Raw genomic sequence first — 115343 nt, forward strand, 5'->3', positions numbered from 1 at the left:
GGTCCCGGGGCGATCGGGCCGGTACGCAGTTTGGGACCGGCCAGATCCATCGCGATCTTCGTCTCGGGTCGCACCGCCCGCACGTGCGCAGCCATCGCCCGCCACGCCGTCGGGTCGTCGTGCGCACAGTTGATACGGGCCAGATCCATGCCGGCCGCGGCGCACCGCGCCACCAGTTCGCCGTCGACGGCTGCCTGACTCGGCATGGTCACCATCACGCGGGTGTTGCGCCCCGACGGTTTGGGTCCCAGCAGGGCGAGCGTGCTGGCGGTGAGGATGTCGCGACCGGAGTTCCATTCCGCCTGATCGACCACGGGTTCGTCGTTGCCGAGCGCATCGTCGACGATGCGGATCACGGCGTCGAGGTTACGCAGCACTCCCGATTCCATCCGACCCAGCGAGGAGAGCCCTTCGTCGGAGAGTTGGGTCTGCAGTTCGCGTAGGTCGTGGGCGCGCAAGGCGCAGTAATGCACCACATTCGCGGCGCTCTCCCGATGGCTCGGGTCCACCGACGCGATCTCGGCGGCCAGCGCCTTCTCCGCGGCGAGTGCCTCGTCGCGGAGCTCCGTGAGCCTGCCGCGGAGTCGGTCAAGACGTGTGCGTCGTTCTTCGACGATCGTGGCGGTCATCCAGCGAGGATAGAAGCGCACCGGTCGCCGGTCCACGTGGCGAAGGTGAACGCGAGACGTCGGGTCGGTTGCCGCACTCCCCACCCCCATGACCGCCCGCCCCGGCGACTATTCTCGCGATCATGCGGTTGGCGCCCACCGAGCCCGATCCGGCCCTGCGCATCGAACTCCGACGCATCTGGCGGCACCCCCAGGACACTCTTGCCCTGTTGGCGTTCAATGCCGTGCTCGTCCTGGTGCTCTGGTACACCTTGCCGCGGTCGTGGTTCTTCACGTTCACCGGCCCCGAGGGCCTGCCCTATGCGCTGGCCGGGTGGATGTATGCCGACGTGTGCGCCACCAATGTGCTCGCCCCCGACCGAGACCGTGCGCTGTCGACCCTCGACGATCCCGACGCGTTCGCGCGACTGCTCCGGGCCAAGGCGATCGCATTGTGGTTGCTGATCGGGCCCGCCTGCACCGTGGTCGCCGTCGCGATAGCACTGACCACCCACGCGCACTGGCGTTTCGTGGTGGAGGTGATCCTGTCGGTGGCGGTGGTGCCGTTCGGCGCGCTGGCGGTGAGCAGCCTGGTGGGCCTGATGTTTCCGTACCATCAGCGTTCGCTGCGCTGGCGCTGGGAGAATCGACACCGGTTCTGGCACGTGATCGTGCGCTGGTCGATCCTGCTGGTGATCCCCTACGCCGTGTACCCCGTCGCATTCGGGATGATCGTGCTCATTCCGGTGGCGCTGTGGAAACTCGTCCGGCGGGTCGGCTGGGGTTCGACTCTGTCCGACGCCGAGTTCGCGGCCTGCGCGCTGTTGGCTGTCGCGATGACCGCTGCCATGTGGTACTTCTCGCAGCGTTTTGCGATGTGGTGGGTCCGCACGCACCGCGAACGGATCCGTGCCTATCTCGACGACGTCGATCTCGGCTGACGGCGCACTCTTCTCTCGCGGTGCCGGGCCCGGATCAGGGTGATGGCGTCGCCCATACTCCGCGTCTGCGACACCAACGTCTCGGCGTCGCGCACCGGGTCACCGGTCACCATCGCGACCACCGCCGGTTCGGGCGTCGCCGTGGTGCTCCCGGGGTTGTCGCCGTCGATCCGGTCGAGTACCCGGGTGACCATGTCACCGAGGCCGTCGACGGCGGTGTCGAGACGCCGGAGTCGGGGGTCGCGCGCTGCGGCCGACCGTGCCGAGGTCAGCAATGGTTCGGTCGCCGCCCACGCCATCGACCGCCCGAGCAATGTCGCCAGGTGCACCCGCGGCCGCATCTCACGCAGCATCGCCCGATGCAGCGGGCTCAGCGCGGCGACGTTTGCCGCCGCATCGCCGAGGATTGCGGCCTGCGCCGCGTCGAGTGCTCTGGCATCGGCCAGGATCTGGGCCCGGCCGCAGTTGTCGTCACCGCTGGCCGGATGGCGCAACTCCCCGGCCGACCGGGTCACCAGGGCGGTCAACGAATCGAAGTACGCCGCCAGCCGATGTCGCAGTTCCGGACTTGCCGGCCGGGACATGACCAGATAAACGACGACCACGCCGACCACCACTCCCGCGGCCGTCTCGGTGATGCGGGTGCCGAGGACGCGCAACTCCTCGTGGCCCACGAGGTCGAGCAGGATCACCACCCAGCGCCACCACGACCGCGATGAGGATCACCGCGTACATCACGGGCAGGTCATGCACGTCGATGCCGAGCAGCACCCCGCAGAAATAGGAGAAGAAGGCGTAGAAGCCGAGCGCCACGCCGCGCACCCCGTATCGGCCCAGCCAGGACGCCAGTCCGCAGATCAGGACGAATGCGATGGCGCGGGCGATCGGCCACGGATGCAACACGGCGACCAGTGTTCTCGCCATAATGCCCGGTACCGGCAGCCAGAGCGTGGTGGTGACGCGCTCGCGATGGGTGCCGTCTTTCACCCGGGCGACGCCGAACAGGGCCAGGAATCCGGGGGATCTCGGCGGATGCGGGCACATGCCACCAGATGCGCAGCAACGCCACCGCGGCGACGGCCACTGCGACCGCCGCCGCGCACGCGGTGGCCTTGCGGAATCGGATCAGGCCGGGGTCCGCCCGGTGCGCCAGCACGGTGAGGCGCTCGCGAACGGTGACCGGGGACATCGCTCGAGATTAGTGCGTCCCGGCGGTCTCACCCGTCGATCGAGCGTGTGATCATGTCCACCCAGGTGTCGACCACCTGTGCACGACGCCGGGAATCGTCCGACAGTGTGTCGGCGAGTCCGAGGCCGCGAGCGAGATCGAGGGTCACCTGCGCCACCCGGTGCGCGTGCGGATCGGTTCCGGTGGGATCGAGGATCGACACCGTCACATGGTGTGCGGCACGGGCAAATCGGGCCTCCATCGGCAGGATGAGTTCGCGTAGTGCGTTGTCGGAGGCGGCAGCCGCCCACACCTGCAGCGCCGCCTTGAACTCAGTGCCGGTATAGGTGGCAACGGCGCGGTCGACGGCGATCCGGATGCGATCGGGCGTCTCGCAATCGGGCACGACCATGGTCTCGGCATCGAGCGTGAGGTCGTCGAAGATCTGCTCGAGGGTCGCGGTGATCAGCGCCTCACGGGTCGGGAAGTGGTGTTGCGCGGCACCGCGTGACACGCCTGCGCGCTGCGCCACCGCGGCAACCGTGGCCGTTGCCCACCCTTCATGCGCGAGGACCTGAATCGTGGAGCGCAGCAACCGTTCCCGTGTCTGGCGGGATCGCTGCTGCTGCGGTTGCCGGCCGGGTGATTGCCTGCCCTGAGGGTGCCGGTCCTGCGGTTGCCGGTCCTGCGGTTGCCGGTCCTGCGGGACGGCGCTCGTGTCGGTGGTCACGAGTTGTCGCGATCGGTGAGATCCCAGGACGGCCGCCGTTTCGAGAAGAACGCGGTCATCCCTTCGCGTGCGTCGTCACCGGCGAAAAGCTCGGCCGACTGCGCGGCCCGACGTCGGGCGTCGGCGCTGAAGCCGCGCAGGATCGCGTCGGTGGTGAGCGCCTTGGACGCGGCGAGTCCGGTCGGCGACGCGCGCCGAACGCCGTCGAGCACGGTTGCCAGGGTGTCGTCGAGTGCCTCGGCACTGTCGAGCGCCGCCGTGACGACGCCGCACCGCTCCGCGGCCGTGGCATCGAAGGTCTCCCCGGACAGGAAGTAGCGGCCCGCCGAGCGCGCGGTCATCTTGGGCAGCAGCACCAGCGAGATCACCGAGGGCGCCAGACCCAGGCGTGACTCGGTCAGCGCGAAGGTGCAATCGGGTCCGGCGAGCGCGATGTCGGCGGCGCCCACCAGGCCGAATCCGCCGGCCCGGACATGGCCGTTGATCCGGGCGATCACCGGAGTGGGCAGTTCCAGCATCGTCCGCATGAGGTCGACCATCGACTGCGTACCGGCCGCCGACGCCTCTTCGACGGATGCGCCGCGACTCAGTGCCTCACCGAGATCGGCTCCGGCACAGAATGTTCCCCCTGTGTGGGTGAGCACCACCGCGCGTACGTCCGGATCGTCGCCGGCCGCTCTCAATCCGGCCAGGAGTTGTTCGACCAATGCGACGCCGAGTGCGTTCCGGTTGTTCGGCGAGTCCAGCGTCAGCGTCATTACACCGCGCTCGATCCTCACGTGCACCACCTCGGTAGAGCTCACATCGGCTGCGGAGACTCCCGTTGGTGTGCCCATCGTCGTCACCTTTCTAGTAGGACTTCGGCAGCCCGAGGCTCGTCTGTGCGACGAAGTTCAAGATCATCTCACGACTCACCGGCGCGATGCGGGCGATTCGGGCGAGACTCAGCATGGGTGCCAGTCCGTACTCGCTGGTGAGGCCGTTGCCGCCGAGCGAATGGACAGCCTGATCGACGATCTTCACGCACGCCTCGGCAGCGGCGTACTTGGCCATGTTCGCCGGCTCGGCGGCGGCCCAGTCGTCACCGGCGTCGTAGAGCGTCGCCGCCTTCTGCATCATCAACTTGGCCATCTCGAGCTCGATCTTGCCCTGCGCCAACGGATGTGCGATCGCCTGGTGCGCGCCGATCGGTGTCTTCCACACCGTGCGGTCCTTGACGTAGTCCACCGCCTTGCCCAGCGCGAAGCGTCCCATGCCGATCGCCGACGCCGCCCCCATGATCCGCTCCGGATTCAAGCCCGCGAAGAGTTGACTGATCGCGGCGTCCTCGGAGCCCACGAGGGCGTCGGCGGGAAGCCGGACGTCGTCAAAGAAGAGCAGAAACTGCTTCTCCGGGTTCTGCAGTTCCATCTCGATCTGGCGGTACTCGAAGCCGGGCGTATCGGTGGGCACGATGAACAGCGTCGGTTTGAGCCGGCCGGTCTTCGCGTCCTCGGTGCGTGCGACGATCAGCACGGCCTGGGCCTGATCGACCCCGGAGATATAGATCTTGCGCCCGTTGAGAATCCAGTCGGAGCCGTCCCGGGCCGCCGTGGTGGCGATGTTGTGGGAGTTGGACCCCGCGTCGGGTTCGGTGATGCCGAAGGCCATGGTGATCGAACCGTCGGCCAGGCCGGGAAGCCACCGGTCCTTCTGGGCGTCGGTGCCGAAACGCGCTATCACGTTGCCGCAGATGGCCGGTGAGACCACCAGCATCAGCAGGCCGGCACCCGCCGCGGCGAGTTCCTCCATGACGATGGACAGTTCGTACATGCCCGCCCCGCCCCCGCCATATTCCTCGGGCAGGTTGACCCCGATGAACCCGAGTTTTCCTGCCTCCGACCATAATTCGTCGGTCTTGCGGCCTTCTCTGGCGCATTCACGGAAGTATTCCTGCCCGTACTTGCCGGCGAGTGCGGCGACGGCTGCGCGCAGTTCGGTGCGTTCGGGTGTCTCGACGAAGTTCATGCGTGAGTCTCCTGTGCTGCTGGATCGGGTTCACTCGAATCCGCACCGATGACGGCGAGGACGTCGCCAACGGCGAGTTGGCGGCCCGGTGCGACGGCGAGCGTGGTGACCACCCCGTCGGCCGGAGCGTGGACGGTGTGTTCCATTTTCATCGCCTCCAGCCAGATCAGCGGCTGTCCGGCGGAGACGCGGTCGCCCTCGGCGACGGCCACCCGGATCACCGATCCGGGCATCGGGGCGAGCAGCGATCCCGGGCGGGTGACCGCCGTCGGATCGACGAACCGCGGCAGGCGCCGCAGATGGACCGACGCTCCGGCAGCGTCGACGTAAACCTCGTCGCCGTACCGCGACACCCGGAACCGCCGCTGCACACCGTCGTCGGCGAGCACGACCTCGATGGCGGGGCCGCCCCGCCCGCCGGTAGAGCCGCCCCGCCCGCCGGTAGAGCCACCCCCTCCGCTGGTTGAGCCGCCCCACCCGCTGGTTGAGCCACCCCCTCCGCCGGTAGAGCCGCCCCGCCCGCTGGTTGAGCTTGTCGAAACCACCTCCAGCCCCGGCACATCCGGCAGCTCCACGCCACCGCGGGTGAATCGGTAGCGCACGGTGAATTCGCTGTCGTCGGCGCCCGCGAAGGTCTTCTGCTGGTAGCCCGACACCAGGTTGCGCCAACCGCTGCCGAGACTGCGCTGCACCGTCGCCGATGCGCGGTTATCGGCCACGTCGGCAAGGGCGGCCGCCACCGCGGCGGCCGTGCACGTCCGGTCGTCGGCCAGCGGCCGTGACAACACGTCGAGCCCGATCTCGTCCAGATACCCGGTGTCGGTGTCGCCCGCCAGGAAGCGCCGTTCGCGCAGAATGTTCACCAGCAGATCACGGTTGGTCACCGGGCCGTGAATCCGGGCCTGCGACAACGTCCGAGCCAGGATCGACGCGGCGCCGCCGCGGGTGGGTGCCCACGAGATCACCTTGGCGAGCATCGGATCGTAGAACGTCGAGATCTCCGACCCTGATTCGATGCCCGCGTCCACCCGGATCCCGGGGCCCTCCCCGGGGAGCTCACCAAAACGCGCATCGTCATCGATGTGCAGTTCGTGCACCATGCCCGACTGCGGCTGCCAATCCGCGGCCGGGTCCTCGGCATAGAGGCGCACCTCGATCGCATGACCCCGAGTGGAGGGCGGATTCGGGTCGAGCCGATCACCCATCGCCACCCGCAACTGCCACGCGACGAGGTCGGTGCCCGTGGTCAGTTCGGTGACCGGATGCTCCACCTGCAGACGGGTGTTGGTTTCCAGGAAGTAGAAGCGCCCCGTCTCGTCAGCAAGGAACTCGACGGTGCCCGCACCGGTGTAACCGATGGCCTGCACCGCATGGCGGGCGGCGGTGAACAGTCGCTCCCGCAGGTCTGCACCGAGCCGTTCGACCAAGGGTGCCGGCGCCTCCTCGATCACCTTCTGGTGCCGACGCTGGATGGAGCATTCACGTTCGCCCACCGCCCACACACCGCCGTGGGTGTCGGCGAGCACCTGCACCTCGATGTGGTGCCCGCGTTCGACGTACGGCTCGCAGAACACGGTGGGATCGCCGAACGCCGACTGGGCCTCGCGGGCGGCGGCAGCCAGCTGGTCGGGCAGGTCGGCGAGATCTCGCACGATGCGCATCCCCCGGCCACCACCTCCGGCGGAGGCCTTGATCAGCAGCGGCAGGTCCGCCTCAGTGACCGCGGCGGGGTCGAGGTCACCGAGCACCGGCACCCCCGCGTCGGCCATCAGCTTCTTGGCGTTGACCTTCGATCCCATGGCCGTGATGGCCGCTGGGGGCGGCCCGATCCACACCAGACCGGCATCGATCACCGACTGCGCGAATTCAGCGTTCTCCGAGAGGAATCCGTAGCCGGGATGGATGGCATCGGCGCCGGCTGCGCGTGCCGCGGCGATGATCGCGTCACCGCGCAGATAGGTCTGCGCCGACGTCGATCCCGGTAGCCGCACCGCGAGGTCGGCGCCCCGCACGTGCGGGGCGTCGGAATCCGGGTCGGAGAACACGGCGACGGTTGACATGCCCATGGTGCGGCAGGTCGCGAACACTCGACATGCGATCTCGCCACGGTTGGCGACGAGGACTCTGGTGATCATCGCTGGCCTCTCACATCCGGAAGACGCCGAAGTTCGACGTCCCCTCCACCGGACCGTTGTGGATCGCCGACAAACACAGTCCGAGAACGGTTCTGGTGTCACGTGGATCGATCACGCCGTCGTCGTAGAGCATCCCGGACAGAAATGCCGGCACCGACTGCGCCTCGATCTGCGCTTCGATCATCTGCCGCATGGCGGCGTCGGCGTCCTCGTCCACGGTGCCGCCCCGCGCCTCGGTGGCAGCCCGCGACACGATCGAGATCACACCGGCGAGCTGCGCGGCGCCCATCACCGCCGATTTCGCGCTGGGCCAGGCGAACAGGAACCGCGGATCGTAGGCCCGACCGCACATCCCGTAGTGCCCGGCACCGTAGCTGGCGCCGACGAGCAGTGAGATGTGCGGGACCGTCGAGTTCGACACGGCGTTGATCATCATGGAGCCGTGTTTGATGATGCCGTTCTGTTCGTACTCCTTGCCCACCATGTAGCCGGTGGTGTTGTGCAGGAACAGCAGTGGCGTGTTGGCCCGGTTGGCGAGCTCGATGAACTGGGTGGCCTTCTGGGCCTCCTGACTGAACAGCACACCCTGGGCGTTGGCGAGGATGCCCACCGGGTAGCCGTGGATGTCGGCCCATCCGGTGCACAGCGAGTTGCCGTACTCGGGTTTGAACTCGTCGAAGTCGCTGTCGTCAACGATGCGGGCGATCACGTCGCGCGGATTGAACGGGATCTTGAGATCGGGTGGCACGATGCCGAGCAGATCGTCTGCGTCGTAACGCGGTTCGAGTACGGGGGTGCGCGGGTCGGGTCCCGCCTTGCGCCAGTTCAGCCGCGCGACGATCCGACGTCCGATGCGGATGGCGTCCTGTTCGTCGGCGGCGAAATAGTCGGCGAGGCCGGACTGGCGTGCGTGCATCTGCGCCCCGCCCAGTGACTCGTCGTCGCTCTCCTCACCGGTGGCCATCTTCACCAGCGGCGGACCACCGAGGAACACCTTCGACTGCTCGGCAATCATCACCACGTGGTCGCTCATGCCCGGCACATAGGCTCCTCCCGCAGTGGAGTTGCCGAACACAAGCGCGATGGTGGGGATACCCGCCGCCGAGAGCCGGGTGAGGTCGCGGAACATCCGGCCGCCGGGGATGAAGACCTCTTTCTGGGTGGGCAGGTCCGCGCCGCCCGACTCCACCAGTGAGATCACCGGGAGCCGGTTCTGCAGCGCGATGTCATTGGCGCGCAGCGTCTTGCGCAGCGTCCACGGGTTGGAGGTCCCACCCTTGACGGTGGGGTCGCTCGCCACGATGAGGCATTCGGTGCCTTCCACCACGCCGATGCCCATCACCACCGATGCGCCGACATGGAAGGCGGATCCATAAGCTGCCAGCGGGCAGAGTTCCAGGAAGGCCGAGTCCTCGTCGATGAGCATCTCGATGCGCTCACGGGCGAGCATCTTGCCGCGTTTGCGATGTCGCGCAACGTACTTCTCGCCGCCCCCGGCGACCGCCTTGTCGAACTCGACCTGCAGTTCGTCGAGTTTGTCGAGCATCGCCGTGCGCGCGGCCGCGAAATCCTCGTCGGCCGGGTCGATGGTGGACCGCAACACTGTCATCGTGAATTCTCCTGTGCTGTGGGCTGATACCCGAGTCGTTTGGCGGCGAGACCGGTCAGGATCTCGGTGGTGCCACCGCCGATGCCGAGGATGCGCATGTCGCGGTACTGGCGTTCGACTTCGGTGCCGGTCATGTAGCCGAGGCCGCCGAAGAGCTGCACGGCCTTGTCGACCACCCATTCGCCGGTTTCCACGGCGGTGTTCTTGGCGAAGCACACTTCGGCGATCAGGTCATCGTTCGAGGTCACCCGCCGGTTGATCACCGCGCGCACGTACGTGCGGGCCACGTCGATCCGGCGGGCCATCTCGGTGAGCGTGTCCTGAACGGCCTGCCGCGCGATGATCGGCTTGCCGAATGTCTCACGCTCACGCGCCCAGTCCAGCGTGAGATCGAGGCAACGCTGGGCACTCGCGTAGGCCTGCACCGCGAGCGCCGCCCGTTCGGTGACGAATGCGGCTGCGATCTGGGCGAACCCTGTGTTCTCCGCGCCCACGAGATTGCTCGCGGGCACCCGGACGTCGACGAAGGAGAGTTCTGCGGTGTCCGAGCATCGCCACCCCATCTTGTCGAGTGCGCGGGTCACGGTGAAACCTGGTGTGTCCTTGTCGATGACGAGCAACGACACACCGGAGGCGCCCGGGCCACCGGTCTGCACCGCGGTGACCACGAAGTCCGCGCGGACACCGGAGGTGATGTAGGTCTTGGCCCCGTTGACGAGGTAATCGTCGCCGTCGCGCACCGCGCGGGTGCGCAGATGTCCGACGTCGCTGCCCCCGCCCGGCTCGGTGATGGCGAGGCTGCCGATCTTCTCCCCGGCGAGAGTCGGTCGCACCCAGCGGTCGATCTGGTCGGGATCGCCTGCGGCGATGAGATGGGGCAACGCGATGCCGTGGGTGAACAGGGAGGCGAACACGCCGCCTGCGGCACCGCAGTAGTGCAGTTCCTCGGCGAGGATCGAGGCGTCGACGAGATCGCCGCCGCTGCCGCCTACATTCTCGGCAATGCCGAGTCCGAACAGTCCGAGTTTCGCCGCCTCGAGATGGATGTCGCGCTGGATCAGCCCGTCGCGTTCCCACTCGTCCTGGGCGGGCAGCACGTGGCGGGTGGTGAATGCGCGGACGGTCTCACGTAGCGCGAGGCGTTCGGGGGTATCCCACAAGGGGTCCGGAATGGGCACGGTCACGATCTCCGATCGTCGAGGAAGCTCAGTGGAATCGGCACCGGCCGGGAACGCAGCCATTCGCCCAGGCCTTTGGCCTGCGGGTCGAATCGCACATTGTCGGCGACGCCGCGACCGAGCACTCCCTCGATGACGAAGTTGACCGCACACAAGTTGGACAGCCGGTACCGCGACACCTCGAGGTCGGCGACCTCGGGGAGCAGTTTCTTGATGAGATCGACGTCGAGGGTCTCGTCGAGCCAATCGAAATGATCCCGATTGGGCACCCACACACCGACGTTCGCGCTGCCGCCCTTGTCGCCGCTGCGGGCGCCGGCGATGGTGCCGAGCGGCGCCGCGGCGGTGGGTCCACGATCGGTGGCGTCGGCGCCACGATTATCCGGTTCGTCGGTGGTGACCGTGGCGCGCAGCGGGCTCGGTTCGACACGCTCGGTGACCCCGTCGGCGAACGCCACACGATGCTCGATCAGTTCGGCGTCGACGTACCCGGGCTCGAAAACCCCATACGGCGAACCGTTTCCGGGCGGCGCGGTCATGGTGAACCCGGGATAGCTGGCCAGTGCGAGCTCCACGGCGGTGCTGCTGAAACCGCGGCCGACCTTCTTCGGATCGGTATCGCGGGCCACGCAACGCAGCAACGCGCTGGCCTGTTCCTCGGTGTTCGCGTCGGCCCGGTCGAGCCGGGAGAGCTCCCAGGTCATCTGTTGAGGCTCGGTGGGCAGTGCGGCGCGGAACTGATCGCGGAAGAGTTCGGCCTTCGCGTCGATGTCGAGTCCGGTGAGCACCAGCGTGATCTCATTGCGCACGCCGGCAAGGTGATTCAACGACACCTTGGTGGTCGCCGGCGGCGCTTCGCCACGCACCCCGGTGATCGAGACGCGGTCGTCGCCGGCCTGCGCCAGGGAGATGGTGTCGAGTCGGGTGGTGACGTCGGGTCCGAGGTAGCGCGGACCGCCGATCTCGTAGAGCAGTTGAGCGGTCACGGTTCCCACGGTCACTGCTCCCCCGGTGCCGGGATGTTTCGTGATCACCGACGTCCCGTCGGCGGCCACCTCGGCGATGGGGAATCCGAGGTGTCCCATCCGCGGGAGCTCGGTGAAGAACGAGTAGTTTCCTCCGGTCGCCTGGGCACCGCATTCGATGACGTGTCCGGCGACCACCGCCCCGGCCAATGCGTCGAGATCGCTGTATTCCCAGTCGAAGGCGCTCGCGGCGGGACCCACAGTGAGAGAAGCGTCGGTCACGCGACCGGTGACCACGATGTCGGCGCCCGAGTCAAGCGCCGCCTTGATGCCGAAGGCACCGAGGTAGGCGTTCGCGGTCAGCGGGGTACCGAGCCCGAGATCGTCGGCGCGGTCGAGCAGGTCGTCACCGTCGATGAAGGAGACTGCGGCCTGCACACCGACGGTGTCGGCGAGTTCGCGTAGCGCGACGGCCAGACCGTGCGGGTTGAGGCCACCGGCATTGGTGACGATCTTGACACCCTTGTCCAGGGCAAGGCCCAGGCACTCTTCCATCTGCCGCAGGAATGTCTTGGCGTAGCCCAGTTTCGGGTCCTTGAGTCGGTCGCGGCCGAGGATGAGCATCGTCAGTTCGGCGAGGTAGTCGCCGGTGAGGTAGTCGAGGTCGCCGCCGTCGAGCATTTCGCGCATGGCACTGAACCGGTCGCCGTAGAAGCCGGACGCGTTGCCGATGCGAACGGGCCGGCCGGTGTCGGCGGGATCGGGGTGAGTCATCGGGCCTCCTCCTGTTGCGAAGCGTGGTCGTGGTGTGTGCGGGCGACGGGCGCGCGACCGGCACCCGGCAGTCCGGCGAAACACTGTGCGATGGCAGCCCATTCGTGGGCGTGCTGACCGGATAGCTGGAGGTCGAGGTCGTCGAGAGCGCGGCGCTGGGTGACCAGTTTGCAGAAGTCCAGCGCCGGGCCGCGAACGGTTCCGTCGACGGCGTCAGGATCGTCGGGTCCCCAGGTCCACACCGCGCCCGACGGAGCGACGATCTCGTAACGGAAGGGGCGTTCGGGCGGGGTGCGGCCGTTGACCGCGTACGCGTAGTCGCGGGTGCGGACCCCGATGTGCACCACCGCCTTGATGCGGTCGGTCACCGGTAGCCGCACGCCGAGGGTGTCGACGATGTCGAGGCCGTGGGCCCAGACCTCCATGAGTCGCGCGGTGGCCATCGACGCCGCCGACATCGGCGGCCCGAACCATGGGATCTTCGCACCGTCGGGGACGTCGACAAGGGCGAGAGCCAGGTCGTCGCGGGCGACGCGCCAGTCGTCGAGGATCCGCGCCGGCTCGTGAGCGGCGCCCTCCTCGGCGGCCAGGTCCACGTATCCGGCCGGGTTCTGCGCGGCCTCGGCAAGCACCTCCGCGAACGCCCCCGGGTCGGTCGCCGCCATGGCTGCGATCCGATCGGTCCAGCTCAGATGCGCGATCTGGTGAGCGATCGTCCAGCCGGCGGCCGGGGTCGGCGTCGCCCAGTCCGCGTCGTCGAGCGGGGCAACGAGGTCGTCGAGCTCGGCGTTCGCAGCGGTGAGATCGGCGACGAGTTCGGTGACGATCGACATGAGACCAGCGTCACACAACGCTCCCCAGAAAGCAATCACTCGTGATTGTTTTTGCCTCCGGCAATTTGTACCGGTCCCTTATCCGTAGTGCACGTCCGCGACGCCTTCGGCGAGCAGCGTGCCGTCGTGCGCGATCATCCGGCCCGTGAAAGACGCCACGCGCCTGCCCACCTTGACGGCCTCGACGTCGACGATCACTTCGGCGCCGTGTACCGAGGGCGAGCGGAAGAAGCCGACCGACATGTCGGCGAGCCGGTAGTCGGCGCCGGGCGCCGTGTGCGCCTGCCCTGCAAGCGAGAACGCCTGTCCCACAATGGCGCCGATCACGCCACCGTGCATGGTGTCGAACGTGTTCGCCATCCACGGGTGCGTCTCGACGATGAACCGTAGGGTGTCGCCGGCAAGGTATGGCACATCGACCCGGCCACGCAGCAGATCCACGATGGGGCCGGCGGGCCGCACACCAGCCGCGATCTCTTCGACGATCCGTGCTCCACTGAGGGCGGTGGGGATGGGTTCGGGAAGCCGAATGCCTTGTGCTCGAGCACAATCGGGGATCGGCACCATCATCTCCAGCTCGTCTGTCGCCGACGCCCGGCTCACCGCCACATTGCGCGCGGTGCCGACGCAACAGGCGAGGCCGGTATCCGATGCGATTCGCACGGCGCCGACACCGGTCACGTCGTCGTGCAACTGGAGTTCTGCTGTCGCGGTGAGTCGGTCATCCACCGCGACGTAGCCGATCGCGGAGATGTTGAGTCGGGCCTGCATACAGGGGCCGACGGTCCGGTAATACGGGATTCCGCAAAGGTGGTCAAAGAGCACCGCGAAGGCGGGCAGGTCGATGCGGCCGCGGTGGTCGGCGAACTCGGCACAGAGTTGCTGCTCACACCGGGCCCGGTTGCCCTCCACCTCGAGGTTGCCAACGTGGAACACCGCCATCGGATCGGCGGGCCACCCGACGTCGAATCGTGCGGCAGAGCGGGCGCGATCGGTCATGTCACAGTCCTATCAAGCGATTCGCGGCCCCTCTTGGTCGCTGGTACCTTGTGTGACGAAAGGGACTGGTGATACTGATGGGACGAACTCTGGCTCGCGGCGGCGTTTCGTTGATCGTCGCTGCCGCCGCCACGACGGCAGCTCTGATGGGGACCGCAAACGCTTCGGCCGCGCCGACGCCCCCGACCACAACCGACATCGCGAAACTGTCGATCACGCAGACGCCGAATGTCGGCATCGCCATCAAGAACAACCTGCCCACCGGCGCGTTCGTGGCACCACTCGCCGCGGCGTCGTCCGGCGCGGACGCAACACGCGTCTGGGTGGAACCCATGCCCGGCAACGCATGTCTGACCAGCCTGTCAGGAGCACGGATCGGCATCACCTGGCGCAACGAATCATCCGGCCGTACAGGCACTTCGGTGTTCGCGGCCTGCCGCGGCGCCACCCCGGTGGTCAGTCCCGCGCTGCGGACCGGCACCGGCAAGATCTCCTTCACCACCAGCGTGGTGGGTCGCGGTGGACAGACCTTCACACTCAGCCCGGGGAGCGGCACCATCGATCGGTGACCGCTTCCCCGCTGGTTGAGCTTGTCGAAACCACCGCCACCGGACACGCTCGACGCGAAAGTGGGCACGCTCGACCGGCGTCGTGTGCGCTATCCCCCTTTGAGCCGTAGATCGGTGTCACCAGGTGACACCAAAGTACGGCACAGTCGGTAAGACCGCCGACGGCTCAACCGCTGGCTGAGCTCGCCCCGCCGCCGGTTGATCGCGCTTCCCCGCTGGTTGAGCTTGTCGAAACCACCCCACCGGACACGCTCGACGCGAAAGTGGGCACGCTCGACCGGCGTCGTGTGCGCTATCCCCCTTTGTGCCGTAGATCGGTGTCACCAGGTGACATCAAAGTACGGCACAGTCGGAATGCGGACCTCGGCTCAACAACTGGTTGAGCGCGCCCCGCCGCTGGTTGAGCTTGTCGAAACCACCGCCACCGGACACGCTCGACCCGGATCTGGGCACGCTCAACCCGAATCTGGGCACGCTCGACGGAACGCGGACCCCACCAGCGGAGTAGACAATATTCCAGATCTGTACACTCCTAGGTGAAACAGGTTCTAGATTTGGGCCATGGCCCAGACAGTCACCGAGCTCCTCATCGAACGCTCCGACGACGACTCCGTCGCGGTCCGGTACAACGACCGGCAATGGACCTGGCGGGAGCACATCGACGACGCCCGACACACGGCCGCCGCGGTACTCGCGCGAGCCGACGACACCCGGCCCATGCACATCGGCGTGCTGCTGGGCAACACTCCCACGATGCTCACCGCGCTGGCGGCCGGTGCGCTCGGCGGGTACGTGACCGTCGGGATCAACAACACCCGGCGCGGCGAGGCGCTCGCGAGCGACATCCTGCGCGGCGACTGTCAGATACTGCTCACCGACCCCGAGCACCTCACCCTGCTCGACGGCCTCGACCTGCCCGGGGTCCTCGTCATCGACACCACATCCGACGACTGGGCCGCCGCGCTCGCCGCTGCCGGTGAACTGACCCCGTACTCGGTGCCCACCGCCACCGACCCCTTCATGCTGATCTTCACTTCCGGCACCAGCGGCAACCCCAAGCCGGTTCAGCTGGCGCACATGCTGATTCCGTTCGCCGGCCCTCCGCTCGCGGAGAAATTCGAGATCACCTCCGACGATGTCTGCTATTTGTCGATGCCGTTGTTCCATTCGGCCGCGCTGCTCGGCGGATACTGTGTCGCCACCGCCACCGGCGCCTCGATGGTGCCCGCACAGTTCTCCGCATCGTCGTTCCTCGACGACGTTCGCCGCTACGGGATCACCTACATGAACTACGTCGGCAAACCCCTCGCCTACATTCTGGCCACCCCCGAGCGACCCGACGACGCCGACAACCCGCTGCGTGCGGCGTTCGGCAACGAGGCCACCGACCGCGACATCGACCAGTTCTCGCGACGCTTCGACTGCAAGGTCTGGGACGGTTTCGGTTCCACCGAGCTCGCCATCATCATCACCCGCGAACCCGGCACACCCGCAGGTTCGATCGGTAAGGGGTTTCCCGGTGTGGCGGTGTACAACCCGGCCACCGGAACCGAATGTCCGCCGGCCCAATTCGACGCGAACGGTGCCATCGCCAACGGCGACGATGCGATCGGGGAGATTGTCAATACGAGCGGCCCGGGCATGTTCACCGGGTACTACAACGACCCCGGTACCACCTCGGAACGGCTACGCGACGGAATGTACTGGTCGGGCGATCTCGCCTACAAGGACGCCGACGGGTGGATCTACCTCGCCGGCCGGACCGGCGACTGGATGAGAGTCGACGGGGAGAACATGACCGCGGGCCCCATTGAGCGCATCCTGCAACGCATTCCGGAGATCAGTCAGGTCGCCGTGTACCCGGTTCCCGACGAGCATGTCGGCGACGCAGTAATGGCCGCGCTGGTGCTCAACGACGACACCAAACTCACGCCCGGCGGCTTTGCCGACGCACTTCGCGCGCAACCGGATCTGTCACCCAAGGCATGGCCGACCTTCGTGCGGATCTCGCGGGCATTGCCCACCACCGCCACCAACAAGATCATCAAGCGCCAACTCCGCAACGACGGGATCAGCACCGCCCCTGGAGATCAGTTATGGGTCCGTCCCGCACGCACCACCGAATACCGGACCACCGATAGTGTCTGAACACACGAGCAACACCCTGCCCGAGCTCGGCTACTACGCACTTTCCCGGCATCCGGTCACACCGGCGGAGCTCGTCGCCGAGGCCCAGTTCGCCGAACGCATCGGTCTCGGCGCGGCGTTCGTGTCCGAGCGTTTCAACGTCAAGGACGCAGGCGTCCTCAGCGGGGCCCTCGGCGCGGCCACCTCCCGCATGGGGGTGGCAACGGCCGCGACCAACCACAACACGCGACACCCGATCATCACCGCCACGATGGGCGCCACCCTCGCCGAACTCACCGGCGACCGGTTCGCCCTCGGACTCGGTAGGGGCATCACTCCGCAGTGGCAGATCCTCGGCCTCGATCCGGTCACCGGCGCCCAACTCGCCGACATCGCCGACATACTCCGAAGACTGTGGCGCGGCGAGATGATCATCGGGCACGACGGCCCCGCAGGCACCTATCCGCTGCTCAATCTCGGTGTGACCGTGACACCTTTACCAATCCTGCTGGTCACGATGAGCCCGCGCACACTGGCGCTGGCCGGCCAGATCGCCGACGGTGTGGTGCTGCACACCTTTCTCGGTGATGAGGCCACCACGACGGCGGTGCGAGTGGTGCGCGACGCCGCCGAACGAGCAGGGCGCGATCCCGCCTCCATCCGAATATGGTCGGTGATGGCCACCGTCGGCGACGACCTCGCCGACGACGACCGACTGCGACGGCTCTACGGCCGGCTCGCCACGTACCTTCAGGGCTACCCCGACGTGCTGATGCGGGCCAATGGGTGGAGTCCCGACGACCTCGAGCGGTTGCGTGCCACCGATGCATTCACCGGAGCACACGGCCCCATCGACGCCACCGCGTCGACGGAGCAACTGGTGGAACTCGCAGCCGCGATTCCGCCGCACTGGGTCGCCGACAGCGCGGTCGGCTCGGCGGCGCAGTGCGCCGAAACCGTTGCACACCAGTTTGATCTGGGTGTCGACTCGGTGATCCTGCACGGCGCCACACCCACCGAACTGGCACCGGTCGTCGACGCGTATCGGGCGGTGCGGCCCGCGGGTCGCGACCACCTGTCGGCCAATCCGGGCCGGCTTCGATCACGAGAGGCAGTGGCATGACCACACATGTGCCCGTTCCCGCGGACATCCCCACCGACATCCGCGGCCTCACCCCCGCCTGGATCACCCAACTGCTCCGATCGCACGGTCACGACGTCGAGATCGACGACGTGACCGCCGAACCGATCGGTACCGGCCAGATGGCGAGTTCCTATCGCCTCCACCTCCGCTATTGCGCACCCACGCCGCTGCCCGGCACCATGGTCGCCAAACTGGCCACCGGACCGGAGGCACAGCGCGAATTCGGTTCGGGCGCATTCCGAAACGAAGTCCGTTTCTACCGTGAGCTCGCGCATACCATCCGCGTTCCGGTCCCCCGATGCCACGCGGCGGTGAGTTCGGCGTCGGGCGCCGAATTCGTGCTTCTTCTCGAGGACATCGCCGAGGCTGCACAGGGCGACCAGATCGCGGGATGTTCGGCCTCCCGGGTTCGCGACGTCGCCATCGCGGCGGCGGGTCTGCACGGACCGCGCTGGAACGATGCCGGACTCCTCGCCGACTACCCGCTGCCGACCGACGAGGACCGGGCGCTGATGGAGTCGGTCACCGAACCGATGGCCGACGTCTTCAGGTCCCGCTTCGAACTCACCGCACTGGAGTCGGCCACCGTCGACTGGCTGGTCCGTGATGCCGGCGCCTGGCTGATCGCTCCGATCGAGCACTTCGCGTTGATCCACGGGGATCTCCGCGTGGACAACGTGCTCTTCGGGCCCGACGACGCAGTGACGGTGATCGACTGGCAGACCATCACCACCGGGCATCCGATGCGCGACATCGCATTTCTCGTGAGCACCAGCCTCACAACCGATGACCGGCGGATCAACGAACGCGCCATCGTGGCCGACTACCACCGCGCACTGACCGACTTCGGGGTGGATTCCTCCGCGTACGGACTCGACCAGTGCTGGCAGGATTACGTGACCTCACTCATCCAGGCTCCCCTCATCATCGTGTTCGGTTGCGCAGCAGCACAACCCACCGAACGGGGTGACGCGATGTTCCGGGTCATGTTGCAGCGCGCGGCAGCAGCGGTCGACGACCTTAATCCAGGTGCACTCCGGTGACGAGCCTGGTCATCGGGGCGAGTGGTTTCCTGGGTTCCACACTCACCCGGCACCTGGTCGCCACCGGAGAGGACGTCCGCGTCCTGGTCCGGGAGTCGAGTGACACGAGTGCGATCGACGATCTCGACGTGACGCGGGTGGTGGGGGAACTGTCCGATGCGTCGGCCATCACCGAAGCGATGCTGGGTTGCGACGACGTCTATCACTGCGCGGTCGACACCCGGGCCTGGCTCACCGATCCCGCGCCGCTTTATCAGACCAACGTCGAACTGCTGCGGAACGTACTCGAGGTGGCATCACGGCTTCCGTTGCATCGCTTCGTGTTCACCAGCACCCTGGCCACCATCGGCCGTCGTCGAGGTCGCGTCGTCGACGAGTCGGTGGCGTTCAACTGGAACAGGGCGGCCACCGACTACGTGCGCTCGCGCGTGGCCGCGGAGAACCTGGCCCTGCGATACGCCCGCAAGCACGGCGTGCCGGTGGTCGCCATGTGCGTCTCGAACACCTATGGCCCCGGGGACTTGGCGCCCACCCCGCACGGCGCGTTCGTGGCCGGCGCCGCATTGGGAAAGCTGCCCTTCGGGATTCGGGGGATGCGTTGTGAATCCGTGGGAATCGACGACGCCGCCGACGCGCTGATCCTGGCGGCCGCGCACGGACGCAACGGCGAACGCTACATCGTCTCCGAGCGCTTCATCGATCTCGGCGACGTGATCAAAGTGGCCGCTGCGGCCGCCGGACGCGAGCCACCACGACCCGTGCTCAATCGGCCGACCCTCTACGCCCTGGGTGCGCTGGGTTCGATGCGGTCCACTCTGACGCGTTCCCCCGGGCGGCTGCGGTGGGGCACCGTCCGGCTCATGCATTACATGTCGGAGATGGACCATTCCAAGGCCGAGCGGGAACTGGGCTGGCACCCGCAACCGGTCACCCACGCCATCGCCGCGGGCGCGCAATTCTGGGTGCAGCGCGCCAAAGCTCGCCGGCGTGCCTGACGGCCGGGCGGTTTGCGCCGGATCCGGGGCCGACGTCGGTGGTGGCCGGTTCGCGTGTTCGCGCCGGGCCCTGGACCTCTGGAATCATGACCGTTCATGAGGACGCTTCACAATGCCGACATCCCCTCGTGGCTCGTCACCATCTCGTGGATCAGCGTCGCGCTGGCAGTGTGTTGCGCCGTGCTCGTCACCATCGACATCGTGCGCAGACCGCAACCGATGCCGGTGATGAACCTCGTGTGGCCGATCGTCACCCTGTTCGGCTCGGTGGCCTGGGCGGCGGCGTACCTCTGGTGGTCGCGCGCCCAACCGCGCACCGCGACGGCCGACGACAAGCCCGACGAGTCCATGGACGACATGGACATGGACGACATGGACATGGGCAACGAGTCCACCGACAACGGGGACACGGGCAACGGGGACTCCATGCCGGGCATGACGATGACACCGGCTCTCGGCCTGTCGGGCAAGGAGCATTCGATGCGGGTGTCGACATTCGTCGGTACCTGCCACTGCGGTGCCGGTTGTTCGCTCGCCGACCTCATCGTGGAGTGGGCGGTGTTCGCGGTCCCGGTGGTGGCGGTGCTCGGCGGATGGCATTGGCTGTTCGCCGACTCGATCTACGCCGAATGGGTGCTGGCCTACATCGTCGCCTACATCATCGGCATCGCCTTCCAGTACTTCTCCATCGCGCCGATGCGCGGCCTCGGCGTGGCCGACGGACTCAAGGCCGCCATCAAAGCCGACACCTTGTCGATCACGTCCTGGCAGGTGGGCATGTACGCGACCATGGCCGTGGTGCAGTTGGCGATCATGCCCGCCTGGCTCGACGGACGTCTGGCCGTCAACACCCCGGTGTTCTGGGCGATGATGCAGATCGCGATGGTGGTCGGTTTCGCCACCGCCTACCCGGTCAACTGGTGGCTCATCGGCACCGGCATCAAGGAACGCATGTAGCCAGGAATGCTCAGCGCAGCAGACCGGCGAGTTCGGTGAGGCTGTAGGGCGCCGCCTCCTTGTGGTCGCGGTAGGCGATGAAGGTGGGTTGCTGCGGATCGAACCGCCCGATGAATCCGCCGGAGACACTGAAGATCTGACCGGTGATGTCGGCGGCGGCGTCACTGGCCAGAAACGTGTACATGGGGGCCACATAGTCCGGCGGTGCCGGGTCGAGCGCGGCGTCGCGAGTGAACTCGTCGAGAATCCCCCTGCTGTGCAGGTCCTCGATGTGGCGGACGTAGTCGTCGCCCGACGACAAGCGCGACTTGGCGCCCGGCATCACCACGTTCACCCGTACACCTGTGCCCCGTAGATCGCCCGCCGCGGCCAGCGCGAGCGCGTTCACCCCGCCCTTGGCCGCGGGATAGCCACTGCCCCCGAAGGTTCCCAGCGACGCCGCCGAGCCGGTCAGCACGATCGAACCCGTCCCCTGCTCGACGAACACGCGACCGGCGGCCCGGGTGAGGAAGAACGCGCTCATCAGATGCGCGTCCACCTGCGCCCGGAACTCGTCGGGCTCGATCGTCAACACCGTCGACCCGGCGGGCTCGGCGATGCCCGCACAGTTGATCGCGATGTCCAGCGCACCGAATTGCGCCAGTGCGGTGTCGACCATCTGCTGGGCGACACCCTCGTCACCGGCAGAACCGCAGACGCCCACCGCATATCCTGCGCCGCCGACGATCTCGGCGACCGTATCGTCGACGGCCGTCTTGTCGCGCCCGTTGATCACCAACGACACACCGCGACCCGACAACGCGTAGGCCACGGCCAGGCCGATGCCCCGGGTGGCACCGGAGATGACGGCCACCCGGCCGGCGAGCCGCGCGTCTACCGGCATGTCGGGTGTCATCACACCGAGCTGCCGACAGGGGTGATCGGCAACGACGTGCCCCGGTCGACGAATTGGAAGTCGGCTCCCGAGCTGAAGCGCACCAGTGCCACCTCACCCGACTCCTCGAGGGACTCGTGCGACACCGAGAATGTGACCACCAGGGCTGTGCCGTCGTCGACGGCCGACGCCACCACCCAGTGCGGATCGACCGCGGTGGCGATGGCCTGCAACGGCTCGGTGTGGTCCTCGTCGAACAAGGTGATCCATCCGCCGTCGGCGCGGGCCGGCGATTCGTGCGGAATACGCACGGTGACACCCGGACCCGTCGCCTCGGCGGTCACCCCGGTGTACTGCACCGGGCCGAGTACCGGATGTAGTGACATCACGCCGGCCAGTCCGGCCGCGTCCGGGGGAAGCCGCAGCGCCGCGCGCAGCCGGTCTGCGGCCAGCCCGGCGATACCGGTCAGCTGCTTGCGATAGATCGCGGTGACCTGTTCGGCGTCGGCGGCGTGACGACGCAGCGACACCAGAAATCCCAGCGCGAGCAGTTGGTGTTGCAGTGCCACCTCTTCGGCGATCCGCACCAGCGCGGTCGCCGACCATTCGCGGAACTGCAGGTCGTCGCGCAGCGCGCCGCGGTAGTCGATGTGTCCGTCGGTCGCGCCGGGGTCGATGTCGCTCAATTCCACGGTCGCGGCGTGACGGCTGAACATCTCCTCCGCATCGGCCGGCAGCGGCAACTCCTCGCGGTCGGGTTCGATGGTCACCGTCCACGCGCAGTGCGGATGCCGGTCGGCGGGCCGTCGCGGTGGCCGGTGGATGGGCCGGATCCGGGCGCGCCGGTTGGTGGCGATCGCGGTGGCGTCGAATGTCGGGTCCTCGATGTCGTGGCACATCGCCGTGACGTACTCGTCGCCGAGAGGTTCCACATCCATCAGTGCGCCACAGTGATTCAGCACAAAAGCACCGTGATAGCGGTCGGTGATCTCATAGCGGAAGTCCATGAATTGCGGCGGCGCGCCGATATCGAGTTGCAGGCACTTGAACATGTCCTCGACACCGTCGCCGTCGATACCGAGGGCGGTCCGCATCCGCGCGGTATACACCGGGCTGGCCGCCATCCACTCCTCGATGGCGACCCGGGTCATCGTCTCCCGACCGAAGGCACTGATCAGGTGCGCCATGCCGCTGCGGTCGATGAGCTGACCGGACAACAGCAGTTCCGGGACGATGGTGGCGAGTTGATTCTCGGTGAGGTCGGAGTACGTCCGGGCCGGTGACGTCATCTCGATGGTCACCAGAATTCGACAGGTGACTTGCCGAAGGGATACCAGCCCGGCTGATCCCCGGTGGCCTTCTCGATCCGCTTGAGCATGCCGTCGCTCATCGCGTTGTCCTTGAGGAGTTCGATGAACAGCGCCGACACGTTGCCGTAGTCGAAGAAGTCACGCTGCCAACGGAACTGGAAATTGCCACCGTACTTGAACCAGCTGCCCTGGATGCCCTCGAGCGCGTAATGGGTGCCGTCCTCACGGGTCCGGTCATAGACCTGCTTCCAGAAGCCGATCATGTCGCCGGTCGTGTCGTCGATCACCCATTGCTGATACGGATAGGTCCACCCTTCGAGACCCTCCATCTCCTGCCCGAGTGCGATGTCGCGGATCTCATCGCGGCCGACGGCCATGAAATCCTTTTCGGGACCATAGTTCCAGCCGTAGGTGGCGTCCTCGGTGTAGAAGTCCGCCAACGGTTTCCAGTCACCCGCCTTTTCCGCTTCGATGTTCGCGGCGAGCCACCGTTGCTTCATCTCCTCGAGTTCGGCGCGATCGAACGGCCCGGTGTTCTGTGTCATGTGCATTACCTCTGTTCGTCCCTGTGTTCGTCGTCGATGGTCTCGACGATTCTCAGCGCCTGGGTCGGGCAGTACTGCACTGCCGCTTCCACCTCGGCGCGTTGACTCTCGTCCGGATGGGGATCGAGGATCTCCACGTGATCCTTCTGCGCGGAGAACACATCCGGGGCCTCCAGCTCGCACATCCCGTGCCCTTGGCAGATATCGAGATCCACCTCGATTCGCATACCGGCGCTCCTACCGAACCCGCCTGCGGTACCGCACCACGCATGGCTGCTGGAGTTGGACCACCATCTTCGAATGGTCGTTGCGGTAGGTGTCGGCCGGCTGAGCCATCTCGAAGTCGTAGTTCTGGAACAGCACCGAGAAGATCGCCTTCAGCTGCATGATGGCGAACTGCGCACCCACACAGCGATGTCGACCGGCGCCGAAGGGGATCCACGTCCACCGGTTCACCAGATCCTCCTGCCGCGGCTTGTCGTACCGCGTCGGGTCGAAGCTGTTCGGTTCGGGAAAGTCCTCGGGCAACCGGTTGGACACCGCGGGCGACACCGCGATTGTCTGACCCGCCTTGATCTCGAAGTCCTCGATGTGAAAGTCCTCCTGCACCAGCCGCATGAGGATGATCAGCGGCGGGTGCAGACGCAGTGTCTCCTTGAACGCGTTCTCCAGCTTGGGCATCTGCCGGGTGTGGGCGAACGTGTATTCGGGCCGCTCCCCTTCCGGGGTATCGCCGTAGATCGCGTCGAGCTCCTCGTACACCTCGCGCATGTAGTCCGGATTGCACAGCAACTCGATCAGCGTCCACGCCGAGGTGCCCTGCGTGGTGTGGTGGCCCGCGAACATCATGGAGATGAACATGCCGGTGATGGTGTTGGCATCGAATCCCACCGACACCAGCACATCCATCAGATCGCGATCCTCCTTGCTCTCCGGAGGATTCGCGATGCGCTCGGTCATCACTCCTTCGATGAACGTCACCAGTTCTGCGCGCGCGGCATCGCGCCGGCGGAAGCTGTCGATGTCGGCGTGCATGTCGACATAGGCCATCGGGTCGGTGCCGCGTTCGAGGTCGTGGAAGAGCTCGGAGATGTGCTTGTCGAGCTGTTCGCGGAACTTTCGTCCGATCAGGCAGGCCGAGGAGGTGTACATGGTGAGTTCCCCGAAGAACTCCAGGAGATCGATCTCGCCCTCGTCGCCCATCCGCTCCACCATGCGTTCCACCTCGTGGGGGATGGTGACGGCGTGCAGTTTCATGTGCGAACCCTTGAGGGCCGCATTGTGAATCGCCTCGGAGCGCTTCTCGGGACTGGTGTCGAATACCACCCCCTCGCCGAACACCGGCGTCATGAACGGATACGCCGCGGCCTGATCGAGCAGCTCGTCGGGCGCCCGGAAGAACTCCTCGTTGGCCAGCGCGCCGGACACCAGCACCACCTCGCGGTCGGCGAGCTGGAACTGTCCCACGTCGCCGCACTCTTCACGGACGCGCCAGAACAGAGAGATCGGATCGGTCGCGAGCTCGTGGAGGTGGCCGTATTCGCCGTCTCCTCCGGAAACCCGCTTGGGGGTGGTCAGGGTGGTCACTGGTTGTCTCCTTCGCCGTTCTTGTCGCGCTTGATCGCGCCTTCGGCCTCGACTTCGACGACACGCATGTGCGCGCCGCGGGGCATGCCGACGATGGCCGAGATCGCCTGTGCAATGTGTTCGGGCTGAAGAAAATTGCCGTGCCGGGCCAATCCGTGGGAGATCCACGAATTGAGCATCTTCTCCATCACCTCGGGTTCGAGGTTGAAACCCATCCCGGTGATGGTCTGGCCCGGCCGGACGATGCTGGCGCGCACGCCGGTCCCCTCGAGTTCGAGTTGCACCGTGGCGACAAGTCCGTCGACACCCATCTTCGCGGCCACGTAGGCCGACGACCAGGGCCGTGGGTGGACGGCCACATCCGAGCCGATGAACACGAAATCGCCACGGCCCCTCTCGATCATGCCCGGCACGATGGTGCGGTACAGCCGGTGGGCGCCGACGAGGTGGATGTCGACCTGCGACGCGAAGTCGGCCTCACTCATCTCGTAGGAGAGCCCCACGTCGAGGTCGCCGGCACCGGAGATCGCGATCTCGATCGGACCGAGCGCGGCTTCGGCCTTGGCGACGCAGTCACGCACCGCGACCTCGTCGGTGACGTCGAGCGGCACCGCGACCGCTTCGCCACCGGACGCGGTGATCGCCTCGGTCAGTTCCTGCAGCTTCTCCACCCGGCGTGCCGCGAGCGCCACCGGATAGCCTGCGGCGGCGAGGTATTCGGCGGTGGCGGCGCCGATTCCCGAGGATGCACCGGCAACCAGGACGGGTCTGCGTTCGGGATGAGGAATGTAGGCCATCAGCGCACCGTCACCTTCACCGGGAGCGACGCGAAGCCGCGCACATTCACCGAGTGCACACGTTCGGCGTTGTCGGCGTCGATCTCCACGGCGCGGATCGAGCGCATCACCTCGCCCAGACCGATGTTGGCCTCCAGTCGCGCCAGATGCGCGCCGAGGCAGAAGTGTGTTCCCATACCGAAACTCATCAGTGCCTGCCCGCAATCCCGGCCGATCTGATACCGGCCCGCGTGATCGAACACGTCTTCGTCGCGGTTTGCCGACCCCACGAGCAGCAGCACGCGTTGACCGGCGGGGATCACGTGGTCGCCGTACTCCACGTCGGCGGCGACCTTGCGCAACACCATCTGGGTGGAGTTGTCGTAGCGCAGCGTCTCCTCCGTCCATCCCGGGACCGCGTCGGGGTCGGCGAACACCTTGGCCAGTTCGTCGGGGTTGCGCCACCCCCAATACAGGGCATTGGCAAGCAGTTTGGTGGTCGTCTCGTTTCCGGCCACCACCATCAGCACCATGAACCCGACGATCTCGTCCTCGGTCAGCGCCGTCGTACCGCCGGCCTCGTCGTCGATCTCCGCGGTGATCAGCGCCGAGAGCAGATCCTCGCCGAGGTTCTTGCGTCGCTCGGCGATCATGGCCGAGTAGTACTTGTGCAACTCGAGGTAGGCGTAGACCGCCGCATCGGGAATGTCGAGGACTCCCTCCTCGCGATGCAGCAACAGATCGGACTGGTGGCGCAGATGTGCACGATCGGATGCCGGCACTCCGACGAGTTCGGAGACTACGTCCATCGGGAGCAGCCCGGCGAAGTCGGCGACGTAGTCGAACTCGCCCTTGTCCAGGCATTTGCTCCAATGTTGTTGCGTCAGTTCGGCGATCCGCCCGGCGAGATCGTTCACCCGGCGCGGCGTGAATCCCTTGGACACCAGCTTGCGGATACGCATGTGCTTGGGATCGTCCATCGCGAGGAACGACATCGACTTGTGCGCGTCCGGCCCGTACGACGACGGGTCCATCGACACACCCCACGCGTTGGACAGATTCACGCTGTCGCGAAACGCGTTGCGCACGTCCTCATGCCGGGCGAGTGCCCAGAAGTCGAGGTCGGAGTTGTAATAGACCGGCGCCTGCTCGCGCAGCTGAGCGTAGGTCGGGTACGGGTCCTCGTGAAATGCGTAGGCGTACGGGTCGAATGGGACCCGTTGCTGCATTCCCGCTACCGCAATGGTGTCGGTCATCGATATTCCTCCGTTGCTGGTACTCACCCCGACGCCGGCCACGGCCCGGGGTTGAATCAGGGCTGGGTTCGGTTGAGGATGAGGCGCGCCGCGGCAACGAGCCGCTCCGATGTCTGTTCGTAACTGAGGTGTCCCATGCCGGCGTGCACAAGACCACCCGCGTAGAGCATCTCGATCGCGTCGACCACCGGCCCGGGGTCGACCGGATCGACGTTCAGGGCATGCGCGAGTCGCTGGCGGATGAATCCGCCGATCCGCAACCGCAGGTGTTCGACGTCGGGATCGGTACCGAGAAGCGCCACGGTGACCGCACCGCCGAGCTGCCCCTCCCCCGCCACCACCATCGACACGTCGCGCAGCACCTGCGCGACCCGTTCGTCGGCGGGCAGTGCCGGGTCGGATTCGGGAACCCCGTCGGCCAGGCGGCGCCAGAACACCTCGGCCACGAGGTGGCTCTTCGACGAGAAGTACGTGTACGCGGTGGCCGGTGCCACCCCGGCGCGCTTGGCCACCGACCGCACGGTCAAACCGTCGAAACCGTCCGTGTTCAGCACTTCCACCGCGGCGTCGGTGAGCCGGGCAACCGTTTCGGCCTGCTGTTGCGTCAGGCGTCGGCGGGTCGATTCCTGCGACACGGGGCTGGACATGTGGTGGACGTTACACTAGCGTCGAACGGGAGTCCAGACACCTGTCCAGATGGAGTTCCAGCACATGCCCCTCAGACCTGAATCCGCGTCGGATCTACTCATCGACGGCAAACTCGTTCCCGGTGGCGGCGGGACCTTCGAGATCCTCAACCCGGCCACCGAGGAAGTCATCGGGCGGGCGGCCGACGCCACCACCGCCGACATGGACGCCGCGATCGGCGCGGCGCGGCGCGCCTTCGACACCACCGACTGGGCGCGTGATCATGCCCTGCGCGCCCGCTGTCTGCGGCAACTGCGCGACGCGCTACGCGGCCACATCGACGAGCTGCGGGAGCTGACGGTGGCCGAGGTCGGGTGCCCGGTGTTCCTCACCCACGGACCCCAGCTCGAGGGCCCCATCGACGATCTGGGCTACTTCGCCGACCTGGCCGAGAGTTACACATGGACAACAGATCTCGGCGAGGCCAAGCCGATGGGTCTGAAGAATCGTCGCGAGGTGCGTGCCGAGGCGGCCGGTGTGGTGGGCGCGATCACACCGTGGAACTTCCCGCACCAGATCAACTTCGCCAAGATCGGGCCGGCGCTGGCCGCGGGCTGCACGGTGGTTCTCAAGCCCGCACCCGACACCCCGTGGTGCGCAGCCCTGGTGGGCACGGTGATCGCCGAGGAGACCGACTTCCCGCCCGGCGTGATCAACATCGTCACCTCCAGCGATCACGCGCTCGGAGCACAGCTCGCCGAGGACCCGCGTGTGGACATCGTGTCGTTCACCGGATCCACCGCGACCGGCAAGAAGGTGATGGCTTCGGCCGCAACCTCACTCAAGAAGGTGTTCCTCGAACTCGGCGGCAAGTCGGCGTTCATCGTGCTCGACGATGCCGACCTCGCCGCCGCCTGCTCGATGGCCGCGTTCGCGGTGGTCACCCATGCCGGGCAGGGCTGCGCCATCACCACCCGGCTCCTGGTGCCCCGCAACCGACTCGACGAGGCCATCACCGCCACCCGCGATTCACTCGCCGGACTGGCCGCCGGGGACCCCAGCGACTCCGGAACCATCTGCGGCCCACTGATCTCGGCCCGGCAGCGCGACCGCGTCGAGTCCTACATCGCACTCGCGCGCGACGAGGGCGGCACCATCGAGATCGGCGGCACCCGTCCCGGCGACAAGGACACGGGCTACTTCGTGTCGCCGACCCTGATCTCTGGTGTCGACAACTCCAGCCGCGTGGCGCAAGAGGAGATCTTCGGCCCCGTTCTGGTGATCATCGGCCACGACGGCGACGACGACGCCATCCGCATCGCCAACGATTCGCCGTACGGATTGTCGGGGGCGGTGTGGGGCACCGATCCCGATCGGATCGACAAGGTGGTCAACGGCGTTCGCACCGGCACCATGTCGATCAACGGTGGCATCTGGTATTCGGCCGACGTGCCGTTCGGCGGCTACAAGCAATCCGGCATCGGGCGCGAGATGGGGGTGGCCGGTTTCGAGGAGTACCTCGAGACCAAGGCCGTGGCCACCCCGGCCTGATCGTCCACCCCCATCACGCCCACACCCTTCGCACCCGACATCATTCGACATACAGAGAGCAGGCATCGCACATGGACTCACTTCGCTTCAGGGACAAGACAATCATCGTCACCGGCGCCGCCGGTGGGATCGGCGAGGCCTACGCGAGGGCGCTCGCGGCCGAGGGCGCATCGGTGGTGGTTGCCGACCTCAACGACGAGGCGGGCGAGAAGGTCGCCGCCGACATCGGTGGGCGGTACGTCCACACCGATGTCTCCGACCCGGACTCGGCACTCGCACTGGCCGAGGCCGCCGCCGAAGCCACCGGTCGCGTCGACGGCCTCATCAACAACGCGGCCATCTACGGCGGCATGAAACTCGACTTCCTCATCACCGTCCCGTGGGACTACTACAAGAAGTTCATGAGCGTCAATCTCGACGGCGCACTCAACGTCACCCGCGCGGTCTACCCGAAGATGACCTCGGGCGGCGCCATCGTCAACCAATCCTCCACCGCCGCATGGCTCTACAGCGGCTTCTACGGGCTGGCCAAGGTGGGGGTCAACGGCCTGACCCAACAGCTGGCCGTGGAACTGGGCGGACAGAACATCCGGGTCAACGCCATCGCGCCGGGCCCCATCGACACCGAGGCAACCCGTACCACCACGCCCAAGGAGATGGTCGACGACATCGTGAACCGGTTGCCGCTCAAACGTTTCGGCACCCCCGAGGACCTGGTGGGCATGTGCCTGTTCCTGTTGTCCGACGAGGCGTCGTGGGTCACCGGGCAGATCTTCAACGTCGACGGAGGACAGGTCATCCGCTCATGACCGAGACCGTCGCCCCACCGCGACTGGGGTACGTGGGCCTGGGCAACATCGGTGGCCCGATGGCGGGCCGCCTCGCCAAGGCGCCCGGTGGCCTCACCGTGTTCGATCTCGCCCCCGACGCCGTCGAAAGGCTGGTCGACCAGGGCGCCCGCGCGGCCGGCTCCCTGGCCGAGCTCGCCGACGCCGCCGACATCATCGGCATCTGCGTCGTCAACGACGACCAGGTGCGCACGGTGGTCGCCGGCGACGGTGGACTGCTCTCGGCGGCACGCCCGGGCACCATCATCACGGTGCATTCCACGATCAGCCCGGCCACCGCCGTCGCACTGGCCGCGACCTGCGCCGAACACGGGGTGACACTGCTTGATGCGCCGATCTCCGGTGGTGCGCCCGGTGCGGAGCAGGGCCGGCTCGCGATCATGGTCGGTGGACCGCGCGAGGCCTACGAACGCCTCAAAGAACCCTTTTCGGCGGCCGCGGACATGCTGGTGCACGCGGGCAGCGAGGTGGGTTCGGGAACCAAGATGAAGCTGGCGCGCAACCTGCTGCACTTCATCTCGTTCACCGCGGCCACCGAGGCATCGCGGCTGGCCGAGGCCGCAGGCATCGACATCGCGAAACTCGGCAAGGTGGTGCGCCACACCGATGCCATCACCGGCGGGGCCGGTGCGATCATGCTCCGCGACACCACGGCGCCCATCGATGCCGACGATTTCTGGTACGGCGTGTTCACCCACGTGCGAGCCTTGGGCGAGAAGGACCTGTCGCTCGCACTCGACCTCGGGGCCGAACTCGGCGTGGACCTGCCGCTGGGCACCCGTGCCCGCGCCGATCTCGCCGCCGGCCTCGGGGTTCCGCATCGCGAAGGAGAGAAATGACCAACGTCGAAGAATCCGCCCCCACCGACCAGCGTCGCCGTGGCCTGGAGATGATGTCGAAGGTGTACGGCTGGGAGATGTCCGACGGCCCGGGTCTGCACTTCGCGCACACCGCCGACCAGCTCTTCGCCGAGGTGTGGTCGCGGCCCGCGCTGAGCATCCGGGACCGCCGGCTCATCCTGCTCGGCGCGCTGGCCGCGTCGGGTCAGGTCGACGTCGCCGAGATCCAGGCGGGCGCCGCGCTGACCAATGAGGAACTCACCCCCGAACAGCTCGAGGAGATCGCACTGTTCCTGTGCTACTACGTGGGCTGGCCGATCGGCACCAAGATGAACATGATGTTCGGCCAGGTGATCGGCAAGCACCGCAGTGGAAGGGGCTAGCCTTCGGGATATGTCCCAGGCCATCACCTTCACCGAACTCACCCGCGGACAGGGTCATTCGATCATGTCGGCCACCCCCGGACCGGATCTGGCCCGTCACGGCTACACCGAGACCGAATACTCGGCTCGGGGGGTGGCGCGACGTTTCGCGACCGTCGACGACACGGCCACAGGTATCGAAGAAGCGGGTACGGCCCCCTTCGTGACGCGGATCCTGGTGCGCCGCCCCGCCGCCGATTCCGCCTTCGACGGTCACGTCGTCGTCGAGTGGTTCAACGTGAGCAGCGGCAACGACTCGGCACCGGAGTACACCTACCTCGCACCGGAGATCATCCGTGCCGGCTCGGCGTGGGTCGGGGTGTCCGCGCAGTACACCGGGATCGCCGGCGGTCCCGATTCGGTGGATCTGGAGACCACCGGCACCGGCGCCGCGGGAGTCTCCCAGCAGGGCCTGGCCGCCAAGGATCCCGATCGCTACGGCGAACTCTCCCACCCCGGCGATGCCTACTGTTACGACATCTTCGGAACGGTGACCAAGGCGTTGCACGACAACGGTTCCCTCGGCCATCCGCTGTCCGGACTGTCGGTACGACGCGTGATCGCCGCCGGGGAATCGCAATCCGCGATGGCACTCACCACCTACGTCAACCTGTTCACCCGCGTACACCGCGCCATCGACGGCGCCCTGATCCACTCGCGGCCGGTGGGCGCACTCCCGGCCCACCCCGACTCGCCGGCAGTGGACATCTCGTCGGCGTATCACGGCGCGCCGGTGCCCATCTCCGCGGACTGCGGCATTCCGGTGTTCGTGGTGCAGACCGAGACCGACGTGCTCACCGACTTCGACTACGTCCGTGCCCGTCAACCCGATTCGGAGGTGCTGCGCGTGTGGGAGGTGGCCGGTAGCTCCCATGCCGACATCGTCCAGATCGGCGAGTACGAACATCTGCTCGGCTGCCCCAATCCGGTGAACCGCGGGCAACAGGTCTTCGTGCTGCGTGCGGCCCTGCACCACCTGCGCGGCTGGATCGATGAGGGCGTCTCACCACCGACGGCCGAGCCGCTCGCGGTGCTCCTCGATCGCACACCGCCCGGCTACGCTCTCGACGAGGCCGGAAACGTCCGCGGCGGGGTGCGGACACCGTGCGTCGACGTGCCCACCGAGGTGCTCAGTGGCGTGTTGACCGGCGACGCACCGCGGATCTGCATCCTGTTCGGCTCCACCACGCTGATGTCCGAAGATGCTCTACGGCAACGCTATACGGACCCCGACGACTATCTCCACCAGTACGTCGCCGCCACCGATACCGCGATCGGGCGCGGCATGATCCTGCCCGCCGACCGCACCGCGGTGCTGGCCGACGCCCGGCCCGACCCGATCCCAACCGAAAGCGAGTAGGCCCATGAAGTTCACCCTGGAGGACATCTCGCAGGAGGAGATCCTTCGGCGCCACACCACCTTCGAACCACTGGTGGACTCCGTACGCGACCTGATCGACGCGGTGATCCGCACCGAGGTGGACGACGAGGTGCTGCACGACGCGCGCGAGGTGATCGCGGAAGTAGTGGATCGGCTGCGCAGCAGGCAGATCGACGGACCGTACGGGGTCCGCCACACCAGCGACTACGTCGGGATGCCATGGGGCAACGCGGTGATCGGAATGCGCAACGCGATCGCGCCGCCGCTGCGCACCGTCAAGGCCGACGGCGAGGCCAGCGCGACATTCACCCTCGGGGCCGCCTACGAGGGCCCGACCGACCACGTACACGGCGGCGTCTGCGCGATGGTGCTCGATCACGTCCTGGGTGAGGCGGCCAGTCTCGATCACGTGCCGTGCTACACGGGCACCATCTCGGTGCGGTACCTGCGGCCCACCCCGCTCGGCGAGCTGCACGTCCGTGCCTCCATCGTCGAGCGCGACGGCCGCAAGAAGATCGTGCGCGGCACGATCTCGGACGCCGACGGGGCCACCGCGGAGGCCGAGGGCATCTTCATCGTGCCCAAGGAGTGGACCGGGCCGATGCCGCATGTCTTGCGCGAGGACAACTGAGCGCAAGCACCGGATGATCCTCGGCCCCGTCCCGATCGCCGGGCAGGCCCATCAGGCACCGAGATAGGCGTTCTCCACGCGCGAGACATCCGCCGCGAGTTCGGCGGCATCGGCTCTCATACGGATCTCTCCGTGCACCAATACAAGTGCACGGTCGGCGACCTCGAGAGCGAGACGGACATGCTGTTCCACCAGCAACACCGACATGCCCGCGTCGGTGGCCACCTCCCGCAGCACGGTCAGGATGGATTCGACCACCACCGGTGCCAAACCCATGCTCAGTTCGTCGATCGCCAGCACCTTGGGGTGCTGGACGAGCGCTCGCGAGATGGCGAGCATCTGCTGTTCTCCGCCGGAAAGCGCTCCGGCCTTCACCTTTCGGCGATCGCCCAGTGCCGGGAAGCGATGCACTGCCTCATCGACGGCAGCGGCGGACGCACCCCGACGACGGGCATGCACCGCCAGCCGCAGATTCTGCTCCACCGTGAGGTTGCGGAACAGTGCGCGATCATCGGGAACCAGTACGAATCCGGCTCGCACCGCGGCCCGGGGATCGCCCGACTTCAGATCGGCACCCCCGATCGCGACCCGGCCGCTCACCCTGGCCAGAAAGCCGGCGATCGTTTCGAGCAAGGTGGTCTTCCCGGCACCGTTGGGACCGAGAATCGTCACCACTTCGCCCTCGTCGATGTCGAGGTCGACGTCGCGCACGCACGGGTTCGTCCGTCCATGGCCGGCGTGAAGTCCACGGCATTCGAGCATGGTCACGAGATCGACTCCTCTTCAGGCTCAACTGAGCCGAGGTAGGCGCTGACGACCTGCGCATCACGTCTGATCTCCGCCGGAGTGCCGGTGGCGATGACCGCACCGAGATCGAGCACGATCACCCGGTCGCAGTAGTTGAGAACCAGATCCATGTCATGGTCGATCAGCAGCGTGGCAATTCCCAACGACCGCATTGCGACGAGACGCTCACCCAACCACTGGCTCTCACCCGTGTCGAGACCCGCGGCCGGTTCGTCGAGCAAGGCCACCCGCGGCCGGCCCGCCAGCATCCGTGCCACCGATACGAGCTGACGTTGCCCTTGCGAGATATCGGATGCCGCCACGTCGGCAAAACGTTCTATCTCCAAGAGACGTAATACCGAATCGACGACATCCGCGGCATCGCTCCCAGCGTGAATCGCACCGGCAGTGACGTTCTCACGAACGGATAACTCGTCGTAGAGTTCGATGTCCTGGAAGGTCCGCCCGAGTCCCGCCCGGCTACGTCGGTGTGGTGACATGGCGTCGATCACGTTGTCGCCGAGCATTACCCGACCGCGGGACGGCACAAATCCGCTGATAGCGTCGACCAGAGTGGTCTTACCTGCGCCGTTGGGACCGATAAGGCCCACGATCTCCCCGGGATTCACGGTGAAACTCACATGGTCGACCGCACGAACGGATCCGTAGCGCACAGAGATGTCGTCAAACGTGAGCGACGCCGTGTCCGTCGAGGCCTCGGCAGCCGGAGCCAGTACCTTCGACAGACCCGCATCGGATCCCGAAAGCGTCGCTACCGCCACACTCCTGCGGGACGGCAGCAACCGCAACGGGATTCGGTGAATGTAGCCGACGAGACCGTCCGGGCTGGTCACCACCACGACGACCAGCAACAGACCGCTGGCCAACAGGTAGTAGTCGCCGAAGCCTGCGTACCTGTCGCTCAGGAAGTACAGCACGCCACCCGGCGCCATCACACCGGCGAGTAGCCCTCCCGATATCGATGTGACACCGGCCACGTAGAACACGGCGAACAACCCGATCCCGGCGAAGACCGAATACGTGCCCGCAGTGGCGACGGTCTGCTGATAGGCGAGCAGCGCCCCGCCGAGCCCGGCGATGAACGACGCGATCGCGAACGCGAAGACTTTCGTGCGGCCCACGTTGGTCCCCGATGCCGCCGCCGACCTCTCGTTGTCACGGACCGCCAGCATCGCCGCGCCGAGGCGACCGCGGCGCAGGAGCGCCACCCCCACACCGACGAGAACGAGGATGACAACGCACATAGCGCCGAAGGCGAACCGCGGATAGCCCTCGCCCGCGCCGATTCCGAAGTCGATGCCGAAAAGAGTCGGTCGCGCGATAGGTGCTCCCTGAAGTCCGCCGTTGAGACTCGGATTACGGAACCAGAAAGCCTCCAGGAACACTGCCAGCGCCAGCGTCACCACCATGAGCGGAAGCCCGCGCACACGAAGGGCGGGCAGACCCACCACGATCCCGATGACCGCCGCGGCACCGGCCGCCAGCAACGGTGCAAGCGGAAACGGTACACCCAGGCCGTCACCCACCCTGCTGAGCGCGAAGGCGCCGGCGCCGGCCAATGACAGCTGAGCGAGCGAAACCTGCCCCGCGTATCCGGTGACCACCACCTGAGACAATGCGATGATCGCGAAGATGATGGTCATGATCACCGCGAGGCGTACGCTCCCGCTGGTCGCGAGTAGGGCCAGGACACCGACCGCGAGGCCCGCAAGCGCCGCCCACGTAACATGACGTGGCCGCGGGGAGCGGCCGAGCACCCGCCGGGTAACCGCTCCCCGGCCGGGAAGTGGCTGGCCCCGAACGAGAAGAAACACCACGATGAGCAGCAGCGGAACCGCTTCGGCCACACCGGCTTGCGGAAACCAGTTGACGGTCGACTGCAGGTTCGCCGCCTCTGACTGGAGCATGCCGATCACGTATCCGGCCACCACGGTGACCGCGATGCTCGTGAAGTTGCCCACCAGTGCGGCCGCCAGCGCGGGCACGATGAACATCGTGTACGCCACCGGGTTGAGCGGAACGATCGGCGCGATCAGTATCCCACCCACCGCTGCGGTCGCCGATGAGAGCGCCCAGTTGCTCACCGCGATGCGATCCGGCGAGAGTCCCGACAGCACCGCCCCCTTCTCGGACTCGGCCGCGGCCTCGGTGGCGAGGCCGAAACGCGAATAGCGCAACACCAGTCCGGCGCACAACGCCAGTCCGGCCACGGCCACCGCGAGCCACAGCCGATCGGTGGAGATCGCGCCGCCGCCAATGCGTAGTGCCCGGGTCACGAAAATCGGTCCGACGGTCGGGCTCTGATCGCCGATTCGCAAACTGATCAGCGCCTGCAGTACCAGCATCACGCCGATTGCCGCCACCGCCTTGGCCAAGACCGGTGCCCGGCGCAACGGCCGGAACACCGCCAGATAGAGCACGACACCCACAACTGCGGCCAGCATCACCGACAACGCCATGGCCGGCAGCACAGCCCAATTCCCACCGAGGTCGACGGTTGCGTCGAACCCGGGAATCGGATTCAGCAGTTGACCCTGGCGCAGATAGGCGTAGGTGTACGCGGCGAAGAGCGCGACCGCCCCGGTGGCGAAGTTGACGACCCCGGAGCTCTTGAAGGTCATCACCAGCGCCAGGCCCAGCGCGGCGTACACCGCACCGTTGCCCAGCCCGAGCAAGAGGAACGTCACATGCTGCGTCACGGGTTGTGATCAGCCTGCGTTGATCACGGTCGTGTTCGTCAGTGTCGCGGTGTCGGTCACGTCACTCATGAGAATCGCCTTGCTGCACAACGCCGTCAGCTGAGGAAACGCGCTTCCGTTGCAGGTGAAGGTGATGCCAGGCGCGGCAGCGAGCGGCACGTTCTTCGCCGTTGCGTACGCGGTCGCGATCTGTTCGGCCGACACCTGCCCGGCAGGCAACGTCTTGCCCACCCCGGCCAGCGACATGACCACCTGATACCCGATGTACGCCAGTCCGGCGGGATCGGTGCCCGGCGCATACTGGGCCATCACACTCCGGTACTGCGTCACCGTCGGGTCGGTGTTGTTGAGTGCGACGGTGGTGAATGCCTTCGAGCCGGTTAGGGCCTGATTACCGACCGCCTGAACCACCGCCTTGTCGATGCAGCTCGCGACGAGGTATTTGGTGACGGTCGGCGCCACGGTCTGCAACGCCTTGAGTGCGCTGATGCACTGGGTGCCGTCGGCCAGCAGCGACACCGCGCCGGGCTTGTTCGCCATCGCCGCCGTGATCTGGGCCGTCGGGTCGGCGGTACTCGCCGGAACGGTGACCACGTCGAATCCGACGCCGGCGCGCTGGAACATCGGTGCGCCGAGCGCCTTGATGGATGCGGCGGCATCGCCGGAGTCGCCGACGATCACGGTGACACTCTTGATGCCGGCCTTTGCGGCGGCGGCGGCCTGCCCCGCCATGACCGACACGATGCCACCGGTCAGCATGAACGAACCCGGTGCGGCCATCTCTGCCTGCGTCACCGGCGCCTGCGCAATGTAGGGGATCTTGGCGCCGGTGATAATCGGGACCAGCACGCTTCCCTGCCCGCCCGCCGGGCTCATCACCGCAGACACCTTTTGTTCTACGAGTTGGTTGGCGCACTTGGTCGCCGACGCCGGATCCTCCTGCTGCTTACAGACGATCAGGTTGACCTTGTGCCCGGCGACTCCACCTGCGTTGTTGTTCAGATAGTCCGCCGCGGCCTGGCCCCCCTCGCGCAGTGCGGGAATCGAGATGGCGCCGCCCTCACCGGTGATGAACCCGATGTTGATCGGCTCACCTGTCGCCGCATTGGACGGGAGCGCCGACGTCGGACCGGACGAGTTCGATCCCGAGTCGCTGCTTGCGCAAGCCGTCATCCCGGCCATCGAAAGCAGGCCCACGGCAGCCATGACAGCGGTGGATCGCGCGGCGCGAATGACTGATGCTGATTGTTTCAATGTGACCCTCACTGACGAGGCGACAGCATCATTGAACATCGTCTGACCTGCCGCGATACCTGGTGGAGCACCTAACTGTAAGCATTACAGTATGGCGTTCAGTGAGCAGACTAGCGTGACCTGGGTCACCACGTGTGTGAATAGTGAAAACACATCACGCGGTGTGGGAGGCGACGATGTCGGAGCCATCTCGTGACGTAGAGTCGGCCGAACGAGGTAGGGCATGGCCCCGCGCCGCCGTACCAGGCGCAGACCCACAGATGCGAGGGGATGGATGGTGAAGACCGACACGTCGTCGACCTCGGGTTCACGACGGCCTCGAAACTCGATCACACCCGACGAGATCGTCAGTGGGGCATTCGAACTCGCCAACGAGGTCTCCCTCACCGAGTTCAGCATGCCCATGCTGGCAAAACACCTCGACGTGGGACTGACCAGCATCTACTGGCACTTCCGCAAGAAGGAAGACCTTCTCGATGCGATGACGGCGCGCGCGAACCGGGAGTATCACGCGGCCACCCCGTTTCTCGGTGCCGAAACGTGGCAGGACGCGTTGCGCCGCCACTTCCGCCGTATGCATCAGACCTTTCGCCAGCAACCGGTCTTGGTGGAGCTCACCCTGCTACGGGCCCGGGCCCGTCCACTCGAACGCGAGTCGGTCGACGCCACCGCCGACAAACTCCACTCGATGATCACTGCCATGGTCGCGGCCGGATTCACCCCGACCGACGCCGTGACGGTGTATTACTCACTCCTGGCCCACGTCTGCGGGGCCGCCATGCTCGAACAGCAGGGAGTATTCGCCACCGGCGACGACACCGATCCGAGTCGACCCGACGACAGCATGAGACCCTCGGCCCGCCTCAGTCGTGCACTCTCGGCCAGAGGACACGACATCGTGGACGTGGACGAGACCACCTTCGACTTCACCTTCGAGGCGATCATCTCCCGCGCCGAGACCATGACCGGACGATGACTCGTTCTACGGGCTCACGGCGGTAGCGTGGACGCGTGACCGACGACGCGCACGACGCCACCCCGGTACCGTTCTCCGTGGACGAGGCCAGGCGGGTACGAGAGCTCTGGCAGTCGCTCGGTGTGCCGGGGATGATCGACGTCCACACCCACTTCATGCCGCGCTCGGTCATGGACAAGGTGTGGGCCTACTTCGATTCCGTCGGACCCCTCGTCGGCCGCGAATGGCCGATCACCTATCGGGCCGACGAGGATGTGCGCGTCGCCGGACTCCAGGCATTCGGGGTGCGCGCCTACTCGTCGATGATCTATCCGCACAAGCCCGACATGGCGGAATGGCTGAACGGGTGGGCCACCGATTTCGCGGCGCACCATCCCGACTGCCTGCACACGGCGACCTTCTATCCCGAGCCGGACGCACCGGCGTATGTGGCCCGCGCCATCGCGGGCGGAACGCGAATCTTCAAGTCGCACATCCAAGTCGGTGACTTCTCGCCGCTCGATCCGCTCCTCGACGGGGTGTGGTCTCAGATCGCCGACTCCCGGGTACCGGTAGTGATCCACTGCGGTTCCGGGCCCGCGCCCGGCCGGTTCACCGGGCCGGAACCGATCACCGCTCTGCTGCAGCGCTTTCCGTCGCTCCCGCTGATCGTGGCGCACATGGGCATGCCCGAATACGGCGAGTTCCTCGATCTCGCCGAACAATTCGAGAACGTACGCCTCGACACCACGATGGCGTTCACCGACTTCAGCGAGGCCGGGATGCCGTTCCCCGAAGACCGTCGCGGTCAGCTCGCCGACCTCGGCGCCAAGATCCTGTTCGGCAGCGACTTCCCGAACATCCCGTACCCCTACCACGACGCGATAGCCGCCCTGATCCGACTCGACCTCGGCGACGACTGGCTGCGAGGCGTGCTCCACCACAACGCCGCCGCGCTGTTCTCGGTCGGGGATTGAGCGCTCAGCCGCGCGCGGCGATCCTCGCCTGCACCTCCGGGCGACGCAGCGGTGGCACGGTCTTGGGCGGCTGACGACGCTCGGGAAGCTGGTCGAGCAGCACCCGGGTGGTGGCGGCCACCGCGGCGACCGCGGCCTCGAAGGCCTCGGTACTGGTCGCCGAGGGATGCCGGATGCCGCTCACCTTGCGGATGTACTGGCGCGCGGCCGCCTCGACCTCCTCTTCGGTGGCTGCGGGCTCGAGCCCGCGCAACTCGGTGATGTTTCGGCACATGGATGTACCCCTCTGGGTCGGACGAACCGCACCGGCGGCGGCGGCGTGGTCACACCGCTCCCACCACGATCCGCGCGTATCCCGTGCGCGTCAATCAGCGGCAGCGGCCGCGCCACCCCATACCGCCACCACACCGTCGACCACCACACCGTCTCAGTTCGGCCGCCGCGGATCGGGTGCGGGGTCGGGTCCGTCGGACTCGTCGATCGTCTTGTTGGCCATGCCCTCGCCGAAGTCCTTACCGTATCCGCTGATGTCGCGGCCGAGTCCGGGGTGCCGGCGGACGAACTGGTCGAACGCGTCCTTGTGTGCCGCGATCTCGTTCCAGTCGGGATTGCCCGCGGCGTCGAAGAAGTGGTAGGTCGTGCCACCGTCGGCCCGGCATGCCACCCGGGCGTCAGGCCGTCACCTGCGCACTCACCAGTACTCAGTCGGCGATGTGAACGACGGCCTTACCCAGGACTCTGCCCTCGGCCAGGTCGGTCAGCGCGGTGGGCAGGTCGGCCAGCGGGTAGGTGACATTCACCGGTGGCCGCATCCCGGCAGCGATCATCTCGGTGAGCTCCTCGTGCAGCAGTGCGGGCACGTCGGGATGGGTGCGGACGTACTCGCCCCACGCGGCGCCGACGATCGAGATGTTGCGGAACAGCACCCGGTTGAGTTTGACCGTCGGGATACCACCCGCGGCGAATCCGATCACCACGTAGCGCCCGTCGGGTGCCACCTGCCGTAACGCCTCGTCGAAGACGTGTCCGCCGACCGGATCGATCATCACGTCGACCCCTTCGGGCGCGAATTCGCGCAGCCGATCGCCCCAATCGTCGCCGAGTTGGACGACGTGGTCGGCCCCGAGGTCGCGCAGCATCTGCTCGGCACCGGTGCGATGCACGATCGCGACCACCTGTGCGCCCATTGCCTTGGCCACCAGGATCGAGGCCACGCCCACGCCGCCGGCGGCGCCGAGTACGCCGACGATCTCGCCCGGACCGGTGTGCGCGCGCAGTTTGAGCGCGAAGAGTGCGGTCTGGAAGTTGATGCCCATCGCAGCGCCCTGATCGAACGTCAGTCCGTCGGGCAGCGGCAACAGTTGTTCGGGGGAGGCGGCCACCCGCTCGGCGAAACCGCCCACGATCGACGCGACGAGCACCTTGTCGCCGGGCTGCACCGACGAGAACTCGGGCGCGTCGCGCACCACCCCGGCCACCTCGGTGCCCGGGGTGAACGGTGTGGGGATGCGGAGCTGATACTTGCCCTGACTCATCAGCAGGTCGGGAAAGCAGATTCCGCACGACTTGATGTCGACGACCACCTGGCCGTCGGCGGGGACGGGATCGGGAACGTCGGACAGTTGCAACGCCTGGGGACCGGTCTCTGCGGTGAGCACCTGAGCTTTCATGCGCACAACCCTACGCGGACCGAGCGATCGCACGGTTAGGATCAGGGGCATGTCCGCACCCTCGGCGCCCCGGCCGGCCTCTGCTCCGTCCGACGCGCGGCAGAAGGTGGCCGGCGAGACACCCGGCTTCATGCCGCTCGACGAGGCCCAAACGCTGTTCGAGATCGCCGGAGAGTATCTGTCCCAACCTGATTCGACGGGCATCGGCATCGAGATCGGCACCTACTGCGGCAAGTCGACGGTGTTCCTCGGCGCGGCGGCCGAGCCGCTGGGCGCCACCATCGTGACCGTCGACCATCACCGTGGTTCCGAAGAGCATCAGCCCGGCTGGGAGTATCACGACTCCACACTGGTCGATCCGCACACCGGCACCCTCGACACCTCCGCGCGGTTCCGGCGCACCATGTTCGACGCCGGATTGGAGGGTACGGTGATCGGTGTGCTCGCACCGTCGACGGTGGCCGCGCGTGTGTGGGGTTCGCCCGCCGACTTCGTGTTCATCGACGGCGGACACAGCATGGCCGCCGCCCAGAACGACCTCGACGGCTGGGCTCCCTGGGTTCGTATCGGCGGTGCACTGATGATCCACGACGTGTTCCCCGATCCCGCCGACGGCGGCCGCCCGCCGTACGAAATCTATTGTCAGGCAACGAATACCGGGCAGTTCACCGAGGTGCGGGCGGAAGGTTCGCTGCGGGTGCTGCGACGCGACTCGGGCGTGCCCGGCGAACCGCTTCCCTCGGCCTGACGCCGCTGCGGCTTCCTCACACACCCGCACACCCGCGGGTGAGCACACCGTGACCGATAGGTCACGTCACGAAAACTTCTCGCAACAGCAGTTGCCTAATGTCGGTTTCGCACGGGTCGCGCCACCGTCCGCCGCGGCCTCACAGCTCCCCCACCACGAAAGCGCCGACACATGAGCTATGTCTACACCCGTAAACACCACATCACCGGATGGGATCCGGAGGACCGCGAGGCCTGGGACAGCGGTGGTGCACAGATCGCCAAACGCAACCTGACCTGGTCGATCATCTGTGAGCACATCGGCTTCTCGATCTGGTCGTTGTTCTCGGTGATGGTGCTGTTCATGTCGCCGGAATACGGCATCAGCCTGGGCCAGAAGTTCACCATCACCGCGACGGCGACCTTCGTCGGCGCCTGCCTGCGGATCCCTTACACCCAGGCCACCGCCAAGTTCGGCGGCCGCAACTGGGCCGTCTTCTCCGCGATCGTGCTGCTCATCCCCACCAGCCTGGTGATGATGTTGATGATGAATCCGGGGAAGTTCGGATTCGGCTGGTTCCTGTTCGTCGCGGCACTCACCGGCCTCGGCGGCGGCAACTTCGCGTCGTCGATGACCAACATCAACGCGTTCTATCCGCATCGGCTGAAGGGCTGGGCGCTGGGACTCAACGCCGGCGGCGGCAACATCGGCGTTCCGGTGATCCAGTTGATCGGTCTGCTGGTGATCTGGCTGGCCCCCGGTAGCCCGGAGATCGTGTGCGCGATCTACCTGGTGCTGCTGGCGCTCGCCGGGATCGGCGCGTCGTTCTACATGGACAACCTCGACCATCAGACCGCCAGTTACCGATCGATGGTCGACTGCCTGAAGTACCGCGACACCTGGTTGATCTCGCTGCTCTACATCGGCACCTTCGGCTCGTTCATCGGTTTCAGCTTCGCGTTCTCCCAGGTCCTGCAGATCAGTTTCAAGTCGTCCGGCTCGGCCACCCCCGCACTGGCCGCCGCGCAGATCGCCTGGATCGGCCCGCTGCTCGGATCGATCTCGCGTCCCTACGGCGGCAAGCTCGCCGATCGCTTCGGTGGCGGCCGGATCACCCTGATGTGCTTCGCCGGGATGATCGCGTCGTCGACGATCCTGGTGATCGCCGGTATGGTCGCCGACGGCCACCCGAACAACAAGATCGAGTCGCCGCAGCTCATCGCGTTCGTCGTCGGATTCATCCTGCTGTTCCTGATCTCCGGCATCGCCAACGGATCGGTCTACAAGATCATCCCCACCGTCTTCGAGCACAAGGCCCGCAACATGCCCGGCCTCACCGGAATGGGCAAGGTGATCTGGTCGCGCAAGATGTCGGGCGCCCTCATCGGTATCGCAGGTGCCGTCGGCGCGCTGGGCGGCGTGGGTATCAACTTGGTGCTGCGATCGAGCTACAAGGCGAATCAGTCTGCCACAGCGGCGTTCTGGGTGTTCCTCGGATTCTATGTGCTGGCCGCGGTGATCACCTGGTACTTCTACGCTCGCCGCGAGATCGTGCTGCACGACACCACCACCGACGTCGCCGTGCCCGCCGAGACCGCCGGGAGCGAGCCCGCGAGCACCGACAGCGGTGACTCCACTTCGGAGGCTCGCGTATGACCACCTCGACGACACCGCGCCCGACGACCGTGGTCATCGGCCACGGCATGGTCGGTCACCGATTCGTCCAGGAACTACGGGAACGCGACGCCGACAACAGGTTCCATGTGGTCGTGCTCAGCGAGGAACCGATCGCCGCCTATGATCGCGTGGGCCTGTCGGGCTACGTGGGATCGTGGGACCCCGCGACGATGGCCCTGGCCGGCAACGCCTACCCCGACGACGACCTCGTCGAGGTGCGGCTCGGCGAGTCGGCCGTCGCCATCGATCGTGAGGCACGGTGCGTCACCACCTCATCCGGTGACCGGATCGGTTACGACGCACTGGTTCTGGCGACGGGTTCCTACCCGTTCGTGCCGCCGGTGGAGGGCAAGGACAATCCGCGCAGCTTCGTCTACCGCACCCTGGCCGATCTCGACGCCATCCGGGCGGCGGCCGAGGCCGCCGGCCCCGGTGCGCCCGGCGTGGTGGTGGGTGGCGGACTGCTCGGCCTCGAGGCCGCCAACGCCCTGCGGCTGCTCGGCATGACACCGCACATCGTGGAGTTCGCGCCGCGGCTGATGCCGCTGCAGGTCGACGAGGGCGGCGGTGCCCTACTGGCCTCGCTGGTCGGCGACCTCGGGCTGCACGTGCACACCGGGGTCTCGACCACTGCGATCGCCGACTCCGGCTCCGATTCGGCTCCGCTCGCGGTCACCCTGTCCGACGGCATCGTCCTCGACGCGGCACTGGTCGTGTTCTCCGCCGGGGTGCGCCCGCAGGACGCACTCGGTCGCGAGTGCGGTCTCGACATCGGCGAGCGCGGTGGAATCATCACCGATACCGGTTGTCGCACCAGTGATCCCGCGATCTGGGCGATCGGCGAGGTGGCCGCGGTCGAGGGGCGCTGCTACGGACTCGTGGCACCGGGCTACGCGATGGCCGAGATCGCCGCCGACGGCGTCCTCGGCGTCGGCGACACCCTGTTCCCCGGCGCCGACATGTCCACCAAACTCAAGTTGCTCGGCGTGGACGTCGCGAGTTTCGGCGACGCGATGGGCGTCACCGAGAACGCACTCGAGATCGTCTACTCCGACCCGGTGGCCGGCACCTACAAGAAGCTCGTGCTCTCCGACGACGCGTCGACTCTTCTCGGCGGCATCCTGGTGGGCGATGCGGACGCCTACGCGATGCTCAAACCGATGGTGGGACGTGAGATCCCGGGCGACCCGTCCGCGATGATCGCGCCCGCCGCCGGGGAGGGCGGTGGGATCGGTCTGTCCGCGCTCCCCGACGACGCCGAGATCTGTTCGTGCAACGCCGTTTCCAAGGGAACGATCTGCGGCGCGATCGCCGATGGCGCGTGCAGTGTCGCCGAGATCAAGAAGTGCACGTCGGCCGGCACCACGTGCGGCGGCTGTGTGCCCTCGATCACCCGGCTGCTCGCCGATTCCGGTGTGGAGTTGTCCACGGCGCTGTGCGCGCACTTCACCCAGTCGCGCGCCGAACTGTTCTCCATCGTCGCGGCGACGGGTATCCGGACGTTCTCCGAACTGATCTCCCGGTTCGGCACCGGACAGGGCTGCGAGATATGCAAACCGACCGTGGCGTCGATCCTGGCATCCACCTCGAGCGACCACATCCTCGACGGTGAGCAGGCCGCACTGCAGGACACCAACGATCACTTCCTGGCCAACCTGCAACGCAACGGCACCTACTCGGTGGTGCCGCGGATGCCCGGCGGCGAGGTCACCGGGGACCAACTGATCGTGATCGGTCAGATCGCCAAGGATTTCGGGCTCTACACCAAGGTGACCGGCGGCCAGCGCATCGACATGTTCGGCGCCCGCGTCGAACAGCTTCCGCAGATCTGGCGTCGCCTCGTCGACGCCGGGATGGAGTCCGGCCACGCCTACGGCAAGAGCCTGCGCACCGTGAAGAGCTGCGTCGGTTCGAGCTGGTGCCGCTACGGGGTGCAGGATTCGGTGGCGATGGCGGTGCGGCTCGAACATCGGTATCGCGGCCTGCGGTCGCCGCACAAACTCAAACTGGGCGTGTCGGGGTGCGCCCGGGAGTGCGCCGAGGCGCGCGGCAAGGACGTCGGCGTGATCGCGACCGAGCACGGCTGGAACCTGTATGTCGGCGGCAACGGAGGCCAAAGCCCCAAGCACGCCCAGCTGCTGGCGTCGGGCATCGACGACGACACGCTGATCCGCTACATCGACCGGTATCTCATGTTCTATATCCGCACCGCGGACCGGCTGCAACGCACCGCACCGTGGCAGGAGAGCTTCACCGGAGGACTCGATCGGTTGCGAGAGATCGTGTGTGACGACATCCTGGGTATAGCGGGAGACCTCGAAGCCGCCGTCGCCCGACATGTCGACGGCTATCGCGACGAGTGGGCCGCCGTCCTCGACGATGAGGACAAGCTCCGGCGGTTCGTCTCCTTCGTCAACGCCCCGGATACACCCGACCCGACCATCGCGTTCGACGATTCGTCCGGCCGCAAGGTGCCGGTGTTGCTCGGCTCGCCCACCTTCGGTTCCTCCGCTGCGCCCCAGGAGGCCACATCATGACCGCACTCGACGACGCACCCACAACCCAGCGCGGCGCGTGGGTGCGCGTGTGCAGACTCGACGACCTCACGGTGGGCCGCGGGGTGGCCGCTCTCGTCGGCGCCACCCAGGTCGCGGTGTTCCGGCTGTCGGCCGATGCGGCCGACCCACGGTTGCGCGCGGTGGACAACATCGACCCGTTCGGCCGCGCGGCAGTCATCTCGCGCGGCATCGTCGGCGACCGAAACGGTGTGCCGACGGTCGCCTCACCGCTGCTCAAGCAGGTGTTCTCACTCGAGAGCGGGGAATGCCTCGACGACGAGACGGTGGCGCTGAACACCTATCCGGTTCGGGTGGTCGACGGAGTCGTCGAGGTGTGCGCCAACCGATGACTCACTCCGCCTCCTCCACCGCGCCGACCGCGAATGTGGAGAAGACACTCACCGGATTCACCATCGGGGTGACCGCAGCCCGGCGCGCCGACGAGTTCGCGGCGCTGTTGGAGCGCCGTGGCGCCGAGGTGCTGCACGCACCGGCGATCCGCATCATCCCCCTCGTCGACGACGACGAACTCGAACGTTCCACCGAGTCGGTACTCAAGGACCCGCCCGACATCTTTGTCGCGACCACCGGTATCGGTTTCCGCGGCTGGGTGGAGGCCGCCGACGGTTGGGGGCTCGCCGACCATCTCGTCGAGACACTCGGCGGGGTGCGACTGCTCGCCCGCGGCCCCAAGGCCAAGGGAGCCATCCGTGCCGCGGGCCTGCGCGAGCAGTGGTCGCCGCCGAGCGAATCGTCGAGTGAGCTGATCCGCGAGTTGCTCGACGAGGGCGTCGCTGGCCGTCGGGTGGCGGTGCAACTGCACGGCGCCACCACCGACTGGGAGCCGCTGCCCGATCTGTGCGAGGTGCTCCGCGAGGCCGGTGCCGAGGTGATCCCCGTGCCCGTCTACCGGTGGGTTCCGCCGCAGGACACCGAACCGATGAACCGCATGATCACCGCGGTGGTCGATCACGACCTCGACGCCATCACCTTCACCAGCGCACCGGCGGTGGCCTCGATGCTCGGGCAGGCCAACCACATGGGGGCACTCGAGTTGTTGCTGCACGCGATGCGCACCGCGGTGCCGGCCATGTGCGTGGGCAACGTGACGGCCGGCCCGCTGCACGCCCTGCAGGTGCCCACCCTGCAACCCACCCGCTTCCGATTGGGAGCACTGGTGCGGCTGATCGCCGAGGAGTTGCCCCGGCGCGCACTCACGCTGCGGGTGGCCGGCCACGACGTGGGTTTCCGCGCCGCCGGCGTGGTGGTCGACGGTGACCACCGTCCGGTCACCGGAGCGAGTATGGCCCTGCTGCGGGTGCTGACGCGCGTTCCCGGACAGGTGATCTCGCGCCAGTCCATGCTCGACGAACTGCCCGGCGGCGGCTCCGACACGCACGCGGTGGAGATGGCGGTCACGAGACTGCGCTCCGCCCTGGGGGATTCGAAGATGATCCAGACCGTGGTGAAACGCGGGTACCGCCTGGCGGTGGACCTCGAATACGACGAGAACGATATCGATGACAACTGACCCCGCATTCACCACCGGCCCTGCACGCATCGACGACCGGGAACCGGCTCGCCGGCAGCCGTTGCTGGTGGCGCACGGTACCCGCTCCGCGCACGGCGTTCGGACCGTCGGCCGCATCGCCGACCAGCTCAGCGCGCTGATCGGCCCCACCCGCACCGCGTTTGTCGACGTGCTGGGGCCGAGCCCGAGCGAGGCGCTGAGCGCAGACACCGCCGCCTCGGTGGTGTTGCCGGCGTTCCTGGCCGCGGGCTATCACGTGCGCCGCGACATTCCCGAGCATGTCGCCGGCAGTGGCCACCCGGACGTGTCGGTGGCACGCAACCTCGGACCGGACCCCGTCCTCGCGGAGATCGTGATCGACCGGCTCCGTGCCGCGGGGTACCACGACGGCGACGCCGTGGTGCTGGCGGCGGCCGGGTCGTCGGATCCGAATGCGCGTGCCGACGTCCAGGTTGCGGCGCAACTGGTGGCCGAGCGCCTCCACGTCGAGGTTCCCGTCGGCTATATCGCGACCGGGCAACCGCACATCGCCGACGTGGTCCGGGCCACCCGCCGCCGGGGTCGGAGACTGTTCATCGCGTCATATCTCCTGGCTCCCGGTCTCTTTCACGACCGGCTGGCGGGTTGCGGCGCCGACGGTGTGGGCGCGCCGCTCGGTGCCGATCCCCGCATCGCCGCGCTCATCGCGACGCGGTATGTGCACGCGGTCACCGATGCCGTGCTGCGCTCGGCGGTGCCCGCGCGGCGTCCGACGGTGCCCGCGCGATGACCGACACCGTGAACACCCTGTGCGCCTACTGCGGAGTGGGCTGCGGCATGGTGCTCCACCTCGCCGACGATCCCGCCACCGGTCGGCGGCGGGTCACGAAAACCGTTGGCCGCAAGGATCATCCGACGAACTTCGGACGCCTGTGCACCAAGGGTTCGACCACCGTGGATCTGCTCGGCGCGTCGGGCCGGATGGAGAAGGCATCCCTGCGCCGCAGCCGTGACGAACCGCGGGAGTCCGTGGACGTGACGACGGCCATCGACTATGCCGCCGAACGGATGCGCGCGATCGCCGACGAGCACGGCCCCGACTCGGTGGCCCTGTACGTGTCGGGGCAGATGTCGCTGGAGTCGCAGTACCTGTCCACCAAACTCGCGAAGGGGTTTCTGCGCACCACCCACATCGAGTCGAACTCGCGGCTGTGCATGGCCAGCGCGGGCACCGGGTACAAGCAGAGTCTCGGCGCCGACGGGCCCCCGGGGTCGTACCAGGATTTCGACCACGCCGACCTGTTCGTGCTGATCGGATCGAACATGGCCGACTGCCACCCGATCCTGTTCCTGCGCATGATGGAACGCGTCAAGGCGGGGGCGACTCTGATCGTCGTCGATCCGCGGCGGACCGCGACCGCGGCCAAGGCCGACCTGTTTCTGCAGATCGCGCCCGGCACCGACCTCGCGCTGCTCAACGGCCTGCTGCATCTGCTCGTCGAATCCGGTTCGGTCGATGAGGATTTCATCGCCGATCACACCGAGGGCTGGGAACAGATGCCCGAGTTCCTGGCCGACTACCCACCCGCCGAGGTCAGTCGCATCACCGGCCTGCCCGAATCCGACATCCGGCGCACCGCCGAACTCATCGCCGGTGCCGACAACTGGATGAGCTGCTGGACGATGGGACTCAACCAGAGCACGCACGGCACCTGGCACACCAACGCGATCTGCAATCTGCACCTGGCCACCGGCGCGATCTGCCGGGTGGGCAGCGGACCGTTCTCGCTGACCGGACAGCCCAACGCGATGGGCGGACGCGAGATGGGATACATGGGTCCGGGCCTGCCCGGCCAACGCAGCGTGGCATCCGCCGACGACCGCGCGTTCGTGGAACAGAAATGGGGGCTGCCGGCGGACACCATCCGCACCGATGTGGGGCCCGGCACCATCGCCATGTTCGACGAGATGCGCAGCGGAGCGATCCGCGCCTGCTGGATCATCTGCACCAATCCCGTGGCAAGCGTGGCGAATCGGTCGACGGTGATCGAAGCGCTCGAGCGATGCGAGCTGGTGATCGTGCAGGACGTCTTCGCCGACAACGAGACGATGGCCTACGCCGACGTGAGCCTGCCGGCGGCGCTGTGGACCGAATCCGACGGGGTGATGGTCAACTCCGAGCGCAACCTGACGCTGTTCGAGCGCGCGGTGGACCCGCCGGGGGACGCCCTGGCCGACTGGGAACTGCTCGCTCGGATCGGTTCTCGCATGGGGTATCCCGAGGCGTTCGACTACGGCTGCGCCGAGGACGTCTTCGCCGAGATCCGCGAGTTCTGGAATCCGGCAACCGGATACGATCTGCGCGGCGCGAGCTACGAGCGGCTGCGCACCACACCGCTGCAGTGGCCGTGCCCGCCGGACGACGACGCCGACCGGCACCCGGTGCGCTACCTCAACGACGGTCGCAGCCAGCGCAAACTGATCGGTGCGGACGGCACCGAACCGGACTTCGTCTTCGCCACCGGAAGCGGGCGGGCGGTGTTCCATGCGCGACCGGCCCTGCCGCCCGACGAGCTTCCCGACGACGCATTCCCGTTCGTGCTCAACACCGGCCGGCTGGCCCATCAATGGCACACCATGACGAAGACCGCGCGCGTGGCCAAACTGATGAAGCTCAACCCGGATCCGTTCATCGAGATCCACCCCGACGATGCCGCGCACGCACAGATCTCCGCCGGCGACCGGGTGTGCGTCGCGTCGCGACGCGGCAGCGCGATCCTGCCCGCGGTGGTGACCGACCGTGTGCGCCCGGGCAACTGCTTCGCCCCGTTCCACTGGAGCGACATGTTCGGCGAGGATCTCGCCATCAACGCGGTGACCAACGACGCCGTCGACCCCACCTCCCTGCAACCGGAGTTCAAGGCGTGTGCGGTGTCGCTGACCCGTGTCGGCCCTGCCCCGGTGCCGAGTACACGGGCCGCGGAGTCCCCGCCCGTTTCGTCGCTCGCCGGTTCGTCGTTGGCCTCGACGCTCGGAGTGACGGAGTCGTTCGCACCGCCGGTCCTCGAGGCCGCCGAGCAGCGTTACCTCGCAGGTCTGCTCGCCGGATTGGACAGCGAGGTGTCCCTGCCGGGCACTCCCGTCCTTCCCACCGGTGCGCCGCTGCGCGCGGAGGTGGCACAGTGGGTCGCGGGCGTGCTGGCCGGCGCGTTCGCCCGGGTGGGCGACGACGGTGGCGCCGGCACGACGGACGCCACGTCCGGTGCCGCGCAGACCGTCGAGATCTTGTGGGCATCACAGACCGGCACCGTGGAGGACTACGCACCCACCGTGGTGGAACGGTTGCACGACAACGGGATCGACGCCCGCATCCGATCCCTCGACGACGCCGGTCCGGACGCACTGCGATCGGCGGGCACCGCACTGGTGTTGACCTCGACCACCGGCGACGGAGATCCGCCCGACAATGCCGCGGAGCTGTGGGAGTCGCTCAGCGCCGACGATGCGCCCACACTCGACGGATTGCAGTATGCGGTACTCGCGTTCGGCGACCCCTCCTACGACGAGTTCTGCGGATTCGGACGCAAACTCGACGCGCGGCTCGCCGAGCTCGGCGCCACCCGCCTGCTCGACCGCGTGGACTGCGACACCGACTACACCGCTGCCGCAGCCGGATGGGTCACATCGGTCACGTCCACGCTGGCCGATGCCGGGGCGGCCGGCAGCGCAGGCAACGGCACCGCAGGCACCGGCACCCGCGATGCACCCACCGACCCGGCCACCCGGGCATACGGCCGGTCGAACCCGTTGCCGAGCAGGCTGATCCGCAACGAGCGGCTCAACGGTCCGGGTTCGATCAAGGACGTCCGTCGCTTTGGCTTCGCCCTCCCGCCGGACACCCTCGGCTACGAGGTGGGCGACTCACTCGGCGTGTGGCCGCGCAACAGCCCACTGCTGGTCGACGCCTTCCTCGAGGCCACCGGCATCGACGGCGACACCGAAGCGGGACTCGGCGGTGACTCGATCTCGCTGCGCGAGGCCGCGCGGACGCGACTCGAGATCGCCAGGATCACCCCGTCGGTCCTCGAATTCGTCTGCGCCCGATCGGGGTCGGAGGATCTGAGTATGCTGCTGGCGCCGGACAACAAGCAGGCCCTCGACAAATGGCTGTGGGGTAGGCAGATCCCCGATCTGCTCACCGCCCACCCCATCCGGGCGAGCGTGGACGACTGGCTCTCGGTGCTCTCACCGCTCGCGCCGCGTCAGTACTCGATCTCGTCGAGCCCGCTGGAGAATCCGGACGAGGTGCAGCTCACGGTGTCGGCGGTCCGCTACAACGTGCACGGCATCCCGCGTCACGGCGTGTGCTCGACCTATCTGGCCGATCACGCTGCCGACGACGACATCGGGATCTGGGTGCAACGCGCCGCCCACTTCGCTCCGCCCGACGATCCGGACACACCGATGATCATGGTGGGCCCGGGTACCGGGATCGCGCCGTTCCGCGGTTTCCTGCACCATCGTCGCGCCCTGGGCCACCGCGGGCGCAACTGGTTGTTCTTCGGAGAACAGCACGCCGAGACCGACTTCTACTACCGCGACGAACTCGAGGAGATGCTCGCCGAGGGCACATTGACCCGCCTCGACGTCGCCTTCTCCCGCGACCAGCCGTCGAAGATCTACGTGCAGGACCGGATGATGGAGCACGGCGCGCAGATCTGGTCGTGGCTGCGCGACGGTGCGCATTTCTACGTGTGCGGTGACCGTAACCGGATGGCGCGCGATGTGGACGCCGCGCTCACCCGGATCGTCGCCGAACACGGCAAGTTGTCGGGACCCAGCGCCGAGTCCTACGTCAAATCCCTGGCCGCCGACAAGCGTTACGTCCGTGACGTCTACTGACCGACCCCTCGATGAAAGGTGACCGACCCTCATGAGTGACACCAGCACCCCGCATTTTCTCCAGGGGCGTTTTCCGTTCAAGGGCGCCGGCTTCGACACCCTCACGGTGATCGACGACTCGCTTGCGATCTCCGTGCCCGACGGCTCCACACTCCAGGCGGTCTACTTCCGGGGCGGCAACAGCAGCGACGAGATGATCACCGTGGCCCTGATGCACGACGGAGAACCGGTGCGCTACTTCCCGATTCCGGCGCAGGGCGCCACCCACATCCCGCTGCGCCTGGTCGCGGACTTCCTGGAGGGTGCCGAACTCTCGCTCACCCTGGCCGCGCCCACATCGGCGTCGGGCACGGTGATCATCGACCTCGGCCTGGTTGAGTTCTGATGGCACCGCGATCGCTGGTGGTGGTGGGCAACGGCATGGCCGGTGCCCGCACCGTCGAGGAGATCCTGGCCCGCGGTGGCGGCGAACAGTTCTCGATCACGGTGTTCGGCGATGAACCGTACGGCAACTACAACCGCATCGCCCTGTCGCACGTCCTGGCGGGGTCGGATGTGCCCGACGACATCTATCTCAATCCGGTGGACTGGTACCGCGACAATGCCATAGACCTGCGCGCCGGCGTCCGGGTGGTGCGCATCGATCCCTACGCCAAGGTGGTGCTGGGCGACGACGGTGCGCGCGTGAGCTACGACAAGTTGATCATCGCCACCGGCAGTCGCGCATTCTTCCCGCCGATCGAGGGACTCTGGGTGGACGACACCACCCTGCTGTCGGGGGTTTTCGGTTTCCGCAGCCTCGACGACACCACCTCGATCATCGCGCACGCCGACGGCGCCGAACGCGCCGTGGTGATCGGCGGCGGCCTGCTGGGCCTCGAGGCCGCGCACGGTCTGTCCGGGCGCGGGGTGTCGGCGGCGGTGGTCCATTCGGGCCCGATCCTGATGAACGCACAACTCGACGAGACCGGCGGCTCGGTGCTGCGCAAGGCGATCGAGCGGACCGGGGTGGACGTGGTCACCGGCAAACGCACCACCCGGGCGTTCGCCGACGACCACAACGCCCTCACCGGAATCGGATTCGCCGACGGCGACCGGATGGACTGCGACCTGCTGGTGCTGGCCACCGGAATCCGACCCAACGTCGGGCTCGCGCTCGGCGCGGGCCTCACCGTGGAACGGGCCATCGTGGTCGACGACCACATGCGCTCGATCGACGACGACGACATCTACGTCGTGGGCGAATGCGCGCAGCACCGCGGCCAGGTGTACGGCCTCGTCGCCCCGCTGTGGGAGCAGGCGACGGTGCTCGCCGACCACATCACCGCCACCGACCCGGCGGCCGCCTACCACGGGTCGCGGACCTCGACGAAACTGAAGGTGGCCGGCGTCGACGTGGCCCAGATGGGTGTCAAGGCACCCGAATTCGCCGACGACGAGTTCGTGCAGTTCTACGAGCCGCGTCACGGCGTGTACAAGACCGTCGTGATCCGGGAGAACAAACTGGTGGGTGCCACGCTCGTCGGCGACCTCGGCAAGGTCTCATTCCTGATGCAGGCGTTCGATCAGGGCACCGAACTGCCCGACGAGCGGATCTCGCTGATGTTCGACATCGGCACCCCCGATGCGGCGACCGGTGTGGCCGAACTGTCCGACGACGCGCAGGTGTGCAACTGCAACGGCGTCGACAAGAAGACCATCGTCGACTGCGTCGCCGGCGGCACCACGTCGGTGGCCGGGGTGATGGCCGCCACGCGGGCAGGCAAGGGATGCGGCTCCTGCAAGGGTCTGGTGGCGCAGGTCGTCGAGTGGGCCGCCGGCGACGCGGTCACCGTCGATCCGTCGGCGAACTGGTACGTCCCGGCCATCCCGTACGAGAAACCCGAACTGATGCACCTCATCCGGGAACTGAAGCTGTACTCGGTGCGCTCGGTGTTCGCCGCGCTCGCCCCGGACGGCAAGGAGGACGCCAACTCCAAGATGGGCCTCTCGTCGCTGTTGGAGATGATGTGGGGGTCCGATTTCATCGACGAACGCGCGAGCCGGTTCATCAACGATCGGGTGCACGCCAACATCCAGCGTGACGGCACGTTCTCGGTGGTGCCGCAGATGAAGGGCGGGGTGACCTCCGTCGAGCAATTGCGCGCCATCGCCGATGTGGCGGAGAAGTACTCGGTGCCGCTGATCAAGCTGACCGGTGGCCAGCGGATCGACCTGCTCGGAATCCGCAAAGAGGATCTACCCGATGTGTGGGCCGACCTCGACATGCCGTCGGGCTACGCCTACGGCAAGAGCTTCCGCACCGTGAAAACCTGTGTGGGCAGCGACTTCTGCCGATTCGGTGTGGGCGATTCGACGGCGCTGGGCATCGCGCTGGAGGAGCGGTTCCAGGGTATCGCCGGACCGGCCAAGATGAAGCTCGCCGTCACCGGCTGCCCACGCAACTGCGCCGAGGCCCTGTGCAAGGACCTGGGCGTGGTGGCCATCGACGGCGGCAAATGGGAAATCTATGTCGGCGGCGCGGCCGGTGCGCACATCCGCAAGGGCGATCTGCTGGCGACGGTGGACTCCCCCGCCGAGGTGATGACGCTGGCCGGACGCTTCCTGCAGTACTACCGGGAAAATGCGAAATGGTTGGAACGCACCTACGCGTGGGTGCCGCGCCAGGGTATCGAGAAGATCCGGGCGGTGGTGGTCGATGACGCGGAAGGCCTTGGCGCCGAACTGGATGCGAACATGCAGAAGTCGGTGGACGCCTACCGCGATCCCTGGCAGGACGGCAAGGAGCCGGTGACGCCGGGACAGTTCCGCTCGGCGCTGCCGCTGCTGCCCCTGCCGCAGGTGCCGGTCCGATGAGCGCTCCGGGAGTGGCCGAGTTCGTGGTGGGCAACGTGTCCGACATCCCGTGCGGCGAGGGGCGGACCTTCGCGGTCAACGGCACCCAGATCGCGGTGTTCCGCCTGCCCGACGGATCGCTGCGGGCGCTCGACGCGGTGTGTCCGCACCGCGGCGGCCCCCTCGCCGATGCCCTCATCGACGACGGGGTGGCGGTGTGTCCGCTGCACAACTACACCTACGACCTGACGACCGGTGCCGAAAAGGCGTACGGCGGAGTCGGTGTCCGCGCCTACCCGGTGCGTGCGGACGAGTCCGGCGCCATCACCGTAGAGTTTCCCGACACCCCCTGACCTGTCGGCACCCCGTGCGGGTGCTCACCCGTCGGGCCCTTTATCCGTCGGCGAGCGCCCGCACCCTGCCCAGCACGTCGGGATAGCGTTTGAGGTGCGCACCTCCGTTGAGGTCGATCGCGGCGCCCGTCATCCAGGCCGCCGCCGGGGAGGCCAGGAAGGCGACCGTCGCGGCGATGTCCTCGGGGGTGCCGGCCCGCCCCAGGGGTGTGTTGTCCAGGTACTCCTCGGTGAGCCCGGGTACGTAGGCGATTCCCGCGGTCAGCGGCGTGTCCACCAGCCCGGGAGACACCGCGTTGACCCGGATGCCGCGGTCGGCCAGTTCGAGCGCGGCCACCTCCACCAGCATCAGCACACCCGCCTTCGCCGCGCAGTACGACCCCATTCCGGCGCCCGGCTGCCGACCGTTGAGCGATGCGATGCACACGATCGACCCGCCGTCGGCGATGCGACGGCCCGCGTACTTGAGCACCAGGAAGGTGCCGGTGAGGCAGACGTCGACGGTGGTGCGCCAGTGATCGAGTTCGAGGTCGACCAGGGCGCCGGGCATCGACAGTCCGGCACAGTTGACCACGATGTCGGGTGTGCCGACGGCGTCGAATCCGGCCGACACCGACGTCTCGTCGGTCACGTCCATGGTGAGTGCGTCGGCGCCGGAACCGAGTTCGGCGGCGACGTCGTCGGCGGCACTGCCGTTGATGTCGGCGACGGTGACGGTGTCACCGCGCGCGTGCAGCATGCGCACCGTGGCCAGGCCGATTCCCGACGCTCCACCGATCACCAGTGCCCGGCTCATTCCGGACTCCCTTGATCCACGGCATGGTTTTCGCATGCGAGATGTCTTGTCAGGAAACCGATCTGGTGATCGACCACACGGCCGAAGGTTTCCTCGTCGATCTCCTCGAAGACCCCGAAGTGGTCGCACGGATAGTGACGCACCTCGGCGCGCGCCTTGAATGCCGCCTTCGCCGCGGCGTGGGGTGGGGCGCCGCGATCGAGGTCGGCGATCTGTACCAGCACCGGGCCGGTGATCTTGCCGGCATGGCGGTCGGCGCGGTAGGAGCCGAGTTCGGTGGCGATCGAGGCGTCCACCTCGTTGCGCCACGACGGGCCGGAGATGGCGAGGTAGCTCTCGTAATAGCCCTCGCTGGTCAGCGCCGCCCGCGTCCCGGGCCGCCCGACCACGGGGATCATGGTCGGCGAGCCGCCGAGTCTGGTGGCGAGTGTGCTCGCTGCGCCCGACATCGCCGAGCGCAGCATCGACACCGCGCCCACCTGCGGATAGTGGTGTCGCCCCGCGGCCAAGCCGCTGACCAGCGGCACCACCGAGATCACCGCCGCGACGTCGTCGCGTTCGGCGCCGAGAGCCAGGACGTGACCGCCCGACTGGGATAGTCCCCACAGCACGACGCGATCGGCATCCACGCCGGATTGGCCTTTGGCCGCATTCACCGCGGCGTGGAAGTCCGCGATCTGGCCCGACATCGACACCCGTTGTCGCACCGCCCCGCCGGAGAGTCCGAATCCCCGGAAATCGAAGGCGAACACCGCCAGGCCGGCCGCCCCGAGGCGGGCCGCGAACGGTTCCAGACCCGAGTCCTTGGTGCCGCAGAACCCGTGGGCCATCACCACCACCGGCACCCCGGCCGATGTGGCGAACGACGATGCGTCGGCCAGGCCCTCCGGGGGCGTGAAGAACCAGGCGTCGCAATCGGTTCCGTCGACCTCGAAGGTGACGCTGCGTCGCCGCGCCGAGCCGATCTCGCTGACGGTCATCGTGCCTCCTGCAACTCGGTGGTCTCCTCGACGGTCCGGTCGGTGACCCCGGCCCACCGCTGCGGCCCGAGGACCGCGGCGCGGCTGCGCCCGGCGGGAATCTCCCTGGTACGCATGTCGTGTTCGTAGAGATGAAAATCGACCTGCTGGGTGTTGCGCGGCCGGTCGAGCAGAAAGCCGGTGTAGAACTCCTGGTCGGCGGCGATCGACTGTCGCATCTCGTCGACCGGGGGCAGCCGGTACTGACCTCGCGCCCACGCCCCGATCAGCCTCGACTGCGCCTCGACGAACGGGAACAGCGTCGGCGTCGGCTGGGCGAACCCGACGAACACCAGATCGTCGATGCCCGGATAGAACATGCGCTTGTACAGGTCGATCCGGTTGTCGGGGGCGCTGATGAAGTCCTCGTCGAAGAACGGGAAGGTGATGTTGTAGCCGGTCGCATACAGGATGACGTCGAAGTCGGCGGCCGATCCGTCGTCGAAATACACGGTGGCGCCGTCGAGTCGGCCGATGTTCGGTTTGGCGGTGAGGTCACCGGAGCCGAGGCGGAAGGGCAACTCGACCGACTGCGTGGGATAGGACTCGAAGAACTTGTGGTTGGGGGTGGGCAGCCCGAAGTTCTCCGGGCGGCCCGCGGAGATCGGCTGGAAGGTCTGCATGAACTTGCGCTGCCAGGAGTACGGGATGTGCGGACTGAGTTTGAAGTACTTGTCCGACGGTTGCCCCGCAACGTATTTCGGTACGATCCACGCTCCCGAGCGGGTCGAGATCACCACGGTGTTGCCCAGCGTCCGCGACGACAGTTCGACCGCGATGTCGGCGGCGCTGTTGCCGATTCCGACGATGAGGATGCGTTTGCCGGTGAGGTCGAGCGGCGTGTGCGGGTCGATGTAGTGATGCGAGTGGACCGTTTCGCCGGTGAATTCGCCGGGGAAGCGCGCGAACCGCGGATCCCAGTGATGCCCGTTGCCGACGACGAGCAGGTCGAAACGGCGGGTCTCGCCGCGCTGTGTCTCGAGTTCCCAGCCCCCGTCGTCGAGACGTCGCGCGTGGGTCACCGCGTTCTCGAACTCGATGTGCCGGTTCAGGTCGAAGGCCTCGGCGTAGTCGTCGAGATACTTCTTGATCAGCGTGTGGTGCGGAAAATCCGGGTAGTCGTCGGGCATCGGGAAATCTCGGAACGACAGCTGATGCCGCGAGGTGTCGATGTGCAACGACCGGTAGGCGCTGCTGAGGCCGTTGGGATTGTCGAACGCCCAGTTGCCGCCGACGCGGTCGGACATCTCGAAACAGGTGAAGTCGACGCCGTAGTCGGTGAGCATCTTGCTGGTGGTCAGGCCGCTGATACCGGCACCGATCACGGCGGTGCGGGGTGGACGAGAACCCATGATGACCTTCCGGGAAGTGAACAGATTCTGGGATCTGTCTACTCCGCTCCGGCGTCGGGAGTGAACACTTTTGAGAATTTGTCTACCAGAGTTGTTAGAGTCGCCCCCATCACACCCGCGACGTCCTCGGAGGTATGCATGGCACCGGTGCTCACCGTGATCGGCGTCGGCGGCATGGGCGAGTGCATCGCACGACGGCTCGGCTCCGGGCGGCCGCTGCTCATCGCCGATCACGACGCCGACCGCGTCGATCGGCTCTCGGCCACCCTGCGCCGGCAGGGTTACGACGTCACCGCCCGCGTCGTCGACGTGTCCGACCGCGATCAGGTGGATGCGCTGGCCGCGGCGGCGGCGCACCTCGGCGAGGTGACCTCGGTGGTCCATACCGCCGGGGTGTCGCCCGCACTCGCTGCACCCGAACGCATCATCGCCGTCGACCTCGTGGGCACCGCCCATGTGCTCGACGCGTTCGGCGAGGTGATCGCCCCCGGCGGCGCCGGCGTGGTCATCGCCAGTGTTGCCGGGCACATCTTCGCCGATGCGGTGAGCCCGGAGCAGGCCACCGCGCTCGCCTCATTACCCGCCGCCGACCTGCCCGACCTGCCGCTGTTCACCTTCGACTCGATGCCCGACAATCTGGCCAGTGCGATGGCATACGGATACTGCAAGCGCGGCAACCACTTCCGCGTGCAGGCCGCGGCCCCGGCATGGGGCGACCGCGGCGCCCGGATCAACTCGGTGAGCCCGGGTGTCACCGCCACCGAGATGGGCTGGACGGAGTTCGAGGCCGACTTCGTCCACGACAGCTACGAGGCGATGATCGCCCAGTCGTCCGCCGGCCGATTCGCGACGGCCGAGGATGTGGCCGCGGCGGTGGAGTTCCTACTGGACCCGGGACGGTCCGGATTCATCACCGGCACCGATCTGCTCGTCGACGGCGGCGTGGTCGCGGGCGTGCGGCACGGCCGCATTCAGCTGGTCCCCGAATCGTGATGACCAGTGCCGCCGACTCGGTCAGCGTGAGCGATCGTCTGCTCGATGCCACCGCGAAACTGCTGGCCGACAAGGGCATCCGGACCACCACGATGCAGCAGGTGGCCGAAGTCGCCGGAGTATCGCGGGCGTGGTTGTACCGGCACTTCCCGGACAAGGCGGCGATGGTCGGCGCGACCATCGTCCGTTTGACCGAATCGTTCTGGACCGACGCACACACCGAACTGGGTGCGATCGACGGTTTCGCCGAGCAGCTGGTGGCCGGTGTGCGCATCGGTCGCGGCGCCTACAACGACCCCGGCGCGTTGCTGCTCCGGCTGCGCACCGCCGAACCCGAGGAGTTCGCCGCGTGCGCGGGGGTGGGGTTGGCGGGGTTGGTGCCCGACCTGGCCGCGTTTTGGCGTCCTTACGTCGAGACGGCGATCGCATCCGGCGAGATCCATCGTGCGCACGACCCGGAGGCGACCGCCGAATGGGTTGCGCGGGTGTTGATCAGCTTGGGCACCGTGGGTGGGCGGACCGTCGATCCGGACGACCCGGCGTCGCTGCGACGCCAGATCGACCACTACGTGATGCCCGCGCTGCGCGCGGCACCTCGTTGAATCGTTGAGCCGGTGAGGCGCCGCTATCCGGCGGGTACCGGAGCGATCCCCAGCTTGCCCGCCAGCTTCGCGAGGTAGGCGGTGGCCCGCTCGACGCTGTCGTCGGGCAAGCCGTAGAGGACCGTGGTGACGCCCAGATCCCGGAACTGCTCCAGTCTTTCGGGGATCGGCTTGAAGTCGAGGACCACGATCTGCGGACGCCCGGAGCGTCCGGCCTCGGTCCAGATCCGGTTGAGCAGACCCACCGAACCCGCGATGTCCTCCTCGCCGGGCGTGGTGATCCACCCGTCCGCGCTGCGCGCGATCCACCGGAAGTTCTTCTCCGTGCCCGCCGCGCCCACGAGCACCGGGATGTGTCCCTGCGGCGGCTTGGGCCACGCCCAACTGGAGCCGAAATCGACGAATTCCCCATGATATTCGGCCTCGTCCTCGGTCCACAGGGTGTTCATCGCCTCGAGGTATTCACGCAGCATGGTGCGTCGTCGTTTCGGCGGCACCCCGTGGTCGCCGAGTTCGTCGAGATTCCATCCGAAGCCCACCCCGAGGGTGAGTCGTCCGTCGGAGATGTGATCGACGGTGGCGAGCGTCTTGGCGAGGGTGATCGGATCGGACTGCACCGGCAGCGCCACCGCGGTGGCCAGCCGGATCCGGTCGGTCACGGCCGCGGCGGCGGCCAGCGACGTCCACGGATCGAGGGTGCGCATGTAGCGGTCGTCGGGCAGCGACGAATCGCCGGTCATCGGGTGCGCGGCGTCGCGCCGGGTGGGGATGTGGCCATGTTCGGGCACGAAATAGGAGGCGAAACCGGCCTCTTCGATCAGCGGCGCGAGCACGTGCGGTTTGAGCCCACGATCGCTGGTGAACTGCACGATTCCGAACTCCATGACTCTCCTCCGGGGTGTGACGTGACCCACGTATCACCATAGACACTCGCCTGGACACTTGTCCATCGAGTGCGGGAGGTGAGTGCTCAGTTCGCCGGGCAGGGATTGCGGTAGGGCACTCCCTGCGCGAATTCCCGCCACGTGGCGGCGTCGAGTCCGTCGCCGGCCCGGCACACCCGGTCGGCCGCGGCGGTCGGGTCGATGGACCACCACCGCAGGTCCGTGCTGCCGCCGGCGTAGATGGTGTCGTTCCGGTCGATCGACGCGTTCCGCACGAAATCCGATGCAGCGGTGAGCGATTCATCCGCCGCATGCGGCCGGGGATGGCCCGGGTCGGAGTTGTCCCAGAGTTGTATGGTGCGACTGCCGCCCACCACCAGCGTGCGTCCGTCCGCGGAGACCGACAGCGACGACACCCGTCCGCCGACCGGCACCGCGAGGGCCTGCGCGGCCTTGGTGTCGGTGATTGCGGGGTCGGGGGTTGCGGGGTCGGGGGTTGCGGTGTCGATCACCCACATCCGCTCATTGTCGGCACCGGCATACAGGTAGTGGCCGTCGGCGCTGAACGCCACGGTGTTCACCGCACCGTCGTGGACGTCCACCTGCGCAATCCGGCGCGGGGCCGCCGGATCGGTGAGATCCCAGCGGCTGATCCGGTGCGCGGCGTCGGCCACCGCGATGCTCCGCCCGTCCGGGGCGAACTGCACGTCCTCCACGAAACCGGTGGCGGCGTCGAACGGTGCGCCGATCTGTCGGGGACGTCGCGGATCGGCGACGTCCCACACCCGCAACCCGTTGTCGGTGTCGCCGGTCACCAGCAGGTCGCGGGTGGGGTCGAAGGCCAGCGGAAAGACGTGCCGGGTGCCGAGCCGCAGCGTGGCGGTGCGCACCGGGGAACGCCGGTCGGTGATGTCGTAGAGCTCCACCTCACCGCCGCCGGTGAAGGCCGTGGCCAGCACGGTACCGGTGCGATTGAACGCGGCCACGTAACCGCCGCTGGCCCGTGGTTGTGAACGCATCGACGACAGGCGCGTCGGGGTGGCGGTGCGCAGATCCCACAGATTCACCACCTGGTCGGCGCCGCTGGTCGCCAACGTCGTGCCGTCGCGCGAGACCACTGTCTGGGTGATGGGCAACTGGTGGGCGGGCAGCGGCGAGGCCGGTAGATCCCATGCCTGCACCGCGCCTTCACCGCCCGCGGTGAGCACCGTGTTCGGGCCGAGCGGCCGCGCGGTGAAGAAGGCGCCGCCGACCGTGCGCATCGGCTCGCCGATCTCGGTCAGCACACCCGGAGTGGCTGTCGAGTCGTCGACATTCCACTTCTTGGCCAGCCCGTCGAGTCCGGCGGTGATCAGTGCGCGCCCCTGATCGGAGAAACCCACCGACCAGATCGCGGCGCCGTGCGCGTGGACGCGCCGCACCTGCCGGGGGCGGGTCGGGTCGGAGATGTCCCACACCGCCACCGTGCCGTCGTCGCGGCCCGCGGCGAGCAACCTGCCGTCAGGTGAGACGGCCACCGAGTGCCAGCCGCTGTCGACGCCGTCGGCAATACGGGCGAGTTGCTGCGGCACCGACGGGGTGGCGATGTCACTGAGGGTCAACGTGCCGTCGTCGGACCCGGCCACCAAGACCGGTGCCGTGGGGCTGATCGCCACCGTGCGGACCGCACCCTCGTGTCCGCCGATCATCCCGACCGCGCGATACGGTCCCGGTCCGGTGGTGTCCCACAGCGTGACGACGCCGTTGTCGTGCGTGGACGCCAGCAGCGTGCCGGCCGAGTTGTAGCGCAGGATGTACGAGGTGCCCGTCCCGTAGGGCGAGGCCATGGTGGCGATCCTCACCGGATGTGCACGGTCGTGCACATCCCATACCGTCACGTGCCCCGTGCCGTCGGCCGAGGCCAACCGTGATCCGGACGGATCGAAATCGACGGAGGTGACGAAGCCGTCGTAGCCACCGAGCACAGGGGCGGCCGCGGTGATCCGGCGCGGGTCATGGGCATCCCACAACCGCACTGTGCGGTCGTAGCTGGCCGTGGCCAGCAGACCCGACGGCGTGGCCGCGATGTCGTAGATCGCGCCGGAGTGCGCCTGCCGCGCGGCCGCGGGCAACGGCAGCTGCTGGGTCTGCAGCACCCGCATCGCGGCCAGCGGGTCGTCGGGGCGGATGCGCCAGGCACCCACCGCGAGGCCGGCGGCCACCCCCGGGTCGCTCTGCTCGAGCCGGCCGATGGTGGACAGCAGCGCGGAGAAACGGGCGTTGTCGCCCTCGCGGGCCAACGCGATGTTCGAGATGATCGCGACGGTGGCGGCGACCAACGCCACCACCAGCAGCAGCACCACCGCGGCGATTCCCTTGCGGCGGCGGCGTCGCTGAGACTCGATCTGGCGGTCGGCGGCATCGAGGAACTCCTGCGCGCTGGCCGGCAGCATCGCGTCCTCGGCGACCTGTGCCGCCCACATCCAGCGCCGCAGGTTGTAGAGCATCGACGGATCGCGGCCGCTGAGCTGCCACTCCCGGGCATCGGAGGCGACGCGCTCGAGGATCGGGGCCAGATCGCGGTGACGCTCGATCAGCTCGCCCAGTCGCGGCCACGCGGTGAGCACGATGTCGTGGATGATCTGAACCTGCTCGCCGGCAATGGTGACCAGCCGGGAGCCCGCCAGCGCTTCGACCACCGCGAGAGTGGTGTCCCGGTCCTTTCCGGCGTCGGCGAGTTCGTCGAGGGTGCGTGGCATCCGCGTGACACTGCGGTCGGAGACGTGCACCAGCGCGAGCAGGAGTCGTTCGGCCACCACCTGCTGGTTGTCGTCGAGGGTGTCCCAGGTTTTTTCGGCGGTCGCCGCGATCGCCGACGCCACGCCGCCCGCGGCGTGATAGCCCGCGACGGTGAGCATGCCGCCGCCGCGCTGCGCCCACATCACCGACAACACGTGCGCCACCAGCGGGAGCTGACCGGCGCGGTCGTCGGTGGAACCGCGCAGCGGCGTCATCGACCTCAGGTCGGACAAGATGGTGGCGGCCAGTCCCCGGTCGACGCGGATACCCGACAGCCGTGCCGGTGCCGCGATCACGTCCTCGAGTTCGCGGTCGGTCATCGCCGGCACGATGAGCGAGTGCCGCTGCCACGCCGACGCGAGCGGTTCGAGGCCCGAACAGATCTCGTACATGTCGGCGCGGATACCCGCGACCACCACGTGACCCCGTACCGCTGCGAGCGCACCGAGCCGCTCGGCGAGGCGCGCGACCTCGGCGCTGTGCCGCGGGTATCCCACCAGCACCTGTTCGAGTTGATCCACGACATGCACGGTCAGCCCGGGCGAGGCGCCCGCGTCCGTAACCGCGTCGGTCTCGGTTTCGGTGCGAACGTCGGAATCGGTATCGGCGTCGGCATCTGCGGTCCCCGTCGTGGCCGTCGGGTCGGACTCGCCGGCGAGATCGGTGGCGAGCAGGGTGTGCACGGTCCAGGGGTCGTCGGCAGCGGCCGACAGGCGGGCGATGCCGGCTCGCAGCAGTGAGGATTTGCCTGCTCCGGAGACACCGGTGACCACGACGATCGCCGGCGCGGTCTCGCGGTGTGCCGACGCGGAGGCGATCAGCCTCCGCAGATCGTCGAGTACGGCGTCGCGACCGAAGTAGACGTCGCGGTCGGCGGCGGTCAGCGCGGCCAGTCCGCGGTAGGGCGAGCGGACGCCGGGGACGCGGGTATCGCCGCGCGAGGGACTCGACTCCGCCCCGCGGCCCGCTGTTGCGCCGCCGGCGCGGCCCAGCTCCCACCATTCACGCCACCGCGTCAACGGCGGCACGTCGACCGCGCCCCGAGCGCGCGATTGCAGGATCAGCCAGGCGAGGGCGGGTTCGAGCGTTTCGAACCGGGCAGGCAGGTGCCGGCCCCGGCGCCAGTCGCTGAGCCGCTGCACCGTGATCTCGGCGCGACCGCCGCTCACCCGGCGCGACCCGCCGGCCACCGCCGCCAAGGTGGGTGAGCCCGCCGAGGCGAACAGTTGTCGCAGCTGTGCCCCGAACCGGGTTGCCGGATCGCTCGTCGAGTCGGGCTCGTCCACGATATTCACGTTCTTCACCGCTCTGGACGCCCCCGTGTAACTTCGCCGTCGCGATCGGACCTCTCGTTAGGGTCGCGACCGAACCTCACGCAGAGAATGTACGAACGGCGTGTCGCCTGCGCAACGCGGGTACGGGGTCGGGATGCGACCAATTGTCCGGTCCGGAAAACACCTTGCGGCACTTGATCAGGTCATATGACCGAAATTCCGGTGCGGCCCGGACACACCCCACTGCGACCGGTTTCACTGAGAGAGCGACGAGGGAGACACGTCGACGAGGTGGGAACAAGCCATCGATCCCCCCTGATGGCCACCGTTCCCATGTCGGGGGGCGCGTTCTCGCTGCCGATCCCCCCATTACGGCAGCGAGAACGCGCTGACACAACCGGGGCACCACTGGGCGCACCAACCACCTGGGCGCACCGACCACATGGGCACACCGCCACCGCAAGGAGAGCGGGACGTGCTCACACGTCGCGGAAGATCCCGTTGCCGGGGCTGGTGCGGGTCACCGCGTCCACCGCGAGCACCACCGCCGCCGACGTCCAGCAACTCTTCTCCACCGGCCACCGCTTGCCGTCGGCGTACACGAGCCCGGTCCAGTAGGAGCCGTCGGGGTCGCGCAGATGCTGGATCGAGGCGATCAGTTCCACCGCGTCTGCGGTGTCGCCGAGGGTGTCGAGGGCGAGCGCGAGTTCGCACGTCTCCGCCCCGGTGACCCACGGACGGTGATCGACGCAGCGCACGCCGCGGCCTTCGACGACGAATTGCGCCCAGCGGCGCGCGATCAACTCCTGGCCGGCCCGGCCGCGCACCGCGCCGCCGAGCACCGGGTAGTACCAGTCCATCGAGTGCTCCGACGGTTTCTCGAACACCGACGGCCGCGCCGCGAAAGCCTCCGCGAGCGCCGACTGCGCGCGGATCCACCCGTCGTCGGGTTGTCCCACCTCGGCGGCGATGCGGTTGGCGCTGTCCAGCGCCTGGTAGATGCTCGAATTTCCGGTGATCAGCGCCTCGGAGAACATCGCACCGGTGTGGTGGTCGCCGCCCCACCGGAACGCGCCGTCGGAACGCTGGAAGCGGGTCACCAGCTCGATCGCCGACCACACCACCGGCCACATCCGGTCGAGAAACGCCTGGTCACGGGTGATCAGGTAGTGATGCCACACTCCGACGGCCACGTAGGCACAGAAGTTGGCGTCCACCCCGTCGTCGGTGACCTGCCCGCACACCGTCCGGATGGGCCACGACCCGTCGGGCCGTTGATGCCTGCGCGACCACTCGTAGGCGCGTTCGGCCTCGTCGACGAAGCCGGTGACCGACAGCGCCATCGCCGATTCGATGTGGTCCCACGGGTCGGTCTGTCCGCCCGGAAACCACGGCAGCGCCCCGGATTCCTCCTGCATGGCAGCGATCGCCGCGCCGGTGGCATGCATCTGTGCACCGGTGACCACTCCGTCGATCGAGAGCGCCCCGATGTCGGGAGCGGTGGTCATACCCCGCGGGTGTCCTCGGGTGTGCCCGAATCGGGTTTGCGCAGGTAGAGCGCCACCGACTTGCCGATGAGCGGGTTGAGTAGTCGTTCGCCGCGCCGGGTCAGCGCGGGTGCCGACATCATGTCCCACACCAGCAGCCGGTGGTAGGCGCGCACCAGCGGATTCTGATCGTTGTCCACACCGACGGCGCACTTGAGCCACCAGTAGGGGGCGTGCAGGGCGTGGGCATGGTCGGTACCGGTCACCTCGAGTCCCGCGGCGGTGAGCTTCGCGCCGAGTTCGGAGGCCTTGTAGATCCGGACGTGGCCACCCTCGACCTCGTGGTAGGCGTCCGACAACGCCCAGCACACCTTCTCCGGCCAGTAGCGGGGCACGGTCACCGCGGCCACGCCGCCCGGCCGCAGCACCCGCACCATCTCGGTGATCGCGGCCTCGTCGGACGGGATGTGTTCGAGGATCTCCGACATCAGCACCACGTCGAAGGTGCTGTCGGCATACGGGAGTCGCAGTGCGTCGCCGACCTCGGCGCGTGCCTTGGCCTCGGCGGGCACCTCACCCTCGGCCATCATCGCGTCGAACATCTCGCCGACGTCGGCCATGTCCTGTTCGGACTGGTCGAAGGCGATGACGTCGGCCCCGCGCCGGAACATCTCGAACGAGTGCCTGCCCTGCCCGGCCCCGATGTCGATCGCCTTGGTGTGCGACCCCACGCCCAGCCGGTCGAAATCCACTGTCAGCACTCGCTCCCCTTTCGCTCCGCCGCACTCGTCATCGGCGTTGCCCGTTCGTGTCGTCGCGGTTCGTGTCATCGCGGTTCGTGTCATCGCGGTTCGTGTCGTCGCTCTGGACCCCGGCCAGCACGGTCTCGTAATGCGCGGCGGTTTTCGCGGCCACCGCCGCCCAGCTGTAGCGTTCCTCGACGCGTCGCCGACCCGCCGCACCCATCCGGGTACGCGCGTCGGCATCGTCGAGCAGCGTGCCGATGGCCTGCGCGAGGCGACCCGAGTCCCGCGGCGGCACCAGCAGCGCGGCCTCACCGTTGTCGCCGACCACCTCGGGGATCGCTCCGGCACGCGTGGCCACCAGCGGTGTGCCGCAGGCCATCGCCTCCACCGCGGGCAGCGAGAACCCCTCGTAGAGCGACGGCACGCACGCCACTTCCGCCGAGGCCATCAACTGCGCCATCTCCTCGTCCTCGAGACCCGATACCACCCGCACCCGCGAGCCGATGGCGAGTTCTTCGATCATCGCCGCCGACGGGCCGTCGGGATCCAGCTTGGACACCAGGGTGAGTTCCACGTCGCGTTCGGAGCTGAGTTTGGCAATCGCCTCCAGCAGGTAGGACACACCCTTGAGTGGGGCGTCGGCGCTGGCCACGCACACCACGCTGCCCGGGCGCCGCTGCTGCGCCGGCCGGAACACGTCGGTGTCGACGCCGAGCGGGATGGTGGTGATCCGGCCCGACGGGATGTCGAATGCCTTGCGGATGTCCACCTCGCTGCTGCGGGAGACGGTGAGCAGTTCGGGGATGCGGCGTGCCACCCGCCCCTGCATGCGCAGGAAAGAGTGCCAGCGCCAGGCGGTGATCTTGCGCCACCCCTTGGCCGCCTTCACCGCCAGGCTGCGGTCGCGCGTGATGGGATGGTGGATCGTCGCGATCAGCGGGAACCCGGCGCGCTGGATCTGCAGGAGTCCGTAGCCGAGGCATTGGTTGTCGTGCACGATGTCGAAGTCGTCGCGACGGTCGGCGAGCAGCCGCGCCACCCGCAGGCTGAATGTCAACGGTTCGCCGAAGCTCGCGGTCCACATCGAACCGACCTCGATCGCGTCGATCCAGTCGCGATACTCGCCGAGGCGCGGGGTGCGGAACGGGTCGGGTTCGTCGTAAAGGGCCAGGCTGGGCACCTTGGTGATCGTGACGCCGGCGTCGACGGCCACCTGGTCGAGTTCGGGGTAGGGCTGCCCGGAGAAGATCTCGACTTCATGTCCGAGGAGCGCCAGTTCACGACTCAGGTGACGTATGTACACCCCCTGCCCGCCACAGTGCGGTTTGCTGCGATAGGACAGCAATGCCACTCGCACCTCGCGCCCCTACCTCTCCCTCGTGTTCGCCCCACCACAGGCCCCCATCAGATCACCGATCCCGCGACCGTTCGCGCGGCGTCCTCGAGGTCGGTGATTCGTACCAGCTTCACCCGCCGTCGGCCGGCCTGCTTGCCCGCGTCCCGTTCGGCGGCATCGATGCTCTTCCAGCCGGCCAGATCGACGCGACGCGCACCGCGGTCGGCGATGAGTTCGGGCACGTCGTCACGCGACGCGGTCGGCTGCGGCAGCGTACCGGCGATGAAGTCGGCGATCAGGGATTGGGCCGTCTCCTGCCCGCACATCCGGTTGCGCCCGATGCCGCCGGTGGCGCCGCGTTTGATCCATCCCGTCACGTAGAGGCCCGGAATGATGTCGCCGTCGGCCGCCGTCTGCACTCGTCCCTCGCTGTTGGGGACCACGCTGTGCGCCGCGTCGAACGGAACGTCGGCGATTGGCATGCCGCGGTAACCGATGGCCCGCAACACCAGGCCGGCGTCGAGGTCGAAACGTTCCGCGGTGGGCGTCACCGCCATGTTCTCGCCGGTCTGGGCGTAGGTGTTGCGGACGCAGGTGAGCTTCTCCACCTTGCCGGACTCCCCCGAGATCTCCACCGGGGAGGCCAGGAACCGGAACACGATGCGCTTGTTTCCCGGCGTGGTGGGGCGTTCGGCGAACTCGCGGGCAAGCCGCACCTTCGTCGCGATCGTCGAATCGAGCGTGCCGTCGGACTCGGCCGCCTCCGACACGGGGTCGAGGACCAGTTCGGCGGGATCGATGACGATGTCGACACCGTCGACATCGCCGAGCGCGAGGAACTCGCTGTTGGTGTAGGCGGCCTGGGCGATGCCCCGCCGGGCGAGTAGCACCACTTCGCTGATATTTGAGTCGCGCAACCTCGCCAGGGCGTGATCGGCGATGTCGGTGCGCGCCAGCACGTCGGGATCGGTCACCAGGATGCGGGCGACGTCGAGTGCCACGTTGCCGTTGCCCACCACCACGGCGCGCTCGCCGGACAGGTCGACGTCCAGATCGGCGTAGTCGGGGTGCCCGTTGTACCAGGCGACGAATTCGGTGGCCGGCAACGATCCCGGCAGGTCCTCGCCCTCGATGCCGAGTCGCTTGTCGGTGGGCGCACCCACCGCATAGATCACCGCGTGATACCGGGCCAGCAACTCATCGTGCGTGATGTGCGTGCCGACCTCGACGTTGAGGAAATAGGAGAAGTTCCGTTTGGCGGCGGTGATGGCGAAGGTCTTCTCCACACCTTTCGTCGCGGCGTGATCGGGTGCGACCCCGGCACGGACCAAGCCATACGGGGTCGGCAGCCGGTCGAACATGTCGACGCTGATCTGGGGACGCCGGACCAGTTCTTCGGCGGCATAGAACGCGGCCGGGCCTGCTCCGACGATGGCGATGTGCAGATCGCCTTCGGGCAGCTTCGGCGCCTTCGTGGGCGGGACGATGCCCCCGTCGACGTCGTGGTCGGTGTAGTAATCAGCGTTGATCTGCAGGTAGGGCTCGTCCCGCTCGGTGAGCTGATCGTCGGGCAGGATGGCCTCCACCGGGCATTCGTCGATGCAGGCACCGCAATCGATACAGGTGTCGGGGTCGATGTAGAGGCTCTCGGCGGTGAGGAATTCCGGCTCGTCGGGCGTCGGGTGGATGCAGTTCACCGGGCACACGGCAACGCAACTCGCGTCGTTACAACAGGGCCTCGTGATGACGTGCGGCATGGTTCTGCTTTCTCGCCCAGCATGGGTGGAACGTGTTCTAGTTTTCCGCTGACTGTACATCAGTCGCGACAACCGGTGCGACCGCGGGACGCGCCCCGCCGGCCGTTCACGGCTGCCCATTCACCGTAGTCGTACGGCCAACAGTTCACCCGTCTCGGATGCCACCACGAGGCGTTGGGACTCCCCGGGCCGATGCGCGATAGCGGTGACCGGCCGGCCCACATCGACGACGCATCGCTCGCCGGTTTGCAGGTCGACGATGAAGACCTGGCCGGTGACGGTGCCGACCGCCAACGTGTGCGGTCCCAGTGCGTCCACATCGTCGAGGAACCCGGGCCGTGGAGCGGTCAGGTCGACGGCCGCCCGGGCCTTTGCCGGCGCGTCGAGCGGGACCGCGAGCACGCGGCCGGTGGCGCTTGCGGTGAGTGTGACGTAGAGGGTGTCGCCGATGACGACCGCACCGTTGGTGCCGGTGCCGTTGACGGTGCGTGTCGGCGCGAAGTTCTGCGGCGATGCCGCGGTCCACTCCTCGTCGATGGACCCATCGGGGCGCAGCCTCACCACTCCGAGCGCACCGTCGGTGACGTAGGCGTACCCGTGTGCGTCGAACGCCAGGCCGTTCGGTGCGCCGAGCCCGCGGGCCCACACCTGCGGCACCGGCCGGGCCGCAGCCGGGTCGAACCGCATCACCGTTGCGGTCCGGGGTGCGCCCGGCGCCCCGTTGAGTGGCAGGTTGCCCGAGTTCACGTAGAGCTTCCCGTCGGGGCCGGGACGTATCGCTCCGGGTGCGGTCACCGGAACGGTTGCGGTCACCCGGCCTGTGGTGTCTCGACGTTGCACCGTGTTGTCCAGCAACCGCGACGTCCACAGATTTCCGGCGGCGTCGAAGGTGAGGTTCTCGGCCCACGCGGTCGGCGAGGGCGAGCCGAACAGCGTTGTCACGGTGGCCGCGCACTGCGGGGTCGGCGGTGGCGCCGCCTGCGCCGGTGTGGCCGCGAGGAAGGTGATCACCACCGTGACCACCGCTGCTGTGACCCCTGCCGCCCAGACCCCTGCCGCCCGGATCACCGTGCTCCACAGCCGACGACCCACGTCGTTCTCCTGTCTCGCAGTCCGCGCCGGTGTCAGGGCCGGCCGGTCACTGACCGCCGTTGAGCAGTAATTCCATCAGTTTCTCCGGCGCCACGCAGGGGTCGGCCGCGGCGGTCCCCCCGACCGGTTCCACCCAGAAGGTGTAGACGCCCCGACTGGGCGCGCGCGTGGTGACGCCGCAGACGGCCGGGCGTTTGGGGTCGCGTTGGGTGAAGGCCGCCTGGCTCGCGATCTTGATGTTCTCCGTGGTGTACCCGAGACGTTTGGCCGTCTCCTTCTCGACGTTGTAGTCGCCCCACTCGAACCAGTTGAAGGTGACGTTCGCGGCGGCGGCGCCGTCGACGATCCACCGGCAGATGGCGCCGTTGAACGTTCCGCGTGCGCTGGTTCCACCGACGGCCTTCGCGATCTGGGCGGCCGAGAGCACCTGGCATTCCAGGGTGAGGCGGTCGAACTGATCGGTGTCGACGTTGCCGGGCTGTTCGGCGTTGGCCTGCTCGGAGGAGACGGCCTGGCCGTCGACGGTGCAGCCGGCCATCACGGCGACGAGAAGCGCCGACACCAGCACTGCCAGGAAAAGGCGGAGTCGGCTGTTCACGGACACCGCACGCGGCCGGGGACTCATGACGACCGCTCGATCGACATCTGGGCCAGCTGCTTGGCCGAATCACAGATCGCGTCGCTGCTCGGCGGCTGCTGGCCGAGCGGGACGCTGCCCGCGCTCAGCGACCACTCGAAGAAGTCGGCACCGAACCCGATGCCGATCTCGCAGATTCCGGAGTCGGATGCGATGAACCCCTTGTGCCCCTTGATCTCGATGTCTTTGGTGGAGTCACGCGAGAGTTGTTCGGTGGCACGTTCACGGCCGATCGGCGACCCCCGGTACCAGTTGAAGGATGCCACCGGGCCGGTGCGGTCGTCGCTGGCACTCCATTCGCACACCGACGGGTTGTTGACGGTGTTGGTGAGTGTGCCGATGTTGGCGATCCGATTCACCTCTTCGGTGGTCACTCCCCCGCACTCGCCGAAGAACGGGCCGGCGCCCGCCTTGCCGGGAGCCGTCGGGCCTTTCGGCGTCGCGGGATCGTTGTTGTCCGACCCCGACGAACACCCTGCCACGAGGGCGACGATCGCCGCGGCCACCGCGATCAGCATCCCGCCGTCGCGCATCCGCAGCCGGTCGAGTTCACGTCGTTCACGTTTGGTGGGCCGCCCGGCCCCGCGGTCACGACGCGGCTGACCGGCCAGGATCTCCTTGGCGGGCGGGGGCGGGCTGCGATCGATGTAGCACTGGGCGGCGGCGGGCGCGGACACCCGCTTGCTGATCAGCCGGGTGACTTCGACGATTCGTTCCCGGCCGGCGAGTCGGACCCGCACCTCATCGCCCACCACGACGTTCTGCGCCGGTTTGGCGGTGGCCCCGTTGACCCGGACGTGGCCGCCGCGGCATGCGTCGCCGGCCGCCGACCGTGTCTTGGTGAGGCGGATCGCCCAGATCCAGCTGTCCACCCGTGTGCTCATGTGTTCCGGACGCTCACGACCGCAGGAAGGGAGGATGCGGCGGAGACAGATCCTCGCACGTGATGCCCGCCTACTTCTGCCGGGTCAGCAGGTACACGCCGCCGGCCACCGCGACCACTCCCACCACCACCGCCAAAAACCAGTTGGTGAAGATGCCGAGGAGCAAAAAGACGACAATGCCGGGCGACACCGCCACCAGGCTCATCCCCGGATGCTGGCGGACGACCTGCGACAACGCCTTGCTCTTGGCTGGATCAATCGCCATGCGCTCCACAATAGCCAACGCCGACGAGGAGCCGATGCTTCTGCGCGCACGTCTTTGTCGGTGGCCGGAGGTAACGTGATCACATGTTCATCGAACACGAGTTCGATGAGAAGGTCAGCGGGTGACCGCGCGACGGAAGGCGGTGATGGCGGATGGTCGACGCGGTGGTACCCCAACCGCTGCCGCACACGGCGTCGCCGTGGCCCGCGCTGGCCACGGCGTTCCTGGGCGGCATCGATCCCACCGCCACAGCCGCGGCCTCGGTCAACGACCTGTTGATCGGCACGCGCGAACTCGACCGCGGCCACGCGTACCTCACCTGGTGCGACTACCGGTCGGTGGCCGACCTCGCCGGACGCCTCATCGATCACCGCAAGGGCGCCAACGGCTTTGCGGACGGATTCGCCGACCTCGCCAAACGCCTCTCCCGCACCCGCGGCATCACCCAACGCGCTGCCGAACGACTGATCGACGATGCGGCGGCTCTGTTCGAGCGGCTTCCCCAGGTCGCCGACACCTTGCGCGACGGGGTGATCACTCCGGAATGGGTGCGTGTCATCCTCTCGCGCACCGATCTCGTCGATGGCCGCTCCGCCCAGGCCGTGATCGACACCGAGATCGCGGCCACCCTCCGCCGTCGGCACAGCGGCTGGTCACGGCAACTCGTCCGGGACATGGCCGATCGCGTCGTTTTTCGCCACGACCCCGACGGCGTGCGCAAACGCCGCCAACGCGCCCTCGACGACCGGGGCGTGTGGACCCACAACCGCGACGATGGCACCGGCGAGATCGGGGCCACCATGGCCGCCGAGCACATCACCGTCGCCGCCGCCTCGGTCCGCGCCCTTGCCGATCATGTCTGCCCCCGCGACTCACGCACCCTGCCGCAACGCCTCTCCGATGCGATGTTCACGCTCCTCACCGGCGCCGCATTCGGCTGCGACTGCGGCGACGACGCATGTGACGCGCCCAGTCCCGACGCCGGCCGCGGCCGGACTCCCGCCACCACCGTCGTCATCCACGTCATCGCCGACGAAGCCACCGTCGGCGGCGGTTGCGCGGGTGATACCCCCGGACCTTCCACGCCGCCCGGACCGGACAGTGATTCCGGACCGGACGGTGGCCCCAGACCGGACAGTGGCCCCAGACCCGACAGTGGCCCCAGACCCGACAGCGGCCCAGCCGGACCGACCGACCCGCCGCCGGGACCCGAGCCGAGCGGTGGTGATTCCGGTAACCCCGGCTACCTCGTCGGCCATGGCGTCATCTCCCCCGAGCATGTGCGCGACCTCGCCGCCCGTCCCGAGGCGCAGCAGCGCCGGATTGTGCCGCGCGGGACGGCACCCGAAACCGTCGAACTCCCCGCAGGGCAACCGTCGAACCCGTACCGGCCGTCGACCGCCCTCGACGAGTTCGTCCGCCTGCGCGACGGCACCTGCGTCGACCCGGCCTGTCCCCGTTCGGCATTCGACGCCGACCTCGATCACGTCGCCGAATACGACCATGTCAATCCCGACCAGGGTGGCGCGACCGTGGCCGACGGGCTCAACAGCAAATGCCGTTTCGACCACAACCACAAGACCTTCACCGACTGGGTCGACGATCAATACCGAGACGACGACGGCCGCCTCGTCGTCGAATTCATCACGCCCGAAGGCCTCATCCTGCCCGGACCCGCCGAAACCCTCGAAGATCTCTTCCCCGGACTTCGCCGATACCGATTCCGCGACCCACCCAGACCGCCCCGATCACCTGTTGTCGACCCGCCACCGGGACTCACCACGCGGGTCGCGGCGAAGCACGCCCGCCGTCGCGCCGAGCGCCGCCGAAACCGTAAACGACGCACCACCAGGCCGGTTCGGCGCGACCCGCCTTCGACGACCCCACGCCGCCGCCCTTCTGATCCGGCGCGGACGCCGCGGTCGGCGATGTCAGTCGGCGTTGCCCGATCCCGTGCCGGCGGAACTCGTGGTCGTGCCGGTGTCGCTACCGGTCGAACCCTTGTCCGTCGAAGCCTTGTCGGTCGAAGCCTTGTCGGTTGAAGCCTTGTCGGTCGAATCCCCGTCGGATTCCGAACCGGTGACCGTCGGCGCCTGCGGCGCGCGGTGCTTTCCGAAGTATGACTCCGGGGAACGGTGCTTGCCCACATACCCGCCACCGACAGACTGACCGCCGGGAGTCCCGGGTGTCGTCGCACCGCCGGAAGAGTCGTCGGCGGTGTCGGACGGCCCGGTGCCGGGGGTCGGCTCCACAAGGCTTGTGACAGCAGGCTTCTCAGTGGTCGCCGGCTTCTCAGTGATCGTCGGCTTCTCTGTAGCCGTCGGCTGATCGCTCGCGCCGGGTTGATCGGTGGTCTCCGCGATCAGCGTGCGGGCCGCCGCCGGCGCCGCGACCTGGGTGCCGGTCACGCTCGAGGTCTCGTACGGTCCGATCGACGGAATACCGAACGGGTAGTCGATCTGCGGAATCGACACCGATGGAACCAGTTCGGCGGTGTCGAGATCCCCGAGATGGATCACCGGGATACCCACATGGTTGGCCTTGGTCTCCCCGTTCACCACGGTGTTCGGGTTCAGCGTCAGCGAGGACCCGAGCCAGTGCACCACCATCTCGCGCTGCGGGCCGTAGTCGCTGGTCACACTCACCAACACCGGCAGCCCGTAGGCGTCCTTCGCATCGCCTCCGAGGGAGAGTCGGATGAAGTCTTTGCTGAGGGTGGGGGTTTCACCATTGAGCAAGTCGGTGATCACCGTCGTGAATACGCCAGACGGGTCGCTGAGGACCGCAGTGGGATCGGTCAACGCGAACTGAACCTGCTTGATGGAGAGCGGCTCCTTGTTCTGGTCGAGTTCCTGATATCGGAAGTCGAAGGTGCCCAGCACATTTGCGCAGGCGCCCACACCTTCCGCGTAGGCCGCGGTGACCCCGCCGTAGCATCCGACGGCCTTGACGCCGGGGATGACGCCCAATTTCGAACCACCCTTCCAGGCCGTCACCTTGATGTCGTCAGTGGTCCAGGCGTTCGCCATTCCCAGCACTGCGAACGACCACGCGGTCCTGCCGTCCGATGCCCCGGCGGTCGCGAGGCTTGCGGGAAGATACGCGATCGCGGTGGCGTTCCCCTCGCGTGCCGCCATCGCGAACTCGTATCCGGAACCGATGACTTTCGCCGATCCGTGCGAAACGTTGCTGTTGCTCGGGATCACCGCCACCTCGTCAGGCAGAACGATCGCGATGCCGATATTCGATGCGCCACTGCAATCGGCGTTGCCCACCGTCGACGGCGCGCCGCACAGATCGATCTTCCAGACGCCCGCGACAGCACCGGCCCCGGTGACGATCGCATTGACGACGTCGGAGACCCCGGCGGCCTGCGCCTGCCCCTGCCCCATCGATTGCCCCAACCCCACCGCAGCAACGGCCGAGAGTGCCACCACGCCAGCGGCCGCGCGGGCCGCCCGTCGTTTCCTGCGTCGACTCTGCTTTTCGGCCCGACGGACTCCGCTGTGCGACGGCTGCGCCATGTGTTCCTCCCCTGTGCCTGCTGACTGAAGCCGCAACAGTTAAGCATCGCAAACCCGACATCCGCCGCCGTTTCGGAGAATCTGTATATCCGCAGGTCAAATAGGTCGACCGACCCAGTTCACCATCGATCCCGATCCAGCTGTTCCCCGGCCTCCGCGGCATCTGCGGCACATCCGAAACCGACGACCCAGCGGCCGTCGTCGAGTTCGATCTGGCCGAGAGACATCGGCGCAGGTAGGGCCGCCAGGAACTCGCCCAGCGCGGTCGGCGACAGCCGCCAGATCTCACCGCGAATCGATCGTCCCGCCACCGGGTCGCGAATCAGCCCGGGCTTGGCAGGTGTGGTGGCCAGCGCGACCAGACGGTACGACGGTGCCGTGATGATCTCGCCCGACCACCGCGCGCCCCGTCCGCTCAGCTCGTGGGTGAGCGGACCGCCCCGCATGTGGGCCCCGAACACCGCAAGCTCTACCGACTCGGCGACAGATTCCGGCCACGCGGGCTGCGACCGCGAGAACTCCTGCTCCCCCTCCATGCCGTCCCGATCGCCGAACCTGCGAGCAAGGTCGACAAGCACCGCATCGTGGTGTCGCCTGGCCAACAGCGTGACACCGAATTGCGCTGTGCTGCCGTCACTCTCCACCACCTGACCGGCCGGGATCGCCAACGCGCACAGGTCGAACAGATTGCAGAAATTGGTGTAGGTCCCCATCATGCTGTTCACGCCGACCGGGTCGGCGGCAACCTCGGCGAGAGTCGGATGCGCCGGCGCGGTAGGCACCATCAGGGCATCCGCGTCACCGAGTTGCGCCATCGCCTCCTCCCGCAGATCGGCCAGTTTCCGATGCGCCCGCAACAGGTCGACGGCCCCGAACCTGTTCGCGCCCAGAATGATCGACCTCACCACCGGATCGATCCCGGAGACCGACGGATCAGTGCCGGCGATGAAATCGCCGACGGCGTCGAATCGTTGCGCCACCAGCGCATCTTCGTACAACAGTTTGGCGGCGGCCAGGAACGCCGACAGGTCGATCGACTTGACCCTCATGCCCGCGGCCTCGGCCGCGCCCACCGCCTCCGCGAACGCCGCGCGCCACCGGTCGTCGAGTCTCGGCAGCTCGGCCGGAACCGCGATGGTGGGCTGCTCGGGCGCTGCGAGCAGCGCCGACGTACCGAAGGGGCGCGGACCGGCGGCGACGGCCATCACCCGCATGGCCGAATTCGCTTCCACCACAGTCGATGCGAAGACGGTCACGGTGTCGTAGTCGGCGCACGCGGGGACCACACCCGCGGTCGAGACGGCGCCCACGGTGGGCTTGATCCCGACGATGCCCTGCAGTCCCGCCGGCACCCGACCCGATCCGGCGGTGTCGGTGCCGATGGAGATGTCGGCGAAACCGAGCGCCACCGCGACCGCGGACCCCGAACTGGATCCGCCCGATATCCGATCGGGACGACGTGAATCACGCACCGCGCCATAGGGACTGCGGGTCCCGACCAGTCCGGTGGCGAACTGGTCGAGGTTGGTCTTCCCGATGATCACCGCACCCGCCGACCGCAACGCCGCCACACATGGCGCGTCCGCCTCGGGCACGTAGGCATAGCCGGGACATGCCGCCGTGGTGGGCAGACCGGCGACGTCGATGTTGTCCTTGACCGCGACGACGACTCCGGCCAACTCTCCGCCCGCGGCCACCGACGCGGCGTGGTCGGCGGCGACGTCGGCTTGCGGCCGCAGGGTGATGAACACCTCCGGCCGGTCGGCGAGATCGATCCGGCGGTAGATCTCCGCGATCCGGCTCATGCCACTCTCCCCTCGTCGTCCCGACCGCCCGCCGGCCGCGCGAATTCGCCGCCTGCCGACCAACGCGCGCGTTCCTCGTCGCGGGCCATCTCCATCGTCGCGCGGGTGGCCGCTATGTCGCCGGCGTTGTCGGCGAGGAACCGTTCGTGCTCGGCGAGCGAGAAGCTGCCGTCGGTGATGCGGACCGAATCACCGCGTCCGGCAGCCACATCGGCGCGCAGATCCAGCAACTCCTCGGCACTCACCGGATACCAGTGGATGCGGTCGAAGAAGCGCAGCAACCAGGGATGCTCGGGATCAAAGCCGGGTGCGGGCAGCGGGTGACGGTGATTCCACACCTGGGTGGTGCGCCCGACGAACTGGTAGCCGCCGGGGCCCTCCATTCCGTACACGCACAGGTAGGCACCCCCGATTCCCACCGCGTTCTCCGGTGTCCAGGTGCGCGCCGGGTTGTACTTCGTGGTCACCAGCCGGTGCCGCGGATCGAGTGGAACCGCCACCGGCGCACCGAGATACACATCACCCAGACCCAACACGAGGTAGTCGGCGTCGAACACGATCCGGTGGACGTCGTCGACCGAGTCGAGTCCGTTCATCCGCCGGATGAACTCGATGTTCCACGGGCACCACGGTGCATCGGACCGCACGCCGAGCATGTACCGTTCGATCGCCTCGCGGGTGGCCGGATCGTCCCACGACAGTGGGAGTTCCACCCGCCGGCTGGGCACCACCAACTCCGACACGGAGGGCAACTGGCTCTCACATTCGATCAGCCAGTCGAGCATCGACCGCTGCGACCACATGTCGGGATCCGCCTTGACCTGCAGCGAACGGATGCCGGGGGTCAGATCGATCAGACCGGCGGGCCGCTGCGCCGAGATGTGTTCGGCCAACGCGTGCACCCGCGCCCGCAACGCGAGGTCCAGGCGCATGTCCCCGTACTCGACGAGGATGTTGTCGTCGCCGCTGCGGCGGTAGGTGACCTCGGTGGAGCCGTCCGCGGTGGCGGTGCGGCCCAGGATCCCGTTGTCGGGGTCGCCGCCGGTGGAGAGCACCTCGACGATGCCCGCGCGCCTGCCCGGACCGAAACCACGTGCCGACGCGACGTCGGAACCGCGCACCGCGACGAACCGAACGGTGTCGCCGGGCTTGAGCTGCCCGAGTTTCCAGCGTTCGGCCGACACCACGGTCACCGGGCACACGAAACCGCCGAGGCTCGGACCGTCGGGCCCCAGCAGGATCGGGGTGTCGCCGGTGAAGTCCAAGGCACCCACCGAGTAGGCGTTGTCGTGGATGTTCGACGGGTGCAGTCCGGCCTCCCCGCCGTCGGTCCGCGCCCATCGGGGCTTGGGTCCGATGAGCCGGACACCGGTGCGGTCGGAATTGAAGTGCACCTCGTACGCGGTGGACATCAGGTCGTCGATGTCGTCGGGGGTGAAGAATTCCGGTGCGCTGTGCGGGCCCACCGTCACCCCGATGTGCCAGGTGTTGGTCATCGCCGGGTGTTCCTCGGTGAGCACCCGCACCGACGGCCCGCACGGCAGGTCAAGGGTGTCGAGGGTGTCGCCGTCGCTCAGCACACGTCCGTCCTTGCCGCCGAAGCGGCCCATCGTGAAGGTCGCGCGAGAACCGAGATAGTCCTCCCCGTCGAGTCCACCGGCGACGGCGATGTAGACGCGCATGCCGACGCCACCGACCGCACCCACATCGAGCACCTCACCTGGTTCGACCCGGAGCGGAACCCACTGTGCCACCGGCCTTCCGGCGATGGTCACCGGGGCTGTGGCACCGGTGACGGCCACCACGGCCGCGTCGGCGAACCGCAGCGACGGCCCGATCATGGTGGCCTCGAGTCCCGCCGCCGAATCCGGGTTGCCCACAGCGGAATTGGCCAACCGGAAGGAGAGGTCGTCCATCGGACCCGACGGGGGCACCCCCACCTTCCAGTAGCCGAGCCGCCCGGGCCAGTCCTGCACGGTGGTGAGCGGTCCGGCGCGGAGCACACTGATCGGTGTCATCAGTCCGGTCTCCTCATCTGTCCGGTCGGGTGACGATCACGCGGACCGCCGTGGGATCGAACCCGTTACAGGGATTGTTGATCTGTGGGCAGTTCGAGATCAGTACCAGGGTATCGGCGTCGGCGCGCAACGCGAGTCGCTTCCCGGGCGCCGACAGTCCGTCGACGATCCCGAGCGAGCCGTCGGGATCGACCGGAACGTTCATGAAGAAGTTGACGTTGCCCACCATGTCGGCCTTGCCGAGGCCGTGGGGTGCGCCGCCGATGAGGAAGTTCTCGACGCACGCATGCTGATGCTTGGTGTGATGGCCGTAGCGCAGCGTGTTCGACTCCTGCGAACAGGCACCGCCCACGGTGTCGTGGTTGCCCACCTCGTCGGCGACGATGGTCATCATCGGCGTCGATTCCTGGTCGCGGATCACCGATCCCGTGGTGAGGAAGATGTTCCCCTGAGCGGCGATGGTGGCCTGCGCCGAGTAGCGGATGGTGTGGTCGTGCGCACCGAAGAACAGCGTGTCGACGGCCTGGTTTCCGTACAGGTCGACGATGGTGAGCACGTCACCGCGGGCGACCACACCCGACCATGGTGCGCGGTCGCCGATCTCGGTGTCGAGAATCACGGCGCCGTTCACCAGGGCCAGTTCGGCGGCGGGCAGTTCGGAATAGGGACTTGTGGTGGTTGTCCGTGTGGTGGTTGTCCGTGTGGTGGTTGTCCGTGTGGTGGTTGTCATGGTGCTGGTCCTCAGAAATTCGCCGCGTGCCATACGTCTTCGGAATTGGCCACGGCGCGTTGGTATTCGGGCTCTGTTGAGTCGACGGTGTCGAGCAGGTCGGTGAGATCCGCGGGCGCCTTCCATGCGAGCAGTTCCAGCGGACCGGTGTCGAAGGTGGGTGACGGGTCGAGCGGATGGGCCGTGTTCACCACCGCGACCACGCACGGCAGGTGCAGGATGAGATCAACCGACTTGTCCAGCCCGGCAGACCCTTTGGAGGTCAGCGTGCCGTCGGCTTCCACCACCACGCCGTGGAAGAACGACAGCGAGGGCGCCACATCGGTTGCGGTGAGACCATGTTTGGCGGCCGCGAGCAGGAACATCTCCCGGCCCGCCGGACTGGACGAAGGGAGGTGCCCGTCGCCGTATTTCGCGGTGTTGCCGGCCAGCGTACTGGTGCCGCACAGGGCATCGTGATGGGCCGATTCGTCGGCAACGATGGTGGCCAGCACCCGGCCCTGATCGCTGAGCAGCGGGTGCCCGGTCCCCAGGTACGCCTGCCAGGGCACCTTGACGGTGTCGGCGACATTGAGTCGTTCCCACGGCGCGTCGGCGCGCCAGAGCAGCAGATGGGCGCAGGCCGAACCGGTGATGTCGCGCAATCGGATTCGGGTACCTCGGGCGAGCACCTTGCTGGTGTAGCGGCCACCCGGAACGGTTTCGGCCCAGGTGAGGTCGGCGGCGGCCACGCCGGCCGGCGGATCGGGCCACGCCGAGGCGGGCACCACCGGCATCGAATCGGTGATGGTGCCCGCCTGCGACCGCGCGTGCGCGCGGGCACCCGCGGTGGACCCGGTGGTGAGGGAGTCAGAAGCGATGGTGGGGTCAGAAGAGACGGTCATGTCGACCTCCTTTGATTGACGTGATCGAGCAGTGGCGGTCGGGACATTCGGGCGCTACGACGCACGCCGTACCAGCGCGTCCTCGGGTTCGGGCGCCCCCGGAAGTCCCTTGACCATGCGGTAGGCGACGTATCCCACGACGAGGGTGCCGATCACGAAGAGGATGGCGAAGTACTGCAGCACCCAGTTGCCACCGTCCGGGTCGTACACCTCGGCTCGCGGCCAGGCGATGTTGACCATCAGCGCCGCACCCATCACCACGGCGATCAGGTTCACCGGGATTCCCCACTTGCCGAGTCCGAAGACGGGCTTGCCGTGGCTGAGGTCGGTGCCGCGCAGGCGGTGGAGCAGTGCGGGCACGGTGACCATGAGGTACGCGAGGTAGACGATCACCACCGACACGCTGGTGATCGCGGCGAAGACACCGGCCTGCCCCAGGTTGACCAGCAGCACCAGGATGGCCAGCGCGGAGACCACGGCACCGGTGATCACGGGTGTGCCCGTCCGCGGATTCACCTTGGCCAGAAACGATCCGAACGGGAGCCGATTGTCGCGGGCCATCGAGAACATGACGCGCGACGCCGAGGCCTGGATCGCCAGGGTGGCGGAGAAGATGGCGACGGCGACGATGATCAGCAGCGCCTTGCCGAGCCATGTGTTCAGCTGCGAGGTGATCACCCACGAGATCCCCTGCGCGGAGAGTTCCGGGGCACCCAGCGACGGTGCCGCCATCAGGGCACCGATGATCATCAGGCCACCACCGACGAACGAGACCAGCAACGCGTTGACGATCGCCTTCGGCGCGGTCCGTCGCGGGTCCCGCGTCTCCTCGGACAGCTCTGCGGCACTGTCGAATCCGTACATCACGTAGCACGCCATCAGCATCGAGGCCAGGAATGCGGGCAGATAACCGAAACCGTGCCCGTGCTCGCCGGTGTTGGCGATGGCCGCGGCCGGTGACCGCTGCGCCTTGACGAACATGGCGACCACCAGCGCGATCACGCCGATGATCTCGATGGTCACACCGGTGACGGTGATCTTGCCCATGAAGCTCACGCCGACCGCGCTGATGACGGTGCAGGCCACAATGGTGACCGTGCCGAGGATGATCGCGTTGGTGGCACCGGATACCGACGTGAGGCTGGTGTCGTCGCCGACGATCTGGAAGCCCGACCAGATCTCGGGCAGCACGCTCTGCATCGCGATCGCCAGGGCGGAGACGCTCACGATGTAGCCGACCAGCATGAACCAGCCGGCGAACCAGCCCACACCGTCACCGGCGAGGCGGCGCGACCACTGGTAGACCGCACCGGCCACCGGGAACTTGCCGGAGAGTTCGGCGAACACCAGGCACACGCAGAACTGGCACACGAAGACGATCGGCCAGGTCCAGAAGAACGCCGGTCCGCCGAGACCGAAGCCCAGTGCGAACAGGGCGAACACGGTGGTCAGGATCGAGACGAAGGAGAATCCGGAGGCGAAGGCGGCATAACCGCCGATGCCGCGGTGCAGTTCCTGCTTGTAACCCAGCGCGGCCAGCGAGTCGGCGTCGGATTCCATGCCCGGTGACGATACGGGTGGTGTGGATGCGGTGGAGGTCATCGGTTCCGTCCTTTGAGGTGAATGCTGCGGTGAGTGCTCCCCGTCGAGCAGTTGTAACTGTCAGTTGATAGATAAACCCGCGGTATTTTCTATCACATGACAGTTTTGTTGCGAACAGGGAAACTCGTGCAACGGCCGTGTTACGCGGAGCCCTCGTTGCTCTCTCCCGGTGGACTACACTCGGCGTCGCGAATCTGTCACCTGCACGGTGGCGGGCACATCGGAGAGAGCGCGCAATGTCAGCAGGTAGGTCGGCGAGCGGAGCAGCGGCCGGACCGGGCCCGGGACGTCCCCGGCTCGTCGAGCAACGACGCCGCGGCGCCACCGGGCGCGAGGAGATCCTCGACGCGGCAGCCGAATTGTTCACCCGTCACGGCTACACCGGCACGTCGACGCGGATGATCGCCGAGGCGGTCGGTATCCGCCAGGCGTCGATGTATCACTACTTCAAGAACAAGGACGACATCCTCGCCGCGCTCCTCGACACCACCGTCGCCGCGTCGCTCGAACGCGCGCGCGAGTTGTCGGCCGACGATGGCCCCGCACTGGAGCGCTTGCTGGATCTGGCCCGGTTCGACGTCACCCAGCTCGCAGAGTCACGCTGGAATCTCGGGGCGCTGTATCTGCTGCCCGAGGTGGGCGACGACCGCTATCGCGAGTTCCGCGATGCCCGTCAGGAACTGGCCCACGCCTACGAGACGATGGCCACCGAGGTGCTCGGCGACCCCGCCGACACCCGCAGCCTCCTGCCTTTCCGCCTCGTCGAGTCGGTGATCATGCTGCGCGCCGACGAACAGCGCGGTGAACTCGGTACGCACACCGCGACCGGTCTCGTGGACACCATCACCGGTGCGATCCGAATGCTGCTGCAGCACAAGCCCAACGACTGATCACGCAGCACCACTGCCATCTCGCGCCGTCACAGGCGTCACGCTCAGCGGTGCTGGTGCCGTCGGCTACGCTGACCCCATGGCAGGCCGCAACATGAGCTTCGACCCCATCGCCGAGGCCAAGGTCAACTGGACCGACGCGGGCTGGGGCGCCGTGGCCGACGGCATGGTCGCGGTGACCTCGGTGATGCGCGCGCACCAGATCCTCCTCGCCCGCGTCGAATCCGCGCTGCGGCCCTACGATCTCACCTTCTCGCGATTCGAACTGCTTCGACTGCTGGCCTTTTCACGCTCGGGTGCACTGCCGATCACCAAGGCCAGCGACCGGCTGCAGGTGCACGTCACCAGCGTCACGCACGCCATCCGTCGTCTCGAGGAGGCCGCCCTCGTGCGCCGGCTCCCCCATCCCACCGACGGACGGACCACCCTGGTGGAGATCACCGAACTCGGCCGGTCGACCGTCGAGGACGCCACCACCACCCTCAACCGTGAAGTGTTCGCCGACGTCGGCATGAGTGAGGCCGAGATCACCGGGCTCGTCGACGCCATCCACTCATTGCGGCACGCCGCGGGCGACTTCTGAGGCACCGCCGACGCGCGGCCGATCTGTATGCGCTTTGCGTCGGATTGCGACGCACAACGCATCGTGATGGCGGACGTCAGCGCAGGTCGTCGATGATGGCGCTGAAATCGAGGTCGCCGTGGCGTCCGGCGAATGAGCTGTACAGCTGCGCCGCATGCGTGCCCAGCGGGGCCCGCGACCCGGTGTCGGCGATCGCGTCGAGCGCGAGTCCGAGATCCTTGTTCATCAACGCGGCCGCGAATCCCGGCCGGAACCCGTTGTTGGCCGGACTGGTCGGCACCGGACCGGGCACCGGGCAGTTGGTTTCGACGGCCCAGCAGTTGCCGGTGGCTCCGGTGATGACGTCGTAGAGCGCCTGATCGGAGAGGCCGAGTCGCTCGGCGAGCACGAACGCCTCGCCGACGGCGATCTGCTGCACGGCCAGCACCATGTTGTTGCACACCTTGGCGGCCTGTCCGGCCCCGCTGTCACCGCAGTGGATGATCTTGCCCGCCATGGGTTCCAGTGCCGAACGTGCGTGCAGGAACGCTTCTTCGGTGCCACCCACCATGAAGGCCAGCGTGCCCGCGGTGGCACCCTTCACCCCGCCGGAGACCGGTGCATCGAGTTGCGCGAACCCGCGTTCGCTCGCGCGTGCGTTGATCTCGCGCGCATCGGCCACCGAGATCGTCGAACTGTCGATGAACAACGCGCCGGTGGCCGACGCGGGCAGGACCTCGTCGTAGCAGCGTTTCACCACGCCCCCGTTGGGCAGCATGGTGACGATCACCTCGGCCACGGCCACCGCCTCCACGGCGCTCGGGAAGGTGTCCACTCCCGCGGCCTGCGCGGCCTTCACCGCCTCGGGTACCGGATCGAATCCGTGCACGGTGTGCCCGGCCTTGACCAGGTTGGCGGCCATCGGGCCACCCATGTTGCCGAGTCCGAGGAAAGCGATCGTCGTCATTGTCGAATCTCCACCTTGTCGATTGCTCGAGGAATTCAGTTGCCGTGCCGCGCGGCGATGGAACGTCCCACCACGACCCGCATGATCTCGTTGGTCCCTTCCAGGATGCGGTGTACGCGCAGATCCCGGACGATTTTCTCGATTCCGTACTCCGTCAGGTATCCGTAGCCGCCGTGCAATTGCAACGCCTGGTCGGCGACGGTAAAGCATGCGTCGGTCACGTAGCGCTTGGCCATCGCGCACTGCTCCACCTTGTCGGACGCCCCGGCATCGAGCGCTCCGGCCGCATGCCAGAGCATCAGCCGCGAGGTCTGTAGCGCCGTCGCCATGTCGGCGAGCGTGAACCGGATGGTGGGTTCGTCGATGAGGTTGGACCCGAACGCCTTTCGTGACGCGACGTACTCGGCGGCCTTGTCGAAGGCCGCCTGCGCACCACCGAGCGACGACGCCGCGATGTTGAGCCGCCCACCGTTGAGGCCGTTCATCGCGATACCGAACCCGATACCCTCCGTGCCGCCGAGCAGGTTGGCCGCGGGCACCCGCACCTCATCGAGGATCACCTGAGCGGTGGGCTGGGCATGCCAACCCATCTTGTGCTCCTGCGCACCGAAACTCAGCCCCGCAGACTCTTTTTCGACGAGGAAGGTGGAGATCCCCTTCGGTCCGGAGTCACCGGTGCGGGCCATGATCACATACAGATCCGACGAGCCGGCCCCGGAGATGAACTGCTTCACCCCGGTGAGGACGTAGTCGTCACCGACCCGCTCGGCCCGGGTCGCCAGCGCCGCCGCATCCGACCCGGCACCGGGCTCGGTGAGGCAGTAGCTGGCCACCGTGGTCATGTCGGCCAACCGCGGAACCCACTGTGCGCGTTGTTCGTCGGTGCCGTAGGCGTCGACCATCCAGGTGCACATGTTGTGGATGGACAGGAACGCGGCCACCGCCGGGTCGGCGTAGGCGAGCTGCTCGAAGATGCGCACCCCGTCCAGCCTGCGCAGGCCACTACCGCCGACATCCTCGGAACAGTAGATGGCCCCCATGCCGAGTTGCGCGGCCTCGCGCAACTCGGCGACCGGGAAGTGATTCTCGGCATCCCACGCGAGCGCGTGAGGGGCAAGACGTTTGGCGGCGAAATCGGATGCGGTCTCGACGATGACGCGTTCGTCGGAGTCGAGGCGGGTGTCGGCGAAGGTTGTCATACCCTCCTCATTCCATGGTCGGAATCACGAACTCGGCGCCGTCCTTGATGCCCGACGGCCACCGCGAGGTGACCGTCTTGGTCTTGGTGTAGAACTGGATCGAACTCGGTCCGTGCTGGTTGAGGTCACCGAAGCCCGACCGCTTCCAGCCGCCGAAGGTGTAGTAGGCCACCGGAACCGGGATCGGCACGTTGACACCCACCATGCCGACGTCGACGCGGGCGGTGAAGTCGCGGGCGGCGTCGCCGTCCTGGGTGAAGATCGCCACGCCGTTGCCGTACTGGTGATCCGACGCCAGCGCCAGCGCCTCCTCGTAGTCGTGGGCGCGGACGATCGAGAGGACCGGGCCGAAGATCTCGTCGGTGTAGATGGACATGTCCTTGGTGACGTGATCAAACAGGGTGGGCCCGACGTAGAAGCCGTTGGACAGGTCGTCATCCCCGTAGGCCTGTTCGTCGCTGCCGCGTTCACGGCCATCGATGACGAGTTCGGCGCCCTCGTCGACGCCCTTGCCGATGTAGCCCTTGACGCGTTCGAGGGCGGCGGCGGTGACCAGGGGGCCGTAGTCGGCCTTCGGATCGAGACTGTGGCCCACCCGCAGACCGTTGACCTTGTCGATGAGCTTGGCACGCAGGCGTTCCGCCGTCTGCTCGCCCACCGGCACGGCGACGCTGATCGCCATGCACCGTTCGCCCGCGCTCCCGTACCCTGCACCGATCAACGCGTCGGCGGCCTGATCGAGGTCGGCGTCGGGCAGGATGATCATGTGGTTCTTCGCGCCACCGAAGCACTGTGAGCGCTTTCCGTTGGCGGCCGCGGTGGAGTAGATGTACTGCGCGATGTCGGAGCTTCCGACAAAGCCGAGCGCCTTGACGTCGCGATGGGCGAGCAGGGCGTCGACGGCTTCCTTGTCGCCGTGCACCACCTGGAACACGCCGTCGGGAAGCCCTGCCTGCGTGAACAATTCGGCGAGACGGACCGGCACCGACGGATCTCGTTCGCTGGGTTTGAGGATGAAGGCGTTGCCGCAGGCCAATGCCGGACCGGCCTTCCACAGGGGGATCATCGCCGGGAAGTTGAACGGCGTGATGCCGGCCACCACACCGAGTGGTTGCCGGATGGAGTGCACGTCGATACCGGAGCCGGCGCCCTCGGTGAACTCACCCTTGATCAGATGCGGTATGCCGATGGCGAATTCGATCACCTCGATGCCGCGCTGGATGTCGCCGAGGGCATCGGCGTGGGTCTTGCCGTGTTCGAGGGAGAGGGTGGTGGCGATCTCGTCGGCATTCTGGTTGACCAGGTCGACGAAGCGCATCAGGACACGCGCCCGCCGCTGCGGATTCCATGCGGCCCACTCCCGCTGCGCGCGCACCGCGGTCGACACAGCGTCAGCGACTTCGGCAGTGCTCGCCAGCGGGACCGTCGCCGCGACGGCACCGGTGCTCGGATTGAACACATCGGCGAACCGGCCATCGGTGGCCGGCACCCGCGCGCCGTCGAGGTAGTGCGGAATGGACGGAACGGAAGCGGGAACTGCGGTCACCGGTGATCACCTGTTTCAGGGGTTGGACGTCGAATCATGTCAAATACTAGGATATCCAAGTAAATCTGTAAACGGTCCCCTCTCGCCGGGACACCGTCCTCGAGGCGGCCGAGGCGTGAGTTAGGCTAGCCTTGCCTCGTACCGCGCTCAGGTGGTTCGCCCACCGACAGCGGTGAGATCAACAGCAGCAAAGGAGTCCAGCGTGTCCGTCGTCATCCTCTACGGCACCGAGACCGGAAACGGTGAACTCGTCGCCGACGCCATCGCCGACGTGCTGGCCGTCGACCACGATCCGTCGATCTACGACATGAGCGAATTCGCCGCGGAGGATCTCGATCCCGCGGACTTCGTGATCCTGGTGTGCTCGACCTACGGCGAAGGTGAGTTGCCCACCGGGGCCGAACCGTTTGCCGACGATCTCACCGACACCGATCCCGATCTCACCGGACTGCGTTTCGCGATCTTCGGGCTCGGCGATTCCATTTACGGCGAGACGTTCAACCGCGGCGGCGAGATCATCGCCGAGATGTTCACCATCCGCGGCGCCACCAGGGTCGGTGAGCACTTCCGCCACGACAACTCGTCGAGGATCAAGCCGGCGACTGCCGCCACCGAGTGGGCGACCGCGCTGAGTCCGGCCATCGAGGCCGTCAACGCCTGACCGGTTCAGGCGATCCGCTTGAGCCGCGCGACCGTCGTCGCGGAGTCATCGTCGGTGACCGGCGATCCCTGGCCGCGCACCGCTGCCATCTTGGCCAGTTCGATCACCGACCGGATCATCAGCGCGAGCACGATGCCGAGGAACATCGCCGTCGGTACGGACACCTTGAGGTTCTCCCCGAGCAGGATGACGCCGAGTGCCATCGCCACCGCGGGCTCCATCACATTCATCGCCGGGAACGACGTCTGCAGGTCGCCGGCACCGAAACCCTTCTGCTGCGCGATGACCGCCGCGGTCGCGACGAACGCGAGAAGGTAGACCTCCGGCTTGGTGAACGTGTGCGCGAAATGGTGGGTCATCTGATAGATCACGGTCTTGACCAGCAGCGCCGACACACCGAACAGCGTGCCCGACGCCAGTCCGTAGAACAGCGCCTTGTAGTGCGGGCTGGAGCGTTCGGCGACGGCCACACATGCCAGGATCACGCCGGCCACCGCCACCACCGTCGCCCACATCACGAGATCGTGCGGGCGCCGCGCCGACGGCTCGGGCCGGGCGATCAGCAGGAAGGTCACGACGCAGGCGACGAGCACCGCGCCCCACGCCCACTCCTTGGCCGCCGGATGGCGGCGATCGGCCCACGCCTCAAAGGGGAGCGCGAAGAGCACGGCGAGCACCACGAGGGGCTGCACCAGCAGAATCGATCCCAGCCCGAGCGCCGACGCCTGCAGCGCAAATCCACACAGCGCGATCCCCGCACCGACCCACCATCCCCTGGTGATGGCTCCCGACGCCCGCGAGGCACGCTGCCGAAGCACCGTGCCCGAGGCGATCAGCAGCGCCGCGAGAATCGCGAGCAGCGCGGGAAGCCAGGAATGCACGCGACCAGGCTAGCCCGTCGCCCTCGGAGAATCCTGATAGACGAGCACCCTGCCGGGCAGCACCCCGGGTGAACGGGCGAATCCGACGGCGGCGAGGTCAGACCGCGCGGGCGGCGAGCGCCTTCTTGCGCCGACCGAGAACACCGACCGCCCCGAGCGTCGCTGCGCCGAGTGCGGCGACACCGATGCCCGCGGTGTTGATCTTGCGTCCCACCGCGGCGTCGATCGAGTACCTGCCCGGACCGGTCAGCGCCAGCGCGGCCGAGGCGAGACCGAGGACGGCCGGATACTCGAATCCGCCCTCCTGAGCGAAGAATCCGCTGGGCCGGTGCACATCGGCCGCCGCGAGCATCGCCGCACTTCCGGCGGCCGCCGCGAGACGTGTCCCGGCACCCAGCGCAACCAGGCCGCCCGCGGCCTCACTGGCCCCGGCCGCCAACGCCGAGGTGCGGGCGGGCTCGAAGCCCATCTGCTGCATGCCCGCGGTGGTTCCCTCCAGGCCATGCCCGCCGAACCAGCCCGCGAGCTTTTGGGTGCCGTGCGCGAACAGTGTGGCTCCCACCGCCAGTCGCAGCGTGAGCAGACCGGCGTCGAGTGCCTTGGAACTTGTCGAGTCATTGGATGCCATGAAATTGGACCGTAGTCCGCTTAGCCGTCGGAATGCCAACCAACAAGGGGAAGATGTGAGTGAACAGACACCCGGTGGCACCGCGGACCCGGACCACCCCGGCGTGGGTGCACCCGGGAGCCGATGGGGCGTCGTAGCGTGAAGACATGAGGTTCCGGTCCGACTTCGAACGGCTCGCCACCCTCGACGCCGAGACGATCGCGCGCGTGCTCGACGAGCGGCGCACCGACACCGCGGCGCTGATGTCGATCGTGACCGACTGTCTCGACGAGTCGCTCGACCTCGACGCGGAAGCCGACGAGGCCGAGTGCCGCGACGACACCGACCGTGCCGCCTACCTGCGCCAGGAGGCATCCGCGTGGCGGGCAACGGTCACCGCGCTGCGCCGGGTGATGGTCCATCGGTCGACGGCAACCCCTGTCGATGGCAACCGCCGGGGCGTCGCATGAGCGAACACCCGCGCACTCTCGTGCTGCTGCGGCACGGCAAGTCGGGGTATCCCGCGGGGGTGCCCGACCATGATCGGCCGCTGGCCGAACGCGGACGACGTGAGGCGGCGCTGGCCGGCCAGTGGATGCGCGACGAGGGTCTCGTCGTCGACGCGATCCTCTGCTCCAGCGCGACCCGCACCCGGCAAACCCTCGAGCGCACCGGGATCACGGCGCCGACCACTTTTCTCGACGAGATCTACGGCGGCACCCCCGACGACATCCTGGAGGCGCTGCGTGTTCACGCGCCCGCCGGCGCGAGCACGCTGCTGGTGGTGGGACATGAGCCCGGGATGCCGGACACGGCGCTCTCCCTCGACCCCGACGCAACCATCGAACGGTTCCCGACCTCGGCGTACGCGGTCGTGGCGGTGGGTACCCCGTGGGCCGAGATCGGGCTCACACCCGATCCCGGTGCACGTCTGTTCGGCGTGCGAATCCCCAGGGCATGACCGTGCCGCCCCGCCGCCTCACGCCCACCCCGCCGGACTGAGGAAAGAGCTCGGTAGCAACTCGGAAGTCGTTGCGCTACCATCACGATTGCGTAATTGCGTAATCCATGAATCCATGGGTTGCCTCACCCCGATCGCCGTCAGCGAGGAAGATTCCGCAATGTCAGACAACTGGCCGCAGCCGCTCTACGAGATCAAGGCGAATCTGTTCAAGGGACTCGCCCACCCCGTTCGTATCCGGGTGCTCGAGATCATCTCCTCCAACGAGGAGCCGACGCCGGTGAGCGAACTGCTCCGCGTCACTGGCATCGAAGCCACCACGATATCGCAGCATTTGGCCGTCCTCAAGCGCCACCGCGTGGTGCGCAGCCGTCGGGTCGGAAACGCGGTGTTCTACGAACTGGCCAACCCCAAGGTGGCCGACCTTCTCGTGATCGCGCGGTCATTCCTCGGCGACACACTCGGCGTCGCCCGTGACCAGCTCGACGCCATGTGGGCGCTGCCCCCCGTGACACCGCGGTGAGCGCCGGACATCCCCCGATCGCACGCAGACTCCCCGGCCATCTCCGGTCGCTCCATCCGGAGCGACTCGCATCGCTGCTGCCCGGCCGCTCTGACTACGCCGGACTTCGCCGGACGTGGAAGGGCGACATCCTCGCGGGCATCACCGTCGGCGTGGTCGCGCTCCCCCTCGCGCTGGCGTTCGGCATCAGTTCGGGAGTCGGCGCCGCCGCGGGTCTGATCACCGCGGTGATCGCCGGCCTCGTCGCCGCGATCTTCGGCGGTTCACACGTTCAGGTGTCGGGTCCCACGGGCGCGATGGCAGTGATCCTCGCGCCGATCGTCGCCCAGCACGGCATCGGATCGATCGCGTTGGTCACGGTGTTGGCCGGGCTCATCGTGCTCATCGCGGGCGTGGTGGGTCTCGGTCGGGCCGTCACCTTCATCCCGTGGCCGGTCATCGAGGGATTCACCCTCGGCATCGCGATCATCATCTTTTTGCAACAGGTACCCGCGGCGTTCGGCGCGAAAGCCCCGGCCGGGGAGCGCACGCTTCCCGCCGCGATCGACGTGGTGGCGCACGCCGACTGGGCGGTCGCGGCCCGCACGCTGGGTGTGGTTGCCCTCATCGCAGTGCTGATGGTGGTCCTTCCGCGCATCCATCGCGCGATCCCGGAGTCGCTGACCGCGGTCATCGTCGCCACCCTTGTGGTGCAGTTCGGGCACATCGATGTGACGCGCATTGGTGAGTTGCCCTCGCACCTGCCCGCACCCACGCTGCCGCACGCGGATCCCGCGGCGATGAAGTCGCTGCTCGGCGCGGCACTGGCGATCGCCGCACTCGCCGCCATCGAGTCACTGCTCTCCGCACGCGTGGCGGCCACCATGTCGCCCACCGGCCCGTACGATCCCGACCGCGAACTGAGCGGGCAGGGTCTGGCCTCGGTGGCGTCGGGACTGTTCGGCGGTATGCCGGCCACCGGTGCCATCGCCCGCACCGCGGTCAACGTCCGGTCCGGTGCGCGCACCCGCGTCTCGGCGATCGTGCACTCGGTGTTCCTGCTCGGCGTCGTCTATCTGGCCACCGGCCCGGTGTCGCAGATCCCGCTCGCCGCACTCGCCGGCGTGCTGATGGTGACCTGCTTCCGGATGATCTCGGCGTCGACCGTCGTCAAGATCATGCGCTCCACGCGCTCCGACGCCGTCATCTTCGTCATCACCGCCATCATCACCGTGTGCTTCGACCTGATCGAGGCCGTGCAGATCGGCATCGTGGTGGCCGCGTTCTTCGCACTGCGGCAGGTGGCCAAGCGCTCGAGCGTCACCCGTGAACCGCTGCCCGGCGAACCGCAGCCCGGCGACGACCGGATTGCGTTGCTCCGCCTCGACGGGGCGATGTTCTTCGGTGCCGCCGAACGCATCTCGTCGGCGATGCAATCCGACGCGGGACATCCCGCGGTGGAGGTGGTGATCATCCGGATGTCACATCTGGGCATGCTGGACGCGACCGGAGCACACACGCTGGAGGAGATCGTCAGCGACCTGGAGTCGCGCGGAATCACCGTGATCATCAAGGGCGTACAGGCAGAGCATCTTCGGCTGCTCGAAGGTGTCGGCGTGATCGACGCCCTACGTCACGAGAATCATCTGATGGATTCCCTCGACGACGCGGTGGCCCACGCCCGCGAGCACCTCGTCGCGGCGCCGCACTGACTCGGCTGCCCCGGGCCGCTCAGCCGCCGGTGAACGGAGCCACCGCGACGCACGGCACCGGCCGCGGGTGCGCGGGATCGAGCGCGTTGAGAACGAGCGCTGCTGCGCGCCGGTCATAGACCAGTGACAGATGATCGGAATGATCGGCCGCGCACCCGTCCTGCACGGTGATGTTGGTGACATCGGTGCCGGGCGGTCCGGGCAGCAGACCGTCGGTGTAGTGCGCGTTGACCTCGTCGTAGCGGGTCACGATGTTGGTGTAGCGGATGCCGCGTTGGTACGGGCTGGGTACGCGCACCGCGTCGTGGAAGTCGGTGCCCGCCGGCGGCGGCGTACACCCGGCACACGTGGGGTCGGCCCGCCGCTGTCGGCCCAGCCGATCCTTGAGCGCGCCGATCACGTCGCTGCGGGTGTCGCCGAGATCATGTCCCTGCCGCCAATAGGGCGCCAGGGACACGTAATGGGCCACCCTGGGAGCGCCGCCGTAGTATTTCATCCAGTACACACCGACCTCGGTACCCAGCGAATGGCTGACGATGTTTACCTGGTCGGCGCCCGTCTCCCGCAGCACCTTGTCGACGAATTCCTTTACTTGCCAAGCACTCTCGGTCTTGTAGTCGAGCCCGCCCACCGCCGACGCCGGCCACGACGCGCCCAGCGGGGTGTAGGTGGGCGCGAACACGCAGTAACCCTCGTCGTGCAGGACCGGTGCCAGCCCCGCCCAGTTGGTCTGTCTGCCCCCGCCCACACCGTGCAACAGGACGACCGGCCGCGGGTGTTGGGGCGTCGGCCGGCACCCGAAGTCGTTGGTGCCGGCCAGGGAGCCACCCGGATTCGCGAGTTCGGCGCCGGTCCCGTCGCCCGAGTCGCGGGCGACCGGCGGCGCGGCGGGCGCGGCGGACGCCACCGCGGGACCGCCGACGATGGTCAACAAGGCGGGGGTCAAGGAGGCGGGGGTCAACAAGGCGAGGGTCAACAAGGCGAGGGCAGCGATCACTCCTGCCCGCCACCGCTGGTTCACGTTGACCCGCATCTGATTCTCCTCATCCGGCGCCGCCGGACGGCCGGCGGTCTCCTAGTCCGCTGTCACGTGCGTGGATTCGTCCACCGGCACGAGATCGAGCCGCACGCCGAGCAACCGCACCGGGCGGTCGGCCTCGAATCGGGCCAGCAGATCGGCCACCACCGGATCGATCTCGTCCGCATCGGTGGTCGGTGCGGGCAGCTTACGCGACTTGGTCCGCGTGTAGAAGGTCGACGTGCGTACGGTGACCGCAACGCGAAAGGCTACCCGGCCCTCCCCGACCACCTGCGCCAGCAGCTCCTCGGTCAGTTCCGCTGCTGCCGAGAGCTTCTCGTCGGTTGTGACGAGATCGACGGGGAACGTGCGCGACTTGGAATGCGATCGCGCTTCCCACGGCTCCACCGTGATCGTCGCATCTCCCCCGCCGCGGCACAGCACATACAGCCAGTTGCCCTGATGCGGTCCGAACACCTCGATCAACCGCTCGCGCGGCGTCGCGATGAGTTCGCGGACGGTGGAGATACCTCGTGCGGTGAGCTTGTCCGCCGTCTTGGGACCCACGCTCCACAGTTCGCGGGTGGGACGATCTGCCATCAGTGCCAGCCAGTTGCGGTTGTCGAGCAGGAACACCTTGTCGGGCAGCGGCGCCACCGGAATCACGGATTGCCGTTCGGCGCCCTGCGGTAGCCGGTCGGGCTTCTTCGCGAACTCGGTGGCCATCTTCGCCCGCTGCTTGTTGTCGCTGATCCCGAGCGAACAGTCGAGGCCGGTCGCGCCGATCACCGCCGCGCGCATCCGGGCGGCGAGGTCGAGGATCTCGCGGTCACCGACCTCGTGTTCCCCGGCCCTGTGTTCCCCGACCTCATGTCCCCCGACCTCATGTCCACCGTCACGCCCGGGGCCGAGCTCTTCCACCCGCCCGATTTCCCCGACACCGATGTAGGCCTCGTCCCAGCCCCAGACCTCCACCGGATGGCTCAGTCCGCGAACGGCATCCATCACCTCCGCCGAGGCGGCATCGTAGGCGTCGGTGTCCAGCGGTAGATACACGGCGTCGCTCATCTTGCGGTATGCCGAGCGCAGCGGCATCCCGGCACGCACCCCTTCGGCGCGAGCCTCGTAGGAAGCGCAGGTGACCACCTTGCGGGGTTCGGTGGGATCGCCGTTCCCGCCGACGATCACCGGCACTCCCACGAGTTCGGGACTCCGAAGTCGTTCCACCGACACCTGGAACTGATCGAGGTCGATGTGCAGAAGCCACCGGAACCGTCGAGCAGCGGACGAGTTCACCCCACGAGACTACGTCCACCGGCGCACCAACAGCAGCGGCTCGGACCGGCGGATGAATACCGCCGGCCCGAGCCGTCCCCTCGTGCCGATCTCAGGTGGCCGACGCAATCCGCAGTGACGACACATCGAGCCCGACGTGCAGGCACGATGTTCGCAACGCGTGCGGGTTGTATCGCACGATCGACAGGTCTACGCCCTGCTCGTCGTCGGGGCCATCCGGGTCGCTTCCCCATCGGGTCGCGTCGGGAAGGGCGAAGAAGTGACTCGCCTTGCCGATGTAGATCGCCAGGAGTTGCCGATGCACGGGGTCGAACCCCTCGAGCGCATGGGCGAATACACGTCCGATCAGCGCCTTGTCGCGGTGCAACGGTGGCGGCACCAGATTCAGTCGTCGCGACGCGGTTCCGCAGTTGGTCGGGTCGGTCAGCACATGGAGAGCGACGAACAGGAAGGCCAACGCCACCAGGTCGACCTTGAACTCGTCACCGGACCGCCGGAAGTCCACCATCAGGCTGTGCGCTGCCCGCACCGTGAGACCGCCCTGAGACAGCGCGAATTGATCTGCCGCGCAACGGTCTTCACCGATCGCATCGATCAGCTGCCCGATCATCGCATCGAGGGTGCGATCATGGCGTTCGACGGCATCGTCGAGTCCGCGCAGGGTCTCGTCGACCAGCGCGAATCGCTCCGGACTGCCGCGCAGCAACTCGAGGCCGGGTAACACGATGGCCTTTTCGATCTCGATGGCCTCGATGAGAGGCGCGGGCCGGAGAAAGTGGGCTTCACGGCGCGCGGGAACGTTGATCTGCGCTAGCTCGGTCACATCATCCTCGTTTCGCCTCGACTACCACATGGGACACGAATCACGTTGGCGAAGAGGGATTCTCGCGACCGGGACGGCAACGTGGACATACCACGCCTACGGTAACGAACTCCCCCCACCGCGAGCTACTCACGAGTAGCTTACTGACCCGTAGGTAACGGTAAAGTATGCCGCCGACGTTGTCCACACCGAATCGTGATCCTTGACACATTGATCCGGCGATTCGCGATCGTCCGAGGTCAGTACATCTCGGGGCGCCGATCCGCGAGATACGGGAAGCGCCGCCGGGATTCGGCGATTTCGGCGCGGCGGATCTCGGCGATCACGAGTTCGGGTTCGCGCCCGGCACGCGCGAGCACCATCCCATCGGGACCGATCAACTCACTCAGCCCGCCGTACGCCAGATCGCCCTCGGTGCCGCAGTAGTTCGCGTACGCGACGGCGATCTGGTTCTCCAGTCCGCGGGCGGGTAGCAAAATGGTCTGCACCGCGTCGTATTCGGGCATGTTTGCCGTCGGCACGCACAGTACGTCGATGCCGTCGACAGCGAGTCGTCGCGCGAGTTCGGGGAACTCCACCTCGTAACAGATGAGCAGGCCGAGCGACCATCCGTCGAGGTCGACCACCGCTGGCGGCTCTGCTCCGGCGCTCACCGCAGCGCGGTCGATCTCACCGAACAGCTGGGTTTTGTGGTGGGCGGCGAGTTGCCGCCCGGACGCGTCGACCAGGCGGACGGTGTTGTAGACGTGATCATCCGCGCTCAACTCGGCGCAGCCGTAGAGGATCGCAATGCCGGTTCGCCGCGCGATCCCGGACACCGCGTCGGCCAGCGGGCCGCCCGACACGGGGTCGGCGAGTCGGCGCGCGGTGGCCGCATCGATGTTGTAGCCGGTGGCGAACATCTCCGGGGTGATGAGCAGATCGGCTCCCTCGGCGGCGGAGTCGACCGCCGCGGCCTCGAGCCTGCCGAGGTTTCCATCGACGTCGTCGGGCAGGGATTCGCACTGCAACAGCGCGATACGAAGTGTTTCGGCATTCATGTGATCATTCTCCGATGTCGACGGGCCCGAGGTCGGCGAAGACGTCACCTGGTCCGGGATTGCCCGGGTGACATTGTCCACCAACGTGATTGAGCACTCCCCATACGGCGTTGAGGCCCGTCTGCACCGCACCCTCCACCCAGGCGGGCGTGAACGACACGTCGTCGCCGGCGATGAAGATGCCCCGCTCGGCGTCGGGGAGCCCCTCCTGATTGTGGAAGTGTCCGTACATGCGGGTGTTGTAGCGGTAGTGGCCGGGCAGCGCACCCTTGAACGCGCCCAGGAAGTTGGGGTCGTCCTCCCATGAGACGGTGATCGGCCGCCCCACGATGTGCCCGGCGATGTCGACGTCCGGATAGATCTTGGCCAGCGCCGACAGGGCGAGTTCCACCCTCCGTTCCACCGGATGGGGCAGCACCTTGAGGGCATCGCTCATCCACGTGTACGAGAGGCAGATGACGCCGGGCCGGTCGGGGCCGTTGTCGAACAGGTAGGTGCCGCGGGTGAGACGATCGGTCAACGTCATGCTGAGCACGTCGCGGCCGGTGACGGGATCGGTGTCCTTCCAGAACGGGCGGTCGACCATCACGAAGGTCTTCGACGACTGCATGTAGCGAGTGCGATCCAACGCCATCCAGAGGTCCTGGCTGAACAGCGATTCGTCGCACTCGATCTCGGTGGACAGCAGCCACGCCTGGCAGGTCGCGATCACGGCCGGGAACACGCGGGTGTCGCCCCAGCGGTCGGTGACCTCGATGCGGTCGCGGCCGAGTCGGCGGATGGCGGCGACCCCGGCCTTGGGCACCCCGCTGTGCAGCGACGACAGGCTGGTGCCCACCGGCCAGTGCGCGATGCGGTGGGGTGTGTCGCTCCACAGTCGACGTGGTACCTGTTCGGCGCCGCCGACGATCAGGTACTGATCGCTGTCGCAATTGGTCACCACCACCCGCAGGATCTCGAGCATCGAGTTGGCGAAGTCGGAATCCCATCCGCCGGTGCCGAATCCGACCTGTCCGAACAACTCGCGATGCCGGAACGAGAGTGAGCCGAACTCCTCGGAGGTGGCCAGGAAGTCGTAGAAGCTCCGGTCGTCCCACTGATGAACCAGCTCGTCCCACATCTTCTTCAGGGCCACGGTGTCGCGCGCGCGGATGGCGTCCTGGAGTCCGGAGAAGCCTGCGATGCGTTCGAGCGCGGTGTCCCAGGCGTCGGCGACCTCGCGGTAGATCGGCGGCAGGTCGTCGAGCGTGCGGGCATAGTGTGTGCGGCCGCCGAGATCGACCACGGTGGAGCCCGCAGCCTCGGTCAGCGGGTTGGGAAACGGCTGCGCCCGCAGTCCCAACGAGTCGACGTAGTGGAAGAACGCACGCGAGGAGATCGGGAACCGCATGCCGCCGAGTTCGGCCACCTCCGGTTCGCCCGGGACGAACGGCTCCGACCGCAGTCGGCCGCCGATGCGGTCGGCCTCGTAGACCACCGGTCGTAGTCCGAGCCGCATCAGCTCGTACGCGGCCACCATGCCTGCCATCCCCGCGCCGATGATGGCGACCTCGGTACCCCGCGCGTGCTCGGGCACCGTACCGAGCCCGGAGGGGTGGGTGATCCAGTCGTCGTAGGCGAACGGGAAGTCGGGGCCGTAGATCGTGACGGGAAGATCGGCGAGAGGGCGATCACTGAGTGGGGCGTCGGGCTGCACGGCTCAAGGATATTGGCCCGTGCAGAAGGCCGCCGAGCGTGCCCAGATCTCGATCGAGCGTGCCCACAACCCCGTCGAGCGTGCCCAGATCTCGATCGAGCGTGCCCACATGCGCGTCGGTAACACTCCTCCGGGCACGCTCAACCCGACAGTGGGCACGCTCAACCCGAACCCCGGCGTCACGAGCCGACAGCCACTCTCAGTGGCGCAGGTCACATAGATGGCCGGGAACTGCGCGCTGCGGCCGCTCGACTACTCCTCACGACACCGATGAGCCGCGCCGCGGCGCCGCACCATCACACAGCCGGTCAGACCCGACCTCCGACGAAGGACAACCGACACGTGGTCAACACCAGATCCGAGTCCGCCCATGCCCCGACCGAGCAGCCCAGCGCGATCGACCCGCCCAGCCCGGACAGCGGTTCGGGTCGACGGCCCGCGTCGGCGGCGCAACGCTGGCGTCCGCTTCTGCTGCGGTGGCACTTCTACGCGGGCATTCTCGTGGGCCCCTTCTTGCTGGTCGCGGCGGTCACCGGCTTGCTCTATTCGGTGATTCCACAGATCGACAGAGCCGTGTATTCACACGAACTCACCGTCGACGCGTCAGGCGAGCGCACACTGCCCCTCGGCGAGCAGGTGACCGCCGCGCGCCGGGCCCATCCCGAGGGCACCATCGCCTCGGTCACCCCGGCACCCGGCTCCGGGGACACAACACGCGTGGTGCTGGCCGTCGACGACGTGCCGGCCGACCACAACCGGACCGTGTTCGTCGACCCGTACACGGGAGAGGTTCGCGGTGCGTTGACCACGTTCGGCGAGTGGCTGCCGGTGCGATCGTGGTTCGACGACCTGCACCGCAACCTGCACCTCGGCGTGATCGGCCGCAACTACAGCGAGATCGCCGCCAGTTGGCTCTGGGTGGTGGCGCTCGGCGGGCTGATCCTGTGGATCGGGTACCGGCGCCGAACGCACAAACTCCGCCGACTGCTGGTCCCCGACCGCGATGCCCCGGTCCGTCGACGCCGGCTGAGCTGGCACGGCGCCGTGGGTGTGTGGATCATCGTCGGCTTGCTGGCGCTGTCGGCATCGGGCCTGAGCTGGTCGCGGTACGCCGGTGCGAGCATCGGCGAGTTGCGCACGACGATGTCGTGGACCACCCCGTCGGTGGACACCGACCTGTCGGCAGACACCACACCGTCGCCCGCACACCACGAACACGACTCAGCCACAACAGTATCCGCCCCAACGATGTCCACGTCGGACTGGACGTCGGTCGACGAGACCGCCACGCGATCGGGGTTGCGCGGCCCGATGGTGATCAGCCCGCCCGCCACCGACGGCGCCGCATGGTCGGTGGCCGAGAACAATCGCGGGTACCCGAGCCGCTACGACGCCATCGCCGTCGACCCGCATGACTTCGCGGTCACCGACCGCGTGGACTTCGCGCAGTGGCCGCTCGCCGCCAAGCTCACCTCGTGGGCGATCAGCGCCCACATGGGCCTGTTCGGTGTGGTCAACCAGGCCCTGCTCGCGCTGCTGGCAATCGGATTGATCACCGTGATCGTGCGCGGCTACCTGATGTGGTGGCGGCGACGACCCACCCGTGGCGGCCTGCCCAAGGCCCCCGGGCGCGGCTCGTTGGGGTCGCTGCTGCCCGCCGAGGCCCTCGGGCTGGTTGCGGTGGTCGCGGTGATCGGCTGGTACGCACCATGGTTCGGAATCCCGTTGGCGCTCTTCGTGATCGTCGACACCGCCTGGGGCATCCGGGCGTCACAACGCGCCGTGGGAGGTCTGCGATGATCGAGAACCTCCTGTTGCGGTGGGTCGTCACGATCCTGTTCGCCCTCGCGGCCGCGCAGTGCGTGTACGCCATTGCGCGGCAACGGATGACGTGGCCCGGCTACGTCGGCCACATCCTGCACTTCATCATGTCGGTGGCGATGCTGGTGATGGCCTGGCCGTTCAGCATGAGCTGGCCCACCACCGGTCCCGCGATCTTCTTCGGCATCGCAGCGCTCTGGTTCCTGGTCAGCATGGCGATACCGGCGTCGGCCCGAGGCCACGACTGTGGTTGCGGGGAGATCTGCACGTGCGGCGCCAACTGCGGCTGTGTGCCACCGACCGACTCGGTGTACGGCCGCGGGGTGGCCGTCTACCACGCGCTCATGATGGCCGCGATGTCGTGGATGTATGTGGTGATGAACGGGACTCTGCTGCCGGGCGGGGATCAGGGCATGACCATGGGCGCGGGCGCGACCCGCGTGTTCCTCGCGTTGGGCGACCAGACGCTCGGAAGCGGACGGCTCCTCCTGGCCCACGATCACGGCGACGACGCGACGATGCCGGGCATGGACATGGACATGGGTCACGCCACCCAGCCCGGCTACGTCACGCCGATCAACTGGATCATCACGATCGGGTTCGCGGTGGCCGCGGTGGTGTGGCTGTACCGGTTCTTCGAGCGCCGTCGACGCGCGGGAAACCCCGCCAACGTCATGGCCTTTTCCGGATACCTCTGCCAGGTGTTCATGGCTGCCGGCATGGCGATCATGTTCGGTGTGATGCTCTGAGGCCTTACCGTCATCGACGATTCAGGTGTGTGCTTCGGCACCCGCGCGGACGCCGTTGACGGTCTTCAGCAGATCTGTTCGGTCGCCGGGGGTTCCGGTGAGGACCGTGAAGGCCAGGGTGTCTGCGGGACCCCCGGGTTTCGAGGCGTAGGCGAAGCGCATCGCCAAGCGGATGGCGGGCTGATTGTCGATGGTTCCCCGCAGATCGGCGAACGTCGTCGACGGGTCGGAGTTCACCCACCGGTACGGTTCGATTCCCAGCCTGGTGCCGAGCGCGTCGTTGTCGGCGGGGGTGCATGCCGCCGGGCACGACTCGATGCCGACCACCCCACCCGTTCGCTGCGTCAGATCCTTGCGACCGCAGCTCGCCACGGCCGTTGTCTTCACGTCGTCGGAGCCGCCGACGCACACCCAGTCGGACGGGATCTGGAACGAGAACGGGACGCCGCCGACGTAGGACACCCGTGACGGGTTGTCGGCGGCACCGAAGGTGGGACCGCTGACGAGGCCGGGCGGCCCGTCGGAGGATGCGCTCGTGGTGGTGCCGGTCGAGGTCGGGCTCGGGATCGACGACGTGGTCTGCTGCGCGGAACCGGCGGAGGAATCACGGCCGGTCGCCACGACGATCAACGTCGCGACGATCGCGATCACCGCGACCGTGGCGAACAGTCCCGCGAGAATCATCGACGTGCGTGGCGGCCGGGGCGTGAACGGGTTCGGTGCGTAGGGGTTCGGGCCTGGAAGCTGCTGCGGTGGATACGGCTGCTGCGGTGGGTACGGCTGCTGCGGTGGTTGCGGCTGCTGCGGTGGGTACGGCTGCTGCGGTGGGTACGGCTGCTGCGGTGGGTACGGCTGCTGCGGTGGTTGCGGTGGGTACGGCTGCTGCGGCCCCCACTGTTGCCGCGGCTCCCGACCGCCGCCCATTCCCGTCACGACACCCCGCCTCGTAGTCCGCGTTTCGACTATCGGTCACCTTATCCGGTCGCGCGGACACCGGGCACGGCCGATCACGGACATCAGTTGTCCGCTATTGCCGAGATGCTGAGCCGGTCAGCATGTCCCGTGCCCCCGACCGGGGCCGATCACCGGAGGTCATCATGGATTGGACGCTCGAAGTCGCCTTTCTGCCCGTCACCGACGTCGACGGGCCAAGGAGTTCTACACGGGCATCGGCTTCCATCCCGACCACGACAGTTCACCGTCGGACGAGATCCGGTTCGTCCAGATGACCCCACCCGGCTCGCAGTGCTCGATCGCATTCGGCACCGGGATCGTCGACGGCGCCCCGCCCAACCCCGGAACCCTGATGCTGTGCGTCTCCGACATCACCGCCGCCCGCACCCAACTGCTGGCCGCCGGCGTCGACGTCAGCGATGTCGACATTCAGTCCTGGGGTCACTTCGTCTACTTCGACGACCCCGACGGCAACCACTGGAATGTGCAGTATCTGCCGTATCGCCACAAGGGATGACGGCTACCTGGTAATTGTGTAATCATGTAAGCATGACTTCATCAACCGTGTCGGATCGGGTCGGCGGATGGTTCATCGGCCGCCTTCCCGAGTCGTGGCAAGCCGAACCCCCGACCATCACCACCGACCGCGAAGAGATCGTCGTCCGATTGACGATCCCCGACGTCGAGCTCGGCGAAAACGCCACAGATGCGGCACGACAGGAAGCGCGGGCCGGACGTGCCAAAGCATTCCGCGAGGACACCCGCGCCGAGCGGATGAGTATCGCCCGCGAGGCCGAGCACCGATTCGACGCGAAGGTCGCGTGGGGGGTCAGCGTGGGCGACCACAGCGAACTGTGGACTCACCTTGCGGTGCCGGTGATGACCCGCCTGCGCCAGCCGCAGCGGCAGGTACTCGACACGTTGGTGGCCGCAGGCGTGGCCCGGTCGCGAGCCGACGCGCTGGCCTGGTGTGTGCGGCTGGTGGGTCAGCACGAAGACGACTGGCTCGCCGAATTGCGTGCTGCGATGCGATCGGTCGCCGACGTGCGTGACAAGGGCCCCACCGCCTGAGCATCACCGGGCTGATCCGCATCCGACCGACCACCCCGCGGTACCAGTAACACGCCGATGACACATGCAATCACGAAGCAGCACAACGTGATCCACGGCCACGCGGTGCGTTCCATCGAGTCGGTGCGCACGTCGACGTCCGCACCCAGCAGGGCCCGCTGCGCTGCGTCGTCGCAGACGAACCACACCACGGCGGCGATGCCCAGGGCGGCCACCGCGATGGCGGCGTATCCGGCGCGTGCCCGACGATAGGCCGGGCTGGCCGACCAGAGCGCGATCACCGCGAGCAGGCATGCCGCCGCGAGCGCCACCGCACCGCACATGCCACCCACCCCCGCCACCGAGATGTCGGACGCGGTCCCCGCGTGCGTGACGGCCGACGACGCGACGTCGGGTGATGCGGGCACCGGAAACCCTTGTGCACGTATCCAGGTCGCGAACACGGCGGCTGCGGCGAGAACCGCCGAGGCGAGCAGCGCCCCCGACAGCCAACCCGCCCCGGAGAGCCGACCGCCGGTGGGGCGCACCTGATCGCCCGGGGCGCTCACGGGGTGGGCGGGGCCGGAGCGGCAGGCGTCTGGCCACCGCCATCGCCACCGCCACCGGTCGAATCCTGTGGCGCCAGATCCGGTGTCCCGTCGCCGGCGGAGCCGTCCTGCGCCGCGCCCGCAATTCCCGCCACGTCGGTGATCAGCCAGTTGTCGTCACGGTCGAGGGTGATGGTGTAGGGCGTGACGGTGTTGAGTCCCTTGGGATTCTGCGTGCTCGTCATGTGTGTGGAGACGAACACCTGCACCACGAACTGCCGGTCGGAGCGGATGTCGACGGTCTTGGCGGCGATCAGCTTTGCGGTCTGCGACCACTGCACCTCCTGGATCAGCGGGGTCAGCGTGCTCACCGCAACGTCGAATCGCGAATTGAGCTCGGGTGCGGTCCCCTTCTTCAACGACGCCGACCATGGCTTGAGATCCTTGTAGTCGAAGGTGGCCGCCCCCACCGCATACTTTCCGGCCACGGTCTCGGCGGTCGCCTTGTCCTGCGCCAGCGTTCGGGCCGCGGTCAGATCGTCGGATCGCGTGACGAGCAGACTCGCCAGAACGGCGACGGCGATCAGTGCGGCGACGCACAGCGCCGACATCGCGGTGATGACCGGATGCCGACGCGGATTCAGGTACTCGCGCAACTCGCCTGCCACCGAACGCTTCTCAGGCTCGGGCGGCGCCGCGGGCGCGGTCTTCTCGGTCGACTCGGCGCCCTTGCTCTTCTTGTTCTTGTTCTTCTTCGGCTTCTTCGGCTTGGCCGGCGCCCCCGAGTCGGGTTCGGTGGCCGCGTTGCCCTCGAAAGTCGTGTCGTCGGCAGCGGTGTCCTCGGTGTCCGGTTCGGCGTCGACATCGGTGTGTGTTGTCATCTCGGGTTCCCCTGTCATTCGGTCACGTAGGTCATTCGGTCACATCGGTCACTTCGGTACGGTCACGTTGAGTTGAAGACTGTCGCCGGGCAACACCTTCATGGCCTGCTCGAGCAGGGTGGCGATGTCGAGGTTGGCCAGCAGCGATCCGGACCGCTGCGCGGCCGGAAGCAGTGCCGAGGCAATGGCGCCCATCGGCGGGGCAATCGTGCCGACCGTCGTGGCCGCGCGATTCAGCGACGGTTTCCAGCGTTCGCGGATCAGCCTGCCGCCGTCGGTGAATGTCGAGAACGGCTCCACCGCGGTGACCACGTCACGGATGCTTCGGCCCGCGTACTCCAGTTCGGCCCGGGTGGGGCGCAACGCAGGTCCGATCCACGTGCCGTCGCGCAGCATGGTGGTGGAGTTCCCGATGATCTTCTCCAGCGAGGGTTGCGAGTAGATCATGGTGGCCGCGAGCACCTGCGCCGCGGGAGTGAGCCGCTCGATGTCCGACTCGGTACCGGCCAGTGCGGTGGCGAGAGTGTCGACGAGGTCGTTGATCAGCGACGAATCCACCTGATCGAGCAGTGTGCGTGTGGAACCGAGCAATTCGGGGACCGACGCCGGCACCTCCACCGCCGACGCCCGCAGGGTCTGTCCGCTGCGGATCGGCGGGGCCGTGGTCCCCTCGACCGGACGCAGGAAGAGACCGGATTCGCCGATCATCGACTGGTTTTCGATCACCAGCGCGCTGTTCGCCGGTATCGCGCAACTCGCATCGTAGGAGATGCCGATGTGGACGTTACCGGCGCCGGCGTAGTCCACCGATGTCACCGAGCCGATCGGCACGCCACGATAGAGCACGGCCGATCCCGCATGCAGGCCATTGGATTTGGGTGCGGTGATGGTGGCGGTCGTCTGATCGGAGAACGTGCTCATGTTGAGCACGCCCATCGACAGGTAGGCGAGCGAGACGACGAGCACCGCCAGCGTCGCGATCACCGACCACAGGTAGCGCGGTTTCACCGGATCGCCCCGATCATGCGGAGCACCGCGGTCACCGACGTGGTGACCTCGGCCCGGTCGGCTCCGGCGGTCACCTTGTCCACGGAGATTCCGCCGTTGCGGGCGAACGGCACCAGCTTGGTGGTGGTCAGGTCGATCACCTTGCCGATGTTGCCGTTGAACTCGGTCGACGTCGCCGAGTAGCTCCGCAACAGCGGCACGATCTGTGCCATGAACGGATTGAGCTGCGCCAAACGCGGTGCCAGCCAGCTCAATCCGATCGCCAGCGCGGCCGAGCCCGCCACCAGCTTGAATCCCTCGCTGATCGAGGCAGCCACTGAGCTGACTCCGAACTGCCCCTCCGGACTCATCGCGAACCCCAGATTGCCCGGGTCGGCGGCGATGTCGTCGGTGGTGGTCTTCAACGTGTCGATCATCGATCCGAGTTCGGCGGTGCCGCGCGCGAGATCCTGGATGTCCTCGGCGCCGACCCGGGAAGCGGCGGGCAGATTCTTGTCGGCCACGTCGACGGAACCGTTGACCCGGCGGATCGCGTCCTGCACCCGCATCACCGAGCCGCCGGACATGAAATCGGCGAGATTGGTGATGATGTCCTCGATCTGCGGTCCCGGGTCGGTGTCGTGCAGTCCGATGGTGTCGCCGTCGCGCATGGTCGCCGTCGACGGCGTCGCGGGTGGGATGAGCGCCACGTAGATGTCACCGAGCAGGGTGGACTGTCGCAGTTCTGCCCGCGTGCCCACCGGGAGCTGCGCCTGCGGCGTGATGCCCAGCGTGAGCCGCGCCGCCTGGGGTACCAGCTCGATGGACTCCAGCGAACCGATCTGGGTGCCGCGCGAGAGCACCCGCGCACCCAACGGGAGGTTGACCACCGAGGTGAAGTCGACGTAGATCGTCTTCGACGCCGCCGACGACGTCAGTGCGGGAAGCAGATTGGCCGGATTGGTCCCTCGGCCGAGGGCGACGACGGCCAAGGCGAGGACCACGGCCACCACACACAGTGCGGTACCCACACGGCGTCGGATCATCGGGATCGACCTCCTTGGATGGCCGACGCGATCAGCGCCGACACGTCGACCTCGGCGGTGCGCCCGCTTCGCGGATCGCATCTGCCGGTTCGGCTCGCATTCACCAAAGCGCACAACGCCGCGCTGCTCGCGGTGGTGGCCACCACCTTCGGCGACCGGTACGACACCGCGAATCCTCCTGCGGACCGATTCAGCGAGGTGGACAGATTCGTGGCGATGCCCGGCGTTTCACGAAGGATGGCGATCAGGTCGGGGGTCTTCGCGATGCCCACGTCGATCAGCGGTTGCGCGACGTCGGCGAGGTCGAGGACCGGTGGCAGCACGGTTCCCAACAGATCGTCGATGGCGGGTCCGGCCTGACCGAGTCCCTGGAAGATGTACACGAAATCCTCGATGAGCCTGCCCATCATGTGGGTCAACGACGCCGAGTTGACGCCGATGTCGCGCAACGAGTCCCAGTTCTGGGTGGTGATGTCGGTGAGCACGGCCAGGTTGTCGAACACGGTGCGCATGTGCGCGAGGAACTCGTCGGGCTGTGCCATCAGCCCCGACATGTTGGTGATGATCCTGTTCATGTCACCGCCGGTGCCCGACACCTCGCGGGAGGCCACCGAGATCAGATCTCCCACGGGCTGCGACGTGTCGCTGCCCGATCCGCCGATCTGATTGAACATCGTCGTGAACGACTCGAACGCGGCGCTCACCGAGATCGGTGTGAAGGTCCGCGACAGCGGCACACAGCCGTCCGGCGCGAGCTGCGGGCCGCCCCGTGGATCGCTGCCCACCAACTCCAGCCGGCGGTCGGCGAGCACCGAGTTGTTGATCGCCACCACCTTGAGATCCGGACTGAGCGGGCGGTTCTCGACCCGCATGCGCACCGTCACGTGCCCGTCGCGTGGTTGAAGCGAACTCACCGTGCCCACCGTCACCCCGCGGATGTTCACCGAATTGCCCGCATAGAGCCCTGCCGCGTCCGGGAGTTCTGCGCACAGCGACCGCGTATCGGCGGCCGTGGAGCGCAGGTACACCACCACACCGCCGGCGAGCACCGTCACGATGAGCAGTGCGGCGATCAGCGCGGGGGCGCGCCCGCGCAGGCTCAACATGTGCGCCCCGCGATTGGGATGCAGATCGACCGGTCGTCGATCACCTGGTCGGCGAAGTCGAGGGCGATCCCGTTGGGATGCAGCGTTCTGGTCAACTTGTCGGCGATGCCGCGCAGGTCGACGATCGCATCGCCCATGCGGCGGGAGATCTCCTTGGTCTCCTCGGCGGACGCGATCACCTGCTGCAACGGCGGTTTGATCCTGGTCTGGTACGGCTCGCCGAGAATGCCGCCGACGTACAGCACGAGTTGCGCGAGCGCGTCGTAGGTGATGATGCCGCGATCCTTGTAGCCGATGATCAGCGGCAGCACCGAGTGGATGCGGCCGATCATCGCGGTGATCGTGGCGCGCTGCGCGACCATTTCGGAGGTGTACTCGCTGCCCACGTCGGCCACGCTCTTGAGCTGATCCTGTTGCTTGTCGAGGACAGCGGTCAGTTGGGCGACGTCGGACATGATGCCCCGTACCGCGCCCGGCGCGGCGTCGAGGCTGGTGGTCGCGGCGATCGCGGTGCCGCGCATTGTCAGTGAATCGATGCCGCTCGTGGTGCGTGCGGCGGCGTCGAGCACCTCCGACAACGAGTACGGCACCGACGTGCGTTGCGCGGGAATGGGTTGCGCGCCAAGGGGTGTGCTGCCCGCGGGTAGCAGCGCGACGTACGCGCCGCCGACCACGGTGAGCATCCGCACATCCAGCGAGGTCTGATCACCTAGCGCGACAGTCTGATCCACCGACAGGTCGACGTTCACGTTGTCGTCACCGAGGGACACGCGAGTGACCTTTCCCACGGTGATGCCGGCGATGCGGACCTCTGTGCCCTCCTTGATTCCCCCGGCCTCCGACATCACCGCGTGCACGGTGACACGCCCCGGTGGTTTGAGGTACAGCACCCCGGTGATGCCGACGAGCAGTGCCACCACGGCCACCACGCCGACCGCCCACAGAATCTGAGCGCGCCGCGACACCTGTTCGCGGACCGCAAAATCCTGGAGTCGGGTCAGGCCTTGCACAGCGTCACCCTTCCCCCACCGAGCAGCACGTCGCCCATCGGCGGCAACGCCACCTCACCGTGCGAGCAGGTGTCGTCGAATCCCAGGCGGCCCATGGCGTCGTTCACCGTCGACAGGAAGGTCGGCAACGCGCCGAGGATCTCCGCGTACTTGGTGGTGTTCGGGACGAGTTGCATGATGCGCGCGGAGATGTTGTCGTGCCCGCCGAGTGTCAGGTCGAAGGTGTTGCTCAGCAACTCGACGGTCGGCGGAAAGACCTTGGCGCCGTTGGCGAACGCCGACTTGAGCAGATCGAGCTTGGTCTCGAGGACGTTGAACAACTGGCCGAGCCCGTCGAGCATCACCTTGATCATGGCCGACTTGCCGTGCAATTCGGTCGAGATGACGCCGAGATTGTTCACGATCGTCTGGATCAGCGCGCGTTTGTCGGTGGCGAACCCGGTGAGCCGGTCGATGTCGCCGAGCACGTCGCCGATCCCGACGGTGCCCTCACCCTGGAGCAGGTCGAGCATGTTGCGGGCGAACGTGTTGAACACCTGTGGGTCGGCGCCCTGCAGCAGTGGACGTAAACCGTTGAAGAGCTTGGTGATGTCGAAGGAACCGACGGTCTCGGTGGCCGGTATCACCGTGTGTGGGTCGCGCGGGCGAGCCGGCGCGACGCCGCCGCTGGTCGGCTCCACCTCGGCCTTGGTGATCGCGAGATAGCGCTGACCGACCAGGTTCTGGAACCGGATCGCGAGACCGTCCTTGTCGGTCAGCCGGTTGGCGGTGCGGACGGTGAACTCCACCTCGGCAAGTCCCGAGGGCTGCAGCTCGATGTCGACGACCTTGCCCACCTGCACACCGCGCACCCGGACATCGGCGTTGCGGTGCAACCCGAACACGTCGGAGAACTGTGCGTGGTAGGTCTCGACGTCGCCGCCGACCGGCCGGTTGATCGCCTGCACGATCGCGTACAGCGCGAGGATCACCACGGCCAGGATCAGCAGGAGCCGTCTGGCGGCCGACGACGCGCTCCTCATGAGCCGCTCCTCGCCCCGGCGAGCAGCTGGTTCAGCGGTGTGGCCACACCGGGTACGAGGTCGAGATTCGCCGAGACCGACAACGTGGTGCGCCCGGTGGCCGGATCGGTGTGGAAGGCGCCGCCGAAATGGTCGATCAACGCGCCCACCTGTGCGGGGGTGACCCCTTCCAGCGACTGCCGCATCGGCGTCGCGAATGCGTTGGTGAGGTCGAGGAATGCGCCGAACCCGGCCATGCCGTTGAACAGTGCTCCCATGCCGCCGAACAGATCTCCGATGTCGCCGATCATCTGAGTCACCTGCTCGGTGTAGTGGTGGTCGCTGAGCAGCGGGTTGGTGGTGATGGTGATGAGCGAGGTGATGGCGCCCGCTCCCGCGGCGCCCACGCCGTTGAGCGCGTCGGCGGCGGTCGGCAGCAGCGGAGCCAGCCGCGACGTCTGGCCCCGCTGCAGGGTCTGCAATGCCACCATCGCCGACGTCAGGAACGGTGTCATGCGGATCGTGGTGTCGCTCAACTGGTTCAGCAGCGCAGTCAGTTCGGGTGTGAGCACCGGCAGGGTGAACGAGCCGGCACTGCGCACCGTTGCGGTCATGGTGTAGTCCGACGGCGGCTGCGCCAGCGCGATCACGCCTCCGCCGGTGACCGGTGAACCCGATCCGGTGGGGTTCAGGCGGACGGCGTCGGAGCCGAACAGGTTGCGGGACACAAAACTCACCGCGGTGTCCTGGGTCAGCTCACCCATGGCGTCGGGCCGCACGCACACCTCCATGCGGGTCACGTCGCGTCGGGAGACGTCGAGCCCGCACACCGAACCCACGGTCTCGCCACGGATGTCGACGGGAATCCCTTCTTGCACACCGTCGGGCAGCGAGGGCGCGTCGATCGCAAAGCGCACCGTGTCGGGTCCGCCGGAGAACGGTTTGAGCACCAGCAGCGCGACCACGGCGGCGGCCACCAGCACGGCCACGATCCCCCGCATTCGCAGCGACCGTGAGGAGGGTTCCCTGGTTCTGGTCATGCGACGGTCCCGGTCATGCGAAGTTCAATCCCGAGTTGAGTCCCCAGAACATCAGCGACAACACCATGTCGGCGGCCACGATCAGCACCAGACTCGCGCGGATGGCGCGGCCCGAGGCGATGCCCACCCCTTCGGGCCCACCGGAGGCGAAGTAGCCGTAGTAGGTGTGCGCGATGATCACCAGGATCGCGAAGACCACCACCTTGATGGTCGAGTAGACGACGTCGACGGGGCTGACGAAGGCTTCGACGTAGCGGTCGTAGGCGCCTGCGGAATTGCCGTAGATGACGCTGACGACGACGCGGGAGGACAGGTATGCCAGGCACAGCGACAGGAGATAGAACGGCACGATGGCGGTGACCCCGGCGATGACGCGGGTGCCCACGACGAACGGGATGGGCCGGATGGCCTGCGCCTCGAGGGCGTCGATCTCCTCGGAGATGCGCATCGACCCGATCTCGGCGGTCATCCGGCAGCCCGCCTGGGCGGCGAAACCGACGGCCGCGATGATCGGCGCCATCTCACGGGTGGCCGCGTAGCCGGTGATCAGCCCGGCCATCGGCGACAGATTCAGCGACGACAGCGAGGTGACGCCGAGGATGCCGATCATGCCGCCCACCGAAAGTCCCAGGATGGCAAGCACACTGGCGATCCCGCCGCCGACGAGGATCGATCCGTTGCCCCACGTGGTTTCCGCGAACGCCGCGAAGGTCTGGTTGCGGTAGGCGCGGATGGTGTGCGGGAGGCCGGCCAGCACGTCGAGCACGAAGGTGACCTGCCGTCCGATGTGCTCGAAGGGGCGACCGACCTCGTCGCCGACTCGCTCCATTCGCGGGAACTTGGTGCTCGGGATGAAGATCCCGGATCGCTGGGCCACCTCAGATCACCTGCGGCGGGATGAACAGGGTGGTGACCTGGGTGATGAGCACGTTGATGACCATCGACGCGACGATGCCGAGGACGACGGCGGCGTTCACCGCATCGGCCACACCGCGCGCTCCCCCGGCCGCCTCGAGTCCGCGGCGGGACGCGATCACCACCACCACGAACCCGAAGACGACCGATTTGCCCAGGCAGATCCAGAGGTCGGTGGTGGAGGCGTAGCTGCCGAACGACTGCCAGTACGAACCGGCGATGACACCCTGTCCGACGATCGCCACGATGAAGCTGGCGGCGACCGCGATCACGATGATCAGGACCGCGAGCACAGGCGCCACCAGCACCATCGCGACCATCCGGGGTGCCACGAGCCGCCTGGTGGGGTCGATGCCGAGCACGCGCATCGCGTCGATCTCCTCGCGAACCGTCCGCGCGCCGAGGTCGGCGGTGATGGCCGAGGCGCCCGCTCCGCCGAGCAGCAGCGCCGCGGCCATCGGGGCGCCCTGCTGGATGACGCCCATGCCGCCCACCGCGCCGGCCATCGACGTGGCGCCGAGGTTGCTGGTGAGTCCGCCGATCTGTACCGCGATGATGACGCCGAACGGGACGGCCATGAGCAGCGCGGGCAAAACCGTGATGCTGAGCAAGAACCACGCCTGGACGGTGGCCTCGCGGAAGGGAAAGCGGCCGCCGACGATGTCGGACACGGCGATGACCGAGGTGCGGACGCCGAGTCTCACGGTGCGGCCGAAGCCTTGCACACTGTGAGCCAATGCCACGTCCGATACCCCCGAGGTTCAATCTAGCACTTGTTTGGTTTTGAGACGAAGTGCCGCCATCGTTCCGACAAGGCCTCAGCGAGTATCACACACCTCGGTGACCGTTGTCACACATGATGCCAGAGCGTGGAACCTCACCTGCACGTTCTGGAGGAATCCGCTGGCTCGAAACGGACAACGGCGGAGCGGTCGGTTCGTCAGGGCTGAGACACGACCGTGGGTTATGGTTCACCAATGTGGACCACGAGATGGCGCCCTGTGGCGGGTGACGGGAAGTGACGACACTGACCACCGCCCACGATCGTCGCACCGA

General features: G+C 67.5%; 106 protein-coding genes and 1 pseudogene (2 of these 107 cut by a window edge). 42 read left to right on the forward strand and 65 right to left on the reverse strand.

Annotated elements, in window-relative coordinates:
• Positions 1-629 carry the beginning of a pyruvate kinase gene (locus ACWDTD_RS08235; RefSeq protein ID WP_449746607.1) on the reverse strand. It extends 1180 nt beyond the left edge of the window, so the window shows 629 of its 1809 coding nt (coding positions 1-629); it begins with the start codon at positions 627-629; its stop codon lies beyond the left edge, outside the window.
• Between the two features lie 122 nt (positions 630-751).
• On the opposite strand from ACWDTD_RS08235, the gene ACWDTD_RS08240 reads away from it, so the two are divergent.
• Positions 752-1549 carry a hypothetical protein gene (locus tag ACWDTD_RS08240; RefSeq protein WP_449746608.1) on the forward strand — a complete coding sequence of 266 codons (798 nt, stop codon included), beginning with the start codon at positions 752-754 and terminating at the stop codon, positions 1547-1549.
• Here ACWDTD_RS08240 and ACWDTD_RS08245 read toward each other — a convergent pair.
• The 10 genes from ACWDTD_RS08245 to ACWDTD_RS08290 all read right to left on the reverse strand — a co-directional run bounded on the left by ACWDTD_RS08245 (position 1522) and on the right by ACWDTD_RS08290 (position 13947).
• The gene (locus ACWDTD_RS08245; protein ID WP_449746609.1) at positions 1522-2244 is read right to left on the reverse strand and encodes a hypothetical protein; all 723 of its coding nucleotides are present in this window, start codon (positions 2242-2244) and stop codon (positions 1522-1524) included. The two genes, ACWDTD_RS08240 and ACWDTD_RS08245, sit on opposite strands and share 28 nt — an antisense overlap.
• A 522-nt stretch (positions 2245-2766) precedes the next feature.
• Positions 2767-3312 (reverse strand): TetR/AcrR family transcriptional regulator, encoded by a 546-nt coding sequence (locus tag ACWDTD_RS08250; RefSeq protein WP_449746760.1) that lies wholly within the window; start codon positions 3310-3312, stop codon positions 2767-2769.
• Positions 3313-3443: 131 nt separating this feature from the next.
• Positions 3444-4283: an enoyl-CoA hydratase family protein gene (locus tag ACWDTD_RS08255; RefSeq protein WP_449746610.1), complete on the reverse strand. Its 840-nt coding sequence runs from the start codon at positions 4281-4283 to the stop codon at positions 3444-3446.
• Between the two features lie 13 nt (positions 4284-4296).
• Complete coding sequence (locus ACWDTD_RS08260; RefSeq protein ID WP_449746611.1) at positions 4297-5454, reverse strand: acyl-CoA dehydrogenase family protein; 1158 nt, start codon at positions 5452-5454, stop codon at positions 4297-4299.
• A complete protein-coding gene (locus ACWDTD_RS08265) occupies positions 5451-7589 on the reverse strand; it encodes an acetyl/propionyl/methylcrotonyl-CoA carboxylase subunit alpha (RefSeq protein ID WP_449746612.1) in 2139 nt (712 codons plus the stop codon). Before ACWDTD_RS08265 ends, ACWDTD_RS08260 begins: the two co-directional genes overlap by 4 nt.
• A 10-nt stretch (positions 7590-7599) precedes the next feature.
• On the reverse strand, positions 7600-9198 hold the full coding sequence (locus ACWDTD_RS08270) for an acyl-CoA carboxylase subunit beta (RefSeq protein WP_449746613.1): 1599 nt from the start codon (positions 9196-9198) through the stop codon (positions 7600-7602).
• Positions 9195-10376, reverse strand: a complete 1182-nt coding sequence (locus ACWDTD_RS08275) for an acyl-CoA dehydrogenase family protein (RefSeq protein ID WP_449746761.1) — start codon at positions 10374-10376, stop codon at positions 9195-9197. The genes ACWDTD_RS08270 and ACWDTD_RS08275 overlap by 4 nt, the downstream gene beginning before the upstream one ends.
• A 2-nt stretch (positions 10377-10378) precedes the next feature.
• The gene (locus ACWDTD_RS08280; protein WP_449746614.1) at positions 10379-12115 is read right to left on the reverse strand and encodes an acyclic terpene utilization AtuA family protein; all 1737 of its coding nucleotides are present in this window, start codon (positions 12113-12115) and stop codon (positions 10379-10381) included.
• Positions 12112-12948 (reverse strand): TIGR03084 family metal-binding protein, encoded by an 837-nt coding sequence (locus tag ACWDTD_RS08285; RefSeq protein WP_449746615.1) that lies wholly within the window; start codon positions 12946-12948, stop codon positions 12112-12114. The genes ACWDTD_RS08280 and ACWDTD_RS08285 overlap by 4 nt, the downstream gene beginning before the upstream one ends.
• A 78-nt stretch (positions 12949-13026) precedes the next feature.
• Entirely contained in the window at positions 13027-13947 is a 921-nt protein-coding gene (locus tag ACWDTD_RS08290) for a PaaI family thioesterase (protein ID WP_449746616.1), read from the reverse strand.
• Positions 13948-14024: 77 nt separating this feature from the next.
• Here ACWDTD_RS08290 and ACWDTD_RS08295 point away from each other — a divergent pair, with 77 nt between their 5' ends.
• The 6 genes from ACWDTD_RS08295 (at position 14025) to ACWDTD_RS08320 (ending at position 20782) form a co-directional block, all read left to right on the forward strand.
• Positions 14025-14516, forward strand: coding sequence for a hypothetical protein (locus ACWDTD_RS08295; protein WP_449746617.1), 492 nt, complete (start codon positions 14025-14027; stop codon positions 14514-14516).
• A gap of 561 nt (positions 14517-15077) precedes the next feature.
• Positions 15078-16664, forward strand: coding sequence for a fatty-acid--CoA ligase FadD1 (gene fadD1, locus ACWDTD_RS08300; protein WP_449746618.1), 1587 nt, complete (start codon positions 15078-15080; stop codon positions 16662-16664).
• Positions 16657-17766 (forward strand): TIGR03857 family LLM class F420-dependent oxidoreductase, encoded by a 1110-nt coding sequence (locus ACWDTD_RS08305; protein ID WP_449746619.1) that lies wholly within the window; start codon positions 16657-16659, stop codon positions 17764-17766. Before fadD1 ends, ACWDTD_RS08305 begins: the two co-directional genes overlap by 8 nt.
• Positions 17763-18830, forward strand: coding sequence for a phosphotransferase family protein (locus ACWDTD_RS08310; RefSeq protein ID WP_449746620.1), 1068 nt, complete (start codon positions 17763-17765; stop codon positions 18828-18830). Before ACWDTD_RS08305 ends, ACWDTD_RS08310 begins: the two co-directional genes overlap by 4 nt.
• Positions 18827-19825 (forward strand): NAD-dependent epimerase/dehydratase family protein, encoded by a 999-nt coding sequence (locus tag ACWDTD_RS08315; protein ID WP_449746621.1) that lies wholly within the window; start codon positions 18827-18829, stop codon positions 19823-19825. The genes ACWDTD_RS08310 and ACWDTD_RS08315 overlap by 4 nt, the downstream gene beginning before the upstream one ends.
• Before the next feature lie 96 nt (positions 19826-19921).
• Positions 19922-20782 carry a DUF4396 domain-containing protein gene (locus ACWDTD_RS08320; protein ID WP_449746622.1) on the forward strand — a complete coding sequence of 287 codons (861 nt, stop codon included), beginning with the start codon at positions 19922-19924 and terminating at the stop codon, positions 20780-20782.
• A gap of 10 nt (positions 20783-20792) precedes the next feature.
• Here ACWDTD_RS08320 and ACWDTD_RS08325 read toward each other — a convergent pair whose 3' ends face one another.
• The 8 genes from ACWDTD_RS08325 to ACWDTD_RS08360 are packed head-to-tail and all read right to left on the reverse strand — an operon-like array spanning position 20793 to position 27777.
• Positions 20793-21677 (reverse strand): SDR family NAD(P)-dependent oxidoreductase, encoded by an 885-nt coding sequence (locus ACWDTD_RS08325; protein WP_449746623.1) that lies wholly within the window; start codon positions 21675-21677, stop codon positions 20793-20795.
• Positions 21677-22945, reverse strand: coding sequence for a hypothetical protein (locus ACWDTD_RS08330; RefSeq protein WP_449746762.1), 1269 nt, complete (start codon positions 22943-22945; stop codon positions 21677-21679). The genes ACWDTD_RS08325 and ACWDTD_RS08330 overlap by 1 nt, the downstream gene beginning before the upstream one ends.
• An 8-nt stretch (positions 22946-22953) precedes the next feature.
• Positions 22954-23511 carry a nuclear transport factor 2 family protein gene (locus tag ACWDTD_RS08335; protein WP_449746624.1) on the reverse strand — a complete coding sequence of 186 codons (558 nt, stop codon included), beginning with the start codon at positions 23509-23511 and terminating at the stop codon, positions 22954-22956.
• A gap of 5 nt (positions 23512-23516) precedes the next feature.
• Complete coding sequence (locus tag ACWDTD_RS08340; protein ID WP_449746625.1) at positions 23517-23738, reverse strand: ferredoxin; 222 nt, start codon at positions 23736-23738, stop codon at positions 23517-23519.
• A 10-nt stretch (positions 23739-23748) separates the two neighbouring features.
• Entirely contained in the window at positions 23749-25098 is a 1350-nt protein-coding gene (locus ACWDTD_RS08345) for a cytochrome P450 (protein ID WP_449746626.1), read from the reverse strand.
• Positions 25095-25895: an SDR family oxidoreductase gene (locus ACWDTD_RS08350; RefSeq protein ID WP_449746627.1), complete on the reverse strand. Its 801-nt coding sequence runs from the start codon at positions 25893-25895 to the stop codon at positions 25095-25097. Before ACWDTD_RS08350 ends, ACWDTD_RS08345 begins: the two co-directional genes overlap by 4 nt.
• Complete coding sequence (locus ACWDTD_RS08355; protein ID WP_449746628.1) at positions 25895-27130, reverse strand: cytochrome P450; 1236 nt, start codon at positions 27128-27130, stop codon at positions 25895-25897. The genes ACWDTD_RS08350 and ACWDTD_RS08355 overlap by 1 nt, the downstream gene beginning before the upstream one ends.
• Before the next feature lie 56 nt (positions 27131-27186).
• Entirely contained in the window at positions 27187-27777 is a 591-nt protein-coding gene (locus ACWDTD_RS08360; protein WP_449746629.1) for a TetR/AcrR family transcriptional regulator, read from the reverse strand.
• A 64-nt stretch (positions 27778-27841) separates the two neighbouring features.
• Between ACWDTD_RS08360 and ACWDTD_RS08365 the strand changes: the two genes are divergently transcribed.
• The 6 genes from ACWDTD_RS08365 (at position 27842) to ACWDTD_RS08390 (ending at position 33429) form a co-directional block, all read left to right on the forward strand.
• Complete coding sequence (locus tag ACWDTD_RS08365) at positions 27842-29308, forward strand: aldehyde dehydrogenase (RefSeq protein WP_449746630.1); 1467 nt, start codon at positions 27842-27844, stop codon at positions 29306-29308.
• Between the two features lie 71 nt (positions 29309-29379).
• A complete protein-coding gene (locus ACWDTD_RS08370; RefSeq protein WP_449746631.1) occupies positions 29380-30117 on the forward strand; it encodes an SDR family oxidoreductase in 738 nt (245 codons plus the stop codon).
• Positions 30114-30995 carry an NAD(P)-dependent oxidoreductase gene (locus ACWDTD_RS08375; protein WP_449746632.1) on the forward strand — a complete coding sequence of 294 codons (882 nt, stop codon included), beginning with the start codon at positions 30114-30116 and terminating at the stop codon, positions 30993-30995. The genes ACWDTD_RS08370 and ACWDTD_RS08375 overlap by 4 nt, the downstream gene beginning before the upstream one ends.
• Entirely contained in the window at positions 30992-31378 is a 387-nt protein-coding gene (locus ACWDTD_RS08380) for a carboxymuconolactone decarboxylase family protein (protein WP_449746633.1), read from the forward strand. The genes ACWDTD_RS08375 and ACWDTD_RS08380 overlap by 4 nt, the downstream gene beginning before the upstream one ends.
• A 10-nt stretch (positions 31379-31388) precedes the next feature.
• Entirely contained in the window at positions 31389-32777 is a 1389-nt protein-coding gene (locus ACWDTD_RS08385; RefSeq protein WP_449746634.1) for an alpha/beta hydrolase domain-containing protein, read from the forward strand.
• A 4-nt stretch (positions 32778-32781) separates the two neighbouring features.
• Positions 32782-33429, forward strand: coding sequence for a PaaI family thioesterase (locus tag ACWDTD_RS08390; RefSeq protein WP_449746635.1), 648 nt, complete (start codon positions 32782-32784; stop codon positions 33427-33429).
• 51 nt (positions 33430-33480) lie between these two features.
• On the opposite strand, the gene ACWDTD_RS08395 is transcribed toward ACWDTD_RS08390, so the two are convergent.
• Genes ACWDTD_RS08395 through ACWDTD_RS08405 form a run of 3 tightly spaced genes read right to left on the reverse strand, consistent with a single transcriptional unit; the run spans position 33481 to position 38141 of the window.
• The gene (locus tag ACWDTD_RS08395; protein ID WP_449746636.1) at positions 33481-34197 is read right to left on the reverse strand and encodes an ABC transporter ATP-binding protein; all 717 of its coding nucleotides are present in this window, start codon (positions 34195-34197) and stop codon (positions 33481-33483) included.
• Entirely contained in the window at positions 34194-36935 is a 2742-nt protein-coding gene (locus tag ACWDTD_RS08400; RefSeq protein ID WP_449746637.1) for an ABC transporter permease subunit, read from the reverse strand. Before ACWDTD_RS08400 ends, ACWDTD_RS08395 begins: the two co-directional genes overlap by 4 nt.
• A gap of 9 nt (positions 36936-36944) precedes the next feature.
• Complete coding sequence (locus tag ACWDTD_RS08405) at positions 36945-38141, reverse strand: ABC transporter substrate-binding protein (protein ID WP_449746638.1); 1197 nt, start codon at positions 38139-38141, stop codon at positions 36945-36947.
• Between the two features lie 322 nt (positions 38142-38463).
• Here ACWDTD_RS08405 and ACWDTD_RS08410 point away from each other — a divergent pair, with 322 nt between their 5' ends.
• Positions 38464-39165, forward strand: a complete 702-nt coding sequence (locus ACWDTD_RS08410; protein ID WP_449746639.1) for a TetR family transcriptional regulator — start codon at positions 38464-38466, stop codon at positions 39163-39165.
• Between the two features lie 35 nt (positions 39166-39200).
• A complete protein-coding gene (locus ACWDTD_RS08415) occupies positions 39201-40121 on the forward strand; it encodes an amidohydrolase family protein (RefSeq protein WP_449746640.1) in 921 nt (306 codons plus the stop codon).
• A 4-nt stretch (positions 40122-40125) separates the two neighbouring features.
• Here ACWDTD_RS08415 and ACWDTD_RS08420 read toward each other — a convergent pair whose 3' ends face one another.
• The 3 genes from ACWDTD_RS08420 to ACWDTD_RS08430 all read right to left on the reverse strand — a co-directional run bounded on the left by ACWDTD_RS08420 (position 40126) and on the right by ACWDTD_RS08430 (position 41791).
• Positions 40126-40395: a DUF2277 family protein gene (locus ACWDTD_RS08420; protein ID WP_449746641.1), complete on the reverse strand. Its 270-nt coding sequence runs from the start codon at positions 40393-40395 to the stop codon at positions 40126-40128.
• A gap of 153 nt (positions 40396-40548) precedes the next feature.
• Positions 40549-40785, reverse strand: a complete 237-nt coding sequence (locus ACWDTD_RS08425; protein ID WP_449746642.1) for a hypothetical protein — start codon at positions 40783-40785, stop codon at positions 40549-40551.
• A gap of 37 nt (positions 40786-40822) precedes the next feature.
• Complete coding sequence (locus tag ACWDTD_RS08430; RefSeq protein WP_449746643.1) at positions 40823-41791, reverse strand: NADPH:quinone oxidoreductase family protein; 969 nt, start codon at positions 41789-41791, stop codon at positions 40823-40825.
• Positions 41792-41840: 49 nt separating this feature from the next.
• Here ACWDTD_RS08430 and ACWDTD_RS08435 point away from each other — a divergent pair, with 49 nt between their 5' ends.
• From ACWDTD_RS08435 to ACWDTD_RS08480, 10 genes are all read left to right on the forward strand, one after another.
• Entirely contained in the window at positions 41841-42539 is a 699-nt protein-coding gene (locus ACWDTD_RS08435; RefSeq protein WP_449746644.1) for a class I SAM-dependent methyltransferase, read from the forward strand.
• Between the two features lie 171 nt (positions 42540-42710).
• The gene (locus ACWDTD_RS08440; protein WP_449746645.1) at positions 42711-44174 is read left to right on the forward strand and encodes a nitrate/nitrite transporter; all 1464 of its coding nucleotides are present in this window, start codon (positions 42711-42713) and stop codon (positions 44172-44174) included.
• On the forward strand, positions 44171-46732 hold the full coding sequence (gene nirB / locus ACWDTD_RS08445; protein WP_449746646.1) for a nitrite reductase large subunit NirB: 2562 nt from the start codon (positions 44171-44173) through the stop codon (positions 46730-46732). The genes ACWDTD_RS08440 and nirB (ACWDTD_RS08445) overlap by 4 nt, the downstream gene beginning before the upstream one ends.
• A complete protein-coding gene (nirD, locus tag ACWDTD_RS08450; protein WP_449746647.1) occupies positions 46729-47103 on the forward strand; it encodes a nitrite reductase small subunit NirD in 375 nt (124 codons plus the stop codon). The genes nirB (ACWDTD_RS08445) and nirD overlap by 4 nt, the downstream gene beginning before the upstream one ends.
• Positions 47100-48284 (forward strand): uroporphyrinogen-III synthase, encoded by a 1185-nt coding sequence (locus ACWDTD_RS08455; RefSeq protein ID WP_449746648.1) that lies wholly within the window; start codon positions 47100-47102, stop codon positions 48282-48284. Before nirD ends, ACWDTD_RS08455 begins: the two co-directional genes overlap by 4 nt.
• Before the next feature lie 67 nt (positions 48285-48351).
• The gene (locus ACWDTD_RS08460; protein WP_449746763.1) at positions 48352-49053 is read left to right on the forward strand and encodes a sirohydrochlorin chelatase; all 702 of its coding nucleotides are present in this window, start codon (positions 48352-48354) and stop codon (positions 49051-49053) included.
• Positions 49050-53165, forward strand: coding sequence for a molybdopterin-dependent oxidoreductase (locus tag ACWDTD_RS08465; protein ID WP_449746649.1), 4116 nt, complete (start codon positions 49050-49052; stop codon positions 53163-53165). Before ACWDTD_RS08460 ends, ACWDTD_RS08465 begins: the two co-directional genes overlap by 4 nt.
• A gap of 31 nt (positions 53166-53196) precedes the next feature.
• Complete coding sequence (locus ACWDTD_RS08470; RefSeq protein ID WP_449746650.1) at positions 53197-53550, forward strand: molybdopterin oxidoreductase; 354 nt, start codon at positions 53197-53199, stop codon at positions 53548-53550.
• A complete protein-coding gene (nirB, locus tag ACWDTD_RS08475) occupies positions 53550-56021 on the forward strand; it encodes a nitrite reductase large subunit NirB (protein WP_449746651.1) in 2472 nt (823 codons plus the stop codon). Before ACWDTD_RS08470 ends, nirB (ACWDTD_RS08475) begins: the two co-directional genes overlap by 1 nt.
• A complete protein-coding gene (locus ACWDTD_RS08480; RefSeq protein ID WP_449746652.1) occupies positions 56018-56353 on the forward strand; it encodes a Rieske (2Fe-2S) protein in 336 nt (111 codons plus the stop codon). The genes nirB (ACWDTD_RS08475) and ACWDTD_RS08480 overlap by 4 nt, the downstream gene beginning before the upstream one ends.
• Before the next feature lie 40 nt (positions 56354-56393).
• Here ACWDTD_RS08480 and ACWDTD_RS08485 read toward each other — a convergent pair whose 3' ends face one another.
• The 3 genes from ACWDTD_RS08485 to ACWDTD_RS08495 are packed head-to-tail and all read right to left on the reverse strand — an operon-like array spanning position 56394 to position 59520.
• Positions 56394-57149, reverse strand: coding sequence for an SDR family NAD(P)-dependent oxidoreductase (locus tag ACWDTD_RS08485; protein WP_449746653.1), 756 nt, complete (start codon positions 57147-57149; stop codon positions 56394-56396).
• On the reverse strand, positions 57146-58129 hold the full coding sequence (locus tag ACWDTD_RS08490) for an alpha/beta hydrolase (protein ID WP_449746654.1): 984 nt from the start codon (positions 58127-58129) through the stop codon (positions 57146-57148). The genes ACWDTD_RS08485 and ACWDTD_RS08490 overlap by 4 nt, the downstream gene beginning before the upstream one ends.
• Positions 58126-59520 carry a flavin-containing monooxygenase gene (locus ACWDTD_RS08495; RefSeq protein ID WP_449746655.1) on the reverse strand — a complete coding sequence of 465 codons (1395 nt, stop codon included), beginning with the start codon at positions 59518-59520 and terminating at the stop codon, positions 58126-58128. The genes ACWDTD_RS08490 and ACWDTD_RS08495 overlap by 4 nt, the downstream gene beginning before the upstream one ends.
• A 138-nt stretch (positions 59521-59658) precedes the next feature.
• Here ACWDTD_RS08495 and ACWDTD_RS08500 point away from each other — a divergent pair, with 138 nt between their 5' ends.
• Positions 59659-60513 carry an SDR family oxidoreductase gene (locus ACWDTD_RS08500; RefSeq protein ID WP_449746656.1) on the forward strand — a complete coding sequence of 285 codons (855 nt, stop codon included), beginning with the start codon at positions 59659-59661 and terminating at the stop codon, positions 60511-60513.
• Positions 60513-61115 (forward strand): TetR/AcrR family transcriptional regulator, encoded by a 603-nt coding sequence (locus tag ACWDTD_RS08505; RefSeq protein WP_449746657.1) that lies wholly within the window; start codon positions 60513-60515, stop codon positions 61113-61115. Before ACWDTD_RS08500 ends, ACWDTD_RS08505 begins: the two co-directional genes overlap by 1 nt.
• A gap of 23 nt (positions 61116-61138) precedes the next feature.
• Here ACWDTD_RS08505 and ACWDTD_RS08510 read toward each other — a convergent pair whose 3' ends face one another.
• The 10 genes from ACWDTD_RS08510 to ACWDTD_RS08555 all read right to left on the reverse strand — a co-directional run bounded on the left by ACWDTD_RS08510 (position 61139) and on the right by ACWDTD_RS08555 (position 74255).
• Positions 61139-61999, reverse strand: a complete 861-nt coding sequence (locus ACWDTD_RS08510) for an LLM class F420-dependent oxidoreductase (RefSeq protein WP_449746658.1) — start codon at positions 61997-61999, stop codon at positions 61139-61141.
• Between the two features lie 86 nt (positions 62000-62085).
• Positions 62086-66063 carry an nSTAND1 domain-containing NTPase gene (locus ACWDTD_RS08515; RefSeq protein WP_449746659.1) on the reverse strand — a complete coding sequence of 1326 codons (3978 nt, stop codon included), beginning with the start codon at positions 66061-66063 and terminating at the stop codon, positions 62086-62088.
• Between the two features lie 467 nt (positions 66064-66530).
• Positions 66531-67559, reverse strand: coding sequence for a prenyltransferase (locus ACWDTD_RS08520; protein WP_449746660.1), 1029 nt, complete (start codon positions 67557-67559; stop codon positions 66531-66533).
• Positions 67556-68299: a class I SAM-dependent methyltransferase gene (locus tag ACWDTD_RS08525; RefSeq protein WP_449746661.1), complete on the reverse strand. Its 744-nt coding sequence runs from the start codon at positions 68297-68299 to the stop codon at positions 67556-67558. The genes ACWDTD_RS08520 and ACWDTD_RS08525 overlap by 4 nt, the downstream gene beginning before the upstream one ends.
• Positions 68300-68327: 28 nt before the next feature.
• Positions 68328-69641 carry a glycosyltransferase family 4 protein gene (locus tag ACWDTD_RS08530; protein ID WP_449746662.1) on the reverse strand — a complete coding sequence of 438 codons (1314 nt, stop codon included), beginning with the start codon at positions 69639-69641 and terminating at the stop codon, positions 68328-68330.
• Between the two features lie 47 nt (positions 69642-69688).
• Positions 69689-71377: an FAD-dependent oxidoreductase gene (locus ACWDTD_RS08535; protein ID WP_449746663.1), complete on the reverse strand. Its 1689-nt coding sequence runs from the start codon at positions 71375-71377 to the stop codon at positions 69689-69691.
• A 120-nt stretch (positions 71378-71497) separates the two neighbouring features.
• Positions 71498-72469, reverse strand: coding sequence for an SMP-30/gluconolactonase/LRE family protein (locus ACWDTD_RS08540; protein WP_449746664.1), 972 nt, complete (start codon positions 72467-72469; stop codon positions 71498-71500).
• A gap of 46 nt (positions 72470-72515) precedes the next feature.
• A complete protein-coding gene (locus ACWDTD_RS08545) occupies positions 72516-73094 on the reverse strand; it encodes a DUF3558 domain-containing protein (protein WP_449746665.1) in 579 nt (192 codons plus the stop codon).
• Positions 73091-73990 (reverse strand): DUF3558 family protein, encoded by a 900-nt coding sequence (locus ACWDTD_RS08550; protein ID WP_449746666.1) that lies wholly within the window; start codon positions 73988-73990, stop codon positions 73091-73093. Before ACWDTD_RS08550 ends, ACWDTD_RS08545 begins: the two co-directional genes overlap by 4 nt.
• A 70-nt stretch (positions 73991-74060) precedes the next feature.
• Positions 74061-74255 carry a hypothetical protein gene (locus tag ACWDTD_RS08555; RefSeq protein WP_449746667.1) on the reverse strand — a complete coding sequence of 65 codons (195 nt, stop codon included), beginning with the start codon at positions 74253-74255 and terminating at the stop codon, positions 74061-74063.
• 152 nt (positions 74256-74407) lie between these two features.
• On the opposite strand from ACWDTD_RS08555, the gene ACWDTD_RS08560 reads away from it, so the two are divergent.
• The gene (locus tag ACWDTD_RS08560; RefSeq protein ID WP_449746668.1) at positions 74408-76297 is read left to right on the forward strand and encodes a DUF222 domain-containing protein; all 1890 of its coding nucleotides are present in this window, start codon (positions 74408-74410) and stop codon (positions 76295-76297) included.
• Here ACWDTD_RS08560 and ACWDTD_RS08565 read toward each other — a convergent pair.
• The 6 genes from ACWDTD_RS08565 to ACWDTD_RS08590 all read right to left on the reverse strand — a co-directional run bounded on the left by ACWDTD_RS08565 (position 76187) and on the right by ACWDTD_RS08590 (position 84818).
• Positions 76187-77779 (reverse strand): hypothetical protein, encoded by a 1593-nt coding sequence (locus ACWDTD_RS08565; protein ID WP_449746669.1) that lies wholly within the window; start codon positions 77777-77779, stop codon positions 76187-76189. The two genes, ACWDTD_RS08560 and ACWDTD_RS08565, sit on opposite strands and share 111 nt — an antisense overlap.
• A gap of 119 nt (positions 77780-77898) precedes the next feature.
• Entirely contained in the window at positions 77899-79584 is a 1686-nt protein-coding gene (atzF, locus tag ACWDTD_RS08570; RefSeq protein WP_449746670.1) for an allophanate hydrolase, read from the reverse strand.
• Positions 79581-81602, reverse strand: a complete 2022-nt coding sequence (locus ACWDTD_RS08575; protein WP_449746671.1) for a 5-oxoprolinase/urea amidolyase family protein — start codon at positions 81600-81602, stop codon at positions 79581-79583. Before ACWDTD_RS08575 ends, atzF begins: the two co-directional genes overlap by 4 nt.
• Positions 81603-81615: 13 nt before the next feature.
• Entirely contained in the window at positions 81616-82332 is a 717-nt protein-coding gene (locus ACWDTD_RS08580; RefSeq protein ID WP_449746672.1) for an urea amidolyase associated protein UAAP2, read from the reverse strand.
• 11 nt (positions 82333-82343) lie between these two features.
• Positions 82344-83216, reverse strand: a complete 873-nt coding sequence (locus ACWDTD_RS08585) for an urea amidolyase associated protein UAAP1 (RefSeq protein ID WP_449746673.1) — start codon at positions 83214-83216, stop codon at positions 82344-82346.
• Between the two features lie 54 nt (positions 83217-83270).
• A complete protein-coding gene (locus tag ACWDTD_RS08590) occupies positions 83271-84818 on the reverse strand; it encodes an amino acid permease (RefSeq protein WP_449746674.1) in 1548 nt (515 codons plus the stop codon).
• Between the two features lie 236 nt (positions 84819-85054).
• Here ACWDTD_RS08590 and ACWDTD_RS08595 point away from each other — a divergent pair, with 236 nt between their 5' ends.
• Together ACWDTD_RS08595 and ACWDTD_RS08600 are read left to right on the forward strand one after the other, a co-directional pair.
• The gene (locus ACWDTD_RS08595) at positions 85055-85708 is read left to right on the forward strand and encodes a TetR/AcrR family transcriptional regulator (RefSeq protein WP_449746675.1); all 654 of its coding nucleotides are present in this window, start codon (positions 85055-85057) and stop codon (positions 85706-85708) included.
• A gap of 79 nt (positions 85709-85787) precedes the next feature.
• Complete coding sequence (locus tag ACWDTD_RS08600; RefSeq protein ID WP_449746676.1) at positions 85788-86291, forward strand: MarR family transcriptional regulator; 504 nt, start codon at positions 85788-85790, stop codon at positions 86289-86291.
• A gap of 76 nt (positions 86292-86367) precedes the next feature.
• Here ACWDTD_RS08600 and mmsB read toward each other — a convergent pair whose 3' ends face one another.
• Genes mmsB through ACWDTD_RS08615 form a run of 3 tightly spaced genes read right to left on the reverse strand, consistent with a single transcriptional unit; the run spans position 86368 to position 89982 of the window.
• Complete coding sequence (gene mmsB / locus ACWDTD_RS08605) at positions 86368-87237, reverse strand: 3-hydroxyisobutyrate dehydrogenase (protein ID WP_449746677.1); 870 nt, start codon at positions 87235-87237, stop codon at positions 86368-86370.
• 35 nt (positions 87238-87272) lie between these two features.
• Positions 87273-88436, reverse strand: coding sequence for an acyl-CoA dehydrogenase family protein (locus ACWDTD_RS08610; protein ID WP_449746678.1), 1164 nt, complete (start codon positions 88434-88436; stop codon positions 87273-87275).
• 7 nt (positions 88437-88443) lie between these two features.
• Entirely contained in the window at positions 88444-89982 is a 1539-nt protein-coding gene (locus ACWDTD_RS08615; protein ID WP_449746679.1) for a CoA-acylating methylmalonate-semialdehyde dehydrogenase, read from the reverse strand.
• A 202-nt stretch (positions 89983-90184) separates the two neighbouring features.
• Between ACWDTD_RS08615 and ACWDTD_RS08620 the strand changes: the two genes are divergently transcribed.
• Positions 90185-90643 carry a flavodoxin domain-containing protein gene (locus tag ACWDTD_RS08620; protein WP_449746680.1) on the forward strand — a complete coding sequence of 153 codons (459 nt, stop codon included), beginning with the start codon at positions 90185-90187 and terminating at the stop codon, positions 90641-90643.
• Positions 90644-90648: 5 nt separating this feature from the next.
• Here the strand turns inward: ACWDTD_RS08620 and ACWDTD_RS08625 are convergent, their stop codons facing one another.
• Both ACWDTD_RS08625 and ACWDTD_RS08630 read right to left on the reverse strand, forming a co-directional pair.
• On the reverse strand, positions 90649-91524 hold the full coding sequence (locus ACWDTD_RS08625; RefSeq protein WP_449746681.1) for a DMT family transporter: 876 nt from the start codon (positions 91522-91524) through the stop codon (positions 90649-90651).
• Between the two features lie 97 nt (positions 91525-91621).
• Positions 91622-92152, reverse strand: coding sequence for a DoxX family protein (locus ACWDTD_RS08630; protein WP_449746682.1), 531 nt, complete (start codon positions 92150-92152; stop codon positions 91622-91624).
• Between the two features lie 146 nt (positions 92153-92298).
• Here ACWDTD_RS08630 and ACWDTD_RS08635 point away from each other — a divergent pair, with 146 nt between their 5' ends.
• The 4 genes from ACWDTD_RS08635 (at position 92299) to ACWDTD_RS08650 (ending at position 95306) form a co-directional block, all read left to right on the forward strand.
• Positions 92299-92601 (forward strand): hypothetical protein, encoded by a 303-nt coding sequence (locus ACWDTD_RS08635; RefSeq protein ID WP_449746683.1) that lies wholly within the window; start codon positions 92299-92301, stop codon positions 92599-92601.
• Entirely contained in the window at positions 92598-93092 is a 495-nt protein-coding gene (locus ACWDTD_RS08640; protein ID WP_449746684.1) for a SixA phosphatase family protein, read from the forward strand. Before ACWDTD_RS08635 ends, ACWDTD_RS08640 begins: the two co-directional genes overlap by 4 nt.
• A 160-nt stretch (positions 93093-93252) precedes the next feature.
• On the forward strand, positions 93253-93615 hold the full coding sequence (locus ACWDTD_RS08645; protein ID WP_449746685.1) for an ArsR/SmtB family transcription factor: 363 nt from the start codon (positions 93253-93255) through the stop codon (positions 93613-93615).
• 74 nt (positions 93616-93689) lie between these two features.
• Complete coding sequence (locus tag ACWDTD_RS08650) at positions 93690-95306, forward strand: SulP family inorganic anion transporter (RefSeq protein ID WP_449746764.1); 1617 nt, start codon at positions 93690-93692, stop codon at positions 95304-95306.
• Between the two features lie 19 nt (positions 95307-95325).
• Here the strand turns inward: ACWDTD_RS08650 and ACWDTD_RS08655 are convergent, their stop codons facing one another.
• From ACWDTD_RS08655 to ACWDTD_RS08675, 5 genes are all read right to left on the reverse strand, one after another.
• Entirely contained in the window at positions 95326-96339 is a 1014-nt protein-coding gene (locus ACWDTD_RS08655; RefSeq protein ID WP_449746686.1) for an esterase/lipase family protein, read from the reverse strand.
• Positions 96340-96381: 42 nt separating this feature from the next.
• The gene (locus ACWDTD_RS08660) at positions 96382-97620 is read right to left on the reverse strand and encodes a Y-family DNA polymerase (protein WP_449746687.1); all 1239 of its coding nucleotides are present in this window, start codon (positions 97618-97620) and stop codon (positions 96382-96384) included.
• Between the two features lie 91 nt (positions 97621-97711).
• On the reverse strand, positions 97712-98443 hold the full coding sequence (locus tag ACWDTD_RS08665) for a hypothetical protein (protein WP_449746688.1): 732 nt from the start codon (positions 98441-98443) through the stop codon (positions 97712-97714).
• Positions 98444-98682: 239 nt separating this feature from the next.
• Positions 98683-99483, reverse strand: coding sequence for a carbon-nitrogen hydrolase family protein (locus ACWDTD_RS08670; protein ID WP_449746689.1), 801 nt, complete (start codon positions 99481-99483; stop codon positions 98683-98685).
• Positions 99484-99487: 4 nt separating this feature from the next.
• Complete coding sequence (locus ACWDTD_RS08675) at positions 99488-101179, reverse strand: flavin monoamine oxidase family protein (protein WP_449746690.1); 1692 nt, start codon at positions 101177-101179, stop codon at positions 99488-99490.
• 19 nt (positions 101180-101198) lie between these two features.
• Between ACWDTD_RS08675 and ACWDTD_RS08680 the strand changes: the two genes are divergently transcribed.
• From ACWDTD_RS08680 to ACWDTD_RS08690, 3 genes are all read left to right on the forward strand, one after another.
• Positions 101199-101399, forward strand: coding sequence for a hypothetical protein (locus tag ACWDTD_RS08680; protein WP_449746691.1), 201 nt, complete (start codon positions 101199-101201; stop codon positions 101397-101399).
• 176 nt (positions 101400-101575) lie between these two features.
• Complete coding sequence (locus ACWDTD_RS08685) at positions 101576-102979, forward strand: PepSY-associated TM helix domain-containing protein (protein ID WP_449746765.1); 1404 nt, start codon at positions 101576-101578, stop codon at positions 102977-102979.
• A complete protein-coding gene (locus ACWDTD_RS08690) occupies positions 102976-103749 on the forward strand; it encodes a DUF5134 domain-containing protein (RefSeq protein ID WP_449746692.1) in 774 nt (257 codons plus the stop codon). Before ACWDTD_RS08685 ends, ACWDTD_RS08690 begins: the two co-directional genes overlap by 4 nt.
• Before the next feature lie 21 nt (positions 103750-103770).
• Here the strand turns inward: ACWDTD_RS08690 and ACWDTD_RS08695 are convergent, their stop codons facing one another.
• Positions 103771-104433, reverse strand: coding sequence for a hypothetical protein (locus tag ACWDTD_RS08695; protein ID WP_449746693.1), 663 nt, complete (start codon positions 104431-104433; stop codon positions 103771-103773).
• A 68-nt stretch (positions 104434-104501) separates the two neighbouring features.
• Here ACWDTD_RS08695 and ACWDTD_RS08700 point away from each other — a divergent pair, with 68 nt between their 5' ends.
• From ACWDTD_RS08700 to ACWDTD_RS08710, 3 genes and pseudogenes are all read left to right on the forward strand, one after another.
• On the forward strand, positions 104502-104699 hold the full coding sequence (locus ACWDTD_RS08700) for a hypothetical protein (protein ID WP_449746694.1): 198 nt from the start codon (positions 104502-104504) through the stop codon (positions 104697-104699).
• A 147-nt stretch (positions 104700-104846) separates the two neighbouring features.
• Positions 104847-105220, forward strand: a pseudogene (locus ACWDTD_RS08705) (VOC family protein).
• Between the two features lie 32 nt (positions 105221-105252).
• Positions 105253-105774: a hypothetical protein gene (locus tag ACWDTD_RS08710; RefSeq protein ID WP_449746695.1), complete on the forward strand. Its 522-nt coding sequence runs from the start codon at positions 105253-105255 to the stop codon at positions 105772-105774.
• Here ACWDTD_RS08710 and ACWDTD_RS08715 read toward each other — a convergent pair.
• Genes ACWDTD_RS08715 through ACWDTD_RS08760 form a run of 10 tightly spaced genes read right to left on the reverse strand, consistent with a single transcriptional unit; the run spans position 105690 to position 115030 of the window.
• Positions 105690-106322: a hypothetical protein gene (locus ACWDTD_RS08715; RefSeq protein WP_449746696.1), complete on the reverse strand. Its 633-nt coding sequence runs from the start codon at positions 106320-106322 to the stop codon at positions 105690-105692. The two genes, ACWDTD_RS08710 and ACWDTD_RS08715, sit on opposite strands and share 85 nt — an antisense overlap.
• Positions 106319-107182, reverse strand: a complete 864-nt coding sequence (locus ACWDTD_RS08720; RefSeq protein WP_449746697.1) for a serine/threonine protein kinase — start codon at positions 107180-107182, stop codon at positions 106319-106321. The genes ACWDTD_RS08715 and ACWDTD_RS08720 overlap by 4 nt, the downstream gene beginning before the upstream one ends.
• 48 nt (positions 107183-107230) lie before the next feature.
• The gene (locus ACWDTD_RS08725) at positions 107231-108190 is read right to left on the reverse strand and encodes an MlaD family protein (RefSeq protein WP_449746698.1); all 960 of its coding nucleotides are present in this window, start codon (positions 108188-108190) and stop codon (positions 107231-107233) included.
• A complete protein-coding gene (locus ACWDTD_RS08730) occupies positions 108187-109215 on the reverse strand; it encodes an MlaD family protein (protein ID WP_449746699.1) in 1029 nt (342 codons plus the stop codon). The genes ACWDTD_RS08725 and ACWDTD_RS08730 overlap by 4 nt, the downstream gene beginning before the upstream one ends.
• Entirely contained in the window at positions 109212-110321 is a 1110-nt protein-coding gene (locus ACWDTD_RS08735) for an MlaD family protein (protein WP_449746700.1), read from the reverse strand. Before ACWDTD_RS08735 ends, ACWDTD_RS08730 begins: the two co-directional genes overlap by 4 nt.
• Positions 110315-111331: an MlaD family protein gene (locus ACWDTD_RS08740; protein ID WP_449746701.1), complete on the reverse strand. Its 1017-nt coding sequence runs from the start codon at positions 111329-111331 to the stop codon at positions 110315-110317. Before ACWDTD_RS08740 ends, ACWDTD_RS08735 begins: the two co-directional genes overlap by 7 nt.
• The gene (locus ACWDTD_RS08745; RefSeq protein ID WP_449746702.1) at positions 111319-112353 is read right to left on the reverse strand and encodes an MlaD family protein; all 1035 of its coding nucleotides are present in this window, start codon (positions 112351-112353) and stop codon (positions 111319-111321) included. Before ACWDTD_RS08745 ends, ACWDTD_RS08740 begins: the two co-directional genes overlap by 13 nt.
• Entirely contained in the window at positions 112350-113372 is a 1023-nt protein-coding gene (locus ACWDTD_RS08750) for a mammalian cell entry protein (RefSeq protein WP_449746703.1), read from the reverse strand. Before ACWDTD_RS08750 ends, ACWDTD_RS08745 begins: the two co-directional genes overlap by 4 nt.
• Before the next feature lie 13 nt (positions 113373-113385).
• Complete coding sequence (locus ACWDTD_RS08755) at positions 113386-114249, reverse strand: MlaE family ABC transporter permease (protein WP_449746704.1); 864 nt, start codon at positions 114247-114249, stop codon at positions 113386-113388.
• Between the two features lies 1 nt (position 114250).
• The gene (locus tag ACWDTD_RS08760) at positions 114251-115030 is read right to left on the reverse strand and encodes an MlaE family ABC transporter permease (protein WP_449746705.1); all 780 of its coding nucleotides are present in this window, start codon (positions 115028-115030) and stop codon (positions 114251-114253) included.
• Positions 115031-115305: 275 nt separating this feature from the next.
• Between ACWDTD_RS08760 and ACWDTD_RS08765 the strand changes: the two genes are divergently transcribed.
• On the forward strand, positions 115306-115343 hold the start of the coding sequence (locus tag ACWDTD_RS08765; RefSeq protein WP_449746706.1) for a TetR/AcrR family transcriptional regulator. Its footprint extends 571 nt past the window's final position; the window shows 38 of its 609 coding nt (coding positions 1-38); the start codon lies at positions 115306-115308; its stop codon lies off the right edge, out of view.

This window comes from Gordonia sp. NPDC003425 (genome assembly GCF_053588635.1).

Excerpts from the sequence above, each read along its gene's own strand:
- ACWDTD_RS08510 (WP_449746658.1), bottom strand. The coding sequence starts at position 61,999 with ATGGAGTTCGGAATCGTGCAGTTCACCAGCGATCGTGGGCTCAAACCG.
- ACWDTD_RS08410 (WP_449746639.1), top strand. The coding sequence starts at position 38,464 with ATGGTGAAGACCGACACGTCGTCGACCTCGGGTTCACGACGGCCTCGA.
- ACWDTD_RS08270 (WP_449746613.1), bottom strand. The coding sequence starts at position 9,198 with ATGACAGTGTTGCGGTCCACCATCGACCCGGCCGACGAGGATTTCGCG.
- ACWDTD_RS08750 (WP_449746703.1), bottom strand. The coding sequence starts at position 113,372 with ATGACCAGAACCAGGGAACCCTCCTCACGGTCGCTGCGAATGCGGGGG.
- ACWDTD_RS08565 (WP_449746669.1), bottom strand. The coding sequence starts at position 77,779 with ATGGCGCAGCCGTCGCACAGCGGAGTCCGTCGGGCCGAAAAGCAGAGT.
- ACWDTD_RS08370 (WP_449746631.1), top strand. The coding sequence starts at position 29,380 with ATGGACTCACTTCGCTTCAGGGACAAGACAATCATCGTCACCGGCGCC.
- ACWDTD_RS08350 (WP_449746627.1), bottom strand. The coding sequence starts at position 25,895 with ATGGCCTACATTCCTCATCCCGAACGCAGACCCGTCCTGGTTGCCGGT.
- ACWDTD_RS08440 (WP_449746645.1), top strand. The coding sequence starts at position 42,711 with ATGAGCTATGTCTACACCCGTAAACACCACATCACCGGATGGGATCCG.
- ACWDTD_RS08390 (WP_449746635.1), top strand. The coding sequence starts at position 32,782 with ATGAAGTTCACCCTGGAGGACATCTCGCAGGAGGAGATCCTTCGGCGC.
- ACWDTD_RS08735 (WP_449746700.1), bottom strand. The coding sequence starts at position 110,321 with ATGTTGAGCCTGCGCGGGCGCGCCCCCGCGCTGATCGCCGCACTGCTC.
- ACWDTD_RS08485 (WP_449746653.1), bottom strand. The coding sequence starts at position 57,149 with ATGAGCCGGGCACTGGTGATCGGTGGAGCGTCGGGAATCGGCCTGGCC.
- ACWDTD_RS08310 (WP_449746620.1), top strand. The coding sequence starts at position 17,763 with ATGACCACACATGTGCCCGTTCCCGCGGACATCCCCACCGACATCCGC.
- ACWDTD_RS08645 (WP_449746685.1), top strand. The coding sequence starts at position 93,253 with ATGTCAGACAACTGGCCGCAGCCGCTCTACGAGATCAAGGCGAATCTG.
- ACWDTD_RS08355 (WP_449746628.1), bottom strand. The coding sequence starts at position 27,130 with ATGACCGACACCATTGCGGTAGCGGGAATGCAGCAACGGGTCCCATTC.
- ACWDTD_RS08670 (WP_449746689.1), bottom strand. The coding sequence starts at position 99,483 with ATGAATGCCGAAACACTTCGTATCGCGCTGTTGCAGTGCGAATCCCTG.
- ACWDTD_RS08610 (WP_449746678.1), bottom strand. The coding sequence starts at position 88,436 with ATGACAACCTTCGCCGACACCCGCCTCGACTCCGACGAACGCGTCATC.
- ACWDTD_RS08365 (WP_449746630.1), top strand. The coding sequence starts at position 27,842 with ATGCCCCTCAGACCTGAATCCGCGTCGGATCTACTCATCGACGGCAAA.
- ACWDTD_RS08555 (WP_449746667.1), bottom strand. The coding sequence starts at position 74,255 with ATGGCGATTGATCCAGCCAAGAGCAAGGCGTTGTCGCAGGTCGTCCGC.
- ACWDTD_RS08375 (WP_449746632.1), top strand. The coding sequence starts at position 30,114 with ATGACCGAGACCGTCGCCCCACCGCGACTGGGGTACGTGGGCCTGGGC.
- ACWDTD_RS08280 (WP_449746614.1), bottom strand. The coding sequence starts at position 12,115 with ATGACTCACCCCGATCCCGCCGACACCGGCCGGCCCGTTCGCATCGGC.
- ACWDTD_RS08405 (WP_449746638.1), bottom strand. The coding sequence starts at position 38,141 with ATGGCTGCCGTGGGCCTGCTTTCGATGGCCGGGATGACGGCTTGCGCA.
- ACWDTD_RS08330 (WP_449746762.1), bottom strand. The coding sequence starts at position 22,945 with ATGACGTCACCGGCCCGGACGTACTCCGACCTCACCGAGAATCAACTC.
- ACWDTD_RS08500 (WP_449746656.1), top strand. The coding sequence starts at position 59,659 with ATGGCACCGGTGCTCACCGTGATCGGCGTCGGCGGCATGGGCGAGTGC.
- ACWDTD_RS08505 (WP_449746657.1), top strand. The coding sequence starts at position 60,513 with ATGACCAGTGCCGCCGACTCGGTCAGCGTGAGCGATCGTCTGCTCGAT.
- ACWDTD_RS08435 (WP_449746644.1), top strand. The coding sequence starts at position 41,841 with ATGTCCGCACCCTCGGCGCCCCGGCCGGCCTCTGCTCCGTCCGACGCG.
- ACWDTD_RS08580 (WP_449746672.1), bottom strand. The coding sequence starts at position 82,332 with ATGACAACCACCACACGGACAACCACCACACGGACAACCACCACACGG.
- ACWDTD_RS08290 (WP_449746616.1), bottom strand. The coding sequence starts at position 13,947 with ATGACCGATCGCGCCCGCTCTGCCGCACGATTCGACGTCGGGTGGCCC.
- ACWDTD_RS08745 (WP_449746702.1), bottom strand. The coding sequence starts at position 112,353 with ATGAGGAGCGCGTCGTCGGCCGCCAGACGGCTCCTGCTGATCCTGGCC.
- ACWDTD_RS08385 (WP_449746634.1), top strand. The coding sequence starts at position 31,389 with ATGTCCCAGGCCATCACCTTCACCGAACTCACCCGCGGACAGGGTCAT.
- ACWDTD_RS08560 (WP_449746668.1), top strand. The coding sequence starts at position 74,408 with ATGGTCGACGCGGTGGTACCCCAACCGCTGCCGCACACGGCGTCGCCG.
- ACWDTD_RS08430 (WP_449746643.1), bottom strand. The coding sequence starts at position 41,791 with ATGAAAGCTCAGGTGCTCACCGCAGAGACCGGTCCCCAGGCGTTGCAA.
- ACWDTD_RS08420 (WP_449746641.1), bottom strand. The coding sequence starts at position 40,395 with ATGTGCCGAAACATCACCGAGTTGCGCGGGCTCGAGCCCGCAGCCACC.
- ACWDTD_RS08480 (WP_449746652.1), top strand. The coding sequence starts at position 56,018 with ATGAGCGCTCCGGGAGTGGCCGAGTTCGTGGTGGGCAACGTGTCCGAC.
- ACWDTD_RS08470 (WP_449746650.1), top strand. The coding sequence starts at position 53,197 with ATGAGTGACACCAGCACCCCGCATTTTCTCCAGGGGCGTTTTCCGTTC.
- ACWDTD_RS08255 (WP_449746610.1), bottom strand. The coding sequence starts at position 4,283 with ATGGGCACACCAACGGGAGTCTCCGCAGCCGATGTGAGCTCTACCGAG.
- ACWDTD_RS08720 (WP_449746697.1), bottom strand. The coding sequence starts at position 107,182 with ATGACAACACACACCGATGTCGACGCCGAACCGGACACCGAGGACACC.
- ACWDTD_RS08585 (WP_449746673.1), bottom strand. The coding sequence starts at position 83,216 with ATGACCGTCTCTTCTGACCCCACCATCGCTTCTGACTCCCTCACCACC.
- ACWDTD_RS08320 (WP_449746622.1), top strand. The coding sequence starts at position 19,922 with ATGAGGACGCTTCACAATGCCGACATCCCCTCGTGGCTCGTCACCATC.
- ACWDTD_RS08695 (WP_449746693.1), bottom strand. The coding sequence starts at position 104,433 with ATGATTCTCGCGGGACTGTTCGCCACGGTCGCGGTGATCGCGATCGTC.
- mmsB (WP_449746677.1), bottom strand. The coding sequence starts at position 87,237 with ATGACGACGATCGCTTTCCTCGGACTCGGCAACATGGGTGGCCCGATG.
- ACWDTD_RS08730 (WP_449746699.1), bottom strand. The coding sequence starts at position 109,215 with ATGATCCGACGCCGTGTGGGTACCGCACTGTGTGTGGTGGCCGTGGTC.
- ACWDTD_RS08380 (WP_449746633.1), top strand. The coding sequence starts at position 30,992 with ATGACCAACGTCGAAGAATCCGCCCCCACCGACCAGCGTCGCCGTGGC.
- ACWDTD_RS08265 (WP_449746612.1), bottom strand. The coding sequence starts at position 7,589 with ATGATCACCAGAGTCCTCGTCGCCAACCGTGGCGAGATCGCATGTCGA.
- ACWDTD_RS08360 (WP_449746629.1), bottom strand. The coding sequence starts at position 27,777 with ATGTCCAGCCCCGTGTCGCAGGAATCGACCCGCCGACGCCTGACGCAA.
- ACWDTD_RS08520 (WP_449746660.1), bottom strand. The coding sequence starts at position 67,559 with ATGACCACCGCTCCCGACATCGGGGCGCTCTCGATCGACGGAGTGGTC.
- ACWDTD_RS08465 (WP_449746649.1), top strand. The coding sequence starts at position 49,050 with ATGACCGACACCGTGAACACCCTGTGCGCCTACTGCGGAGTGGGCTGC.
- ACWDTD_RS08600 (WP_449746676.1), top strand. The coding sequence starts at position 85,788 with ATGGCAGGCCGCAACATGAGCTTCGACCCCATCGCCGAGGCCAAGGTC.
- ACWDTD_RS08340 (WP_449746625.1), bottom strand. The coding sequence starts at position 23,738 with ATGCGAATCGAGGTGGATCTCGATATCTGCCAAGGGCACGGGATGTGC.
- ACWDTD_RS08325 (WP_449746623.1), bottom strand. The coding sequence starts at position 21,677 with ATGACACCCGACATGCCGGTAGACGCGCGGCTCGCCGGCCGGGTGGCC.
- ACWDTD_RS08455 (WP_449746648.1), top strand. The coding sequence starts at position 47,100 with ATGACTCACTCCGCCTCCTCCACCGCGCCGACCGCGAATGTGGAGAAG.
- ACWDTD_RS08575 (WP_449746671.1), bottom strand. The coding sequence starts at position 81,602 with ATGACACCGATCAGTGTGCTCCGCGCCGGACCGCTCACCACCGTGCAG.
- ACWDTD_RS08630 (WP_449746682.1), bottom strand. The coding sequence starts at position 92,152 with ATGGCATCCAATGACTCGACAAGTTCCAAGGCACTCGACGCCGGTCTG.
- ACWDTD_RS08535 (WP_449746663.1), bottom strand. The coding sequence starts at position 71,377 with ATGCCGCACGTCATCACGAGGCCCTGTTGTAACGACGCGAGTTGCGTT.
- ACWDTD_RS08635 (WP_449746683.1), top strand. The coding sequence starts at position 92,299 with ATGAGGTTCCGGTCCGACTTCGAACGGCTCGCCACCCTCGACGCCGAG.
- ACWDTD_RS08260 (WP_449746611.1), bottom strand. The coding sequence starts at position 5,454 with ATGAACTTCGTCGAGACACCCGAACGCACCGAACTGCGCGCAGCCGTC.
- ACWDTD_RS08490 (WP_449746654.1), bottom strand. The coding sequence starts at position 58,129 with ATGACCGTCAGCGAGATCGGCTCGGCGCGGCGACGCAGCGTCACCTTC.
- ACWDTD_RS08595 (WP_449746675.1), top strand. The coding sequence starts at position 85,055 with ATGTCAGCAGGTAGGTCGGCGAGCGGAGCAGCGGCCGGACCGGGCCCG.
- ACWDTD_RS08335 (WP_449746624.1), bottom strand. The coding sequence starts at position 23,511 with ATGACACAGAACACCGGGCCGTTCGATCGCGCCGAACTCGAGGAGATG.
- ACWDTD_RS08690 (WP_449746692.1), top strand. The coding sequence starts at position 102,976 with ATGATCGAGAACCTCCTGTTGCGGTGGGTCGTCACGATCCTGTTCGCC.
- ACWDTD_RS08710 (WP_449746695.1), top strand. The coding sequence starts at position 105,253 with ATGACTTCATCAACCGTGTCGGATCGGGTCGGCGGATGGTTCATCGGC.
- ACWDTD_RS08295 (WP_449746617.1), top strand. The coding sequence starts at position 14,025 with ATGGGACGAACTCTGGCTCGCGGCGGCGTTTCGTTGATCGTCGCTGCC.
- nirD (WP_449746647.1), top strand. The coding sequence starts at position 46,729 with ATGACCGCACTCGACGACGCACCCACAACCCAGCGCGGCGCGTGGGTG.
- ACWDTD_RS08655 (WP_449746686.1), bottom strand. The coding sequence starts at position 96,339 with ATGCGGGTCAACGTGAACCAGCGGTGGCGGGCAGGAGTGATCGCTGCC.
- ACWDTD_RS08545 (WP_449746665.1), bottom strand. The coding sequence starts at position 73,094 with ATGAGTCCCCGGCCGCGTGCGGTGTCCGTGAACAGCCGACTCCGCCTT.
- atzF (WP_449746670.1), bottom strand. The coding sequence starts at position 79,584 with ATGAGCCGGATCGCGGAGATCTACCGCCGGATCGATCTCGCCGACCGG.
- fadD1 (WP_449746618.1), top strand. The coding sequence starts at position 15,078 with ATGGCCCAGACAGTCACCGAGCTCCTCATCGAACGCTCCGACGACGAC.
- nirB (WP_449746651.1), top strand. The coding sequence starts at position 53,550 with ATGGCACCGCGATCGCTGGTGGTGGTGGGCAACGGCATGGCCGGTGCC.
- ACWDTD_RS08285 (WP_449746615.1), bottom strand. The coding sequence starts at position 12,948 with ATGTCGATCGTCACCGAACTCGTCGCCGATCTCACCGCTGCGAACGCC.
- nirB (WP_449746646.1), top strand. The coding sequence starts at position 44,171 with ATGACCACCTCGACGACACCGCGCCCGACGACCGTGGTCATCGGCCAC.
- ACWDTD_RS08550 (WP_449746666.1), bottom strand. The coding sequence starts at position 73,990 with ATGAGCACACGGGTGGACAGCTGGATCTGGGCGATCCGCCTCACCAAG.
- ACWDTD_RS08495 (WP_449746655.1), bottom strand. The coding sequence starts at position 59,520 with ATGGGTTCTCGTCCACCCCGCACCGCCGTGATCGGTGCCGGTATCAGC.
- ACWDTD_RS08640 (WP_449746684.1), top strand. The coding sequence starts at position 92,598 with ATGAGCGAACACCCGCGCACTCTCGTGCTGCTGCGGCACGGCAAGTCG.
- ACWDTD_RS08590 (WP_449746674.1), bottom strand. The coding sequence starts at position 84,818 with ATGACCTCCACCGCATCCACACCACCCGTATCGTCACCGGGCATGGAA.
- ACWDTD_RS08240 (WP_449746608.1), top strand. The coding sequence starts at position 752 with ATGCGGTTGGCGCCCACCGAGCCCGATCCGGCCCTGCGCATCGAACTC.